Below are 115,005 nucleotides of genomic sequence, written 5' to 3'. Positions count from 1 at the left end.
AGAATAAACCGGCAATGCCACCCTTATCAGCATTGCTATCCATTTTATTTGCCCATGATGACGGAAGCGTCAATTCAAACGCACCGAAAAATGAAGCCGCAAAGGTGATCAGTAACAGGAAGAAAAAGAAGTTGAATATTCCATTTGTTGATAAACTGTTCAGCGCATCGGCCCCAAAAATAACGGTCACCAGTAGTCCCAGGACTACATAAATCAGAATGATAAAAAAGCCGTAAAGGGCGGCCTTTCCAAAAGCCCTTCCTTTTTCTGCTCCCTTAGTGAAGAAACTCACGGTTAAGGGTAGCATGGGGAAAATGCAGGGCATCAGCAAAGCAGCAAGACCGCCTACAAATCCAGCTATGAATATGCCCCAGAGTGTTTGTTCCTGTGGCTTGGCTGTAGTGTGAACTTGCTCAGCTTTCGTCGCAGCTTTAACTATGGTATCTGTGGTGTCAGTTGCCTTAGAGATTGTGTCTGCTGTTGCAGGGGTAATTTCCGTGAATACCAGTTCATCAGTCGATGTACTGTCTTGCGCATATCCGGTTGTGTACAGGACACAGGACAGCAATAGCCATAAAAATATGACTTTAAATGTGTTCATTATGATGCTATTATTTTACAGCGATGCTGAATTCAATTTCCTCAGGCGGCAGACACTGTTTGTCGTTACACACCATAAATTCTACTTTTCCCTTGACCGTTGCATTTTTTGCGGTTAATTTCACTTTTTGCTGAAAGATCACCGACTTCTCAAAATAGCTCACATCCATTTTGAATGTGGATTCGAATTTGGTAATTGGTTTTGGTTCAATAGTTTTTCCGGTAAGTGTGTATCCCTTGCCGGCAGGAAAAGTGAATGTGGTTTTCACTGGTCCGCCATCTTTAACAAATTGTGAGTATAGGTGCCAGCCTTCATCTACGGTTGCTTTAATGTAAAGCGTTGCAGTTGTTGCACTCGTTTTTTTAGCAGCGTACGACCAGGTAACTGGTTTAAGAATCTGGCTTTTTGCGCCCTGGTAGGAAAGGGTTAGCAAAGCAATGGCGATCAGTAGTTTTTTCATTGTGGTTGTTTGTTGATTATTTTGTAAAGATCAATAATGACAACTTACGCGTCAATACCTCCATCTATTTTCAAGTAAAAATATGATGAATGTTAAATAAAGAATTTTTTTTTCGGTTATAGTACGCTTTCAGTTTAAATAAGCAGTATTTTTTCAGTATTGGATTGTATGTAATGGTGTGGTCTGCTTGATTCAAACCAAGGCAATAATTATTGTGTTTGATTCCAATTGTAAGAATTGCTTTGTTGACGTGAGAAATACGCTACTGTTAATATGGTTTGATGTTTTTCAACTTTATTTTCTACCATGTTGTAAAATCCAACTGTATTCATTTCATCAATTAGAAATCTGATTTCAAACTTTTTAATTAATTAAGAAAGCCAGTAATTAGGGTTTGTTTGAATGGAGTAGAAACAAACCTGCATAAATAACTATTGCCAACGAATTTATTAATGCTCTGGTTATTCATGTCAACCGAATTGGTCAATTAATCACACTGTAGTATAGAGCTCAAAACCAATCTTCATCTGTTTGTTAACTGACAGAATGATTTCATTGACATGGAAGATATCTGATGTATGGGGAATTGCTCTTTGCCTTTCAACTCAACCGGAACGGCTATATGGTATTTAATACTGTATACTGGCTGTGGTGATTGTAAGAAAAACTGGAAAGTTGTGGCAAACTCGGTAAAGTTTTATGAAAGCCTAAAATAGTTAATCCATCCGGAACAATAGCTATACAATTAATATACTTCACCAGATCATTTGTAGTGGTCATCCACATTATAGGTATTTATCAATACTACTCGCAATCAAAATTTAAGATTTTGTATTTTTTTTATATCTGATGGGGTAAAAATAAAGTTTCATGCATCTCCTGTCTTAAGAACCAAATAATAGGGAAGACTAATGCTACAAGCTTATGCCAAAAAGATTTTAAAACATAACCATAGTACATATTCAAAAGTGAAACATATTAAGTTAATATCAGATCTTAAAATAAAGGTAAATAGCAGTCCGCTAGTTTATAGAATAAACGTCCTGAGAAGCGGTTGTGAAAGGCCTCAACTGAAAACTGTTTCGGTATTAATTTTAGGATTCAGGATCATAAAACGTTGCTTACTATACCAATTTCCTGGAAGCGTGGAGCTGACAGCACCATGTTATACAATATTTTGTGACGTTGATGACGTCCAATGACTGTGCACAATTTCGCTGTCATAATAATAAATTAAAGTTGCAGAATAAAAAGGAAAAGCCTTTTTGAATTACAGTTAAAGTTTTCATCAATCAAATTTGTTAAAGTTCAACTTAAAAAGTAAATATAAATAACATGTTAAAAAAAGTAAAATTCTTGACAAGGGCATCTTTGATTGCCATGTTAGGGCTGTTTTCTGCAACCTGCTACGCTCAGGAACAACGAACGCTGAAGGTTGACTCAGCAAAAGCAGACAGTGTAAAAGTGTCATCCAAACCAAAAAGTAGATCATACACCGAGGTGATTACATCCAAAGCTAAAACAAGTAAAGGGCTATTTTTTGTCCATCAGGTAGAGGATAAATATTATTTTGAACTTCCGGTAAAGTTATTCAAAAAGGATATGCTCATCATCAATAGGATTGCAGAAGCATCGGCAGATATGCGTATTGGTAAGAGCATAAGCGGATTTGCTGGAGATCCCATAGGGGGATCAGTAGTGCAGTTTGAATTTGGTAATAATAAAAATATTTTTATCCGTAGGATATCATTTACGGAATATTCAAATGACAGCACCAAATCAATGTATGCAGCGGTGAAGAAGAATACTGTTCAACCAATTGTTGCTGCCTTTCCAATAGCTGCTTATAATAAAGATTCGACCAACGTAGTTATTGACGTAACAACATTTGTAAATGGAGACACAGAGCTATTGTATTTTGCATCTTCAATTGATAAAATGATGTTACACATTGGAGTACAACGAAATGACAGAAGTTATTTGAGGTATATTCATACCTTTCCAACTAATGTAGAAATAAGGGCTGTCAAAACATATGCAATGGCAGGATCAACAAGGACTGGGGACAATACTATGGAGCTCAACGCTTCTATTGTCTTATTACCTGAAAAACCGCTGGTGCCCAGATACTATGATGAACGAGTCGGCTATTTTACTACTGACTTTACGGATTATGATAAAAATCCTCAGGGTGTTTCCGAGGTAAGTTTTGCGAATCGATGGCGATTGGAACCCAAACCAAATGATGTTGCCAAGTATAAACGGGGAGAATTGGTTGAGCCTTTAAAGCAAATCGTATTTTATATAGATCCAGCGACACCTAAAAAATGGGTACCATACCTTATTCAAGGTGTAAATGACTGGAATAAGGCATTTGAAAAAGCCGGATTTAAAAATGCAATCATCGGGAAGATAGCCCCAACAGCAAAAGAAGATCCTACATTTAGCCTAGAAGATGCCCGGCATTCAGCAATCATTTATAAACCTTCTATTGTACCAAATGCAAGCGGACCGAGCATTGCAGATCCTAGAACTGGAGAAATCCTCGAAAGCCATATTAATTGGTACCACAATGTCATGAGTTTGATCAGAAACTGGTATATGGTTCAGGCTGGTGCAATTGATCCGAGAGCAAGGCAAATGATATTTAGTGATGAACTAATGGGCGAACTGATTCGCTTTGTAAGTTCCCATGAGGTAGGTCATACTTTAGGTTTGCGACATAATTTCGGTTCAAGCTCAACGGTGCCGGTTGAAAACTTACGGAATAAAAAGTGGGTAGAAGAGCACGGTCATACGCCTTCGATTATGGACTATGCGCGATTTAATTATGTTGCGCAGCCGGAAGATAATATTGGTAAAAAAGGAATTTACCCTAGAATTGGTGATTATGACGAGTGGTCAATCGAATGGGGTTATAAATGGTTTGACAATAAAACATCCGAACAGGAGCAAAACAAAATCATTAATGCCCTAACAACTAAGATGCAGGAGAATAAAAGACTATGGTTTGGTAGTGAATTGAGCCCGACAGACCCCCGTTCTCAAAATGAAGATTTAGGTGATAATTCTATGAAAGCCAGTGAATACGGAATTAAAAATTTAAAAAGGATTGTTCCTCAACTCATTAAGTGGACAAGTTCCCCACAGAAGAATTATAACGATTTGCTTAAAATCTACCTTACAGTAAATGGTCAGATGGATAGGTATGCTATACATGTTATAAAAAATGTCGCAGGTATATACGTTACACCAAAAGTATCCGAGCAATCAGGACCAGTTTACGTTCGCGAATCTTATGAAAAGCAGAAAGAAGCTATGGAATATCTTGATAGAAATATTTTTACATATCCGATTTGGCTGTACGATGAAGAAATTATGGGTAAACTTGGTATCGACTTCATTCCCTTTTTAAGTGACAAACAACAAGGTGTATTGGAAAGTCTTATGAGTCCGTTTCGAATGACTAGGATGATTGAGGCCGAAGCATTAGGAAAAGGAAAGGTGTATACAATTTCTGAATTTTTCTCAGATCTGGATCACAGTATCTTTAAAGAGGTGTACAACAAACAGGCTATTAACGTTTATAAAAGGAATTATCAAAAGCTTTATATCGAAAAGTTAGGAGCATTCCTAAGAACGAACAGTGCGCCTACCTCGGGTTATGTATCAAGCCCTCAAGACCTTCGCGGGCCTGGATATACGCAAGTTTTAAATTCTAAATATAGCGACATGCAATCCATCATACGGCTGCAATTGAAGGAACTCAGAAAAACATTGAAAGAGAACAGCTTAAATTACTCTGACCTTTTGAGCAAAGCCCATATTGAAGATCTATTGAGCAAAATAGATGAAGTGCTGAAAGACACTAAATAATTTGTCTTCCATTGTTATCAAAGTGTCCATTATGTAAATATTTTGGACACTTTTTCGTTTAAATGCAAATACGATGGTATTAATGCGGAAAACGTTTATGTGAGGATTTAAACAATTAAAACCCGTACATCATTTGGAACGGAAACGAATAGTAGTCTATAACACGCATATCTTGAATGTTTTTTGTTTTTTGGAGCTTTTGTATTGCTAAATGCTTTCAGTTGACAATAAATTATGTTCTTAACAGGTCGCTATGATTTGGCTGACTGCTTTTTATGGCAGCATTTTTCCTGGGCAGCATGATAATACTCCTGATGGAGCCTACATCTGCTTTGGTGTATGTATCCCATATCGTATGGTAGTTCTTTTCAATCTGAATCAAAAAGAAAAATAAAAAAGCGGTCTGGGTAAATCTGAGAATCACCACATCTGTAGCGTGTTTGCTGGATAAAAATATCAGGTGCTTATAGGGGTTGGTACCGGCGACATCTAACAGCTTCTCAAGCAAATCCCTCTCATCACTCTAAAAACACCTGAATGAAGTTTATTCTCTGTCAAGTCTCGGAAATATTCCTCCATCATGTGCAGATTAGTGTCGCTGTTCAGGACTGCTTTTTTATTTACTATTCGCAGGATTAAATTTACATTCCCGATGAATGTTTTGTTGATTTTCGCAATTCGGGTGATCCGGCAAGCTTGGATATGACTTCATACCCAATGGGTCCAGCAGCAGTGGTGACCTGGATTTTTTTGGTCTTAAGAACGTTTGCAAAATAATTCTTGATTGCATCGTCATGGAGGTCTGCTATACGGCCGCCGGATTATTCTCTCTGATGGTCAACGATAGGAATCTGTTCTGCGCCTGAAGTTCCCAGTGAATATTCAAGCTTCGGCGGAACCTTAAGTTGAACGTCCGGAAATAGCACGCCTAGGTAAACATAGCATGCGCAACTATACAGCTATCACTTGGTAGAGTTGGTCTGCGTCTAAGGTTTCCCTGATTGGTGATTAAATCAAGGAACATTATCTGTCTTTGGATGCTTCACTAGCAATTTACAGCGGGGGATAAGCTCGGTTAACGCTATTTTATGGGTAAAGAAAAGCTTCTTTTAATTAAGATGATATGCTTAAACGGGAATGCTTTAACCAGAGAAATCAATGAATGTTGATAACTTCATCAATGGTTAAAACTATTGCTTCTGGTTGTCAGTATGTTATTCTTCTGGGCTTGTTAATCTGAAAAATCGGTATATTTTTGCGACATGACTGTAACTGTACTGGCAATACTAAAGACTGATTTTAAGCCTGAAAAGAATCTGGCTAAAGTAATGAATGACCGTTTGATACGTGCGGCGAGGGATCTTCAGGAGGTTCATTTTAAGCCGCTTTCAGGCAGGGGCTTTTCTTCGGATGACCTGGTGGTCTATATCAGTTATAATCCTAAGTATAAGGTTCGTTTCCGGATTGTGAATGATGTGCCATCAGATATTGAATATTTTGTGGCGGAATGTTGCGGAAGACTGGGGTATATTCTCTGGAAAGCAAATGCCATCGGGGTCAGCAGGGACGGTGTTTAAGGCTGTCAGTGTTGAGGCAGGTCAACACTTAATGGCTGTCCCCGTTACCGGGCCGGGCCATCCGCTATATCTTTTGTGCCAAAAGGATGCCGCTATTGTCTCTGACAGAAAAATTTGTATAAATCTTTAAATATCTATAAGATCACAGATTTGTGAATAGGCTAAGGGTGTATAGGTGATAATCTTGCCTGTTTTTTGATGTTCAAAATTCTGACTTTTAAAATCATGTGGTTCATTTTGAACGGTGTATTTTCGCCTGGTGGACAAGTAGAAGCTTTTTTCCAAATAGAATGGCCGGGCTTCGATTTTCTTTGCCCTGATCAACGAACGTATATGCTCATCAATCGCAAAACTCTCCATGAATGGGGCAGATATGCTGCTAATGAAGAGGTGGTTATTTGGCGTATCGCTCGGCGGCATTTCTAACTCGTTTACGTAATTTGCTCCTTGGGTAAAAATGGCATAACTCGACAAAGACGTTTGTATGCTGATTTCAGTCATGATTTGGTTGACCATGCTAATCAGTTTTTCTGGTTGATAATCCTGGTCTTCTGATCTGAACCGCCATCCTGTTTTTATTATAATATTATCTGCGCAGCTCAAAAACTGAATATCTGGATTTGCCCTGCTGTGCACATCTATAATGGTTTTAATCTGTGAAAGTTTAGCGACAGGGAATTCTCCATAATGGTTGAGTACGGAACCTATTCCAATAAAGTCAATCATTACGTAACTCGAATAAAGATTTCTATGAAGTTGGTCAAACCATTCTTGATCAACAATAATGTAAGGGCGGCTTTCAGAAGTGAAAGGTAAGAATGCGATTCTGAAAAACTCCTTTGGCAGCGTTCTGGTAACTGTGTGAAATCTTCTGCTTCTGTCTAAAAGTAAAGTGATGTTGAAGTGGGTGGTGGAAGTCTCCGTGATGTGGCAGGGGATGTATTCCATCAGGCTGTTTGGGTGTTCCCAGTAGCGTATATCTGTTTCAGGCAGGCTATAATCGAGCCATTGTTGCATGATAATTTTCTCATCATCTTCTCCTAGAAGATAGCATTCTTTATGGTTGGATATATTATCCCGGGTAAAAAACTGAAAGTATTTTGGCAGTTTTGTTAACTTTTCTAACATGCTTTACGGTTTGAGTATGACTGATCTAAATTAAAAATCAATAGCGGTTTGCCCGGAGATCATGCTAGTCAAGTGTACGGTTTCCAACTTCTTCCCAATCTGTTGACCGGATGGATTTAATCTGGGATTTGCTCAGCAATCTTATGGTTCCATCCATGTACTGGATTTTGATGCTATCCAGAGAGAGGTACTCTGCTGTGGAAGAATAGAAGGTGTTTTCAAAACTATAGCTTCCGCTATCATTTGGTTTTACCGGCCCGATCGCCCTGAGAGTTTTTGTTCCAATTTTATCATCTACCGGATTGGTAGCTGTAACAGTAATGTGGATGTATTTGATTGTTTTTTTACCGAGATTTAAAAAAGTGATGTCAAATCCCATAGCGTATGATTTACCGGTAACCGAGAAATCAAATATGGCGAGTTGGTGCAGGTCGTATGCACGATAATTAATGACATCGATCTTAGTTGCCTGATCATTTTCGAATTCTATTCTGGCATTGTTTTTTTTGAATACCCAAAATTCCTGCCCTTCATCTGTATGGGATTCTAATGATGGTTTACCAAAAGCATCAAGTAAATAGGATTTGGTAAGCGTACCCTTTTCCATCATCGATTTTAAATCGTAGTAATAACTATAGGAATAAATGTGTTTAGGATAGTCATATGCTTTCAGCATGAGAGGGATCTTGGTAAGGTCATCCTTTTTGTTAAAGAAAAGGAAAACGGGTGTATTGGTCAGTTTCTTGTAATAAACTTCTCCATATGGATTGGATACACCTTCAACTTCATTCAAGTCTAAAGAGTCCCGGATTCCATTTATACTGATGTTTTTATAGGGGAGTTTTCTTCCGGATGGAAGATAGATGGCATTTTGTGAAAAGCAGCAGAAAGGCAATATCACAAGGGTGAGGAAAGAAATTGTTTTCATATCGAGCGTTTATTTGACAAATCTAGTAAAATGGCTTGATATCACCTGGGCGTTTCAGTGTAAAAATTAACTCGCTTTGGCTTAGTGCCAGGTAGTATGCATGTTAAACCTGCATGTATTCGCTCTCCATGTAGTAATAGCGACTTCGCTATTGTTTTCTGAGGAGTATGGCAATTGATCATTGTTCCGCATGTTGTTAGCGGTAAGCCTTTATCAATAAGATATTGTGTGCTGCTTTTAACATAAAAAAAGTTACATTAATCGCTGATGCACCTGATATCTAAATTAATGCTCTCAATCTTCGATTGTCATACGGGATTCTCAGTCCCCGTATTCGAAATATAGATTTTTAACCTGCTTCAGGTATTCAGTTTCGTTCTTTCTGTTGGAATCATATGTTAAATACAGCTACAGCTCATAAATCCCCGTTTCCAAGATGGATGCACATTCTCTATGTAGCTGTGTAGATCCATTTTTTTATTGTGCTAAATTACTGTTTGCTCAATCTCTAAAAGGACTTTCGCGGCATAAAACGCTGTGCTATTTATTCCACGTTCCTTGTAATAGATTTCGCTTATCCAGTAGGGAAATGGCAAAATAAACATTATGGAACCTACACATTCAATTCTCGAAGATCATTTTGGTAAAATCTATCACAAATCCTTAGTCACACCGTTATTTACTTTTTTTACGGATGATGGTGATGGTATTATCATGTTTTACCGTAAGGATCCAGGAAGGACGCCACTTTTTGGATACGGTGCTGAAGAGATGCTTCTGGATGTGGTATTAATGCATGAATGGCTCTGGGCCAGTGAGGACATGAAATACAATATCAGGTGTATCCTGGAAGAACAGCCGGATCCCTGATCTGGATTTCTCTTTCTGGTTTAATGATGATGAATGGAGTTGACGATTCAAAAAGCGAGTGAAATAGATTGTTCGGACTCATATTGCTATAATTTTTTAATAGTTGATGATTGGTGTATGCCGGAAACTGAAAATGGATTAATGCGGAAGTGGAATGATCCAATTTTGCTGCAAATTTAAGGTTCAGCTGCGGCATGCAAAGGAATTTCCGGCATAAACCCTCCTGTGGCCTATGCGCTCAACTCTATTTATTCCGTTCCTCCTTTTGCTTTGGCGCAGGGCCTGAACCTTTTTTCCACACCATAATTAAATCTTAAATATTATGGAAAAGCAATTTAAAGTTTCAGAAATCGAAATCAGTTATCGTCCGGCATTCAGGCTTTCGGAAAAACCCAAAATTACTTCATCGAATGCTGCTTATGGCATTCTGGATCAAAGTTGGGATCACAATAAAATGGAGCTGCTGGAGGAGTTTAAAGTCATACTCCTTAATAGACAGAACAGGGTTCTGGGTATACTTCATGTAGCTCAGGGTGGTTTCTCTGAGGTGATGGTAGATCCCAAGGTGGTATTTTCCGCAGCGTTGAAAGCTTGTGCCAGTGGCATCATTTTAGCACATAACCATCCGGGCTCGGAGTTGAGGCCGAGTGAGGCGGATGTTTACTTAACCCGGAAAATGGTTGATGGGGGTAAGCTCCTGGGGATTGGTATTTTTGATCATATTATTATTTCAGCATACGGGTATTATAGCTTCTTAGATGAGGGGATGTTGTAGCGGGTTGCTGATCCTTTTAACCTATATAGCCCAGTCGAAGGTTTTAGCTCACTGTGTTGCGGCAAATTTTTTCAGGCAGAAGTTTTTGAGCGGACTAAATTGCTGTTGGTTCTTGGCTTCTTTTCAAATCCGGGGCTTAATCATTTTGATGATGACTCTCGGGAAGGGTTGAGATCTTCACAGCTTTGGAGGTCATAGCCGGGCGATTGATACTTAGGATTAATCAATTCCGCATTTTTACCGGCAAAGGTTGTGTTTAATAATGATAACCGTCAAGCGCTGTCAACAAGTCGCTATGTGGTTTTTCGCTGGCTTGTCTGGATAGGGTATGTTGAGCAGAATTGTATTTTTCAATATAGGTGGCCTGGGTCCGGTTAAATTTTAGATAACTCTGTTCAAAGAAACGCTCTTCAACTGCAGGGGAGGAATCTCTGGAGTTTAGCCACAATTTAATCAAAGCTTTCGAATTTTTTTCCAGATAAAACCATTCATACTGATCAGCTGCATATAATTCTTGCGCTGATCCGGCAATCTTGATTTCAACGATAATCAATTGATCATTATCAAAAAGACGCTTAATCTCAAAATTTGACAACATGCTGCGAAAATAATGAATTAGTTGAATTCATCGACTATTTGGAGAAATATTAGTAATTGATGATTCCACTTTAACCGCTGGAAAAACTGATGATAAAAGTAGTTTATAGTTAGCTGTTCTTAAAGAATATATTGTGTGATCAAAAAACCTCCGAACGCCCAAGATCAAGATAATTCTGTTTTATGCAATGTAGAATACGGAGAACCGTAAAAATGAACCGAATTTTTATATTCAATTTATGTCTGGTTTGTTTACTGCTGCTGTTTTATCAGATTTATAACTAATTAATAATTTGGTTTTTAAAAAAAAGCTACCTACATTTGAAAAATATTCTTACCTAAATTCGGTAATAAAAATAAAATACATGAACATAAGTTACGGTTCAAATAAGATTAAGAAAAAGCTTAGTTCCCTCGCGGAAATAAAAAAAGCCTACGGTACGATGGCAAAAAAGGTACAAAGCCGTCTCGATGATATCGAGGCATCTCCAAACCTTAAAGTATTGATGCAGATTCCTGCAGCAAATTGTCATCCATTGTCTGGCAATCTTAGTGGTGAATGGGCACTCGATATTTCAGGTAATCACCGAATGATTTTTGATATCAACCACGATCCCATACCTGAAAAGGATACAGGGGGAATCGAAACTATTGAAGTCACAGATATAAGGATTATAGAAACCAAAGACTACCATTAATCCAAAAAAAAAACAAATGAGCAGCAATACAACAATAGAGAGAGAATTGTTAACCAAGCCTGGCGATACCATTCTAGAGACCATTGAGTTTCTACGAATGAGTCAGGCAGAATTAGCAGAAAGGATAGGGAAGACACCTGCGAAGGTCAATGACCTGATCTCTGGTAAAGCACCTATAAGCATCAATACCGCTATGCAACTTGAAAAAGTCCTTGGGATTGATATGCAATTTTGGCTGAATAGAGAAATGCATTACAGAGAAAAATTGGCGAGGATAGAACAAGAGGAGCTCCTTGAAAAGAGTATAGACTGGCTGAAAGAACAACCTATAAGGGAGCTACAGAAATTTGGTTATCTGAAAACAAGGACTGTAGGTACTAAAATGGTTGAAGAATGCTTGCAGTTCTATGGAGTAGCCTCTCCAGTTCAGTGGGAAAATGTCTACGTAAATAATTATACACATACTAGTTTCAGGAAGAGCTCAGCACATAAAACCTTACTAGGTAGTATGGCCGCTTGGTTGAGAATAGGAGAATTGAAACTACTAAAACAACAATTACCAGAATTTAGGAAAGACAGATTTAAAGATGCCCTTTCTGAGATCAGGACTTTGGTAGAATCCCAGCCGGAAGATTTTCCGATCAGACTTCAGAAATTGTGCGAACAGGCTGGAGTTGCTTTAGTATATTCACACAGCCTTCCCAAAGCACCAATTAGTGGTGCAGCACGCTGGGTAGGAGGAAATCCATTAATTCAGATCACCGACAGATATAAAACCAACGATCATTTTTGGTTTACGTTTTTCCATGAGGCTGGACATATCTTACTGCACGGTAAAAAGGATATCTTCATTGAAGAACTAGAGGGTATTGAAAATGATCAGGATAAAGAGCAGGAGGCAAATAATTTTGCAAGAGACTGGCTATTACCTGATTCTTTTTTGGAAGAGATTGAAAACGGTCGGATAGATGAAAAAATAGTCAGGAGAATTGCAAGAAATTATGCAACACATCCGGCTATTGTAATAGGAAGGCTCCAAAATCTAGACAAGATACCGCATTCCTTTGGGGCCAGTTTAAAGATCAAGATCAATCTTGATTATTTTATCGAACATTAACCAACCAAAAAGACCGCTCATGAGCATACCCGTTTATATACCTGTATTAAGATTGCGTCAGGAAGAGAAAAAAGTGTTGACGACTTTCGATTTTGGAAATAAGATATATCCCTATGTAGAGATTTTCAAGGAGTTTGAAAGACTCCCTCCAAAACCTAAGCCTGGGAAAGCAAAAAAGGAGCGGGCTCCAAAACATTTTCACGAAGTCTATGTTCCGACGCTAAATAGTGTCAAAGCTGAGAGAGTCTTTGTTGATTTACCTGTGCATCTCAGACAATCCAGAAACATGAAAAAAGAGGTCTTGGAATTTTTGCGTGGAGTGGTCGCTAACAGGAAAATCAGAACAGAGTACCTGCTGAGCCTTAATAGCCTAAATGATAAGCTCATTCCGGTCATCAGCACTTATTCTCAATTGACAGGTGAGCCCAATTCAATTAGATTACAGGAAGCAGACCTCAGGATTGCCTATCAGACATTGGCCTTTAGGACTTCTGAACTTACCTTTAGCAATGACATACATCAAATAGAAGCAGTTGCCCAACCGCAAGATTTTTTTATCATAGATCTTGAAAACTATAGTTTGTCGGATAGCGATGATTTAGCAACAATTGAATTCATGTTGGAGTATTTGAAAACATTTGATAAATGTTATGTCGTGCTCCTAGGCAACCCGATTCATAATTCAATCAAAAACTTTGAACTCTTACATGGTCACCGGATTGCTGTAGTAGACAATACGCTAATGGACAGGTTTCAGCGCCTTTCAGCACATACTTTTTCAGATTATGCAGGCATCAAAAAAGATCCAGTCGAAGGTGGCGGAGGAATAAGTCCGGGCTTCATCTTTTATGACGCAGTGGATAATGATTTTTATGGCTTTAAAGGATCGGTAGCTCGGGAACTGGCTGACTTCGAGAATATCATTGTGCCTGATGTTATGCGCTCTGATGCAGTAAAAAGGATGAAAGGACATTTACTGGACTACGTTGGTCTAGAAAATAAAGGTTGGCAAATCTTAGAGAATATTTACTATGGTATTGAAAGCGGAAAAAATCAGGCGAAATTCAAAAGGATATCAATGGAACACTACCTTCATTGCATCAAGGCGAAAATTAGAGCGGGACACTTTATCTTTTAGCCGTAGATATGGGCGGGCTTGATGTTTTTATTAAAGAAAAATTGAAGATCTATTGGTAAAATTTCTTCAGCATGCTCAACAATGAAATCCCATCTGTTTCTGTACCTGGCCTTGAGACTTAATTTGAACAGTTCATTGATGTTTTCGGCAGAAAAAAGATCAAGAACTTTTTTTATGTCATAGTGACCAAAGCACTTCAGCATTTCTTTTTTGGTTAATAAACTCAATTGAGTTGCTGGATTTAAAGATCTGTTAAATATGGGTTTACGAATAAAGGTATGTCCTAATTTATCTGCCATAATGATCCCAAAAGTACGCGGGATGATTTCCAGACACTTATTTAGGTGGCGCTCGTGGATCACAACATTATTGAACTCAAATGCGTCCATATAATCACCGGACTGTTTTACCAGCTTATCCAAATTATCAAGATTTGATTTGATCTCATAACTGGTCGTATGGCCATTTACGGTCAAAAAATCTACACGGCTATTTTTAACCTTGATTTCATATGCTGCCACGAGCTTCGCAGTTTGAAATACCTTAAATAACCTATATTTAAGAACCTGTTCGCCATCATAGCCATCCAGTATAAGCTCATTGATTTTCTGGTGCAAATCACGCTTACAATATTTATCCAAATTAGTCTTTGGATAAATAATATTCACCAGCTCCCTCAATTTTGGCGCATAGTCGAGTGTAGAATAGTTTTTAACTATTTCTTTAATCAGTTTGGAATCGATTATGCCGCAGTCCTTAAATTTCATTGGTTTCAACGAGGGCAAAATTAGCTAAAAATTGATGGTTTTTTGTTGGAATTACATTTTTTAACAGAAGTGTATGATGCATTTTTTTTAATGTTGATAGGTTAATAATCGATCTAGCATTATGATCAAGTACCAATATTTACTTAAGTTACTTCCGGAATCATCGTGTTTTCGCCGGTAGGGCATGCATCAGATCAGTTAATAACTCTTTTTTTATGTCTCTGACCCGTTTTTCGAGTGATTCTTTTGAATCATTTTTTTTAATCCCGTCAAGCATCTTAAATGTAATTCTGTTTTGCTCCTCGCTGATGGAGGGGATATTATTGCTATAGGCAAAATCCTTGATTTCCATAAGCAGGTTCTTTAATGCTTCTATATCTGTTCTTTGGTTGAAATTAAATGCCTTAATCGTTTTAATGTAGCTCAGGATCCGACTGCTATGTTCTTCTATCATTTCAATGGGGTTATTATTAATATAATAAACGTCGACACGTGTGGTTTTGGTTCGTGAGCGGTCAGCTATTTATTAACATTGGTTATTTATATGCACAATACAGTAAGCTAAAAGTTTATAAATTGGTTTCCTTTCTTTTGATTTTTTTAATGGTTTAATTGCTATTTTCAACTTACTATCAATGGTGTTTTTAAGGCATACACCCATTAGCTTACTGTAGTTTTCTGATCGGATGACCAGAATCTGTCTCAACGAAACGGATAAAAAGGCCGCGAACATCGTATGCCCGCTTAACTGCGCACGCATAATGGCTTTTCAAGCCATCCTACCGGAACTTATAGTGCTTCGTTTTCACTAAACCCATACAGAATTCTTGCACTTTCTTTTTTTCCGTTTTTTCTTTTGAAATGATTTTTCGCTAAAGCACGGGAAGGGATCGGTATAGGATTTCAATTAAAAAAAATGATTATGGATCATCATGATAGCGAAGTATTGAATTTTAAAGAGGCGTTTTGTCCTTTTGGTTATCTGGACATTAATATGGCTGTTATTCAAGCGCTGGCTGCAGGTTTTGATGGGGCTTGGGCTTTTGATCAGGTCGAGATTTTTTGTGATGAGTGCGGGGCGAAGATGAAGGATGTTGATCCCTGTTTTATTGTAATGGATTCCATTTTTCAGCATGCGAGAAATGAAATTGATGAAATATCGGGATTTGATATTTGTAATGATGCTGACTTTTTTGTGTACGGAAACTTTATGTGTTCAAGTTTCGAGGGCACGGATGAAGATAAAGAAAAATTGATGGGGTTATTATCGGGGCTAATGAATTTGTGGGATTCACTTTCTGTATGCGCGAAATACTGGCTAGGACAAACCGGAATAGAGTTAAAAGGAATGAGATAGGATTTTCATGTTTATTTTGTGACGGGATAATGATGGAGCGGTGCCATTCCGGCCTTTACATTGTTTTGAGCGTACAAGATTTCCGGGCGGCGGGCTTCGCCCGCCCGGTTTCGCTCCCTATTTCGAGCCGCTTGGGCCGGGGCCGAAAATAGGGAGCGTTTAAAAAATAGTTTAATATTAAATGTATCACCCAAAATACTCCGAGGCCTTTCAAGGCGAAATAAAATGGCTATAGGTTACCTAGTGTGTCTTTGTTATTCTTTTGGTAAGATAAGGGAAAGCAGCTCGGTTTTTTCAGGTTGTATTTTTTGATAATTTTGAATACAATTATTTAGTTATCCTCCCTTTTGCTTGGATTTTTTAACATGGCGTTTGAAAAGGAGCACAAACGTAATAGATCAATGGATTAGTGATTCAGTTTGAGAATCGATTACAATATTTTGAGTTTACCTAGCGAATAATATGAATTGAAATTGGACTAACCTTTAAATTTATCCATGAATTTGTATCTTAGCCTTTCTAAGTTAAGATCATGCTCATATTTTTTATCATTGTTGCTATCGTTATCATTGTTGCAGCCAGTTCCAAAAAGAAGCCAAAAAACAATCATTTCAACCAAAGACCTGTTCCCTTGAAACGGACATCTTCTTCTTTCCAGGTAGCTAAGCCATTACCGCTTAAAAAAACTGTTCCTCCTGCTTCTGTAAATTCAAAGGCGCTGGAATTATCTACCAAGCATTTTGGCTGGGAATGGATGCAGTTTGTGACTTCAAGGCGAGAAAAACTAAAGGTGAGCAATCAGGAGATCTGGCGGGTGATGGCGATTGGTTATTCGAAAATGGGCGTTAAGCCATTGGAACATTTGCTGATTTCTTTTATGCAAACCAGACCTTCAACCGAAGGATCTACTGGCGTTAATGTTACCGCTGATGATTATAAGGACCTTCACCAGTCTACTTATGATCTGATTAAGGCCAACAGATTTTCTCAGGATAATGTCCAGGCCATGTTGAGCCTGCTTGCCGAAAGAGGAAGGGTTGAAATGCTCGGGAAAAAAGAAGAATTAAAGAAGCTGACGAAAGTTCCTGTTCCGACTTCAATGGTTACAAAACACGCTTTTGCGAATGCTGCTCCTGCATCTTTAGCACCAACTTCCTTTAACAATGCGCAACAAAATATGGTAAGTATTGAACCTAAGGAAAATAATACGAATAATTTTAGTCACGATGAATCAATCATTGACGTAGGTGATATTGCCCAGCGTATCGACTTTTCAGTGCCGATGCAATCAACTGATCAAAGTCCACAGCCGGCATATAGCGGATATGACCCGGATGAATATTCTTTGGGTAAGAAATATAAAAAGAAATTAAATCTAAGTACACAGGAAGCTGCCTGGTTGAACAAATTTTATAACTACAATAATGTTTTCAATGCGATTGAAGGGGCAGAGATCGAAATCATTAAACTTTATCTGCTGTCATTAAAATTAATTGTCAAACGGCTAAAAAAGGAAGGTACTACATTATCTCAGGAGATTGCACCCATTAAAGCTAAGCTTGCTGAGTTTGAGCGTTCATCACCCCATTATTGGGAAGGCTATGGTCATTCCATGCTTGGTAGTTCTGCTGAGGGTGATATTTATTATTATATTTATAAAAAAGCGGAAATGGTGATCCGTGAACTCTGGGGGCATCGGCGAAAGATTTCCGCTGACTTTTATTCCCGCAGTGAAGAGGTTAAAACGCTATTTTATGCCAAGCTGGGTTTGATCACTGATGAGGTCATCGAGCACCTTCGTCCCACGGTAGGTTTGCCAGATATGGAAACTGAAATGACGCTTAATGCAGCCAGTACTACTCGGTGGAAGGATAAATTTCAGGAGCTTACGCAGGCAGAAAGGGGAAAGGATCAGTCAGCACTTGTAACTTCACTCCATGAACTTGGAAAGATGAACGAAAGAAACCCATCGGTTGAACAGATTTATTATGAGTCTTCCAAGTTTATGGCATCGATCGATAAGATGGAGTCGCTGAAATTTTATCTGCATTACATCTGGCATGATCTGCATTCTGTGGTGGTGGACAATAAACAGCTTAACAAAACGATTCAGAAAAAACTTTTTTCTAACCAGGAGCAGTTAGATGCTTTTACGCTAATCATTGATCAATTGTCCGAACACCGTGATTTGGGGACGGCGCTGATAGCTGTGGAAACCATTTACAAACCGCGTCGAAAATCTATTGTGTTGGATGCTGCTGTGATAGAAAAAGTTGAACTGCAGCACAATGGTACGGTAGCGATTCTAAGTGAATATCTCAAAGATGAGGAGGAGGTGTATGAATTGAAAACGACCGTTGCGCATCCTTCCGTGTTGGAAGAAGCGCTACTTTCGACTGAAGCAGTTGCTGCCCGTAGTGAGATCGGTTTAAATCCGGTGCAGGTTGGTTTTCTGGACAGGTTTGCCGAAAGCTTCGAAGTGGGTCTGGCAGATGCCGAAAATTATGCCATGGAACATGGCGTTTTTAAAAATCAGCTTATTGATGCTATCAATGAATTGTGTTATGAATTTTTGGATGATGTTCTCATTGAAGAATCCGCTGAGGGTTACGAAATAAATCCTGATTACTATAAACAAATATTATCTTAATGATCTCAAATTTAAAACCAAAGGAAGCCACTGCCATTATCAATTCTTTGCTTGGTGGGGTGGTTCCTAAAATAGGTGTTCAGCACATTACCGTTGGACGTTCAGCAGAAGTGGATGCTTTTCTTTCCGCATTGGAAGACGTTAAAAACGGGCATAGTATAGTGAAGTTTTGGATTGGCGAATTCGGTTCCGGTAAATCCTTTATGCTCCATTTGCTAAATACTGTAGCGCTTAAACAGAAGTTTGTCGTGGCCAATGCGGATTTTACGCCTGATAACCGGTTGTATTCAAATGACGGAAAGGGTGTTGCACTTTATGCTGCAATCATGGATAATGTTGCGATTCAAACCAAGCCTGAAGGTGGCGCCTTACAGACGCTGCTTGAAAAGTGGATTGAGCAGATCATGATGCAGACTGCACAGACTAGTGGAATTGCTATTGCTGATATCCGCGAGGAGCAATATATTAAATTGGTTCAGGATAATATTATGAAAACCGTGAATGAGATTACTGAAGTTGGTGGTTTTGATTTCGGCTTTGTTATTATGAAGTATTATGAAGGTTTTGTTCGGCAGGACGAATCTCTTCGTCGTAATGCGCTAAGATGGTTGAAAGGTGAGTATAAGACCAAAACTGAAGCCCGGACCGATTTAGGTGTAAGGGAGGTGATCAATGACCTGAATTATTACGACATGCTTAAGAATTTCTGTAAGCTCTTCGTCAGTATCGGATACAATGGCTTTATGATCAATTTGGACGAGGCGATTAATCTTTATAAGATTTCAACTTCGGTTATGCGCGAAAAGAATTATGAGAAGATACTCACGATTTACAATGATTGTTTTCAGGGCAAGGTAAGTAATCTGTTCATTAACTTTGCGGGTACGAAAGAAGTATTGGAAAATCCCAGACGCGGGCTTTTCAGTTATAAGGCTTTGAAGTCAAGACTGGAAACCAATAAATTCGAAACCCAGGCTATCCGGGATTTTGCCCAACCTGTGATCCGCCTAATGCCTTTGGATCACAATGAAATCTTCGTATTGTTGAAGCGTTTGAAAGAAGTATTTGACTTTAACTATAAAACTGAGCTGAATGTCTCCGATCAGGATATCCAGCAATTTATGGAGGAGCTGTTCAATAAGCCAGGTGCAAATGAATTTTTGACGCCTAGGGAAGTAATTAGGGATTTTCTGAACATTTTAAGTATTATCAGACAAAACCCTGAGGTAGACAAGTCTAAGTTATTTGGAGATTTGGTTATACAGGATGAAAGGCCTGATGAAACAACTTTACTGGCGGATATAGAGGAAATTTAGCACATGTACGAATTGCTCTCCGAGCCGGTCAGGCGATACATCAGGGATAAACGCTGGGAGGTTCTGCGACCGATTCAACTGGCAGCTATCGGCAAAATTTTGGGTGGAGAAGAAAACCTGATCCTTGCTTCGCGTACGGCTTCAGGGAAAACTGAGGCTGCTTTCCTGCCGATCCTGTCCAAGGTTGATTTTAGCGCCGCTGGAGTAAAGGTATTGTATATTTCACCCTTAATCGCCCTGATTAACGATCAATTTAACAGGGTGGAGGAACTTTGCCAGTATCTGGATGTAAAAGTGACCAAGTGGCATGGAGAAGCAAGTAAAGGAGAAAAAAATAAGCTGGTTAAAAATCCGCAAGGGATCGTACTCATTACCCCTGAATCAATCGAGGCGATGCTGGCCAATGCACCCCATAACGCTGTTAATCTTTTCTCCACAATGCAATATGTGGTAATCGATGAAATTCATTCCTTTATCGGAAGCGATCGGGGAATCCAGCTGAAATCACTGCTGGCACGCTTGCAGGGTTTGAATGTCGGAAAATTTCTGGTGGTGGGTCTATCGGCGACCATCGGTGATTATGATTCTGCAAAGAAAATGACGGGGGATGTAGCCAATACTAAAGTATTACTTGATAAGAATGCCAAGGAAATGGAGGCTGAATTCAGGTTTTTTGAGATGGAGGGTGTTGATCTTCCTATTGAGCTACTGAAGGATCTTTACTTAAGCACCAGAAATAACAAGGTATTGATTTTTCCCAACAGCCGAGGCCGCGCAGAAGAAATAGCAGTGAAGCTCAGTAAGCTTTCCGCCAGAGTAGGGGGACATGGCAACTATTTTTCTCATCACTCATCTGTTGATAAGGAGCTCCGGGAATACATAGAAACTTTTGCCAAGACCAATGTTCGCTATCCTTTCGCGATTACTTGTACTTCAACGCTTGAACTGGGGATTGATATCGGTTCGGTGGAACAGGTCGTGCAGGTGGATGCCACTTTTTCAATCGCATCACTTGTTCAGCGGATTGGCAGAAGCGGTCGCAGGGAAGGGGAGATTAGTAAACTGCTTTTTTATGCTACTGATAAGTGGAGTTTGCTGCAGTCACTAGCCTGTTTTGCGCTTTACCGTGAAGGTTATATCGAACCACTTGTCTCATCAGCCAAGCCTTACGATATTCTGTGGCATCAGTTATTGGCCTATGTGAAGCAGCTTTCTGGCTGCTCAAAATCTGTTTTGCTTTCCAAAATCCAGGCTAACTACGCCTTCCGGGATATAAAGCTAGAGGCAGTAGTGGATATAATTGAACATCTGATTACGCATGATTTTCTTGAGCAGATTGGTGGTGAGCTCATTATCGGCGTTGAAGGAGAATGGATCGTGAACAGCAGGGATTTTTATAGTGTTTTCAAAACGGAGGCAAATTATAAAGTTGTGAACTATGACCGGTCGATTGGCGAGATTCCCTTTTCGCCGCAAATAGACTTGGATCAAAACCTATTGCTGGCTGCCAAAATATGGAAGGTGATTGAGGTGGACCACAAAGCAAAGAAAATTGCTGTCATACCTGCAAATGACGGGAAGAAACCGCTGTTTTTTGGCGCTGGAGCTGATATTCATCCCAGAATCAGAGAACGAATGCTGGAGATGTTATATGAGTCTGCCATCATATCTGAACTTGCTGAACCTGCTGGCGAGGTGGTTAGGGAAATGAGAAAAGAGTTTCAGGGATATCGCATCGAGTCGCTTACTGACGATCGGCCATTACTCTTAAAGGATAGCAGCTGCCAGCTGTTTAGCTTTCAGGGTAGCAGGATCAATAAAAGTCTAAGTTTTCTGTTTAAAACTTCGGGTACGGAGGTGCAGTATACCGAGCATAATAGCAGTTTTGTCTTCTCTGGAGGTAAGCAGGCGGTGGACCTAGCGATTGCTAAAGCGCGGGAGGTACTGGCTGATATTGATTTTCATTTAGAAAACGCTGTGATCGCCCAGCCTGGACTGATAGATTTTTCCAAATGGGCGTTGCACTTACCATTGAAGTATAAGTGTGAAATCCTGCTTGAGCGCTATTTTGATTTTAGTGGGGTTGCTGGATTCTTGGATTCGTTAAATCCTGTGTTACATTCTGGAAATTTAGAATAACATCTCTGGTTAGCATTACAATTATAATATGTATATAGTATCTAGTACTAAAGCAGTGTTTGTGTTAGGATAGTGTGTTATGCATTTCGACTAATCGAATACAAATCTTTACAAGTTTAAATACAGTTCACATGAATAATAAAGATCGCCAAAGATTGATTGACTTAGCTAAGAAAGAAAGAGCGATGAATTCTTCAGAAGAAGAGGCCATGGCCAGATTGGTCAATACGGGTATTCTGACTAAGAATGGAAACTATACTAAGCATCACCCTACTTTAGCTCAATTTTGTGGAAGATTGGAACTTTACTGATTAATGAGTAGAGTTGATGTTTGGCAACTTCTTGAAAAGCCAATTTAACTGTTTAGCAAATATTTTGGATCAGATACATGCTCGTTGTTTTCATGCAGTCTAGATTCAATAATGAGCTTTTTACTTACTGAATACAATTATAGAAGCAAATCGAAAATTATGGTTTTATAGGATATTCATCTTTGACTTTTTTCTTTTCCAATACATAGGTCTCACTAATGCCTGACTTTATAAGTTCATCATAACTATCATTAGCTTTTGCTTTAGACGTTTCAAATAGTTTTCTTCTGGATTGGATAACTGCCGGAGTGAACATCCAGGATTCGTCGCCTGAAAATCTGTAGCATAATTCGGCGTATATTTGTGCTCTTAGAATCTTTGTATTGACGTTGATCATTTTTTCTGATATGGCTCTTTCAATCATGTTTTTGGCGATGAGTAAATTTTCAAGTGTTCCTTTGGTTGTTTGAGCTGGCTCGGCCATTTTCTGGTTATAACTATAATATAATAATGAACGGTAAAATAAACTGGTGGTATCGTTAGGTGATTTTTTTAGATTCTGATCCAGGCTATCGATAATTTTTTTGTATTTGTCTTTAGGTGGCACGACGAGCATTCCGGATTCTACAGTTCTTAAGGTTCCGTCAATGATTCGCAAGGAGGGCAGTTGGGCGTAACTTAGATGGGGTAAAAGAATTGAGAGTACAATTATAAGTAGGTTACTTTTCATGATGTAAGTTGTTTAGGTGGTTGCTTAATATAATTAACTGGTGCAATGATGGAAATTTCAAAATATTTGTCTACTGATCCGTATGTCAGGGTCGCCTGGTCTCCATATATGATGTTTAAACGCTGGGCGATATTTTCTAGTCCTTTATTTAAGCTTTTTACTGCTGATTTTCTGTTAGTTAAATTTCTGCTGGTAATTCTCAAATGCTGGGCTTCAATTTCTAATTTTAATATGGCTGGATTTTCCTTGTCCAGAATTATTCCGTGTTTAAAGATGTTCTCAGCGATTGTTACGATAACAAGTGGAATGAGTTTAGATTCCGGAACATCGGCACCATATTCAAAATTGATATAAACCATGCCCTCATATCGACTTTGGTGTAAGCTGATAAGTCGGTGAACCTGTTTAATCTCCTCACTTAATAAGATTGTTTGTTCCTCAAATTCGCAATGAATACAATAACGCATGATATCTGCTAGTTCCATTATGGTATCGGCTGACTTTGGTGAACTATGATAAATATCCTGATAGATGAAGCTCAATGTATTAAAAAGTAAATGTGGATTAATCTGGGCTTTGAGATAGGCATTTTTCGCGTTTTCGAGCTGGAGCTCAAGTTCACGTTCTGAAAGCTGAATTTGATAGTGGTCATGATCTGCTTGCTTCTTTGCTTCGTTAACTTTGACATATTCTAAGAATAGAAAATAAAAACCAGCGAATCCCATATAGTATAATGCCCTGTAAAGCGCACTAAACACATACTGCTTGCCTAAATGGATTTCATGATGGATCAGCCAGTTGGTTTCTTTGAGTAAATAGTTATCTATGAAGTAACTAATAGTGAAATATAGTCCAAATGCCAGGGTGCCTAGTAAGGGCGCTTTCCATGTCCAGGAAAAATTTCCGCTAAAAACTATTGGATACAACCAGATAGCACAGAAATAAAAGTAGCAGATCTTTAATAAGTAATGCCAGAAATAACTTTCAGCATCGCCAAATATTCCTGATGCCAGACCAACTATTCCTATCTCGCTGGAGATGAATAGTAGCCAACCCAGAAAATGGATTTTATACTTAATAAAGAATTTTGAAAATAGTTTTATCACGACAATAAGGCTAGTGGCCAGACTTGCGACCCCGCTGATGTAATAACTTCGTTTTAATCTTTTCGCTACGCTAGCTTCATGGTATAATGATGAAACAGTATGAGAAAAAGTTGAAGAAAAAAACAGTTTTTGTCTTCAGCTCGGCAGGGAACCGAAATTCCAAAAGCACTGATCCAACGACGACCACTATTATTATCACGGCAACTGGTGGTATTGCAGGTGCTAACCGTTAAACAGGTTAAATGCTAATTCCGGCCGGATAGCAATGTTTTATCTTTCAAAAATTTCATGAGACCGCTTTTAAAGGCGTCTCCCATTAGTATCAAGTGGCCTTGCCCCAGGTTAATGGTATTTCCTACGATCTTCTGAATCTTGTTGATGTTGATGACGTGTGATCGATGTACACGGTAAAAAAGATCATTTACGAAAATTTTCTCTACATCTTTTAAAGTGAGGTATACTAATTGCTTGTTTTCCTCAGTAACCATGTTTACGTAATTTTGAGCGGATTCGAAATACAAAATCTCTTGCTTGTTGACCATGGTCAGCTTACCTTTTTCTCCTGTTTTGAAAAAGCTGATATTCTTGGTTTGCTCATCTTCTTTGTTTAGCTCATGATCGAGGATGTTTACAACTGTTTGGGTAAACTTGGCAAGCGTAATGGGTTTTAACAGGTAATGGATGGCTCTAACATCGAAAGCCTCTATTGCATATTCCTGATAGGCACTGGTAAAAATGATCGATCTTGTTTTGCTTTTGAGTTCTTTTGCCAGTTCAATGCCGGTAAGGTGTGGCATTTCAACATCAAGAAAGATGATATCTAAATTGTCTGCTACTGTGATTTCAGTCAGTGCCTGTAGTGAGTTGGTATAGGCTTTTACCAATTCGAGATTTGGAACCGAATTAATATGGTTCGTTAGCAGGGTAATCGCGTGCCTCTCATCATCGATGATCACGCATCTTATCTTATGTATCATAAGGCTAAGGGATTAGGTTAATAATACTGTTAGTTCATGCTCGTTAGTTGTTGTTATTGAAAATGTTGGTTTATTAACTATTTATTTTTTAATATATCCGATTCCTGATCTATTTTTATGAGTAAATCAGTTAGATTTATCTTTAATGCCGCACAAATCTCTAAAATCGTCGACAACATGAAGTCTTCTTTAGCGTTTTCGATGTCACTAATCTTTGATCTATCAATTTTATCACAAAGAACTGCTAGAGAGTGTTGAGAAAGTTTGTTTTCAATCCTTATTCGCCGTACATTTTTACCAATTATCTCGAAATAATGCTCATCTCTACCTTTCATTATTCCAAATTGTGATATTTAGAAAAATAAATTCGTGGCAATATTGCCAACTCAATAAATTATTACTATATTTATGCCTGAAGAATTACAATATTTTACAATTCTTATTTTTTTGGTATTAATTAAAGAGTCTCGACTGCAAATTCTGACAATTGCTATTGGAAGAGACAATAGATTAATGCCCATGACAATATTTTGTGTATTTTCGTACACACTATAGCGTTATGGGCTCTATTGTATATCGTTCCAAGGTCGTCAGAAACCTGCAGCCCGGTGTCTTAGAGCCCTGCTATAGTGCTTTCTAGACTCGAGACTCGTATAAACCAATACGAGCATGAAAAGAAATACTTTAACACTTATTGGTAATCACGAAGCGAATATTTTTTGCCATGGTTATTTTGTATGCTGTTCTTTTTATGCTTTTTCTCCTTATTATTTCTTATTAGCTGCATGTCCGTTTGATCGGTTGTACGCACTGAAACCTAAAAATCCTGAATGACATTTGAGTTGCCTGCAAATAGTCATTTTATGTGTTTTAATAAATTTTAGTGTGCCTAACCGTTTGCAGGTATTGCTATGTCTTTTTAAGGCTTCCAATTTAAACTTCTAAGCTAACTAACCAACTAATTCATGAAAAAAACGACTTTGTTGATCGTAATGGCACTGCTGTGCCAATTCTTTTCTGTGTATGCGCAAGGTGTCGCAGAAAATAAAGCACTGGTAAAACCTTTGAATATAGGTGACCGTGTTCCCAACCTTACATTTACCAATGTAATTAATGGTGATAGACAGACAATGAGGCTTTCTGATTTTAAGGGAAAAGCTATTGTCCTTGACTTTTGGGCAACATGGTGCAGTGCATGCATCAAATTTTTTCCCAAAATGTATGATTTGCAATCTCGATATGGGAAGAATCTTCAGGTAATTCTTATCGATGATTCTGAATCGGATACGAAAGAGAAAGTGGAGGCTTTTGTAGCTAAACGTATTGGTAATGAGGATGAAATTTCTCTCCCAGTGGCCTTTCACGATTCTCTGACCAAGGCTTTGTTCCCTCACCGCATGTTCCCCCATTATGTGTGGATTGGGGCTGATCGTAGGGTGAAAGCTATTACAGCTGTGGCAGATCTTAATACTGCAAATATTGAGAATTTCATTGCTGGACGGAGTTTGTACTTAAAAAGAAAGGAGTATTAAAATGGACAGGAATGATTTAATTGATTCTTGGACTTGGCTTCGTTTGGCGATTTTCGGGATATGTATTTTGTTTAGTCTGAAAGGCTTAGCTCAGGTCAGCCCGTTAGCACCGACTTTGCTCAAAGGGCGGGTGATTATTGCGGATGCAGCACCTAAAGATATTTATGTGAGGAGTAAGCATTCTGGAATGGGAAGCGTATTGGCAGACGGTACGTTTTCAATCTCGATCAAGCTTTTACCGGAAACGCTTCTCTTTGTCGGGGTTGGATATTTTAAAACTGAGCGAATTCTAAAAACTGTTGCTGACTTAAAACAGGAACTGGTTGTTAAAATGGTTGCTGAAGTAAATGATCTTGGAGATGTTGTTGTGAGTACGGGTTATCAGCGGGTCAAGCCCAATGAAATTAATGGGGTGATATCAATAATTGATGAGAAAGCGCTTAATATGCGGACGGGAGCAAATATTCTCGACCGGATACTGGGGCAGACGTCTGGTGTAATGATGAACGTTGGTAAGACTAATTCAAATCCCCAAAATAAGACAGGCATCTCAATCAGAGGATTGGGAACTATCAACGGCCCTTTAGATCCATTAATTGTTTTGGATGGCTTTATTTATGAGGGGGATATAAATAACATTAATCCCTTTGATATTGAAAGTGTATCGGTGCTTAAGGATGCTTCAGCAGCTTCGATCTGGGGTGCTAGAGCTGGTAACGGGGTAATTGTTTTGACTTCTAAAAAATCCAGATTAAATCAGGCGCTGAATATATCTTTCAATGCTAATACCACAATCAATACGATACCTGACTTAACGAGATACCCGCAGTTGTCTTCTACTGAAAGTATCGAGGTTGAACGTTTTTTATTCGATAAGGGTTATTTTAACACAAGGATAGCTACAAATTATTTGTCTTTATCACCGGCAGTTGAACTGTTCCTTGCTAGGCGTAATGGAAAGTTAACCGATGCTCAGGTAGAGGCTGCGCTGGATATTTATCGAAAGACTGATCTTGCGAGGGAGTGGATTGATGAGTTTTATACTCATGGAATGCTACAGCAATATGGTTTGAGTATCCGTGCGGGCAGTGCTAATCATACTTTTGGTCTGAGTGGTGGCTATGATAGGGGCTATGATCAGAATTATGCACGTTCGTCTCGGGCTGTACTTCGTGCATCTGATCAGGTGAAGTTATTTCCTAGATTGACTTTGAATACTTCCCTGACGGTTACTTTTGCGAACAACACATCAGGCCGTCCTGCATATGGATCTATCAAAAGTGGCTTACGACAACCTTATGATTCTCTTCGCGATGCCTCGGGTAATTCAAGGTCATGGGCGCAGGAGTTTCGTTCTGCTTACACGGATACATTGGGGATGGGAAGGCTGTTGGATTGGAAATATTATCCCACGGAAGAGTATAAACACAATGTGACCACAACATCAAGGGAAGAAGTATTGGGTACTGCGATGCTGGCCTATAGGATATTACCGTTTCTAAATGTAGAAGCAAGCTATCAAGGGCAAAGGCAAATTGGTGAAGTGGTTAACATTACGGATGATGATAGCTATGTGACTAGAGGCTTGATTAATTCATTTTCACAAGTCAACAGGTCAACTGGCATAGTCAAGTATAACTTACCGCTCGGCGGGGTGCGTAAATTTGATAACACGCAGACCAATTCATCAACTGGTAGGGTACAGCTGAACCTGGACAGAAATATCGGAGTTTCCTCATTAAATTTTATCGCTGGATTTGAAGCTAGGGATGTAAGTGTAACTGGAAATGGAAATATTTTGTATGGTTATAGGGAGGATCCACTGGGGTACCAGAATGCAGACAACATGGGTATCTATTCGCACTTCATTACTGGTGATCCACAGCAAATTGTGCAGGGTGCGAATCTTTCCAAATTGCGTAATCGTTTTGTGAGTTTTTTTGCGAACGGATCTTACGCTTACGAAGGAAAGTATCGCCTTTCGGCAAGCATAAGACGGGACGGCTCGAATGTATTTGGAGCTTCAACAAATGACAAATGGAAACCGTTATGGTCTGTTGGAGGAGGATGGTCAGTATCAAAGGAATCTTTTTATGACATAAATTGGCTTCCTGAACTCAGGCTCTCGCTGACCTATGGCAAGAGTGGTAATGTAGACTTGACTAAAACGTCGACTGCTACCGGAGTATATGGTTCTAATACGGTGTCAACGTTACCTTTTGTGAGGGTTACCCAGATTAATAATCCTGAATTGCGATGGGAACAACTTGCGCAGCTAAGCTTGAAGTTGGATTTGGCCTTGCGGAACAACCGTTTGAGTGGAAGCATTGCATATTACCGCAAAAAGGGAACAGATCTTTACGGTTCCTTTCTATATGATTATACAACCTGGGGTAACTCAGCGGAACTGACAAGGAATGTTGCTGACATGGAGGGGAATGGTTTGGATATTGAGCTGATGAGTAGGAATATTTTACGCAGTCGCTTCCAATGGAATACGAATGTTTATTTTAGTTTCAACCAGAGTAAAACGCTTAAATACTACAGTACTGAGAATAGCTTGTCTGTTCTGATCGGACGCAGTTCACAAATTACGCCTTTGGTGGGGTATCCACTCTATGGTATTGCAGCTTATAAATGGGGTGGATTGGACGCTTTAGGGAATCCCCAAGGCTATGTGGATGGTGTACTCAGTACCAATTATACAGCCATTACTGCAGAGGGACGTGTTTCGGCTAACAATATTCAATTTTTTGGATCTGCCTCACCGGAATATACTGGTTCTATGATTAACACATTTACTTACCAAAATATTAGTCTGGCCTTCAATATCAATTTCCGATTGGGGTATTATGCGGTTAAAAGAAGTGTCAGTTATTCTGGACTTGCCAGTTCTGGAACAGGTCATCCTGATTATGCTCAAAGATGGTTAAAGCCGGGAGATGAATTGCTGACTGACATCCCTTCATTTACTTATCCGCTAAATGCTGCACGGGATTCCTTTTTTGGAAGTTCTGAAGTGAATGTAATCCGTGCAGATAACATTAGGCTTGATTATATTAATCTGGGTTATCATATAAACGCTGAAAAATGGAAATTTCCATTTAGGTCTCTTGACCTATATATGAATGGGGCTAACCTCGGAATTCTGTGGAAGGCGAGTAAAGCTGTGGCTGATCCTGATTACCTCAACCAGATTGGTCAGTCTAAAGCATTTACTATTGGGGTTCGAGGAAATTTCTGATAAATTAAAAATGAAATTATGAAAATCAAAAATATTTTGGCAGGCTTCTGCTTTGTTATTTCTCTGGTGCTATTTCAGGGTTGTGAAAAATATCTAGCTGTGAAATCTGATGGGAAACTTTTAAATCCTAAAACGGTTGCTGATCTTCAGGGAATACTAGATGATGCGACGCAAATGAATATGGGCCGTACGCCTTCCTATGGAGAGGCGTCTTCGGATGATATCTATCTTCCAGCCAATTTAATTGATGGTGGCTCCGAAATTGCCAGAAATATTTATTCTTGGCGAAAGTTCGAATATCGATATCCTAACGAATGGAGTACGGCTTATATACCAATATACAATGCTAATCTATGTATTGAAGGGATTGAGAATGTTGAACGGAATGGAACAAATGCCTTAGCTTGGGACAATGTAAAGGGATCGGCTCTTTTTTTTAGAAGCTTTTACTTCTTTTTATTAACCAGTCAGTATGCCTTGGGTTATGATAATGCAACTGCTGACTCGGATATGGGTATTGTGTTAAGGCTTTCTTCGGATTTTAATACTTCATCAAAGCGCTCCTCGGTGAGGGCTTGCCTCACTCAAGCGCTAAACGATGCCCGGGATGCTGCTGCACTGTTGCCAAATGAAGCTGTTGTTAAATTTCGTCCATCGAGACCTGCGGCATTTGCTCAGCTAGCGAGGATTTATCTCTATATGGGTGATTACGAGAATGCGATGCGTTATGCTGATGAATGTCTCAAAATTAAATCGACATTAATGGATTATAATGGTGACAGTGATGTGCTAGGGATTGATTTGACTGTACCTTTTAGAAGATATAACAAAGAGGATGTCTTTCATGCCGAAATGTATGCGGGTTTTTCATTACATGTGCCTAATATTGCAAGGATAGACACGGCATTGTATGCAAGTTATCACGCTGATGATCTTCGCAAAAGGGCTTTTTTCAGAATGAATGGCGTCCTGCAACAGTTCAAAGGCAATTATACAGGTACCAACCTGTTATACTCCGGTATTGCAGTTGACGAAGTACTGCTGGTTCGGGCGGAATGCCGTGCAAAAACAGGAAATGTGACTGGTAGTATGGCGGATTTGAATAGTTTACTGATTAAGCGCTGGAAAAATACTTCGACTTATGTGCCACGCAGTGCTCAAAATCAAACGGAGGCACTCCAATTGATCCGGAGCGAACGCAGAAAGGAACTTTTAATGAGGGGTTTACGGTGGAGTGACCTGAAACGCTTGAATAAGGATGGTGCAAGTATAAGGTTACAGAGGGTGCTAAGTGGTACAAGAATTTATCTGGAGCCAAATGCGGCTTTTTACGCTTTGCCACTACCTGTTGATATAATTGAGCTGACAGGAATACCACAAAATTAAAATTTAGTTAATGATCAAAGTGCAGAGCCGGATGGCTCTGCCTTTGTTTTCTAATTATTGGGTTTTATTAGAACGTTCCATATTCGCATCAGCTGAACCAGTAACGTAGGCACTCACCTGAGAGTTAATCGGGTTAGTAAATTCAGCAGCTGTCAGGTTCGCACTGCTCTGCAATTGGCCAGATACAATGTAACTGCTGTCAATAATCAGGCGACAGGCTGCCTCTTGTTCGTTGTCGCATGATTCTGAATTAGGTGTTGTGCTCCAGTTGGATTCATCTTCAACTTGTGCTTTGCTGAAATCAGAATTATGATAATAAACGGTTACCGGTAAACGCTTCATCGTTTTTAGTGGTGAGCCTTTAAAGGCAGATTGGGTTAGTACTAGTGTTAGTCCTAAAATAAAGGCGAATGCGCCAAAGCTGATTTTTTTTAAAGTTTTCATAATTTAAGGATGCTTTTTGCTTTGAAAAAGCAAGCGAAAAAGTTTTGTGGTAAATGGTGCGCTGCACCGTTGATTTGTTTAAGGTCAATAGTAAAAGCTGCTTTTGCTATTGTATTTCGTTGTTTGATATTTTTTCGGCCTCCTTTCTTTTTTGTCGATGGTGATATATTACCCATGCATTCAGTGCCACCAGGGTGAGATTGAATATCAGGTGGGTTTTCCAGTTTAGGAAATTTAGTACGCCTCCGCAACTGCAGGGTGCTTTAGTATTGAGGCCTGTCAGGATTAGGGCAATATAGATGGTGAAAGTGCTGAGAAGTGCAATTGATATTGTTAGCCCTGTGCTCAATGTTTGTTTTTTGCAAAGTAGGAATGCGGTGAATAGTTCTGTAATGGGTAATGCATACACTAATATATTTTCTATACCAAATGAAAAGTGCTGCATAAATAGCTGATGCTTGAAGCTATTAAACTCCAGTAATTTTGATCCGGCAGTATAGACCCAAAGAATAATGAGTAAGGAAATACATATTTTTTCAATTGTGTTTTTCATGTCCCTTGATTTGATAGATCAAAATTGGGTATGAAATGTGCTCGAAGGTGTACTGTTGTAGGAAGAAATTTGTTTGTATGTGTACTTTATAGTTCTGACACAGGAACTTTTAGCCCCGTTTTGTTTTCAGTGCTGCGAAATATGCTGTTTTTAGTGTGCTTAAGGTATGACTGTGAACACCTATAGATCTGCAGATGTCTGTCGATGGGGCAATTTGAAAAATGTCTGGCTTTGTTTCCATCATTCGTGCGAATCGCTGTTTACCTGTTAAATTTTTGATTGCGAAAGTATCATGTAGAAGTCCCAACATCTCTTTTTGATATAGTTTTTGGATAAGCTGATGGAATTCAGGAAAAACCTTATGGAGTGTGAAAATGTGTTTTGCGGGTATGCATAATAGTTTGGTGTCGCTCAGGCTTTGAATGGTTAGTTTGTAATCCTGTTGATTTTGTTCGAGAAAATAAACCAGGAAATTTCCTTGGAAGTGGAATTGCAGTAATTGTTGGCCTGGTTCTATAAGGCTTTCCAGAACTGTTTTAAAGTTCCCGCTTTCTATAAAGATAACTGGATAATCTTCTACTTGGGAGGTGTTTAGGGTTTCGTTTTTATTCAGCTCTTTTCGCTCGATCGCGACCTGCAAATAGGATTTCAGTGAATGTCCTATCGGTAGATAGGCTTCCATTTTTTTAAACATTGATTCGTAATTCATGCGGTTTTCTCGCAAATTACGCTGTATAGGGATTGTGAATCAAGTGGTAGATTTCACCACCCAGTACCACCTGGGCTTTTGGTTTTAATATTTGATACTTTATATATGATTTTGGTGATTTTGTCTTTGCTTAGACTACTAATATAGCTTTTGGGCGAGTGCAAGCATTTTTGCGAGTAACTCGCTTATTTTTCGAATGTCTTCTGGTAGGTGTACATAATAGCCATTGCTAAAACTCTTTTCTGAAATCTGTTCTTTTTCTTTGGTAGTTACGTGGGAGATAATATACTGGTGAACACTTTTCGCTTTCTTTTCAGTAATGATGCCGCAGTCCATACACAGGTATATCAGAAAGCCAAGTTGTTTAACGGATATCCCAATTTTATATGTGGATTCCAGCAATCCGGAATTGATCAGTTCTGCATTTAGAAAGTCTATTTCTTTCATGAAATCTAATTCGGACTGAATGGTGTTTAGCAGGGTTTCTTTGATATCAGGTAGATCTGGGAAATAGGGTGGGTTATTATGTTGGATGATTTGAGCCAAATCTTTTTTTAATTGGATCAAGATTCGGTATTGTTCAGTTATGCTTGTCGCTTCGGATTGTTTGGTTTTCAAGAGATTGATCAGGTATATGCCGAATTGTCTGGCGTTGTAATTATGTGCAATCAGAATTTTGGTGATTTGCCAGTCTGATGGATCGCTGATTGTTGGCTGGCTGATCTCGCGCAGGAAATATTGTGTGTAAGTTAATTGTTGGAAGGTGAGATTATGATCTGGATTCGGTGAAATGATAGTTTTTATAATTTCCTGTATCGAACTATTTATCTGATTGCTTTGTAATGCATTCGTGAGTAGGTTGATCTTGTCCCCGCTATTTTTTATATAGTTCTGGACCCTATACCTGGTAACTCGTATTCTAAAGTCAAACTCATTTGGGTAATGTTGAAGAATGTGATTTACAATATCTTCAGTGTTTTCTATTAGCAAATTCAAGGTTGACAGTTTTTCCCGGTTAGCTGCTGTGCTTCTGGCTGCCTCCACTATTATTGAAAAACGGCTCAGGCAACCAAGCTGGTAATGTATATTGGCTTTCTGATCGTGGGTATCTGAGGGCGAGTAGCAATCGATCCTCTGTTTGATACGAAGGGCTTCCAATTTAATATCATCGAATAGATTTTCTTCTTCCAGATTATCTTGTATATCAGAGGTTATCGCAGAAAGTATTTGCTGGTAATAGTCTAGTTCGTAGGTCATGGCGCATGATTTAGGAGAGTTTGGTACTGCTCCTAAATTAGCCTTCACGTAGAAATTAATTAAAGTTTTTACATAAGCAGCTGCTGTGAAGTGGTCAATGGCCTTATTGCAGTGATGAATCGGTATGTTCACTTATAACTTCTTTTAAGTCAAAATAGCCCTTAAATGCGTTTGGAAAGGGGGTGGTAGTTTTTACCACCTTTTATGAACTTGATTTTTGGAACTGGCTTTGCTCTTTTTGTAGTCCCTTTTAGGGAATGATTTCATATTTAATACGATGCTAATTTTTAGGCCTATGAACAGGATTGATGAGCTACTTGATGTTTTAGAGAAAATTTACGAGATCATCCATATGATTTACACGACTAATTATGGACACCTGAGTTTACCTGAGGATGTACTTTTGACCAGGCAGGAGGTGATTGATTATCTGGGAATAAGTGAGAGCACTTATAAGCGAAAGGTTAAGCAGGGGAGTTTAAAACCTCATAAGTTTCCAGGCGGAGATCGGTTTTATAAAAGTGACCTGCGTCATGAGTTTTTCGAGAGTAAAAGGAGAGGGAGAGTGTAGTATACAGGCTGACCTCATGGATATCATGACAAAACTATGGAAATGACTTATTCACTATTTGACAGTTAGTTTTCATGATGCTGCATTTGATGCGGTTCTGAATGTAATTATTACTACGGAATCTATTAACTTTGGAACGACCAGACAATATAAATTAATTTAAATTCCTCGTACAAGCTCTATGCCGCTTCCTACTCAACCTAAATCCCTAATCACTCATTTGGTGTGTGATTTGCTAAAAAATATTGTTGCGGTTTCTGGAGCATTTATTGAAGAATCTTTTTGGTCTTTGGAAAGGGTTTCAAATAATATTGAATTTTATTTTATGGTAAACGATGCGAAGAGACAAGAGTATGCTCGTTTAAAACCAGACTTTGAATATGCATTCTTCAGAAAAGTATTTCATAATGACCGATTGAGAACCGGGTTTCATTATACTTCTTTCGAAAGTCTCTATTACATTCTAAATGGAGGTCAATTGCATTTGAATGCTTTAACAGGAATGAATGATAAATACGAGACAAACTATGTAAACGATTTCATGGGGAAAGTTGGTGTAGAGAAGTATAATGCAACGTCAATAGCTTATCAGAACTCTCATTTTATATTTTCTTTGTCGGAGGTTAAAGACCAATTAAATCAATGGCGGCTTTATGGTGATGATGCAAAAGGTGTACTAGTTGAGTTTGAAATTGACCATGAAGCTAACGGTTTTAATAATATCCTTTTTTCCAAAGTTAGATATGATTTGAATTTATTCAAATTAATTAAAACTGCACAGAATGACTTCAAAACAATGTTTGAGATAGGGTTCAATTTGGAGATGATTGATTACTGGAAGTTCTTTTTTAAACACGAAGATTATGCTCAGGAGGAAGAAATTCGTTTGATGGTACGTAATATGTCCGGAACTGGACATAAAGAATTTGAGTCTAAATTCAAGCTGAACCGCTACGGCTTAATTATTCCTTTCATTGAGCTCGATTGTTTCGGACAATTGGGGAGTTTTTTAAAGGTAAAACGGATTATTCTGGGGCCTAAAGTAAATGAACCGGCTTTGAATAAAGCTCAAATTGAATTCATGTTAAGTAAAAAATATCCCTCAAATGATATTGAAGTAATTCATTCCAGAATCGAGCACTACAGATAACTTCTTTTAATAAAAGACTGTTAAAAATAAACTTTTGACAGTAAAAAAATTAGCGAGGCCAAATTATTCGGTTGTACTGATTTTTCCAACCATTGGTTTAAAAAATTCTTGTGACAATAATCTCAGCAGCTAAGCCATTGATTGATTTTTGGGTAGCCTAATGTGCGCAATGTAGGAAGGTAAAGCAAATCTAGTTGGCTCCGTACCGCTAAATCTATAGTTGCAAGATAATTAGTAATTTATTTCAAATGTAATTTCCGGTAATATGGGGTGAACTAGACTTATATGTCCATTCAATGAAATAACTAATATATAAAAGCCGCTGGCAGCTACTAAGTTAATGAATGCCTTAAGAGTTTTGTGTAGTACTTGCCCTGTTGCTATGGAATAATTTACTAGCAAATATCTATATTCGAGGAGTTCTTATCTTGTAAAGTAGGAGCCTTAAACACCATGAACTATGGATAAAAAATTGCTGGAACTGGTGACTGCTGAATTCAGAAAAGTTATCGCCTGTCAACAGCAACTCTTATCGGAAAATGCAGGGGATCTCCCCAAGCAAATGCTGTTTGAAGGGAGAGATTATATTTTGACTTCCCATTGGTATGATATTCTGGAATCAATGGGATGTGCTGAAAAACTATTGACTCAGTGGGATGGTCAAAAAGCGGTATGTGGCACCTTTCTGGAACTTTTTTATATTCATTTCAGCTATCCCAGCAATCATCCTCAACCGACTTCCATTGGCGAGATGAATTCACTGAGCAATAAGCCTCCATTTTCTTCCCAGGAAGGAAAAGCATTTTTTAATATGGTGATGATCTATTGGTGTTCGGCAATGCATCTTTCGTGGGCAAATCTTGCCCGATCAGCGGACCTGAACGACGCTAAACAGATTAATATGCTTTGCGGATCACTTCCTTTTTTAGAGGTCAAGATTGAAGATATCCTTGCTTTGCTAGCTATTCTTTCTACTCATCAATCTCAGAATGCTACAAGTGGCAATGGGGTCAGGCAACTGGTTAATTATCTCACCACGGATCCAGCTGGCAGTTTACTTCTTCGCGGGAAAATAGATTTGCTGTTTTCTCATCCTGGATTGCTACGGTTTTTTCCGCAGCTATTTCCTCAGGTATGTGGCGAAGACCCAAAGGTTTATGATGCCTGTTTCGATCAGACAAAAGCTGCCGTAGATAATAAAAACGCTGCATCACTTCTCTACGGCCTTTTTAATGGGGTCAAGATTCAACCCTTGAAGCTGAACCCCTGCATTCAATTGCTGGAAAGCTGCAGGCAGCAGAATACGATCAGCTCGCAGGAATATATTTCGATATGTGCCAGTAACCAGCTCACAGATGAAAAGCGCATTGAGGTGATCTCGGAGATGCTTAGCCCGGGTGCTTCTGTAGAGATTATGGTGGCCGCCTGCTGGTATCTGGAACACAACATAGCGCTCAAAATTGGGCAATGGTTTGAATACATGGCTACCATCATTTTTTGCCGCGATGATGCAGCACTTATAGATCCGCTTAATGGCCTGCTTTATCAGCTCGAAGACCTTGATCTGAGTTACCGGTTACTGACTGCGCGCTTTGAGAAACTCGGACAGTCGTCATTTCTGTATGAGGGACTTAGCGAACTTGCCCAACAGGACAACACCTTGTTTCAGGTCCAGCTAACAGAGTGGTTTCTCATAGAAAATCCCCTTGTACATGTTGCCCTGTTAAAATATAGCACTTCGGAAGGCCCATCAAAGCAGCTTTTCAAATTATCTGCAAAACACTTAGCGCAGTGTTCCTCTTCGGATAAATTATACATAGCGATAAAAGTTGCAGGCTATATGTATTCAAAGGATCACCTGCAGGAACTCAGTCTGAATTTGATCGAATCTGTAAAAGAAGAGGAAACTGTATTATTGGACGCTCTTTCTGATTTGATGAAAGCATATGTAGTCTATAACTACCGCACTACCCTGGATTTGATTAAAGATCGGATGAGGGAGCCTGCAACGCCTGCACATCTTCGCACCTTCTATGATGATATCCTGAAATCCTACGATGAATATTTTGAAGGCTTGAGTAGTCTGGGTGAATATGCCGAACTGACTACCGATGAACAGCTGGACCGTTATATCAATTTTTACGAACAGGTCCGCATGGATAATGTGTCGAAAAAGGCGAAGGGTCTCTCTAGGTTCTTTAAAAATGTTTCTGTACATACAAAAAAATGGGCATAGCGCAAAAGCAAGGACGGCACACATGAAATATTGCCCATGGGACATTATAGACATTCTACTGAATTTCCTTCCGGAGAGAAGATCAATCCTATTTACCATGAATCTATCCGAAGGAATTACCAAAACATAAAGCGATATGAAATTGATATTGACTGAGTATGTGAATGCCCTTAAGGAAGATGGCGAGCTAGATGTTTTGATTCAGGATATTCTCAAAGCTTATGACATTGAGATTTTTGCCAGCACCGAAAAGGGGCGTCAAAACGGCGTTGATGTATATGCTGTAGGCAAAGATTTTCTTGATGGTATCACTAAAGTTTTTCTAATTACGGTCAAACGTGGAGATATCGACCGCCGGGCATGGAATGCTGAAATTAACAGTGTACAGCAATCACTGGATGAGATCAGAACGATTTTTATTCGTAATAACCTTGCTCCCGAACACTTGCAGCTGCCTATAAAAATCGTTGTTGCGACCAATGGGGTGATGAAAACACAAACCGAACAAAGCTGGAGAGGATATGTCGAGCAATATCCTAAGTACGTTTTTGAGTTCTGGGGACTGGATGCCATCGTGAACCACTTTCAGCATAAATTGCTTAGTGAGCATGCTTTTTCCAATGAAACGCGATCGCTCATCAGAAAGACTATCATCCACCTGGAAGATCCACACTATGATTATCGTCACTTTACTGCGCTACTGGAACTACTTTCCTCACAGTTCAGGGATTCGCGTGTTAAACGGGAAAAGGTGATGCAACTCAAACAAATGCATGTCATTCTTTCCATCATTGCAAAATATGCGCAGGAATCGGGCAACCTGAAACATGCACTGAACTGTTACGAAAAATATCTGCTCATCATGTGGAAGGAGCTTTCAGGCTTCCCTCTGGAAGACAATTATTTCCATGAGATCACCACCGCTATGCGTTGGCATATTGACATGGCCATGAACTACGCCATTAGGATTTCTAAGGTAACTGAAGTTCAGGACGGGTTGAGCAATTTTGCCAGAAATCCTTTAAGCTACACTTACCTGGTCTATGAACAAATGGGTTTGCTCTCGCTCTGCGGTTTGCAGATCCTGCAACTCTCTGAATTTTTTGAGAAGGGTGGACTACCTGAGCAGGGTACCGAGATGCGGAACGAGGCTGAAGAAGTATGTATCGGGGTAATTTCCCTGATTAACAACAATGATATCTTTTTCAATCCAAGGGCAGATGAGCACCATATCGAAATTAACCTATTGTTCATTCTTTTATTTAAACTGAGAAAGGTTGGGAATATTGAGCAGATATTAACAATGCTTTGCAACCGCATCGCTCAGGGCAAGGTCCTAAAAAACATATTCCCTGTATTCAGCAATGACAAAAGAAAAATTGCGCAGCTTTCAGTCGATGAGCGTAGTGTAGGCACTGAGTATAATTCCAGTACATTGCTGGCCATACTTGCTGAATGGACAGTTGTGTTGGATAACGAAAGTCTTTATACTATGTACAGAACAATGTGCGAGGTGGTGCTTGCAGATATAGAGCTGGTGCTTTGGTATCCTGACGGGGATACACTTGAGGTGATGTTTACTAAAAACGCAACTTATACCACAGGTTATTCGCTTTCAGGCATTACACTGGAAAAAGATTTTGAGCAGTTTAAATCAATCACGCTTTTAGACCATGCAAAGAATTCTCCGGAAAAAGATTTTAATTTCTTTAATGTTGGAATGTGGTCCATTGGCCTGGTTGCTTCCAGACATTTCAGGACCTACATATTTCCATATTATTGGCGTCAGTTCATCAACCCTTCATTGGCCCGGTCTGTTGGAGAGGAATCGCTAGGTTAGAAAGTGCTGAAGATATTTTTTCAGGTCCGTGCACACCGCCCCGGACCTGAAATATTATTTCCCAGCGTTCTTCACAGCCTGAAAACCTTTGGATGTCAAGTCATAACTGCTTAGAAATGGAATTGGGAGCGACATCTTTTTCAGATGAGGAAACAGCATGTCTTGCTGGGTTACAAAGATAGAGCGCACTTCGAAGCCGGTTAAATTGATCCTGTATTTTGCCCCCAGCTGATCCAGATTAGCCTTTATCCACTCATCCCTACGCATGTGCTTTGGAATCCATTCTTATACAAGCTTTGCCATCTCTTCTATCATTTCTTTGACATTACGGCTTGGCGAGATGCTCGTGGATTCCAGGCTATAAACAATACGCCCGGCAGGATCAATCACCAGCAGATCTATATCACCAATATCTTCATGGTGTTTCAGCTGGTATTTGGGACCAATTAATTGTTCAGTGTCAATAATAAGTCCTTTGGGGTCTATTGATGAAACGATTTCCGATACCAGCCGGAAGCCTCGTACATCAGCAAATTCGCCCAGTAAACTGCGAATTTTGGTTGCGTGTTTTGGCAACCAGCCTATCAGGCAAGCATTGGTTAGCAAGATAGATCCTGCTAGCCAGCATTTGTCTTGGTCTCTAGAGGTCTCACCAGGCCGGAGCAAGAGGTGTTTTCGATGAAAATCGCCAGGAAGTGAAGGATTATCTTGGGATCAGCGAGAGTACGTATAAACGGATGGTGTAGCAAGGGCGGCTAAAGCCGATGAAACTGCCGGGCGGCGATAAGTTCTATAAAAGTGATCTTTTGGTTGAGTACGAGGAAAGTAAGCACAGAGGGAGGATATGAGAAATTGGCAGGCAATCTGTCGGCTGAAACGTTTTGGGAATAGCTTTCATAAAATGAAGATGTCAAAAGAAGCATAAAAGATATGTTTTGTTGCATAATAATTTTATATTTGGTCGTAACGTTTCTCATCTATGAACAATAATCCCTATTTAATTAGCCAAGAACAGTGTTTTTCTCAGGCTTTCCTGAAAGTAAACTCTGGTTTTACGGAATTTGAAATGATTGGGATGCAAATGTTTTCAGCCCGGCTCATTAATCTTTCGTTTTATCAATTATTTTGCATCAATATATTTAAGTACGGAAGCTAGACATAACTATGGACGAATTTATTATTAAAGTAGGATCACTGAACAGTTTAAACAGCCTTTATACTTTTCTGGGATCAGCAATGACTGATGTTAGAAACCGTTTTATCCATGGTAATTTTACTGAAATCAAATTTGATCTTAGAAATTTAATTTATCAAAAAATTAATATTTCAGCGCTCACAGCCTTTATCAGTACGGGCAAAAAAATAAGAGAGGCAACCGGAAAGCCTATTGGACTCATTTTAACCTGGGACCCAAACATTCTGGCATTCCTGACCGATATTGATTTTTTTGCAATCTCGGAGAAGCTCGATATCTTTTATTGGGATAAAAGAATGGTCGGAGGATTTCGCTCAGGTAATACCAATCCTGATACCAAGATTATTTACTTTTCCGATGGAAAATCGATGAGTATCAGTAATATACTAGCTAATGATGATCTACTGCACTATAAAAGTGGACTGAAGCAAAAGATCGCTCCTAATTTCGCATTGCGTTGTTCATCAATTTTAAATGGCTTTCCACAGGGGCTAATTAATACAATTACCAATAGTACTATTGAACTTATCGTAAATGCGCTGGTCCACGGCCAGGATATAGCTGTGGTGGGGCTTCAAAGAAGCAGCAGGCTCATAACGGTTTCGGTGAGTGATGGAGGAATAGGGGTAAGAAAATCAATTATGAAGACCTTTGGTGAGGAAGTGAACGGTATTGATAATGCTCAGGGCTTGGTGATTAGTGCTCTGATGCAGAAAAAGGAACATGGATTAAGGTTGGCTATCGAGGAGGTGTTGAATTATGAGGATAATTTGTCTTTTGTAGATATGAACTTCAACGAGGGCTGGGTCAATATGTCCAGCTTCGATGCTGAGATCAGGTGGCAGAAGTCAAATTGGTCTAGGGCAAAGAGCAAATTTGACTACCTAGATGATTTGAGTCAACTACCTGAAGCCAAGGATTTTCTTTCCGATGCATCGCAGAAAGTAGATAAGACAGAATTAGACAAAGGTTACTGGCGCAAGCACAATAACATACTTGTTGGTACTAGAATAACTTTTGAGATTCCATTATGATTGAGCCATATTTAATTCACCCAGAATGGGTTTATGCATCAGCAGATGGGATTATCTGGTTGACATCTGGTTTGAGCAGCCCAACAAACCTGAGCCAGAATGCCTGCGATAAGCTGATGAAGATTTACCGAACTGTGAGCACGGATTTACCTATGGTTATCGATTTTCGCAATGTCCTTGATGTTGCTGATCGAGCACTTGAGTCATTGATGAAAGGTTTTCAATCTGAGGGACGACAGATAATATTTATCAATTATGAACTGATAGACAGTACCATAGATAAAGCAATCAATGAGCATTATCAAAAACCTCTGAAAGGGGAGAGAAATGATAATGGACTTTGTTATAAGATATTAAATGATAACGGTCTATCTGGTGAGGGAATTCAGGGGGCGGCCAAAATATTCAGGAAGCAAAAAATCTCAGGATATATCAAAAGCTGCTATGTGTCTTTCGATCATCCGAGGTTTTTGCAATCTACTCCAGTCCTGGCAACGGGGATCTTTGATGCTTCTAAACTTATTTCAGGACAGACCGCTTTTTATTGGATTTGCCTGGAAATGGCGGATCAACTGCGGAGCTTGATAAAAGAAAATAAGATCGTAATGAATAACAAAGAAGTCAGGCTTCTTTCAGTCAATCTGCGTTCTGCACCATTTGCCTCCGTTGTTTCACTTCTGATCAGTGTTCCCCTGACAACTATTGACCATCTGGGACCTAAACACCGGGTACATGATCTGGATATTTTGGATGGTTTGGAGAATCTGAAACAATTCAGCTATATCTATTTGGGTGATTTTTGTATTGGGGGGACAGAAATCAAGATTGCCCAGACATATGCTGGGATTTCAAGCTCTGAGCTAAATACCGCTATTGTTATAGGATCCTATGTTGATCCTGAGGTTTTCTCATCAGCATTTGACCTTCATAGTTTAGTGTCTCTTAAATCAGTTCATCCATCAGCTAAATTTACACTCTCATAATGCGTATACTTCATATTACCGATTTCCATATTGATTCCCCAGACAATGACAATGAAAATCTGCGGACAGGCTATTATAAAGAATTTATTGACAATCTGTTTTACAAGATTACTGAGCATAACCTCAATGATATCGATTTGATTATCAATAGCGGCGATTTTGTAAATATGGGGAAAGTCGAAAACTTCCCTCACGCCTCTGCAGTCATGAAATATGTCGTTGAAAAAGCAAACCTAAGCAAAACAGATGTTGCGGTTTGTTTGGGTAATCATGATTTTAAAATGAAGGTTCCTGGTACAATTGAAGAAAAGTTTAGTCCATTCGATGATTTTGCCAAGGATTTTGTACCCGGCGCCCTTTTGAAGGAATGTAAAAGGGCCAAGTTATTCTTGAGTAATAAGAAGAACGTTCAGGTTTTGATCGTAGACAATGCACTTACCGAATTGGATAAAAATCAGCCCATAAACTTGAGTCTCGCTGAAATGGATGCTATTATATCCATGACAAGGGAATTTGCGGTTCAATCTAAGGATTTGGTCGTAGTGACCCACTATCCGGTAATTAACTTTCCCATGGCAAAATATTCCGCAGAGGTAGAGGGATGGGCAAAGGATCATGTCTGGAGGGATGGCTATAATCTTCAGCATAGGCTAGGTAATCTCAGGCCCCATGGGGAAACAATATTCATCTGTGGTGATGGGCATATTCCTGATGCTTTTAAAACCGAGAACAGGGCGTTTATAATGACAGGTGTTTTTGGAGGTGACTACACTAAAAGACATTCCATAAAGGGAGGTGCATCCAAGTCTTTCTATATTGAAACCCAAGCTCGTATAATTGACTTTAGCGAAGACAAACCGCTTCAGGTTTCGACTTTTAATTATAAGCCAATAGCGTATGATTATGATCCCGGGGCAGGAAACTGGTTATATGAACAATCGGAATTACGGGAAATATCAGTAAAAGTCAAGGCTAGCCCGCAAAATGTAGTTTCCAAAACCAATATTTTGGGCGAGCCGTTGCAAAAAGCAATTCTTGATAGGGTCAGGATTGAGAAACTATATAAAATTGGTAGGTTTGTTACCTCCCCTGAAACAAGTTCTTTTTCCTGGGTTTCCATCAACAGGATTTTTGAAAACCAGCAAATCTTCAATACATTAATTGATAAATCAGTTGAACAGATCAATTTAATGATCAAGGATTCTTCAAAAACAATGATGCTTGGGGTAGATTTTTATGGAGCAATGATTGGAACTCATATCAGTTTGAGGGTTGGGAGCGAAATTTGTTGTTTAAGCAGTAGGTCAGTGTCCGATGAGAATGATGATCTGATGCATATTCTCCTCCAACGGTTGGCTCAGGATAGCTATAAGGATATAATCATTGTGACCGATGTAATATCTTCTGGAAGTTCGGTATTGAAAATTATCGATGAGATAGATACATTATATAAAAAACAGACTAACAATGAACTGGACGTAAAATACCATAGCATCTCGGTTATTGCAGATGTCAAAATTCAGCGATCAGACTTTGATGCACGGGTTAGTTCTATTCTGACAGCGTGTAGGGATCTGCGAATGCCAATTTTCAAAACTGACCAACTCCCGGACGTAGAAACCCTGCCAGCCAGATTTAATGCCACAGGAAATATCGATTAATTGACATCTTCTGTGTAGTTATCATCAAATTCTTTATCAAACTTGGGATATAAGGATTTCGGGGATTTTGATACGGCTGCAAGTCTTTTCGAAATTTCCATTGAACTTGAGCCCACCGCCACGGCCTATCAGAATTATGGATTGCTGGTGAGGTATAAGCTTGAGGAGATCGGGCGGGCGAAGCTATTGTTTGAAAAAGGTCTGGCGCTTGACCCCGAAAATAAAGTCGTCATCATACAGCTGGCCCGCATTTATGAAAGTGATTTAAATGATTTTAGGCAGGCAAAAGTGTATTATGACAGGTGGATTGCCATAAATCCTGATGGAAAGGATCATTATGAATACACCCTTTTTTTATTGCAGTCAATGAATCCGGAATATTGGCCACTAGCAGGTCTGCATTATCAATTGACGTGTCAGAAGGATATTTCAATGAAAGATGCAAAGATTGAGGAGATTCTTGCGGGCAGGTTCTCTTAGCGGCTGTGGTTTAAGGTAGTGTCGATCTAAGGTAATTTGGGTTTGGTGTATGTGTGTGCAGGAATTCACGCTCATGTATTGAAGTGATGGAAAGTGCGGCTGTGATTTCCACTGTTATCATAGCTGCGGCAAGTATGCCTGGTTTCAGGATCATCAAAGACATTTTATTTCCAGATTTTTTTTAGTAATTGTTTCCAGAATTTTTTTATGCCTGATTTGGTAAATGGTAAAGTTTTTGCCAGCTGTACACCATGTCTGCTGTTGACCAGAATCGTGCTGGTACTTGCAGTATTGTCCAGGGTATGGATAACCTGCTCAATAATATCTTTTTTGTCTTGTTCCAAACTTTCATCTGACTGTACAGGTTCACTGGTCAATTTAGTATTTCTGACGAAATTCTCCAGATATTCCTTATTTTCACAGGCAATGTACCTGTAATGTCTGCTGCAAGCCATTTGGTTGAATTCATCAATCTGATCGGCTCTAAGTTCTGTCAGGGTATCGGTATGTGGACCTCTTTCAAATCTGATGAGGATGGAACTGCTGACCGGGAAATATATCTGGAGGTTTTTGGATCCAAATTCACGATCGTCATTCGGGTACAGTGCGACAGGTTGGTCTGGCAGCACAAAATAATGTTGATCCGAGCGGTGATAGAAAACATGGATAGAGAGGTTGAAGAGTTTTTTCGTGATGGCAGGTATTGACTTTATCGTTTCAAGGAAAATCATTTCACGGTTCAGGTTTACCGAAAAGTCTATATCCAATGGAATGTTATGCAGTTTGAGTTCCATATAGGTAATCGTCAGAATCAACCTGACCTGAGAAAGATATATCTCATTTAATTTATTTGGCGTCCGGATGTGCGAGAGAATACAGAAATTGAGAATAGCCAGGAATTCCTTTGTTGTCAGAAGCGTCTCAACAGTTCCTCTTTTCAGGCGTTCAATCAGGCTGGCTATCGCGATTGATGCTGGTTTCTCATAATAGTCGCTAAAGATATCTTCCATACGGTCATCATAGGTGCCGTCTTTTTTCCTGAGCCTGTACAGGTGCTTTTGTACATACCCATCCTTGGTTGATATCGGTATGATCTTTCCATCTTTGTTATCGTGCCTGTAAAAGGATATGTTGTCTGCACTAAAGTGCTTGCACAGAAAATTAGAAATGTAGTGATGCCTTTGTTTTGCCATTTGATGTAAATAATACTATAAATTTAGTAATAGCTTTTTGATTATTCTCCCATTTGTTCTTTGGACGTGATATTACTTTTGTTGTATATGATACTAGATAATACAGATTAAGGAATCTCTAAAGATCATTTACTAAAACAGGAAATTTTGTAGCATGTTGTCTAATTTTCAGTGCTGTAGCGCAAGATGTGGCTCGAGGGTTGGGGTTTCGGTTACCAGGCATAAGCAAAGGCACCAGGTTTTGAATCGAGCCCGTTTGGCTCATGTTTAGCTCATCAGGCGTCCAATATAGCCCAATTCAGTCCAAAAATTTCATTCCCTTTCTTTCCTTAATAGGTTTGTCTCAATGAAACTTAGATAGCTGGTTTTGCTGCTAGTTTCATAGCGATCTATTGGAATATCAGTTTAAGCTGATAGCTCAAGATCTGAAGATCTTTGACATTAGGGGATGAAGCATTATTCTGCGAGGAGCGGAAAATCCTGTGAAGCTGAGATCATTTCAATATGGCGAAAGCACAGGGGCAGGCGAGGGCCCGGTCTGTATGGACTGACGTGAGTAATTCCGGATTACCTTTTTAAACGCATGGTTCGTTTGTGTTTTGGTTAAGGTGGGAGGGGCCGAAAGGCCCCTTTTTTTGTGCCTTGATTTCTTGGCTAGTTCAGGGTTCGGTCTTTGTATTTTCTATTAATGTGAAGGACTGCTTAATATGGGTGAGGTGTTGTTTTTTTTTTTATTGGCAAGATGTCTTTTTGTCGGACAAAAAGAATCTTGCCTTTATCTCTTCGCGGGATCCGCTCGGGATAAAGGGTGAAGGAAACTCGCAACTCGTTTCCTTTTTTGATTGGTGAATAAGTTGTAGAGGTTGTTTTAACAGGTTAGCATTTGAAATTATGGGTAGGCCAGTATTGGATTGCGGTAAACGGGAAAAGAAAATAGATGTACGGTTTACCCAGGAAGAGTTTGATCTGATCTTGCAAATGGAGAAATCCTCAGGGATGAGAAAAGCAGAACTGATCAGAAAGAAATTGCTTTCTGAGGGCGAAAAAATATTGCTGGATTCAAAAGCAGTCATGAATAGCTTAGATGCTGTTGGCCTGGAGCTTTCCAGGGCGGGAAATAATATTAATCAGCTCTCCAGGTATGCCAATATCTTAAACCGGGATGGATTACTTTCTGCTGTGGTGGTGGACAGGTTGCTGCTGGAACTTCGAAAATACAACGAGATTAAGATGGACCTGGACCGATTGATGAGAAAGCTTATCAGGATGCTTGGTAGCTAATTCAGTAGGTAACTAAGTAGCTTGCTACTTTTGTGTTTGGCTATATAGGGAGCTGGTTAATTTGAGATCAAATGAGCTTGTCCTGTTGTTCGCCAGAGATGTGATGAGCATGTTAACAAGTTAGCTTGTTTGTTGTGTAGCAGATTAGCTGACTATTTTGCGATGTTAATCATTAGCACTGCTGCTCTATTGTGATTTAGGTTGCTTAATCATTTGCTAGGCTGATATCTGGGTATCTGGCTCATTTGCTATGTCTGTAATGAATTATCTGATGAGCATCCTATCATGCGCTGTCAATAGCTAAATCTCCTTTGATATGATTATCAAGATACTTAGCTCTTCGGCTAGTTTTACGGCTGTCCGGTACAATACCGACAAGGTATATCGTGGTACGGGGCAGTTGATGGTGGCCAGGAACTTTGGTGCCTTGGATCATCTTTCTGATTTGCGGCCTCAGGATTATATCAATTATTTCAAATTGCTGGCAGCAGGAAATAAAAGAATATCAAAGCCGCAGTTTCATGCAGTGATTTCTGCTGATGGCAAATCGGTATCTGTGGAGGATCTTTCAGTACTGGCGGAACGCTGGATGGAAAAGATGGGCTATGGGAAGAATCCTTACCTGGTTGTCTTTCACGGGGACACGGATCATCACCATGTGCATTTGGTTTCCTGCAGGGTGGACAGGGACGGGAGAAAGATTTCTTCTGGGTTTGAGCGGATCAGGGCGGTGGCGGCATTGAATGTTTTGCAAGGGATTGATGCAGATTTAGTCTGTAAGAAGGACATAGAAGCTGCGCTTGCTTTTCGTTTTTCAACCGCTGCCCAGTTTAAATTGTTACTTGAAAAGAAGGGTTATGGGTTGCGGGAGGCTGATGGAAAGCTGGAGCTTTTTCGCTTTGGCAAAGTGCTCGGGCGTGTAGAGCTGACTTCTATTGATGCTCGGCTTTCTGCTCTGGATAAGCGGCGGGCCGCGCAGTTAAAACAACTCTTTCTTAAATACCTTCCGGCTCATTCAGCCCGTCTTGTTCCGGTACCTGTTTCTGATTACCGTTCTGGCTCGCTTCATTATGCTTCGGATTTCGCAGGCTTTGCATTAAAAAAGCTTGGGATTGAAATTGTTTTTCATAATTCTGAAGGGAAGCTTCCTTATGGCTATACGATAATCGATCATGCTGACGGGCAGGTTTTTAAAGGCTCCGAGGTGTTGGCGTTAAAGGAGATGCTTTCGGTTGGAGGTTCAGTGGAGTCAGCTGAGCAGAAGTCTTTGGAAGGATTGGGTTCGCTTGATCTTTCCAGGCAGGTTAATGAGAATGCTTACCACTCTGTTGATGCTGAATATGCGAATGAGGCTGTGGCGGCTGAACCTGTTGTAGATTATCTGGCGCCATTGGATTTAAAGGATGATATCGATGATGAGGCGATTCTGGGCCGCAACAGGGCCAGAAAAAGAAAGAGTTGAGGTAAAGTTAGATAATAAAAATTTCAGGATATGCTTATAATAATAGGAAACCAGAAGGGCGGTGCGGGGAAAAGTACGCTCACGCTGCTGTTGGCCAATTTTTTAACAATGGTCAAAAAAAGAAAAGTAACGGTGATTGACATGGATTATCAGCAATCGCTGGCCCAGAAATATGAGAAGGGAAAAGTGCTTGAAAATGAGGCGCCATATGAAGTGATCGCTGCGGGGCTGGAACATTTCCCTTCGATGTATACTGTGCTGAGTGCAAAGCCTGACCATATCGTAATCATTGATCTGCCGGGTAAACTGGATGATGATGGGTTACTGCCGGTGTTTTCTTCCGCTGAACTAACCCTATGTCCGTTTTCTTATGATGAGCTGAGTTTTGATTCTACGATTCTTTTTTCGGTAGTATTTCGCAAGATCAATCCTGATGCGCCGCTGGTCTTTGTGCCGAACAGGATCAAGGGGAATGTGAAATATGAAACGCAGAGTGAGGTGGAATTGCAACTATCTAAGTTTGGTGAGATTTCGGCTGCAATAGCCGACCGGATTGATTTCCAACGGACCAATACTTTTCAGACGCCACTGATGATCTTTCCGCTGATCTTACCAGTTTTTGAAAAGGTCTATGACCGCTATCTGGAGGTTAGACCTGCTTAAGTTTGTTAATTTTTAAATGGATAGATATGAAAACACAAATGAAATCTCTGGCTGATGAGCTCAGAAAGAGTATTGGTACGGGAGAAGTGATTCCTTCAAATAAGGATCCGGTAGCGGGTGATGGAGATGAGAATTTAAGTGGCGTTAAGGGGGATCTGGTTTCTGCTAAGGCTAAGAAATCGTTGGAGATTATTTCGCGGATGCGGGACTTTGACTGCAGCGATCAGAAGCATTTGCTACATCCCAGGTTGGATGCCCGGACGGTTCAGCTTCTGGGCAGGCTAAAGCTGGCTGCTGGTCTGGATATGAACAGGGTGATTGCCTTTTCGATTGTTTATCTTTTTGAAAAGCATCCCGAGATTAAAAGTTTTATTAAGGAATCTCTTGAAAATTTTGAATGATGAGTTGGATCAGTTTTTTAATGTGGGTGCTGGGCATCTACTTTTGTTATTATTCTGGCAATATTGGTTTTGATTTGCTAAAAGGCGGTCGGACGGTGGGGTATACTGATGAGGTATTGGTTGCAGTGAAAGTGGATACGGATGGGGAGGATTTGCTTCCGGTGAGGGTGGAGGATGGTCAGGAGATCGATTATTTTATTGATGAAGAGGATACACCGGTTGTGGAGTCCCCCATTTATTCTTCTGCCGGGGTGAACTTAAAGCAGCTCTTTGAACTGGCGCGATCAGAAAGTATCGAGTTTACAGGCAGGGTTAAATATTAATCGTAATTAATGTAAGGGTTATGGAATGTCTTTGGTATTTTTTGGTGGCCATGCCTTTGCAGTTTATGCTGGTCCTGCAGGACGGGATGGCGGAGCTGCAGCAGGCCGAGAGTTTTCTGCACGGCTCATTTTTTTCTTTTCGCGACCTGTCATTCGTACTTGCGGGTTTGATCGCAATAGCCGGCGCAGTCAGTGTCTTTCATAAGTGGCAAATGGGCAGGGATGTGAGTGTGGATGTGCCGGCCTGGTTTTTCTCTTCGCTTTTTGTGCTGGTGATGGGGCTACTAGTCGCCGGCTTTTTTGGACTTTAGTTTTTTTGGTTAAGTCTCCGATTTGATTTTATAGGTTGTTTGCCTTTTTTGTTGGCTGTTAATTGTTAATTGGTGCCGCTGATGCGGTTTTTTTATTCCCTGGTTTACTATTGGGGATGGGTTGAACTTAAATTTTTTTGGTTATGAAAAAGATGAATGTATGGAGGCTGTGCAGCCTATTGGTATTGACTTTTGTTTTTGGTGATCTGTTTGCGCAAAGCGGGGTAACGGGATTGAATACGGCGACTTCAACGCTGAAAACCTATGTCGATCCGGCGACGAATATCGCGCTGGTGATTGGCGGGATTGTAGGGATTGTTGGCGGGATCAGGGTGTACTCAAAGTGGAACAGTGGCGATCAGGATATCAATAAGGAGCTAATGGGCTGGGGAGGATCGTGTTTGTTCCTGGTCTTAAGTTCACTGATTGTCAAAGCCTTTTTCGGTTTATAGTATGGCGAAGTCGTTTCCGGTGTATAAGGGACTGCAAAAGCCGATGGTCTATAAGGGCTTCAAGGGAAAGTTTATCTATTGGGGAGTGGGCTTGCTGCTCGGTGCACTAGTCATTGGTGCTTTGACGATGGCGATCATCAATATGTATCTCGGGGCGGTAGTGATGGCCGGAATTATCATTGCGGGCTTTTTTTATATCGGTGCCCGGCAGAAAAAGGGACTTCATCATAAGGCCTTTTCCAGAGGTGTGTTTCATCCGGTCAATCAACTATCTAAATTAAACAGGCATGCAAAAGCAAAATGAATTCAGGGTTCCTTATTTAGGGATTGACTTATCCGCAGATATGGACCTGCTGTATGGATTGAACGGGGAGTTTTCGGTATTGATCCGGATGGTGAACCCGGTATTGCGTTATAGTGGGGACGCTGCTGGGTATGACGGTTTTCATTCGCTGTTTCTGGGGATTTTGAAAATGCTCGGTGAAGGTTATGTTTTGCAGAAACAGGATGTGTTCTTCAAAGCACCATACCATGATCAGCAGGTTGGTAGTGGGTTTCTGAATGAAGCGTATTCTGCTCATTTTTCCGGCAGGGAATATATTGGACTGGAAACGGTTCTGGTATTGACCAGGCAGGTGCCCCGGGGCAGGTTTTATGTCCATGACCCAGCGGTGCGGCGGGATTTCAAGCTGATGGTGGCGAAAGTAATGGGGGTATTGGAGCAGGCGGGATGTTTGCCGGTATTGCTTCGTGAAAAAGAAATCAACCGTTATGTGATGCGTATGCTGGGTCTGAATTTTGCGGAGGCGAATATAGTGCTGGATAATTTCAATCCTGGAGATAGCGAGGTGGGTATTGGGAAGCGTTCATTTAGGTCAGTTTCGCTTATTGATATCGATCAGATCAATTTGCCTACTTCGCTTTCCACTTCGGGCGTTCTTTCCGGTGGTGACGCTTTATCTGGCTTTCCGGCAGATCTTTTGCAGTTTTTGTTCCAGGTGCCTGATTTTTCGGTGATGGTCTTTAACCAGGTGATTGAAGTGCCTGCGCAACCTTCGCTTTTGCGGGGTTTAGAACTCAAGCGAAAACGCCATTCCGGTATCCCTGATCCGGCAAACCTGATCTGCGTAGAAGATATTTCTTTGCTGCTGGATGATGTGGCCAGGGATAACCGGTTACTGGTGCATGCGCATTTTAATGTGTTGGTTTGTGCGGATAAAGCGAAACTTTCCAGGGCCTGTAATTTTCTGGAATCGGCGCTTTTTCAGATTGGGATTATCCCTTCGGCAAATGCTTACAACCAGATGGAGCTTTTTAGAACGGTGCTTCCTGGGAATTCCGCAGAACTCAAAAAATACGATTGGTTTCTGACTACTGCTGAAGCGGCATTGTGTCTGTGTTTTAAGGAATCGCTGCCAAGGGATGAAAATTCGTCTTTTCTGGTTCGTTTCACTGACCGGCAGGGTATCCCGCTGGCCATGGATCCCTTGGATCTGCCGATGAAAACGGGCAGGATTAATAACCGCAACAAGTTTGTGCTGGGGCCATCGGGATCTGGAAAGTCCTTTTTTATGAATGCGCTGATTGAGCAGTATCTGCGCTATGATATGGATGTGGTGATCGTGGATACAGGGCACAGTTATTCTGGGCTTTGCGCTTATTTTGGTGGAAAATACCTGACCTATTCAGAGCAGTCGCCAATCACGATGAATCCCTTCTCCATTTCAGAAGCAGAATACAATATTGAAAAAAAGGATTTCTTGGCAACCCTGATTTGTCTCATCTGGAAGGGTGCGGACGGGGCAGCGACTCAGGTGGAAAAGGATGTGATCGCTGCTGTGATTAGTGGTTATTATTCAATTGGTTTTGAAAGGCTTAAAGTTGGTGGGTTTAAGTTAGGCTTTGATTCATTCTATGAGTTCGCATTGGTTCGGATTCCGGAAATCAAGGCAGAGGAGAAGATCAGTTTTGATATCGATGAGTTTCGGTATGTATTGAAGAAGTTCTATGTCGGAGGTGAGTTCTCGCAGATCCTGAATGAGGACGCGGATGCTTCGCTACTCACTGAGCGGATGATTGTCTTTGAGATTGATTCAATCAGAAACCATAAGGTGCTTTTCCCGATCGTGACGCTGATTATCATGGATGTTTTTATCCAGAAAATGCGGTTCCGTAATGCCTTCCGTAAATCACTCATCCTGGAGGAAGCGTGGAAAAGCCTGGCTTCTCCACTGATGGCCGATTATATCCTGTTTCTTTTTAAAACCGTTCGCAAATTCTGGGGGGAAGTGATTGTCGTGACGCAGGAACTTGGAGACATTGTTGGGAACGCGATTGTGAAAGACAGCATTATCTCCAACTCGGATACGGTCTGTCTGCTGGATCAGCGAAAGTTCAGGGATAATTATGCGGATATCGCGGCGCTGCTTTCCATCAGTGAGGTGGAGCGCAGAAAGATCTTTTCGATCAATCAGCTGGATAACCAGGCAGGCCGTGGTCCTTTTAAGGAAGTGTATATCAGAAGGGGATCAGTTGGGGAAGTGTATGGAGTGGAGGTATCGCTGGCGCAGTACCTGTGCTATACCACCGAAAAACCAGAGAAAAGGGCCGTGGAACTTTACCGATCCAGGTTTGGCTCGTATGAGGAGGCGATTAAACGCTTCATTGCGGATTTCCTTTCTTCGGGAAAAGACCTGGGCAGTTTTGTGGCTTTGGTGAATAGCGGGAATAGTTTTTCTAATTAGTGAGTTATTGTTTTGTTGATTTAAAATAATGGATATGAAAAGGTTTTTGGTGAGGGCTGTTTTGCCCTTCAGCCTGATGGTGCTGCTGTCAGGCTTTTTTATTTTCCGGGCATCTGCGCAGACACTTTATGTTGACCCGGCAACCTCCGGCGCGATTGCGGTGCATGCTTCGGTGATCAATAATCAGCTGGACAAAGGTAATGAACGGTTATCGCTGATTGCCAAGGGTCAGCTCGCGGTGACCGGGCAGCTGGTGATTGTTAATGATTTGCAGGACAGGATTTACAGGGGTTTATCTGAAGTAAGCGCGGTAATGAATAACCTGTTTTCAGTTCAGGAGATTGCGGACATCGGAATTGATATTGCTGGCGATGTAGAAAAGTCGGTCAGCCTGGCGAAGGCCAATCCGCTGCTATTGCTTTTTGCCGAAGAGGGAGCTAGAGAATTTAAGCTTCGTGCGGTCAAGCTTTCGGCGGAAGTCGGGGGATTTGTGCTGAAAGGTGGCAGGGATAATCTGCTGGATGCCGGGGAGCGATCCAGGCTGCTTAATCATATTGCAAGCGAAATGAGGATCCTTCGAGGCATTGCTTATGGCATGCAGCGGGCAATGTACTGGGCAAAGATGAAGGGGATTTTTGCTTCGCTAAACCCCTGGGCAAGTTGGATCAATATGGATGTACGTATCGCTAATAGCGTGATCACGGAGGCTAAATACTTAAAGCGATAATAGATATGAAAAATAATAGTGTTTTGATTGGTTGTGTTTTATGTGTTTTGTGTTTCGTTTTTTCTGGTGCGGTGTATGCCCAAAGAAAGGCACTCAATATCGCGGGGATCCACCAGCTGGTGGCGGATTCCAAATCCGAAAATGAGCGGCAGCAGACGGCAAGGAACCGCCAGGCCCAGAATACAGTAAATGAGCAGGTCAATAAGACGCTGCTCTTTAAGCTAAAGGATGCTTACCGGCTATTGAATAGCAGGTTTTCATTTCTGGGAATGGCAGTTTCTGCTGCTGAAGTGGGCTTGAATGCATCGCCGATGGTTACCCAGATTATCGCTGATCAGTCCAGGCTTTATGATGCAGCTGTTGGGGATCCGCTGCTATTGCCTTTGGTTTACCAGACGGAAGTGGAGTTTGTGCTTAGGGCAAAGGATTTATCAGGATACCTGCTGGGACTGGTGTTAAGTTATGGAGCGTTAAACCAGATGAAAATCTCGGACCGAAAGATGTTATTTGATCACGTGATTGCAGAGTTGCAAGTGATTGCCGGTTTGTCGGCGGGGCTGGTTCGGCTGCTGAATCAGGCTAAGCTTTCTTCTATACTTACTCAGGTCAATCCCTTTGCAGATTACATCAGTACTGATAAAAGCGTGGTGGAGGATATTTTAAAGAATGCTAAAGCGCTGGGCTTATGATGGGTATTTGGAGAATTTTTGGGTTTAAGTTGTCATATTGCTTTCGTCTTGGGGCTCTATTTGGATTATCCTGCATTGGTCCACATGCGGTCTTTGCCCAGCGCATCGTATATGATGCGGGGCATTATGCCATTGTTACCGAAAATGCCTTTGTCAGGACTTCAGCTTCGCTCAGTCATCAAAGTTATCTAGAAAAAATTGAGACCAGCCTGAATCATATTAACCTGAATGCCAGTTCAGTGGTTGCGGCACAGGAGATGATTTATTCTGGTCTGTTAAATGTTAACGGTGCACTTCGTAATGGATTAATGCTTGGCAATATGTATAGGGTATGTGATCAGATTTTGGTCTATTCGAGTTCAATGATGGAAATGGGTAAAAAGGAGCCTTATCTGCTGCTTTTCGCTGTGGATATGGCAAGGGAAGTGGCACTGCGGTCGGGACGGCTGATTACGGAGGTGAGCGGTTTTGTATTGAAGCAGGGCGAGAATGTACTGATGGATTATAATGCCAGGGATGAGCTGATGAAAAGGATTAGTGATGAACTGCACATCATTTCAGGGTTGTGTTATGGTGCCTGGAGGGCGATGTACTGGACGGGTCAACGCGGGGTCATCAGAACGATCAATCCCTTTGCCAGCTTTATCAATGCAGATAAACGGATGGTAGAGGATATTTTATTAAAAGCTAAATATTTAAAGAGATGAAAAAGTATTGTATTAATGGGTTGTATATCGGATGTGTTCGGCATTCGCTGCTGTTGGGTATTGGGGTGTTGGTTTTGTTTTCATGCGCATTCGGGCAGACTAAGATTCGGGATGAAAGTATGATCAACCAGCAAGAACGCATGGTCTTTAAATCCTGGGACAGGAGTAAGTTTACGCCGACCTCGGGTTTTCTCGGGCTTAATCCTTATTACTGGCTGACCTGGGGTTTACATCCCAATTACCCTAAAACTGATTTAAGGCCGCTTTCACTTTCTGGTCATGAAACCCTTCGTCTGGGATTGGAGGCAGGGATGCAGTCTTCGGATAAGCAAATGGAGCTTGGTAGCGATACCATCCGCAATGTGGCGCTTGATCAGATCAGCGCTCATGCAGGATTGTTTTCTGATGCGGATCCGCTTTGGCTGCTGTACTATTCTGCTCAGTTCAGGCCGGTCACTGATCCTGAAAGGGTTGATGTTTTGGGTGGGCTGCCGCCAGCGGTCAAGGCTAAACTGATTAGTGAGGGAAGTTATGGCTGGTATAATGATCAGGTTGCTTTGCTTGCTGAGCGGCTGGAAGGTAGCCGCAGAACTAATCAGGACCGGGGATCAAGGATAGTATCTTATCAGCGGCTGCTTTTAGAGTTTAGAAAAATTCAGGGTATCTGGTCTTCCAAACGGGCGACCGCTGAAAAAATGATGCGGTTATCGGCAGCGAAATTAAAAGTAGGTTCGGGAAGTAATCCGGGCGTTCCGGTTTCCAGCTCGGATGTGGAAGTGGCCAAAAAGGTGCTGTCGGAACGGAAATTTTAATCCTTAATCTTTTAAATGATGAAACAATTGAAATTTATTTTGCTGCTGCTCATCATGCTGGGGGGAGCGGTTTCAGCCGTTGCCCAGCAGCCAGACAATAAAAGTGCGTTTGAATTTTTGCAGGGAAACGGGGTGTATGAGGAAGGGATGATGGTATTCCTGAAGGGTCTTCGGGAATCGATCTGGACGCACTTTGACCTGTTTATTACGGACGCCAAGGCCTTGGCCGCGATCTTTATGATTATTTTCTTTGCGATCAGGAGTTATGATATGATCTCTGGTGATAAAAAACTGGAGATTATGCCGCTACTCAGGCCCTTTGGTCTGGTGATGGTGATCATGTGGTGGGGCGGTTTTGTTAAAATGATCGCGTTTCCAACAGAGCTGGTAGCGCTGAAAACTGAAGAGATGTTTTCCTCGGAGCAAAGTAACGTGAATGCTTTGAGGCTGGTTCGGGCAGATTATATGCAAAAGGTAGCCAATTCGCTTTATAGTTTTGAAGCGGAGACGGAACTGGCGGAAAAAGAATCTGATACCTGGGCTGGAAAGGCTTGGGATTCTGTGACTTCCACTATCAAAGAAGGCATGTCTACGGTGGTGAGTCCGGTGATTGAGCTTAAGAACCGCTTAAAAATCGGGATGCAGTTATTACTCACACAGCTTTTAGAGTTGCTCGGGATATGGATATTGAGGATTGCGGTTTATGTACTTTTTATGATCCAGATCCTGTATTCATCCATCCTGATTATTCTTGGCCCTTTTGCTGTGGCTGCGAGCATCCTGCCTTCTTTCCGGGATTCGATGTCTACCTGGATTGCCCGCTATATTTCAGTTAATCTTTATGTAGGTATTGGCTATCTGGTGATGTACCTGGTCGCTTTGATGCAGAAATATGCGATGACTGTTGAAATCAATCGCTACAAGGAACTCATCGGGGAGGATGGCTCGGCAGCGAATCTGGAGAAAATGGCCTGGTTTGCCGGAAATGGCGTACTTTCCTTTGGAACGGTGATTTTGAGTTTTGTGATTGGCGCGGTATGTATGTTTACTGTACCAACCATTTCTACCTGGATCATTTCGACTTCTGGCATTAGTTCCGCTGCTTCTAATTTTGGCAGGGGTTCGCAGACCGTAATGGGAGTGGCGAAGAAAGCCGGTGGCAGTTTCTTTTAAGCTATTCTATGTTGATTTCTAACCTTTTACTTTTTTATTATGATCATCAAAAATATAGAGGCCAAGATTCGTCTGGCTACTTTGGTCTCAATGGGGAGTCTGGCGGCTTCGGTACTGATTGCTATCGGAGTATCATTCTTTGCTTACCGGCAGGTGAGTTCGGCCAGGCGAAGCATTTACATTCTCGATAACCATGTACCGATGCTGGCCAAGCAAACTGATGTCCAGCTCAACCGGCCTGCGGAATACCGTGCGGATGTTGATCTTTTTCATTCCCTGTTTTTCTCCCTCACGCCGGATGACCGTTTTATTGAATACCAGATGAAAAAGGCGATGTACCTGGTGGATGAGTCTGGCGCGAGGCAATATAATGACCTGAAAGAAAAGGGTTATTTCAGCTCGGTACTTTCTTCTTCTTCGGTGCTGACCTTGCAAACCGATTCGATATTTCTGGATGTACCAAAGCGCTATTTCAGGTTTTATGGGAAGCAGCGCATTGACAGGCGCAGTGCGACGGTGGTGCGCTCGCTGATCACTGAAGGCACTTTGCGGGATATGCCCCGCAGTGAAAATAATCCCCATGGGGTATTGATTACCCAGTGGAAAATTCTGGAAAATAAAGATCTCGAAAATGTTCAGAAAAATTCACTTTAGGCTCGCTGATAAACGGTTTTTATCAGAGGTCAATGAGGCATTAGGACCGATCTGGAATGGATGTTTAACGGAGTGCAGATCATTGATGGTACATCATCCACGAAAGTTGTTTGCGGTCATGGTATCGTCGATTGTCATCTCGCTTTTGGTTTTAGCAAAGGACGTCTTTGTGGTAAAAGAAAAAAATGGTAGCTCCAGGGTATTGGATTCGGTTTCTGTTTCAGATTTGAGCGGTGATGGTCTTTATAAGGGGTTGCAGGGAATTTCTGCTACAGCGGAAAAGATGCGGGAGAATGTCCTGCTCAGTAAACAGATTGACACTCTACTGGCTAAGGATCATCTCAGTCCACAGGATTCACTCTGGCTCTTGCAGGCACTGAAAACCCTGGAGCGCTAGCGTCTTAGTGCTTAATCTTATTTTCTTATTCTTTAATTCTTATTGTATGAAAATCAATTTTAAACAGCCCCGGTATATTTTGCCGCTGTTGGCCTTGCCGTTTTTGTGCCTGTTTTTTTATGTGTACAGTAACAGCTCAGCCAAGGAAAGCACGGAAGTTCCTGCTGATGGGATGAACGGACAGATTGCGGATATCTCGGATCAGGTCCGGGATCGGGGATTATCCGGAAAGCTAGATGCTTACCGGGACCGATATAAGGCCAGTGATGGCTATTCCGGTATTAATCCCATTTCAGAAGAAGTGATCCGTGATACGGTTTTGCGTTCGGGTTATTCAGATGCCGAAAAGAGGAGTCTGGATTCCATTGCTATATCCTTGAAACCGGGTAACAGTGGATATCGGATCAGAAATGACCCTGCTACAGGTTATGCAAGGGTATCTGCATCTGTTGGAAGACAATCGCCTCTGAGCCGATCAAGTGATCATGCTTCGGTGATGAGTGACCAGGATAAGCAGATGGCTAAAGCGCTCGCCGATCTGGCTTCGGCCAGGAAGTCTGTTGATCGGGTGGAGCAAAAAGATCGGCTCTCTGTTCAAGTAGCTGCAGACCCTATGGATGTTTTTCGAAAGCAGATGTCTTATATGGATAGTATAAGTAAACAAAATGATCCTGCTTTTCAGGAAGAGCATAGAAAACAGTTGGAGTCACTGCGCTTAAAAAAGCTACAGGAATCGGCTGACCGAAATTCACTCCGTGTCAAACCTTCAGGGTATGGATCAGATAAAACTTCTTTGCAGATTAAGGCGCTCATCGATCAGGATGTTACGGCATTAGCCGGATCACGCATTCGTATCCGCTTGCTGGAAGATATGCAGGTGGGGGAAGTATTGGTGCCTGGTGGTAGTTTTCTTTATGCTATGGTAGTTGGTTTTTCTGATCAGCGGATCAGGCTTTCTATTTCCTCAGTATATTATGCTGGCAAGATATTACCTGTTAAACTCGAAATCTATGACCTGGATGGATTAGCAGGCCTGTATGTGCCTGCCTCATTTTTCAGGGAATTTTCTAAGAATATTGGTGGTGAATCCATACAAGGCGTATCGGTATCTTCCGCTTCAGGACAGCAGTTTCTGATGAGTACGGTAGATCGCCTCTTCCAGTCGACATCCTCAGCCATCTCAGGGCTGATCAAAAAAAACAGGGCGAAAATCAAATATAGTACCCATGTACTGCTGATTGATACCGCTGGGATGCAATAGTTCATTTATGATTTTATTAAATATTAGTGATGAAAAAGATAATTTTTCTGACAGCTTTGTGCTGTCTATATATTTCGAGGGTATTTTCGCAAGGCTCGTCTGCAGTTTTTAAAGATCTGCCGGTGATTTTTTTAAAAAAGTCAGCCTCAGTTCATCTGCTTTTAGGTAAGCGGATCAGCTATTTCAATAGTTCTATCTCCGGGGTCAGTTTGGAGCAACCTGCTGATGGCTTGGTTCGCATTGATCTCGCGGATAGCGTAAGCATCGCTTATGGGGATGGTATTCTTACCCTGGCCGGCGCTGAGGGATTTACCCAGTTCCGGTTGATTTATAATCATTCCTTTCCTGATAGCGTCTTTCGGCCAAATATCAGGATTGGTTTATCAGATTGGAAGCCCTTGGGCAGCCAGGAGGAAAAGTTTGGAGAGCAGGAACTTAAAAGCCTGGCGCACGATCTGTTGAAGTCACGAAAGGGAATCTTTCAAACGCGGGAAGACCGCTATGGAATTAAAGCCCGGCTAAATAAGGTGTCCACGCTTGGCGATTACATCTTTATAGACCTGAGCTTTTACAATAAGAGTCATATTGGTTATGATATTGATCAGCTCAGTTTTTCACTGGAAGATAAAAAGATCACCAAGGCCACTAATTCGCAGTCTGTGCCTATACTTCCGGAACTCTCGCTATTTGATAACACATCTTTTAAGCGGCTTTACAGGAATGTTTTCGTGTTCAAAAAGTTCACCTTTCCGGGTAATAAAGTTTTCAAGGTACAGCTGAATGAAAAACAAATATCCGGGAGAAGTATCAGCTTTCCCATTCGCTATAGCGATATACTGGATGCAGATGTGATTGTGTATTAATTTTTCAGGTTAAAATGTTGTCTTATGGAAGAAACCAGGGAAATTCAGAAACTACATGGGTTTATGCAGTGCCTGATTTACTTCTTTCTGTTTACAGAGTTTGCGGTATTTATCTATATCGATGCACCATTCTGGGGTTTATTCCGAGTGGCGATTGTTCGCATTTCAGCCATACCAGTCTACCAGCAGCTGATTTATTCCAAACTGTTGATACTGGTGCTGATTTGTCTGGTCAGTATTGGTACGCTGGCTAAGAAATCCCCGGAACTGGACCCGAAAAAAAGTATCGTGTATCCGCTGGCCGCTGGCCTTTTGCTGTATTTCGGGAGCCTGTATATTTTCGGGCTTACTTCCGCAGTGGTCTTTAGCTACACCCGGTGGCATGAGTTGTTATACATGTGCGCTTCTTTATTTGGGGCGATACTCATTGGTCTTTCAATGGACAATATTTCAAAGCTGCTGAAATCTGGATTGGGAAAGGATCAATGGAATATCGAAGGGGAGAGCTTTATGCAGCAGGTCAGCAAAGTAGAAACGCCCTATTCAGTCAATATCCCCATGCTGTTTTATTTTAAGCGCAAGGTGAGAAAAGGCTGGATTAATCTGGTTAATCCATTCCGTGCAACGCTACTGATTGGAACCCCGGGATCAGGGAAGAGTTTTTCGGTGGTGAATCCATTTATCAGGCAACTGATTGCTAAAGGATTTACGATCTGTCTCTATGATTTCAAGCATCCGGATCTGGGTAAGATTGCCTATTACCATTACCTGCTGGGTAAACGTGCTGGAAAACTGAAAGCGGTTGCTTTTCATGTGATCAATTTAAATGAGGTGGAGAAAAGCAGGCGAATTAATCCGCTACGGGCAGATTATATCCGAACGCTGGCCGATGCTTCTGAGACTGCGGAAGCATTAGTGGAAGCATTGAAAAAAGGGGATAAGGCCAGTGGAAGTGATGCCTTTTTTACCCAATCAGCCATTAACTTTCTAGCCTCTGCGATCTATTTTCTCAGCCGTCACGATAAGGGGAAGTATTCTTCACTGCCGCATATCTTGTCTTTTTTAAACAGGAGTTATGAAGAAATTTTTAATACGCTTTTTTCTGAGCCGGAACTGGTTTCGCTGCTTTCTCCTTTTATTTCTGCTTTCACAGCCAAGGCTTTTGATCAGCTGGAGGGACAGGTGGGAACGCTTAAAATCTTTATTTCCAGGATGGCCACAAAAGAAACTTACTGGGTTTTCTCTGGTGATGATTTTGAGCTCAAGATTTCAGATCAGAACAAACCATCGATATTGGTATTGGCCAATGATCCCAATACCCAGAACATCAATTCGGCCTGTTATTCGGTCGTGCTAAACAGGCTGACGCGGTTGATCAATACTAAGGGAAACTTACCATCCGCGCTGATCCTGGATGAAGTGCCGACATTATTTGTGCACCGGGTTGAAAACCTGATTGCTACGGCAAGGTCCAACAAGGTTGCGGTGCTGATGGGTTTGCAGGAGTTACCGCAGTTCAAGCAGCAATATGGGAAAGATACGGCGACAACAATCACGGCGGTAGTAGGGAATGTGCTTTCGGGTTCGGTTCGGAATAAGGAAACTTTAGACTGGCTCGAGCGGATTTTTGGAAAAAGCAAACAGCGAGGAGAAAGTTTGTCCATAGACAGAAGTAAGGTGTCAGTTTCGATCAATGAAAAACTGGATGTGCTCATTCCAGCTGGTAAGATCGCATCGCTTGGTGCCGGAGAAATGGTGGGCATCATTGCCGCGGATGCGCAAGGCGAATACACCGGGAAATTTGAAACTTCAGCCGTGAACTGCAGGGTTAATTTGAATCTAAAAGAAATTTCGGATGAAGAGAAAGGGTATCAGGAACTGCCGGTCTTTTATGACTTTGGTGGCAGAAAGGAACAGATTCTGCGCAGCAACTTTTTACGTATCAATCAGGAAATGGAAGATCTTGTGGGGCTTTTTAAGTAAGGCTTTACTTCTTGGTTGCTTTTTTGGTCCGGTGGAATCGGTCTCGGGGCAGGAAGCTGTATCGAATAGTAACTAGCGTAGTGTAATGTCTTTTCCCTTGAAATCTTTTGTATTGACTTCGGCTTTTGGGTCCAGAACCCATCCGGTAACGCGGGAGCACAGAAAGTTTCATTATGGTATTGATCTTCGGGCGTATTATGAACCGGTATTTTCAGTTCTTGATGGCTGGGTGGTAAAAACTGGTTTTGGTCTGGTGATTGGAAACTATGTTCAGGTTCAAAGCGGTGATTTCCGATTGACCTATGGCCACCTTTCCTTGTTGCTTGTGGTTTCTGGTCAGCAGGTTCTTGCCGGAGATTCGGTTGCGATTAGCGGGCAGTCGGGCCGCGTCACCGGACCGCATCTTCATTTTGGGGTAAATTATCAAGGACGTTCTGTCAATCCGCTCAGCTTTCTGAGCACATTAAACAATAATCTTAAACATTAAATTTTTATCATATGTACGGGAAAATTTTAAATGAGAAAGATCTCCCTATGGATCAGTTACGGGAGATCGGTCTGGCCAGGGGAGATGAGATCTCGCTGGATCGAAGGGATGTTCACGCCCTGCTATCGGGATCCAGGACTAACCTGCTGAGGCTGGAAAATATCACCAGGTCCGGTGTAGAGATCAAGGAAATGGATGTAAAGCTTTCGATTACCAGGGATAGCTTAGGTCATCCGAATTTATTGATCCATCCGGTTTATAAGCAGGCGATAACCCCTTCATTTATTAGTTCAAATGAGGCGGATCAATTGCTGACCGGCTTAAAGGGGAATGTCGTTAAATCCCTGGAGCGTGGAGGAATGATGCGGGACATGCTCATTGAGTATGACTGGAATACCAGGGAATTTGTGATCACGGATACTTCCAAGATCCAGGCACCACTCGAGATCAACGGGCAGCCCTTAACGCCTTATCAAAAAGATCGTTATTTAGCGGGCCGACAGATTGAAATGCCTGATGGCGCGATGCTTCAGGCCAGGGGGACCGCTCCTGAAGGATTCAGGAGTAACCGTGTGGCGTTGGTAGTTTCTGTTTTGATGGATGGCGGGATCTCTTACCTGCTTTATCAGGGCTTAAATGCTTTGATTGATAAACAAGGGGAGGCTTTACAGGAAAAGGCGCTTGGCAAAACGTATGCGAAGGCACTGGAACGCTTTGAAAAGCCGGAGGCAGGTGCTCACGTGCAGCTGGTGGAAAAGGTGGATTCAGCTGAAGCGATCTCCGGGAAAAATGAACAGCAGCGAAGTTATGGAAGGTCTGGATTCTCGAGGTAATCTTTTGATCTCTGAAAAGAATGGGGCTATCAACGAAGTTTTAGATCGATACTTTAAAGGTGCTTACGAGTGGGATATCAATGGAATACTGCATTTTGCGTTCTCTGACGGCATATCTGAATGTTTACATGAGGGTAAACATCAGCTAGCCATATCCTCTGGAATCTGGTACAATTCACCTGGTTTATTTGCAGTTAGCACATTATATATCTGTTCATCAGCTATGGAGGCTCTTGCTTTCGCTGCGTTACAGGACGGAAAGTTAGCTGATCTGGATCAATACTGCTGGATGGTGTTTGGATTGAATTGCCGGCTACCTCATGCTATTCCGGAATTTTGTTTCGGAAGGAAAATCAAGTTACTGTTTGGTAGGGAACTGTTGGATATTCTGCGTGCTGTGAAAATCTGTGTGGCGTTAAAAGGTTTCACAGTTCGTTTTCATTTGAGGGGAGAGCGTCTGGAATGTAGTTTCCGTGGCCGTTCCTATGTTTTTTCCATCGAGGGCTTCAGCCTTTCCCGTTTTAAGCAGGCTACTGGCTTTCGGGACTATTCCAGGATGAAAAGACCTTTCTGCGCTGATAGTTTTTTGGATCAGCTCCGCTTTGGTCGCTAAATACAATCACAATTAATAAATCTTATTTTTTTAATCTTAAATCTTTAATCTATGAATGAAGAGAATGTAGGGTATTTGCAGAATAATCTGAAATACCTGGGATTTGGGGAGCAGATGAATGCTGCCTTGAAAGATTCCATTGGAAAGGCTTTGCCTGAATTTAAAATGGAAACATCCATTGCGATGGCTGATCCGGTGAACAAGGATAAGCCGGAATTGGCCGATAAGATGTCTTACGCATTGAATTTTTCAAAAAGTAAGGAAACGGATATGTATTTCTTTAACAACTTTGAAGCAACTTTGCAAAAGGCTGGTGGGATGGATCCTGTCTCACAGGTCTTTTACATCAATAAGGGAAAAGGCGTTACAGCCAAAGAGTCCTTCAATTTACTTTCCGGCCGTGCTGTTAACAAGGATGTGGTGTTGAAAAGTGGTGAAAAAGCCAATCTATGGCTAAAGCTTGATTTTGCGGAGAAGGTGGATGGTAAATTTGCCATGAAAAACTTTGGCGAGAAGTATGGTTTTGACTTGTCAGCAACGATTGATCGTTTTATGATCTCAGACTTGGAAAAGCCTGGTTTTAAGGATCAGTTAATGAAGTCTTTGCAGCGGGGGAATGTTCATGAAGTATCTTTTTCTAAAGATGGCAGGGAAACAAAAGGTTTTGTATCGGCTAATCCACAGTTTAAAACCCTGGATTTTTATGATGCAGGGATGAAGTCGGTTTACAGTAAGGCTGTGGATCAAAAAGAAGTAGCCAGTGAGGCGGTGCTTCAGGAGCCAGAGGTGGCGATGGAAGCAAAAAAGGGCAGAGGCAGATAGTCTTTGTAATAAATTTAGTTTTGGTGAGGCTTAGCAGGGGGCATTTGCCCCCTGCTTTGTTACGCCTGGATTTTTGTGGATTTGCGGTAATCTGATATATTTGCGACTTAAATATATATTTATCATGGAAAAATTTGCACAAATAAAAGAGCTTGTGGCTTCAGTAGAGGGTGATGCCGAAAAATTTTACAATGCAGGGAATGCCGCTGCCGGAACACGAGTTCGTAAAGGTATGCAAGACCTGAAAAACCTGGCTCAGGAAATCAGAGCTGAGGTGACTGAAAAGAAAAATACAAAGTAATCAATCAAGATTGCTGTTTTGGGAATCATGCCCCAGTCCGAATCCGGGCTGGGGCATGATTGTTTTTATCGTGATATTGAATTGCTTGGTATCTGAGTGCAATATTTATTGAAAAAAATGAAATATGTCATTATATCACAGTCATTATTTCTTCTATTCGCGAAAAAGTCTAATAATGCAGAAACCGAAAAAATGCTTGCTGAAATCGTTTTTTATACATTTAAGTACCTGCATTATTCTTTGTCGATTGCTCTAATTTAGGTCTTCTGTACTGATAGTAATTTTCAGGAACTAACGTATTGTCTTTTCTACTGCAATAGAGTTTATCTTGGACTTGACGTAATTGTGCCATGGTTGGTATTGAATTGGATAGACGAATTTTTCTAGCAGCTTTACGTACATCATCTAAAGATTTTGCTGCCTTTTGATTATCCATTATCAGTTTGATCAATATCACGATCAGTGGCAGTGATGGCATAATAAAATTGATTAGATAACTTCGTAAAGTTATATCAATCATAGTTGCTAGTAGAAATGAGCCGACAACGACAACCAAACAGATAATCGTACAGTCATTTTTGAAGTGATATCTCAGTTTACGGTCGTATTCAAGGTTTGTTTCTTGGCATCTAAGCACTGCATGCTCATGGTCCAGTCCTTCTAATTCTATATGATACCAATTAGTCAAAGCTGCTTTAGGGTTAAATATGTACTTCTCCTCGGCATCTGCTATCATTGAACTTTCTGGTTTTTCTCCACTATTTGTTTCATTCCATTCCATGCCATACAAACTGCAATCAAAAAGTTCCTGTACCTTAGCACCGTTAGTTTTAGCTTTGGAAAGATAACCCGACAAAAACAATAAATCAAATAATGTTATACTTAATGATATCAAACCAACCCATGCAGTTAGATCCTCCTGCCAAAAGTTTTTAGCTAATAATTTGATAAAGTTCAAAAATATAACGACGACTATCGTTATGGTCAGCTGTAATCGATATACCTTCTTGGCATCAGCATAGATCACTCGTTGCGCTTTTAGCAAACGCATATTCTCAGGAAGTTCCTGCCTTGTTTTTATGTCGTTCATATAGCCCGATTTTAAATCGAATAATACGGAAAGTCCGAACCAAATATTTCACGCCATTTAGCTATTGATTCTTTCTGCTTTCCGTCGGTTTCTAACTGCCTTGCTTCGGTTGCACGATTAAAGTCTAATTCAGCACGATCTTTTATTGATTTGCGTTCATCCCAAGAGAGTGTATTCAAATTGCCTTGGAAACCTTTTGGGTCATTTAGTGGATTGTCAATTTGGTGATATACATGAGCAAATATTTTTGGGAGTTCTAGATCAATGTATTTGCTGCTCGTTATCCCGTAAGTATCATAGTAATGCAGAATGAGGCATTCTAGGAAATATGATCCCATGGTGTGGGCGGTGCGACGTTTAGTCCAATACTTCATGATCCTAACCACATCAAGAACGGAAATATCCTGCTTCCCATTAATCCTTGTTGTTCGTTCTTTATCAATCCTTGGATCAGTAGGCTTCCACTTACCATTTCCATCTGGTATCAGAAAAAAATCATTTCCGTTTTCTGGACTTGTAATGAAACAAGGTACGATATCATAAACCCATTCATAACCTAGCTCCAAAGTTACCGCCTCTTGGTTTCGTTTTATCTCTGCGTTTTTATAGGAAGGAACCTTACTCAGATATTCTTTGAATTTGTTAATTACTTTGATGGAATTGAGAGTGTCTGTACCATCGTTGCACAAAGCCCTTTGCTTATCTGCATCCTGAGGGACGTGAATTGTATAGCCGCCTGTTAAATTTTGGTTGCGCCAGTTACCCCGAGCATGGAGAACAATCATTAAATCAATATCGTCTAAAGGTCTTGTTTTAGTTTTACGGGAAAAAGAGCCATAATCTATGTTAGGTAAATCAGGATGTAGAAGCAAAAACTTTCCGTCATTAGGGAATTTTTGTATCTCATTTACAAGGTTTGCTTTACTTCTTTTAGCGATATCATTCCTGTCAGGGTCTAATCTAACTTGAGTTCGCATAAATTCATCAAATGCTGCATTAACTGTTGAGGCCATAATTTAGTGCTAAAGTGTAAATAAAAGCATAGTTAGGGAAATTACCTGAAATTTTGGATACATAGTTCTCCACACATCCGGCTGATACATATCTAGTTATCCTTAATGATTAAGTCGTTATATTGGTTATTTTTAATAAAATAGAAATATTTAAGTCGCGTAAGATATCATTCCCATAAATATATAAAGTGATTGCGACTAACTAGATCAAAATCATTTTTTCATTCTTGACAATTAGGATTTTTCCATTCTCCAACTCCAGCCAACCGTAGTCAAAGCAGAATCTGTATATGCCTTTAGAGGTGATGAGTGTCCTTGTGATAAACTCAAAGTTGAAACCGCCGTTTCGAAGCAAGAAATCAGTTACAACTGTTGAATCACCTTTTTTTGTATATAACTCTTGGAGTATCCTATGGTTTGTTTGAAGGATTTCATTGATCTTGCTGTAGAATATCGGCGCGTTCCACCTTTCCTCTTTTAACTGATCCCGCCTTGCACGATTTCTGCATTGATCGCTGCAAAACATTTTATCACTTCTTCCTTCGAATGTATTGCCGCAGTACTGATAACTGCAGAGTCTTTGGCTCTCTCTGAGTTGTTGCATCTTCATTAAAATTTAGGATTCTCGCTATTCTTTTTTTATCCGATCAGATCGGATAGTCTAATATACAACCGATTAGCCATAAATCAAATCTACAATTTTGTGTGTACCAAAAATGATAGACATGAAAAACCCAAATCTTACTACTGAGAATTTTTCTTCAGGAAACCGTAATTATTTCATTGATTTTAAACGGGCTATTAACGATAGCAGCTATATCTGTATCACCCGAAGCGATAAACTGCTGAATGGAGGTTATCGCAGGTCTAATGTGGTGGTCTTTGAAGAAGACTTTCACTTTCTGGTTTCTGCGTTTTCTTCATTATTTCATTCTGCTGCCCATTTGCAATTGGATGGAGCAGAATATTCCTGTAGACAAAAAATAGTTAATTGCGGAAAGGGGATTAAATCATGGGATCCTGATATGCGTCCCCGTGAGAAGTTCATTGCTCACGGAACGGACGCGCTCATTGATGTGGAATTAATGGCGATGCTCATTGGATCAGGAAGACCGAATCAAAGCGCTGTTGCGCTTTGTGGTGTGATCCTAAAGGCTGTCGGTGGCAGATTGGATTTGCTGGCTGGACAGGATCACAAAAGCCTGGCTAAATTTACAGGAATTGGACCTGCCAAATCATCTGCGATTCTGGCGGCACTGGAACTGGGCAGACGCATGTGTGCAGTTGGCTAAGCCTCTTTTTTTTCCTTGAATTTATTTCAGATTGGAAAATGAGCTTTGATTGGATTCAAGGTTGGTTGGCGCAATAACGCATATCACTTTTCAACGAAACGGATAAAAAGGCCGTGAATCTCGGACGTTCCGCTCGCTGCGAACGCATAATGATGCCGGCTTCGCCGCATAACCCTTCGGGACTTATAGTTCTCCGCTTGCTACGCATCCGTATTTCCGGACTTTCTTTTTTTCCGTTTTTTCTTTTGAAAAGATTTTTTTTTGGGAAAAGGGAAAGGAAATAAAAAAATGTAACACTTAATTTTTTAAACGATGGAAATCACAGGAAGATTGACTGCTGATGCAGTGGTCAGAACAGTTAGCGGAGACAGAAAGGTTGTAGGCTTTTCGATTGCGATCAATGATACTTTTCGCTCGGGTGGGGAACAAAAGAAGATCACCACTTTTATTGATTGTTCGTATTGGTTGAATACGGGTATTGCGGAGTATCTGAAAAAGGGCGGATGGGTTCAGCTTTACGGGCGTATCGGTGTGAATGCTTACATAAGTGGAAATAATGAGGCGAAAGCGTCGCTGACTTTTCACACTTCGGAAGTTAAGTTATTGGGTGCTGCTGCCCGTAATTGGGAGATGCCAAATGTAGTGGCTAAGGAAGAGGAAACCATTCCCTTAGTGAAGGTGGATTCGACTTTTGAGGGCATTGATGATGATCTGCCATTTTAATTTTTTGATTCATTCTTTAACTTTTAGACGATAAGATTATGGCACACAACTTAGCTTATAACCAAAAAATAGACAGACATAGTTTTTTCTCGGTACGGGAGAAAGCCTGGCATGGATTGGGAACTATTGTGGAGGACTACCCAAAGGCAGCGGAAGCGCTGCAATTTGCGGGGCTTGATTATTCGGTGGAGAAACGTCCGCTGTTTACGGTGGATAGTGAAAACCTGCGCTTGATGAATGAGCCTGATCCCGATGCGATTTTATTTGGTGCATCTTCTGATATTCCTGTTTCCAATTATTTCGCCACGGTGCGCACGGATTCGGACACGGTTTTGGGGGTAGTGGGAAAGGATTACGGTGTGGTACAAAACCGTGATGCTTTTGCTTTTTTCGATAGCATTGTTGGCGGTGGTGAAGGTATTCTGTATGAAACAGCAGGCGCACTTGGTAAGGGGGAGCGGATTTTTATCACGGCTAAACTTCCCTCATACATTAGGGTAGGGAAAGATGATCTGATTGAACAGTATCTTTTTTTAACGACTTCGCATGATGGTTTTGGTTCAATTACAGCTGCTTTTACGCCTGTACGGATTGTATGCAACAATACCTTAAATGCTGCTTTGCGTTCTTCAACTAACTCGATTCGTATTCGCCATTCTTCGGGTGCAGGGGAAAGATTGAAACAAGCACACACGCTGATGGGTATTTCGGGCAGGATCGGGGATGAGGTGGAGCAGATTTTTAACCACTGGGCTAAGGTGCGCATCAGTGATGACGAGGTCAAAAAACTCGTGCAATTGGCAATGGCACCAAATAAGGAGGTATTAGACAAGCTGCGCAATGGTACACTAGATGAAACCTCGAGCGTGTATAAAAACATGGTGGATGATGTATTTGCCTACGCTATGCAGGATGCCTCGCAGTTGCTTGATACCACCAAAGGTACTTTGTTTGGGGCTTACAATGCGGTTACTGGTTACTTTCAGAACGTGCGCAAATTCAGGGATAACGAAGCCAAATTCAAATCCATCATCGAGGGGATAGCAAAGCAGAGGGGACAGGTTGCCTTTGATCTTTGTTTAGAACTCGGTAAAAATGACCACATTTCTTTTCAGTTCAATTAATTCACAGGGGCGGTAATTCCGCCCCATAAATAAAATGCCATGAGTATATTAGCCGAAACCACAGAAAGAAAAGCTTTACAGGAAATCGCCAGATCGTTGCGCTTTTTTTCAAACCTTGACCTGCTTAATATTTCAGCAGGGGATGCCGTGCGCATCAGACACGCCGAACACATTATTAAAAGTATCATTGCAAATAACGGCTACCAGGTGCGCACCTCGAAACGAAGGGGAACTTATTTAATCAAGCAAAAATCATGAGAACCAATTTTTTTCAAGCCTTACAGCGTCTGCAAAGTGCGGGCGCATGGGTAATCAACGTAAACTTTACAGCCGACAATGATTTGATTGTTTCGGTTTTACTAAAGTCGCAGGATGGGGAAAATCAAAAAAGCCAATTGCCACCTATGGTTTTTAAGGGTTCAGCGCAGGATATTGACGAGGGAATCCTTGATGGATTAACGCAGCCTGTAGCCGAGACGAAATCCCTTTTCGCTAATAGTTCCGCTTATCACAAGGAGTTGGAAGAAGCTAAGGCAAAATTGGTAGCCAAACCCAAAGCCGAAAGACAAACTGCGAATGCTGATAAAACAAAGCCTTTGGGGGCTGCTCCGAATAAGCCAAAGTTTGAGGATGTCCTTAAAGAAATCAATTCCCTAAATGCAATGTGTAAGTATGCAGAAGCCGTTGCGATTATTCCAAGTGTAGAAGATTATCCCGATAAAAAAGCGGATATCGAAAAGCTGAGGACTGATTTGGAATGGAAAATGAAACAATTAACCTTATTGTAGCACTCAAAACCATTATCATGTTGACAGCAAGTATATTACCAAGGGTATTTATCTTTAAGGATAAAGATAGCGAAGTCAGATTATCTGATCCATCGAGCAAGATGTCTCCTGAGGAGGTCATGAATTTTTATTCGGGTACTTATCCCATCCTGACCACCGCTAAAATCGAAGGCCCCGAAATTAAGGGGGATGAAATAGAATATAAATTTTTAACCACTCTTGGAACAAAGGGCTAATCATGAAAGGGAAAGCAAAATGTATCAGCATCAAAGCTTACAGCAAAACGTGGCGACTGCATCAAAAGTTAGGACAGTTCGTTCAGTCTTTAAACCAAAGAGCCGATCTTTCGACAGTAAGAAACGAAAGGTATCAAAGTGCACCACCATCCATAGTGAAAATGGTTTTTTAAACCACTCTTTTGCGCCTTTGGTTAATGGTTATGCAAAAGAAATCAATTCATCAATTAGGGTAACGGAGCGTATCTTCTCCGCTGCCCGAAACCTTTGTGATCTTTACGATGTAGCATTGTTGGATTATAAGCATTTGGCATATCCTCAGAATGTGGCCAAGTTAGTTGAAGATTTACAGCAGGAAATTTCTGTCATAGATAACGATGCTGAAGTATTGGTAATTTCTAATGAAGTTGAATTGCCAACTTTGGCCATCACAAAAGTTTTTAATACCAAAACAACGCTTTACTATCTGCCTATAGAACCGCTGTATTTATTGAAGCAGCAAGAGGAGCGAAAGCAAACAGCCGAACTATTGCTTTCAGTATTATGCTATTTTTATCAGGTTGTTGGCATTCCCTATTTTGGAGAAAACAGCAGTTATATGTACTATGTGTATCAGATGATCTATGATTGGTATACTGATGAAGAATTTTGTGAAGATGCAGCAGAGCAGCAGCATGTAATGAATCACATTGCGTTAATAGAAAGTGAATCAGATAACTTACTTCAAGTTTTAAGTGATCAAGAGCAATTAAATTTATTGGGTGTCCGATTCACCGAGTTTCATCCAAAAACCACAGCAGAGGTTACATTGAAAGCCATTGCCTTCCGTGTCAACAAACTGATCGAAGATTTTCCGTGCCGTTCCATTATGGATAGCATTGAAGAAGACCTTAACGGCAATGATAGGGAGTGCAAAATTACCGCTGAACATTACCTTTCTTTTATCTGGAGCGCAGAAGATTGTTTGTACGATCAGTTGATGGAAATGGTCAACAGTGATTTACAGGAATATAATGAGATCGATGAGCCGATGAGTATGCAGCTTTTTGATCTGCCCCAATGCAAAATCTCTCATGATCTTAGCTTTGAGCAGGAGTTCTTTGATCTGCTGAACGAATTATCCGATAACCTATACGATTTCGCACATGAAAGACATCACTGACCTATTTTCACAAAGCTATACGCCATTTAAAGCATTGGTATTTTATCAGAACGAAAAGGATGATCTGTATGTGGAATCCTATGATATGGATGCCTTAGGGAAACCCATCAATGCACACCCCCTGTCACAAAGGGAGAGTAAAGCCTTATCTGAATCCCTGCTATCTAAGCAGGAAAATTCGAGTGATTTTCTTTGCTCGACAGGTTTATTGTCTGATCAGGTTTTATACGTGGACAGGAGCATAGATGGTTACGCCATTTGGTATACGCCCGAGATGAAAAGCCATCTCATTTTTAAAAGCGATTTGGGGATTTCAGATGGAGAAGCTTATTTGCCGCCTTTACTTTGGAAAGCATCAAAAAGCGGTTTGTCTCTTTGGGCTTTGGCGAATAATGATCGGCCAATTATGGAATCCACACTTTATCAAGCACCATTTTTTAATCTATCCACAGATGGCAGGGTTTGCATGGGTAATGTGAATATAAACTTTTCATTAAATGTTGATATAGACAGTTTTATCTCTCAATGGCAAAAGCTATACTTCGGATCAGCATTTAGTCATTTGCTGCAAGATATATCGCCTGTGAAGGGAAATATCGTTCAGCTTTGGCAACAGCAGATCGGTACGGAGAATCCCTTTCCGAAAAAGCAGTTAAAAAGATTTCCGAAATTATTAAAAGATATCATCTGATGAACGAAGCAAAGAAAAGGGCGCATATTGTTTACCCGTATTTAATCAATCCGACCAACCCCGTTTCAGTAAATCTGATTGGTGCAGGTGGCACAGGGAGTCAAATGCTGACTGCCCTTGCCCGAATCAATCAGGCGTTAATTACGCTTGGTCATGCAGGTTTGCAGGTCAATGTATTTGATGATGACCTGGTGCAACAGGCTAACCTCGCCAGGCAACTGTTTACCTCACATGAAATTGGCCTAAATAAAGCCGTGGTACTGATTAACCGCATCAACAGGTTTTTTGGAACGAATTGGAAAGCTGTACCCGAAAAATTCGAACAAAACACTAAGAATCCTAGTGGAAATAGGATGGCGAATATCACAGTTGCCTGTGTAGATACGGTTAAATCCCGTGTAAATATTGAAGCCTTGCTACATGCTGATGACCGTAAAAGTGCACAACGGGACAGCAATCTATATTTGCTTGATTTTGGAAATAGCAAAGATACGGGACAGGTACTCTTATCAACAATAGGGGAAATTGCACAGCCGAAATCCGAGAAATTCACAGCAGTAGCTAAATTGCCATCATGGGTGGAAGATTACCCTGCACTATTAAGCGAATCAGAAGACAAGGATAACACGCCCAGCTGCTCATTAGCAGAGGCTTTGGAAAGGCAAGACCTTTTTGTTAATTCAGGCCTTGCCAATATTGGCGCTTCTTTACTATGGAAAATGTTCAAAGATGGGATATTATTTAACAGGGGGTTTTTCATGGATATTTCGGATCATCGAATGCAACCAATAGCAATTTGAATGAGGTTCAAGTCCGGCCGTCCACTGGACGGCCGTAAGCCTCGTGTTCTGCAAACACTCAACTGTTCAGAAGGCAGTTTGTAGTCAAAATCAGCTGAAATCACTTTTATTTATCATTGAAATAAGGTGATCTTAGTTTTTGATTTAAAGTTGTTTAAGCAAATAATTAACAAATTCGCAAAAATTTTTGAGATTGTATCAAATTTCGCTTGAAAGAACTATGACAGGCTGACAGTCGCACGCATACTACGAGATTACAATAGGTTCATTTTGGGCTCAATCCAGTTCAATTCGGTTCAATAATTTTAGGTCTGATGATTTCGGTTTAATTTAATATAAAATTTAAAACTAAGATGATATGGATATTTCACAAATAGTGACCAAAGCGGATATTGAAAAATTAAAGGAAGAGATTTTTGCAGAATTGAATAGGATTAGGTTTCATGGCCAGAAAGTTTCTGTGAATAAACAGTGGTTGAAAAGTTATGAGGTTTGCCAGCTTTTATCGATCTCAAAAGGAACATTGAGTACCTACAGAAGAAATGGTATTATTAGATTTACTAGGATTGGTGGGTTAATGTATTACAGCTATCAGGATATTTCGCTGTTGTTGTCGAACAAATAGTATTCTTCAATCCTTGTTTATAGTGAGGAAAAATGCCTTATTTTCTTTAGCTCATAAAAAAAAAAATATTGCTATTGCATCATTGATGCAACCTTTATTGGTCAATGGATTTTGACCACTATTTCTCTTATCATCAACCTTCGGAATGATTCTCTTAATAACGGTAATTAAATCTCTAATTATACTACTCATTCCATAACCACTATCGGTATATTCAGTGAGATTATAGCTAATATAAGTATCACCATCATAAGCGAATGATAGAATATCTTAATAAAAAATTGTATCTTTATTAAGATCTTTTTTCTTATTTTTATTCTATATAATAGCACAATTCTTATAGGTTAAAACTTAAAAATACTATGGATTCCAGGACGTATATGACCAGATCTGATTGCTTTGCAGGAACTATCCTTTGTTAAGGATCTTGTATCTATAGAAAGGATTTCTAAGTCCTTCATGTCCGATTTTGATAATTTCTTTTTTGGTAAAACTTTAGTTAAAGCCAGTAACGATGTCCTTTTTGCTTATCCTCATGATATCAAAAAATGGGTTAAACATCTGTTTGTAAAGTATAACGATTAGTTTTGCCGTGCTTACTGATTACCTGATTAGGTTTAATATTGCATTGGAGTCTTTCAAGATCCAATTTCCAACTAATTTATGGTCTGAAAGCTTCAAGAATGGGCTGCTTAACGATTTTACATTTAATCCTTCGAGGATTGAAGATGTTATTCTTAAATATGGTGAAACAATACATTTTCTGGATGATGAGCTGATTGCTTAGACAAAATTTTCCAGTTTTTTAGATATTGGAAACCAGTCTCTTGGTAAATGCATACAATAGGAGTTTGGAGTAAGAATTAACTTAGGCACATAATTTGCTTATAGATAATTAATTATTACATTAATTTATAATTTTTATATCATTAAATTAATTGTTATTATTTATCTTTGTGTAAATGAGGCCGGCAGTCAACATATCTGAATTCCTTCCAGAACATCTTTTCTGGGATGTTAATGTTTCTACTCTTGATGTAGTTGAGGATAAGGACTTTATTATTCCAAGGGCTCTTTTTGCAACAACTGAGGATACATTCGACGAAGATATTACCCTTTTGGAGCAACTTTACAATCGATCTGAAATTGTATCAGAGCTTCGAACAACCAAAGAACGTATTAGTAATTCGGTGTGTACATTGGTAGCACGTCGTTATCATGTAAAACACTTCTCAAGATATTAATGCCTGCGATTTCGGATTCGCTTCTGGAAACCATCATCGAACTTCAAGCACTTCCAAGCTTAAAAAATGCTTATTTAGGAGGTGGTACAAACTTGGCCATACGTTTTAATCATAGGGAATCCGTAGATATTGACCTTTTCTTTTCGGGGATAGTTGGTAAGTCTGGATATAACGAGGTTGAAAAACAACTTCGAGAACATTTCGGGGATCGACTTAGCAGATACCATTATCCTTGCGCTAAAGACGACCAGTTCATTTTCAGTAGATGCTGGATAAAGACGGGTACGCTTAATATCAAGGTGGAAATACTTCAAAATACTAATTTCCTTGACGATTGTGAGGAAATAAATGGTGCCCGCCTTGCAACCACTAGAGATATAGGTGTACTAAAATTGATGACGGCCGCAAATAGGGGAGCTTTTAAGGACATTTACGACCTGGATTATTTAAGTGAGCAGATCAGCTTAAAAAAAATGCTCGACGATCTCAAACATAAACAAGAGACTTTCAATAAGCCAGAACATAGAACAATCTTTGATGAAGACGGGGAAATAAGTCCTGTCGAGGATCCACTAAGTCTTTTAAGATTTGAAGCGGCTTCATCCGAAAGACAAGATCGGCCAAGCCATAGTGACCACAGAATTATCCCTGTAGAAGGTAGCAAAAATTTAATGAGCGCTAAAAGTAGTTATCGCAGAAAAATACGCAGATTATGCACAGAGTTGGGGATTGAATTTCCTGGCGTCCAGCCGGTTAATTAGATCAATATAATCTTTCTAGTTATTGCATTGCTATAATCAGCAACCTAAATCATTGCATGTTTAGGCAATTCCTAATCAAGTTGCACGATTTGTATATCATTGATATGCTAGAAGAAATGTAGCTTGTTTTATACTCTCTTACCAAAGTAAATTTGATTTAAACGACTGAAAATCACCTTATTTTTGAATTTGTTACAGTGGTGCGAAAACATTGCTTTATCTGAAAAAACATATTTTAACTACTTTCTACTTTTTTAGCTTACTTAAAAATAGATACACAACGAAGCATGATCGCGATTTGTTTTTCATGCAAAATTTTGATATTTTTAAGTTAATAAAAACAGCGTTTTTTTCGCTTTTGAAAATCATAATTTAAACCAAATTTGGGTTAAAAAAAATAGAAAAAATTAGAGCAACCAATTAGTAACCAAGAATTTCAAGAGTGTTATAAATAGTTGTTAATGTGTAGGTTATAAAATAAAATGTCATCCTGCCATCCCGACACTTACAGATACTAATCGTATCAAAAACCCTCTAAATGATAAATTTAAGAGGTTTTGTTTTTTAAGTCGGGTCAATATCTAGCAATACGTTGCAACTCAATCAGTGCCCGATCACTTATCCTTCATTCATAATCATTTCTGAAAATTATTTAATCTTAACTATTTCCTGCTATTTTTTTGATCAATCCAATTTATCCATTCCTTGATACACGCTTGTTTTATTAAGATTAATTTTAAATAATTTTGTTTCTGATCGAAGTTGTTATATTTTTGCGCTATTATTCATAATAATTCTAAATAAACCAGGCACAATATTCATGAAGATCCGATTTAGCCTGATAGTGTTATGCGCTATCTTGTTATTAACATTGCCTTATCAGGCGAATGCTCAAAAATCACTAACCCTTCAAGGGTTTGTACGAGATAGACTTGGCAAGCCTCTTCCGGGTGCTACGATAAACGTCGAAGGGACTAACCTGATTACTTCAACAAATAGCAAAGGTTATTACAAGTTGAAGGTAAATAATGGAAAAATTACTGTACATTTTCTATTTATCGGTTTTAAGGGCGTTAGTAGAACACTTGATTTAAATGCTGATGCGAATGAAGATGTTGTTTTACAAGAATCAGATTCCGACCTCCAGCAAGTAGAAATTACTGGTCGAAAGGAAAAAGCTTACAAAACTAAAGCAACCTTTATCGGTAAAATTGAAAACGAATTAAAGGATATTCCGCAATCAGTATCCTATGCCAGTAAGGAACTTATAGCCGACCAGGGATTGATGAGGGTAGGCGAAGTGGTAAAAAATTTCAGTGGCGTAAATCAATTCAGTTTTTATGATGATTTAACGATCAGGGGCTTTCGTGTTAATGGTCAATCCAACACACAATTATTAAATGGGCTAAGGACAAGCACTGGGTTCTGGAAACAGTCATTAGCGAATTATCTTGAGCGGATTGAGATTTTAAAGGGGCCATCTTCAGCACTTTTCGGAAACGCAAGTCCTGGTGGGGTGGTGAACCGTGTAACTAAAAAACCACTTGATGAGACCAGGAGATCGGTAAGCATGACGCTGGGAAGCTTCAATACATTCCGCGGGCTTGCAGATTTTACCGGTCCGGCAACCAAAGACAGCACACTATTATACCGTTTGAATGTAGGTTATGAAAATGCGGAAACATTCAGAGATCTGATGTTTGATAAAAACATCGTTATCGCACCATCCCTAACCTTTGTTCCTTCAGAAAAAACCAGGATTAACTTTGATCTGGTGTATACAGATTCAAAGAGTAGGTTAGATAGGGGACAGCCTATATTCGGGAGTTTTGATCTGAACTCCACACCGCAGTCACTTTCCCTTAATACCACAAATGATTATCTAAATGAATTAACTTACAATGCTACCGTATCCATTACGCACAAGATTAATGACGCATTAAGTCTCAATGCATCATATCTTAAAACCGGATATTCGGAAGATTTAAACGAGCACCGGACTTCCAACGCTTATGCTGTAGATGGCACAGGAGCATCAATTAATAATCTGGCAGGGATGATTGTACAGATCAGAAAGCGTAAACGTTTCATTGATAACTTTTCGGGCTATATCAATTACACACCCAAAACCGGTGCTTTTGAGCATAAAATTGTGGCAGGATATGACTTCGGTAGTGAGGTTACGCCATTGGGTGGATCTCAGTTAACGGCGAATGGGTATCGCAACGCCGCAAACAATGGTTCTATCGCTACTTATGTACCTGCAAACCGTAGCCGGTACCTATTGGATGCCGCAGGTAATCCGGTGCCAAACGTACCGCATTTTAACCTCAATGATCCGTTATCTTCACAAAGAATGCAGGATGACAGCAAACTTTTCTTTGCCCAGTCCGTAGTCGCGCCAACATATTATTATTTAAACTCAGGTTATGTTCAGGATCAGCTAAAAATCGGTGCACTACAGGTATTACTGGGGCTCCGTTACGAATATTATACAGATTTTGCCAATTACAAAACGCAAACTGAGGCCAAAACAAATTCACATGCCTGGTTGCCCCGTTTAGGTGCCGTATATTCGGTTACGCCTAATGTTAATATTTATGGAAGTTACGTGGAAGGCTACAATCCCCAAACTTCCTCAACCATAGCAAATCCTAATGCCGGCGGACCTTTTGATCCTTTAAAAAGTAATATGGTAGAGTTTGGTGCCAAAACAAGCTGGTTCAGGGATCAGTTGAGCATTAGCGCAGCTGTTTATCAGATCAAACAAACCGGCGCACTTTATGCAACACCGGGTGTGGTCGATTTATTAAGGCAGATTGGTGATGAACAATCCAGAGGATTTGAACTCGACGTTATTGGTAAGATAATGCCAAACTGGAATGTTATCGCATCTTATTCTTACAACCGGGCTAAAATTCTGGAAAGCGGAACAGCCGGGGAGGTTGGAATACAGAAACCGAATTCCCCAAAAAATACGGCAAATCTATGGACCCGGTACACCTTTACTGATGGTGCTGTAAAAGGCTTTGGCGTTGCGCTGGGTGTAAATTATATGGACAAACGTAACCTGATCTATGATGCGAGGTTTAGCCCTGTAGATCAGATTACAATTCCTTCTTATATATTATTTAATGCCGGACTTTTTTATAACATAGGCAAGCTTCAATTGCAGCTTAATGCCAACAATATTGGCAACAAAAAACACTGGGTTGGGGGCTATGATTATCTTCGCCTTTTCCCTGGGCAGCCTGAAAATTATATGTTAACAATCGGATATTCCATCTAATGGCAAAAACCAGATTTAAGAAAATAACGGGCTGGCTCCACCTTTGGGTGGGGTTGGTTACCGGACTCATCGTATTTATTGTTTCGGTTACCGGCTGCATTTATGTCTTCAATGAAGAAATATTTGATTTGGTACACAAGGACATTGTATACGTTACCAAGACCGGCCAAGCAAGGCCGGTTTCTGAGCTTATGGCGAATGCGCAGCATGCCCTTGATAAAAATAAAATCCTGACGAATGTCAAGATTTCCGGTGAGGATAAGGCTTACGTCTTTTCAGGGTTTAAGGTGAATGAAAAAGAGAAAATTAACCTATCGTACTTTAGTCAGTTTGAGTATCTGGATGAAGTGTACGTTAACCAATATACTGGAAAGGTGTTGGCTGTAATCGATATGCGTTATGAATTCTTTAACGTAGTAGAGCAGATGCACCGGCAATTGCTTTTTGTCAAACCTGTGGGTAGCTTGATTGTGGGTTCAAGTATATTGCTTTTTCTTTTAATGCTCATCACCGGTTTTATTTTATGGCTACCCAAAAATTATAAGCAATTCAAAAAAAGCATCACCATAAAATGGAATGCTAAATGGAAGCGCGTAAATTATGATCTGCATAATTCATTGGGGTTTTATGTACTCCCGATAGCGATTTTGATCGCGATTACCGGATTGGTATGGTCATTTAAATGGTGGGAGACAGGAATCTACCGGATGTTAGGGGATAAAGGGAAGGCTGGTTTTACCAGGACACTTCCGGTAATAAACGCCAGCGATTCAACGCTAAATAAACTTGACCTGATTCACTACGATTTATTAAAACGGCTCAAAGGCGATTGGATTGATGTCGGTATTGGAATCCCAAATGATCAAAATAAGGTCTCGATGTCGTTCGTTAGCATTAAGTCTAATCACGACGGTTGGAGAGGGGTAAGTTATTATTTTTATGATGGGAGGACTGGAAGGTTTATCGACGCCTTGCCGCATTCAAAAAAGACACTCGGAATGAAGTGGCGAAATTCAAATCTTGGCATTCACACCGGGCGGCTTTACGGTTTGGGAACTCAGCTCCTGGCTTTTGCAGCTTCGCTGATTTGTGCCTCACTTCCCATTTCCGGCTTTTTAATCTGGTGGGGAAAAAGGAACAAAAAACCAAGGAGAGGAGTGTGATCTATTGGGTTTTTGCGTAAAAATTATGCAAAATGGAACATAGCTACTATTCTGATCTTTTTTCATCTGCCTCTCTGGCGACTACGTTCCTATGAATGGCAGGGACTAATCCTTATTTTTCAATTATTTCCACCTATCTGAATCCACTATCACCTAAAAGACCTTCTATGATCTAGAGTCTATAACAACAGAAAGATTCTGGTATACTTCCCAAGAGGTTAAAGTGTAACTACCCATTTCTTCCGCACTGCTTACCCAATTTGTAACTGGGTAACCACTGGGTGAGCACTGGGTAAGCACTGGGTAAGCACTGGGTAAATCCTGGATGGTGACACCTCTGTAGCAGTGTTATTTTGAAATAGAGTTAGCCGTTTAAGCAAAGTAGAAACGCCTTTTAAACAAAATCGATTTCTTTCCCGCGCTATAGATTTGCAGTATAAAATTTATATCATGGAAAACAAGGAATCAAAACAGGCACCAATTGGCTCAGGCTTTGGTGCAGCCTCAACTGCTGCAGAGGTGATTAAAGGAATAAACTTAAATGGGAAAGTAGCAATCGTAACTGGCGGGTATGCAGGTATAGGTCTGGAAACGGCTAAAAGCCTCGCTAATGCCGGTGCTACAGTAATCGTTCCTGCCCGAAATGCAGAGAAAGCTGCTTTAGCGCTAAGCGGAATTGAGAATATTGAGACGGAATACATGGATCTAATGAATCCGGATTCTATTAATGGTTTTGCTCAAAAGTTTCTCAGCTCCGGCAGGCCAGTACACTTGCTGATCAATAATGCAGGAATCATGTGGGTGCCTTTACAGCGTGATGCCCGGGGTTATGAATCGCAATTTTCAACAAACCATCTTGGACACTTCCAATTGACTGCTTTGTTGTGGCCTGCTTTGAAAAAGGCCGATGGTGCAAGGGTTGTAAACGTTTCTTCATGGGGACACCGCTTCTCACCGGTGATATTCGATGACCCTCATTTTTTGCAACGCGAATTCGAAACTTTGCAGGGTTACGGACAATCTAAAACAGCAAATATTCTTTTTACGCTGGAACTGGATTACCGGGGTAAATCGGACGGGGTGAGGTCTTTCTCTTTACATCCGGGCGCGATTGTTGAAACCGACCTGAAGCGTCATCTTACCACTGAGCAGCTGATCAATATTGGCGTTTATGATGCGGAAGGAAAAACGATTCTAAACCCTGATATGGGCATGAAAACCATAGAGCAGGGTGCCTCCACAACAGTATGGTGTGCAACAAGTCCAAAATTAGATGGCTTAGGTGGCCTATACTGCGAAGATACCGAGGTGGCAGTTTTGCACCACAATGATGAACATGTAACCGAGCTGACTTCTATGGATCTGCCCAAAGGGGTAATGCCTTATGCTGTTGATAAGCAAAGTGCTGAAAAGCTTTGGACTTTAAGTGAAAACCTGATTGGACTTAGCTTTCATATCGATTAATTAAGATCAGTCTAAGGATTCATCATGTTTAGGGTAGGCGATGTTCAGACTACCCTGATTTTTTTCTAAATTTGTTTAATATTATATATGGCGGCAAATGATAGTTCTGGAAATGGCGAAATAGTACTGGCCTGCATAGAAGAAAAATTCTTTCAAAAGGAAGTACTGATCGAGCAGCATGCCCTGGTCAAAATCCTTTCTGGAGAAATGCGTGTGGTACAGGCGGACAAACCCCATTTTTTTAATGCCGGCGATATTGTGCTTTTTCCTCGCAACACGCTGACGACGGTAACCAAATGTCCTAAAGATGACCGTCCTTACCGCTCGGTTCTGCTCTACATTAGCGCAGATCAATTACAGCGATTCTATGCTAAAAACGAATATAATGCCAAGGGTAGCTATGATCCGCAGCTCAGGATCTATAGTGCAAATTTATTGTTTGAAAGTTTCTTTTCTTCGCTAATCCCTTATCTGGAACTCACCAGTGAACTTCCTGATGAGATTGTTTCGATCAAGATTGAAGAAGCAATATCGGTGTTGAGGAATGTTGACCCGGGGACCGACAATTTACTGGGTAATTTCAATCATCCTGGTAAATTGAATTTAATGGATTTTATGCAGAAAAATTATATGTTCAATCTTACCCTGGATAAGTTTTGTTACCTGACCGGACGAAGTCTTACGACTTTTAAAAAGGATTTTAAAAAAGCCTTTGGTACTACGCCACAACGATGGTTGACATCGAAACGTCTGGATCTTGCCCATCACGAGCTAAAAAGAAAAGGCCGCAAACCCATCGAAGTGTATTTTGAGGTGGGGTTTGAAAATCTGTCTCATTTCTCCTATGCTTTCAAAAAACAGTTTGGATATTCCCCAAGCGATATTCCTGCATAGTATACCGGAAATCACTACAGGCGATAAGTGTAGCAACAAGGAACTCCGCAAAAGTAATCGGCATGGAGGCAAATCTGGGTACGGTCAGTAAAGGTAAATTGGCTGATTTCATCATCCTCAATGCCGATCCGACCAAAGACATCAAAAATAAAAGGAAAATAAATGCAGTTTACAAGGCAGGCAAGCTGGTCAAATGGTAACTTTCTGATGCGCTTGCCAGTAAGGTCAAATATGGACTCTGTCAATGCCGGCGCGAACGCGGGAAGCCCAGGCTCTCCAATACCCCCGGCATCAGTATCATTTTCCATGATGTGGACTTCGATAGGCGGCGTGTTTGTGTCCTGTTTGGAGGATTTGCCAATCTCATTCCTGGTCGCTAACTTAGTATCCTACGTAACATAGCGATGAAAAAACTTATTATACTTTCTTTGGTATTAAGTGTGATCTATAGCACGATATCCCATGCACAAACAGAATCAGGTGGGGTGATTTTTTTCAAAGGAACTTGGAAAGATGCGCAAAATGAGGCCAAAAATCAGCAGAAACTCGTTTTTATTGATTTTTATACCGATTGGTGCGTGCCTTGTAAGCGTATGGACGTTGAGATTTTTCCGGATAAAAATGTTGGCGCGCTTTACAATAAGCTATTTATAAATATCAAAGTAAATGCAGAAAAGGAGAGGGAGTGTTGCTGGCAAAAACATTCGGCGTTCGGGCATATCCCACCTGGATCTTTACCGATGAAACTGGTCATGTCATTTTCAGAGGACTCGATTTTATGTTAACCAAAGATTTTATTGAGCTCGGAAGGGAGGCTTCAGTTCACAACAATGATTCTGGAAGTCTGGCTAAACTTGAACAACGCTTTTTAAATGGAGAGCGCCGGCAGGACTTCTTGAAAGCCTATATCACTAAGCGTACGGAAATGAAGTTGCCCAATGCCGATATGCTTAATACTTATTTGAAATTTGTACCTAAAGATCAACTTAGCAGAAATGAAGAGATTGTATTTTTAGGCAAAAATATTGGTGCCCGCCAGTCTGCTGCTGTTGATCATGTGCTTTCTGGATTACCAAGGCTGACCGAATTACAAAAGAAAGACGTCTCTGCGCGCTTGTTTAGCCTGTTCAGCAATGAGTTTGGGATAGCTAGAAAAGAAAAAAGACTCGAAGATCAGTACAAAATCATTAAGCAAATGGAGATCATATTATCTTCAGTCACAACAGAGCAGATGAATACGGCAAACCTCATTAAGCTGCTTTATTTTACCGAAACAAAGGATAGAGAAAATCTCAAGCGGGTGAGCCAGTCCATTGCACAAAAATTAATGGCTGTTAAAGATGAGGATATAACCATAAGAAACCTGGAGCTCTATAACGAACTCATGGAACCATTTATCTCTGGTGAACGTGACAGTACATCAATTCCAGGCTTTTCTGAGGAGGCAAAACGATTGCAAAAGCAGCATTCGGCTGAGATTGCATCGCGTTTGTATCAGGTTTCAGATGCTAATTTCAAAACACTGTCCCAGGATGATCCGGCTTTGAATGATGCCCTGAAATGGGCAGAACGCGCACACGCTTTAACTCCCAACGAGGCTACCCAAAAATTGGTGGCCAACCTCAGGGCAAAGGTCGGTGGATAGTTATTCGGTATTTTCATGGTAAGCGGCCAAAACATTTGCACTACCTTACCGCTGTATATTTTATTTTCAGGTAAATGTTTATAATTGTCGCTCTATAACCTTAATTCAGGGAAATGATCAATTATAATAACAGAATCTTTATTCCATCATCCAATTCTGACAATGGAGAAACCTCTGAAGAGACAAAGTTTCATTATTCACAAGTGGATAATATACTTACTGCCAGCTATTCCGGAGGTCAAATCCAGACAGGACATTTAATAGGTATTGTTAGTGCCGACGGCTCAATTGATATGCGGTATCACCAGGTAAATTCGTCCGGGCAGTTGATGACAGGGATATGTAATTCAATCCCTGAGATATTGCCTTCCGGAAAAATTCGGCTCCACGAAACCTGGGAGTGGACTTCCGGCGATAGATCAAAAGGTTTTTCAGTTATAGACGAGGTTTAGTTTTTGATAATGTCGCCTTTAACTAACTTGCACTTTACATGCGTATTCCTTACGTAGTGTTATGGCCAATGATTTATCTTTGTTAGTACATTTACTAAATGAGTTATAGCCATGAAAAATATATCAGGTAACCTGGAATTCTGGTCGGTTCTGTTTTTGATCCTTATTTCAACATCATCATATGGTCAAAGCTACCAATACCAGCAGGATTTACCTATCAAAAATGGAAAGCTGTTATACGAAAAAATCGTTGAGGGAATGGATGTGAAGAAGCCGCTATTATACGCCAGCGCAAAAAAGTGGATGGCTGATAAGCTTAAAAATACCGGACCTGTTCTCCAGTCAGAAGACATCAATACAGGACAACTCATCGGGAAAGCATTTTTAGACGTCCAGAACCGGTCTTCCCTGGTGAGCAGTCTTGAAGGATACCCGATCTATAAGTTTAGCGTTCAGTTCGATGTCAGAGACGGAAAATACCGGATGAGGATATATGACATCCTTTTAAACATCCAGCCCCGGGTTGGAGAGGAAGTGACCGCTAATCTTGATTCGCTGATCCTGAAATCTCCACCCATAACAGGAAAAGCCCGCATTGACAGGGCAAAGGCAACTTCACTGGAATTAAATACCATTTTCCGGGGGCTATTGAATTCCTTTAATGAAATCATCAAGGAGGCCAGACTCGATGACTTTTAAATCACTCATTGCCTGCCTGATAAATGTTAACTGTATTTAAACCAGGCTTCATCGCCGCATCAAGGCAGGATCAAAGCAGGATAAAGGCAGTCAAATCCCACCATCCCTGCCCCCTAAACTTCATGATAAGCACCTTAACTCCACCTTTTAGCGCAAAAAGGTAGTGTCACTGTGGAGTAGAGGTGGAGTCAGATTTTGCGAATAACCGGCTTAGTCAATAATTTTCAGCGAAATCTGACTTAGCAATTGGGTTTCTGCAATATTCTTTGTAATATAAGCCGACTAACCAAATTTATCATGCAAGATACGTTCCAGTTCATCTACGGAAAAGCAGGGATTATTCGCACATTACAATCCCTCAAGCTCATTACAATCGGTTTGTGTGCAACCTTATTGCTTTTCACAGGTAAAATAAGCGCCCAGGTTCCGCTTAAAATAGATGACAATACCCCACACCAACTCTTTACTTACAATCAAATCGACATTCTGGAAGATCCAACAGGTAAACTCGGCATCGGAGAGGTCATCACTTCAGTATATCAACATCAGTTTAAACCCAATAAAAACCGGATCCCCAAAAACGAGCATCAGGCATCTGCTTATTGGTACAGGTTTAAAATCGGTCACAATGAGGCCTCTCAAAAGAAATGGATCTTGGAGTTTTTTGATCAGTCCATAACCGACCTCAAACTGTACGTGTCTGACGGCTTCACCAGCTATCAGGAAAATTCATTCGGTACCCGATATGATTTTGCTAACAGGGTATATGAACATAAGAACTTTACATACGACCTCAATAATAATTCTAACAAACTGTTAACTTATTATGTCAGGATTAAATGTGATAATCCGGTAAGCGCTATTTTTGTGGTGCGCGATTTCAGGTGGTTTTTAGGCTATGCCATTAGCGAATACTTCATATTCGGGTTATTCTATGGTATGATCTTCGTGTTTTGCTTGTACAACCTGCTCATGTATTTTGCCATAGAAGGGAAGCAATATCTGTATTATGTACTGTACAATCTCGGGATTGGCCTTTACGAAATGTGCAACGATGGTATTGCTTTCCAATACCTCTGGCCTTCTTTTCCTGCACTAAACACCTATGGATTCGGGGTTTCACTTTTCATTAGTAGTATATTCGGAATGCTCTTTACCATCAGATTCCTTTATCTCAAGGCAAAATCACCACTATTCCACAAGGTAGTTTTGTGCACCATCTTTCTACGTACCGTATTTTTTCTGGCCTGTTTAATCTCTCCAACGCTTTTCAACTTTAAGATAATCGAAATCATCCCGCTGATCGTGGTTTTCTTATCTGCTATGTCCGTTTACCGGATGGGTTTCAAGCCTGCACTGTTTTTGGTTTCAGGTTACGCAATTCTCCTGTTTGGTTTCGCTGTTAAAATACTGTTACTGCTCAAATGGATTCCTTACGGCACGCTGGTTTATTATAGTTTAAGTATTTGCTTTGTTATCGAAATGGTATTGGTGTCATTTGCAATCGGAAACAGTATCCGGAGTTTAAGAAAGAAAAAGAACTTTGCACAAAAACGCATTATAGAACAGCTTCAGGTGAATGATAAGCTTAACCAGACACTGAATAATGAACTGACAGCGATGGTTGAATCCAGAACGCGTGAGCTTCGTGAGAAGGCAGAAATTATTGAGGCACAAAACGTGGAAATTTCGGTAATGAATGCAATGTTGAAACAGGATGTTAAAGAACTGAACCTGAACATCGAGCGTGTAACCAAGGCACGTGTCATGGCTAAAAAAGTGGATTTTGAAGAGTTTAGCAGAATCTATCCTGACAAAGAAAGTTGCTTTAAGTACCTCTCTGAGTTAAAGTGGTCTGCGGGATATGCCTGTAAAAAATGCAGTAATGATCACTATTTAAATGGTGCCACACCCCATGCCCGTCGTTGTACCCGCTGCGGTTACGATGAATCAGTAATTGCCGGAACACTCTTTCAGAACAGCCGGATTCCAATTAATAAAGCACTTTATATGCTCCTATTGGTGTACAACTCCAAAGGCACAATATCTTCCTATAAACTCTCTCAGATTCTGGAGATCCGGCAGGGAACCTGCTGGACTTACAACTCCAAAATGCAGAAGATTTATCAGGAGAAGAAAGACATGGTGAAAAAGGCCGGGGAAGAGGGGTGGACTAAACTGATCATGGAGTAGAATGGCTATCAATACCCTAAATCGCTTAAATATTCACAAAAAAAAATCTTGCTGTTAAAGCGTATTGCCCTGATTTTGATTAGTAGCTATAGCGCTGTCCTAAACAGCTTTTTTGTTTTTAAGTTATTGCGTTTAAAGTGTATTGGTTTTGTATTTAACTAATTGAAATGTAGTGATTTATGTATAATTTCTGTTTGTTTTTTGGTTTTAAATAGAATACGTTTGTGTTCTTAATTTCTTAACCAAATACAATTATGAGAAAAAAAATTACGCTATTTTTTAGTTTGGTTTGCTTTATGCTGCTCTCTGCCCACGCGCAGGAAGCCACCATAAAGGGAACCGTAAAAGACAAAGCAGGGGCGGGCATCCCCGGTGTTTCGGTGAAAATTAAAAACGCAAGAACGGGTGTCTCTACCGGGGCTGATGGTGGTTTTTCCATTGGCGCACCAGCCAATGCTACACTGGTATTTTCAGCAGTTGGCTATACCCCACAGGAGGTAGCAGTCAACAGGCGCACTACTTTTTCAATCATCTTGCTTGATGAACCCCAAAACCTCAGCGATGTGGTGGTAATCGGTTATGGTACTGCAACCAAACGCGATGCTACTGGTGCCATCTCCAGTGTTAAGGCTACTCAGCTAGAGAATGAAAATCCGCAGAGTCTGTCCGACGTACTCCGGGGAAATGTTCCGGGACTGTCTGTAGGCCTGAGTTCAAGTGCCAAAGGCGGGGGCGATTTCCTGGTGCGTGGAAAATCAACGTTAAGCGCCGGAAGCTCGCCATTAATTGTATTGGACGGCGTGATTTACAACGGACAGCTGGCAGATATTAACCCCAATGATATTGAAACGGTAGACGTACTGAAAGATGCCAGTTCGCTGGCTGTGTACGGTGCCAAAGCTGCAACAGGCGTAATCGCCGTAACCACCAAAAAAGGTAAAGGCGATGAGCCACTCATCACCATCAACACCAACGCCGGCTTTGCCGAATTGGCCAAAAACATGCGTAGTTATGATGGAGAAGACTTCCTGGCCTGGAGGGGCGACGTATTAAGGAGCGGCGCAACAACACCCGAATATCTGTATAATGACCCCAGAAATCTTCCTGCCGGAGTCACGTTAAATCAGTGGTTAAACGGTCAAACGGGCGATCCCGTAGATTTGTGGTTAAACCGCCTGGGCCTCGTGGCCAACGAAAAAGCCAATTACCTCGCAGGTAAAACAGAACCCTGGTACGATGATATTTTTAGAAAAGGGTTTCGCCAGGACCATACCCTAAGCCTAAGCGGAAGAAAACAGGAAATCAACTATTACATGTCTCTGGGTTACCAAAAGAACCAGAACGTAATTGAAGGTGGAGACTATACCGCCATCAGGGCCAGGATTAACCTGGAAGGACAGGTCGCAAAATCAGTCACACTTGGAATGAACTTCCAGTTCGCCGATCGCGATGAAGCCAGAACCGGCACCGGCTCACTCGAGGCAGACTGGACCCAACTCATCAATCTTTCCCCTTATGGAGACCGTTACCTCGCTAACGGAGAGTTGCGCCGGATCCCTACCGACGACAGCGGATTGAACGCCAGAAATCCTTTTTTAAGCATGACCTATAACGAAAGGATGAATAAACAGAATACCATTTTCGGAAGTGTATATGGCAAGGTAAAACTTCCGTTTGGCTTTAGCTACCAGATCAATTTTAGCCCCGGACTGGATTTCTACCGTACCTTCGATTACCGCTCTTCCAGAAACCCTGATGTGGTAACTCCCGGCGGTTCGGCAACCAGATCAAATGAAACCCGCTACAACTGGCAGGTCGATAACCTCATTAAATGGAATAAAACCTTTGCCAATATTCACAATTTCGACCTGACGCTGCTTGCAAATGCCGAAAAATACCAAACCTGGTGGACACAGGCAGGTAATGAGGGTTTTGTACCGGGCGATGTGCTGAGCTACCATAACTTATCAAGTGGTGTCAAGCCAACAACCAACAGTGAAGATAAAGTTTATACGGGCGACGCTTTGCTGGCCAGGTTAACCTATTCACTTTTACAACGCTATTACCTTACCCTTACCGTTCGCCGTGATGGATATTCTGTATTCGGCGTCAACTCAAAAAGAGCAACTTTCCCTTCCGCCGCGCTGGCCTGGGTATTTACCGATGAAAAGTTTCTTAAAAATCAAAAGTGGCTCAATTACGGTAAACTAAGGTTATCGTACGGGGTAAATGGAAACCGTGACCTGCGTAATCCTGATAACGGAACGGTAGATCCATATGCGGCGCTCGCACAACTGACCAGTGGAAAATACCAGACGGTAACTCCCGGAGGCACAGCATCTGATGTGAACACGGTGCAGATTTCCAGCAAGATGGCCAATGCCAATCTGAAATGGGAGGAAACCACCGCACTAAATATTGGTTTAGACTTCTCGCTGTTTAATGACCGCATCAATGGTTCCATTGAAGCTTTTACTAAAAAAACAACCGATTTGCTGGTGCGGCAAACGCTGCCTAACGTAAGTGGCTATTCAAATGTATATTCCAATCTTGCCCGAATCAACAACAAGGGGGGTGAGTTTAGTGTAACCACAAAAAACCTGATAGAAGGTAATATTAAATGGAGCACAAACTTCAATATCTCCTTTAACCGGAATAAGATTATCGCCCTTGCACTGCCAACCAACGATCCTGGTAACGGATGGTTTATTGGTAAAGACATCGACGTGATCTGGGATTACAAGGTAAACGGCGTTTGGCAGGCAGATGAAATGGCTGAAGCAGCGAAATTCACCAAAGCAGCAATTAAAGCGGGTGATTTCAAACTGGAAGATGTGAATGGAGATTATGCCTATTCTGATGATGATAAACAATTTCTGGGATATAAAACCCCACGCTATTTTCTGGCGATGAGAAATGAGTTCAATATCTTCAAAAACTTTGATTTCTCCTTTCAGCTCTTATCCAACTGGGGACAGATGAAACAGTACAACCTGGCAAAGAACCAGCCCGGAAGTGTAGGCTTTGCCCGCTCAAATTCTTACGTATTTCCGTACTGGACACCGTCCAACCCTATCAACGATTATGCGAGATTAAATTCAGGTTCCAGTGGCACCAGCTTCAATGTGTATTGGGATAATTCATTTATCCGCCTGAACACCGTTGCCCTGTCGTACTCTGTTCCTGTAAACCTGCTAACTAAAATACGCGTTAAATCAGCAAAAATATATGCCAACGTCACCAATGCAGGTTATTATGCACCAACATGGACCTTTTGGGATCCGCAGAATGACGGACCAACTCCAAGATACTACACTTTAGGCCTTAATGTGACGCTTTAACATTGATGAATATGAAAAATACAAATAAAAACATACTATTCTTTCTTGGATTCGTTGCCCTGATCATAGCCGCAGGATGCAAGAAAAGCTATCTGGATTCCGAGCAGCTTTCGGCTTATGCTCCGGAGAATCTCAATAATCTCGTTGCCATGAAAGCCGCACTTAATGGTTTAGGTGCAGCAACCAGAAGAGAGTTTTTCGGCGATTCTGCACCTATGCTTACAGAATCAATTTTCTCAGACGTTGCCGTAGAGGGCACCACTGATAAAAATACACCTGCCCAGGACCTGATTTCGAGAATTACGCCGGATGCCAACCTGAACAGTGACGACTACAACAAAATAGGATGGTACTGGGAAAACGAATTCATTGCCGTTAGACAAGCGAATACCATTATCTCCAATATCGACAGGCCTACCTACAGTTCCGAGGCAGAGAAAAACCTGATTCTAGGGTCGGCATTATTTTACAGGGCTTATAACTATTACCGTTTGGTACACCAGTTCGGTGATGTGCCGCTGCTTTTACAGGATCTGGAATCTCCTAAAGCCGATTTTTACTCCACCAAAAGAGAAGTAATCCTGGCTAAACTGAAAACAGATCTGGAGTTTGCACAAACCTGGGTAACCGACGGCGGCAATAAAGGTGACGTGTCAAAAGGCGCAGTCAGCCACCTTCTCACTAAAGTCAACCTGGCCCTGGGCAAGTTTGATGATGCCATTGCTTCTGCCAATAATGTCATCAATGGCGGTAAATATGGAATGATGACCGCCCGCTTCGGAAGCACCGCTTCAGATGCCAGCAAAAACGTAATCTGGGATTTGCACCGCATGGATAACAAGTCCATTGCCACAAACCGTGAAGCACTGTTTCTGGTTATCGACAGAGAGAATTTCGTGGGCTTCACCGCTAACGGATCGCAGCTGATGAGAAATACCGTACCGGCCTGGCATTTTGCAAATGTAAAAACACCTTCCGGCACTACGGCCATCGTCGATGCCGTAACTGCCGAAATCCCCCTCACCAGAATGTACGGCAGGGGAATCGGACGTTATCGCGGTACGCCGTACAGCACAAAATACATCTGGACAGATAATACGGATTACCGGCATGCAAAAGGGATGTGGATGGATATGACGGATCTGGTTTACAATAACCCAGCCTTGAAAACTTCATCAAACGCTGCAGACAGAGCCCTTTACGGACAGCCGCTACAACCTTATTCGTCGTCAAATCTTGCCCAAAGATTTACCAATGGTGCACTTGATACCATTCGGCATTGGTTCGGATGGCCGCATTATAAGGTGTTTATCAATTCTACCAACACACTGGCTAACGATCCATACTGGACGCCACCACGCGGAACAAATACGGATTGGTACGTATTCCGATTGGCAGAAACTTATTTGCTGCGGGCCGAAGCCTATTATTGGAAAGGCGATCTTGCGCTGGCTATGGCCGATATCAATGTCGTTCGGGCACGGGCCAATGCAACCCTGTTAACCAATGCCAGTGCCATCACTATTGGTACCATTCTGGATGAACGCGCACGGGAATTGTATTGGGAAGAACCCCGCAAAACAGAGCTCACCCGCATTGCCTATATTTTCGCACAAACCGGCAAAGCAGCATATAATGGAAAAGTGTATAACATTGCCGCTTTTTCCGACAATAACTTCATGTACGACAGGATTATGGAGAAAAATGATTTCTATAAAAACCAGGTTCCAACCCTTCAAGGTGTAAATTATAAAATTGCACCATATCATGTGCTATGGCCGGTTCCTGCTTCAGCTCAGCGATTTAACACCGAGGGAAGGATTAACCAGAATAAAGGTTATGCAGGATATGAACTTAATGTGCCTGCCCTCGATAAACTTCCGTAACTTGAATATGAATTTGAAGCATAATCTAGCGACTCCATGAAATTTAAAATCAATATTACATTACTGATTCTCCTGGCTTGCCACGTTGCAAACGCACAAAACGTTGATGTTAAAAAAGCCTTTGCATCCGCCGGCAAGCAAACTGATGTGCTTATCCGCAATGTCGACTCTGCCCGGTTGGTGAAGCCCAGCCAGGTTTCACCACGCACGGTAGAAAAGGGTCAGTTCAAAATGGTCGTTTCAAAAGACTGGACAAGTGGGTTTTTCCCGGCCGAACTCTGGTACTTTTATCAGTTCACGAAAGACGAAAAGTGGCTTAAGCTCGCCAGAAAGTATACCGACGATATCAAAGAGGAGCAATATAACCGGGGTACGCACGATCTGGGATTTATGATTTACTGTCCCTTTGGAAACGGCTATCGCCTAACCAAAGATACTGCCTATAAGGCTGTAATTATCCAGGCAGCCCGGTCGCTTGCCACACGGTTTAACAAAACGGCAGGCGTACTGAAATCCTGGGACCATAATGGCGATAAATGGAAGTACCCGGTTATCATCGACAATATGATGAACCTGGAATTACTTTTCGAGGCGACCAAAATGACCGGCGATTCTTCATTTTATAAGATTTCCGTTTCCCATGCAGATCATACCATTAAAAACCACTTCCGGCCTGACTTCAGTTCTTATCATGTAATCGACTATGATACCGCTAAAGCCGGGCATATTTTACAAAAGGTTACGGCGCAGGGCTATGCAAACGAATCAGCCTGGGCGAGGGGACAGGCATGGGCATTATACGGCTACACCATGTGTTTCAGGGAAACTCAAAACAGGCGGTATCTTGCTCAGGCAGATGGTATTGCCGGCTTTATCTTAAATAATAAGGTTACCCCAGCAGATGGTGTTCCTTATTGGGATTATAACGACCCGAAGATTCCGGATGCTTCAAGAGATGCCTCCGCTGCGGCCATTACGGCATCTGCATTGTACGAGCTGGCGAAATACAGCAGTAATGGAAAGAAATATAAAGCTGCTGCAGATCATATCTTGTGTTCACTGAGTAAAAACTACACCAGTAAGTTTGGCGATAACTATGGTTTTATACTCGAACATAGCACCGGTCATCGCCCTGCCAAGTCTGAAATTGATGTGCCCATTAACTATGCAGATTACTATTATCTGGAAGCACTGTTAAGAAGTAACTAAGAAGATTAAGTTGGAAACCTTATATCTTTGACTATCAAATGAAAAAGCCTGTCTGAGTACAGGCTTTTTCATTTGTTTTTAAAGTGCTCCAAGCTAAAGCTTTAGGGCAGTAGCTTGGTATCTGTCAGTTCATGCTCAAGTTTCCACTTTTCCATTATTGGTTGTTCAAGTTCAATCTGACGGTATTCATCCGGCGACATAATCGGTACCCCATGAACAATAGGGTATTTTCGTTTACATTCCATGCAGGTGAGTACTCCTTCCAGAACGTTTGAGTCGATGTCTTTTACAAATATGTCTAGATTGAGGTCCTTTTTATCAAATGGACAGCATAGTTTTTCTATGGTTTTGGTTCTCATAATATTTTACTGTTTGTTGTTAATACTTGTTGATATTGCCTTGTTCGAGCAACGGGATTATCAGCACTTAAAATCCCTGATATCACGGCAACACCATCAAAGGGTATCTGTTTACTCAACACATCCGCGTTTTCCGGTGTGATTCCTCCTGAAACAAACAGCGGCAGATGGGTAAGCTCGCGTGCTGCGCTCACGGTTTCCGGTAATACGATGTCGCAACTTCCTGCCGAGCTCGATGGGAACATCGAGCAAAAAGAGATATAATCAAGCTTATCCTTGTGTGCGAGCCGTACCGTATCCAGATTTCCCGAACAGGTTACGCCGATCATAAAGTCTCTGGTCACTTGAGTTTTAATCCAGCTAAGATCATCCGGGAAAACATCGAAATGTACGCCGTCGAGCTCCGAAGATTCTTTCAGCAGGGTCCACTCCTGGTTGATGAGAAGCGGAATTTGATAGGGATGGGAAAGAATGGATATTTCCTTTATAAAACTCAGCCTATCTATCCCTTCAGGCCAGTTATTCCAGATCTGCAGCACATCAATTCCTCCCGCCAGTGCCAGCTTAAGTTTGTCCATTAAAGCATCCCTCTGCATTGCCGGATCTATTACCAGATAGATTCCGCCCTTAATATTTTTCCTAATGTTGCTCATGTCCATCCTTTCTTTAGTGCAGAAAAAAAGGCATTCCAATACGGATCGGTAGAGAAATACGGCAGATCAACCAACTCATCCGCTTCTCGTAGTTTGTATCCTTTTTCCTTTGCGGTAAATCTACCGATGATAGTCGCCTGAATATTTTCACGCTCGAGCTGATCAGTTAGATTTTTTGCCCGGTCATGCTTTACCGCCATGATCATACTCCCGGCGCCAACACAGAATCGTGGATCAATTTCAAAGAGCCTGCATACCTCAATGGCCGTCTGGCTTACCGGAATCGCATGACTGTCGATTTCTACGCCATTGCCAGAGGCGATAGCCATCTCATAAACTGCACCCAATACCCCGCCCTCGGTTACATCGTGCATGGCATTCGCCTGTCCGGCCGCGTTAGCAATCATCGCCTCTTTCAGACTTGATGTCTGGTAGAAAAGCTCACATCCTTTCTGATAGGTTTCTGTTCCTAGTCTGGCCACCACAGTTTTAGGAAAACTCATGGATAAAATAGCGGTAGATGAGGTAGCACATCCTTTGGTTACTACTATGAGGTCGCCGGCCTGCGCTTGCCTGCTCAGTAAAATGTTTTGTGCAGGTGCCGTGAGCAGCATGGTGCCACCGCCAGCTATGGTCGAGTTTTGCCCCTCAATGCTACCGGTATGTCCGCCGGTAATCGCTACACCAATGGCTATGCAGTATTGATGAACATGTTCCCAGTAAATATTTAAATCCTGTTTAGTCAGCGACGCAGGCAGGTTGAGCACCATTTGCGCATACATAGGAGCAAACCCGGTGGTAGCCATGTCGTTAGCCATTAAATGAACCGATAGCCAGGCTGATTCCTGCAAACCCAAAGAGGGGATCAACGACAAGGGGTCGCTTGTCATCGCCAGTGCCAGTCCGCCGGCCAGGTTGACAACCGATACATCCACGCCAAAAGCTGGTCCGCAAGTTACCTCACTACGGTTCTTTCCACAATGCTGAAGAATGATTTCCTCCAGACCATCGTTATCTATTTTTCCTAAGCCCATAGTTTCAACTAATCCCTGAAGTGAACGTACAGACCAAAAAAATCTCCGTAAGGCAAACTCCATTGCTGAAGGGGAAACCACTTTGGTAAACCGGTACAGGTCCATTCAATGGTATATTCACGTCCTTTTAGCGCCTTATGAACCTTTTCAATGAGCATCTGCGGGGTGTAAAAGGTAGCCGTAACGTAGAATGGGTTTTTTCCGAATGCCTGCTGTATTCGTCGTCTGAAAAACTTGGGAGAATTTCGGTTCATCATCCCAAACGCAATTCCTTTTCTGCCCACTCTGGCGGCCTCCCTGATCACTTGCAGAGGGTCGCGGTAATACTCAAATGTGGTAATGAATGCCACTGCATCAAAGCTGTTATCTTTGAAAGGCATATAGTGAGAATCGGCATTGACCAGGTCGCCATCGAATAAGTGCACAGCCTGGCCAAGCATAAAGGGAGAAAGATCTCCGCCGGTGGCCTCAATGCCTATTTCTTTCCACCATCTGGTGAAGCGGGTAGTGCCGCATCCAAATTCCAGAAGTTCTTTTATGCCGGGATGGCTGGTGAGTAACTGACCCATCACCTTTTTCTGCCACACCTCTGCACGTTTGTAACGCCCTTCGTACCATTGCTCGTAAGTATCGGTATGTTCGCGGTTAAAAAACCATTCTTTCCGTCCCTGCCAGTTAGTAAGTTGGTCTGAAAGTACGCTAAAGCTTTTTTGTTCTAATTGCATATGTTTAAATATTTATTCCTGTCAGCTAACCGGTTTTAACGGATAGTGAACAGGGCAAAAATTCAAACAGCCAGGCAGCCGCAATCCTTTTGAGCCAATGCATCCCTACGCCGGTATTATCCGTGTCAGGTTCGCGGGTATTCATCTCAGCCTTTAACATTAGTTAAAAGCACCCCGTGCAACAATGGCAAATATATTGATTTTAAATTCTTTTTTGCAAACACTTATTGGCCTGTAATTTGCTTCACAGTGCTTATGAAAATACAAATAGAAGCCACAACCCAGCAACTTAATAGCCTCATTCAGCTTTTAGAACCAAATTCTGAATTAGCGGATTTAAAACAGCAGTTGATAACCGCTATAGCGATGGATAACCATGAACAGATGGATGATATTCCAAAACCAGGTGATCATCCCATTATAGATAGGTTTGAATAGGAGCGGGCAGGTTGAATTTATTCACTTCCTTTAACCCCTTCAGCAACCGGTTCAGGATCTAAAATAAATCGCTTTTTATCGGCATTGTAGCTTACATTCAGGTAGCCGCCAACCCGCCCGATTTGATTGGAAACGTAGAAGTTATTTCCATTACTAAGGGTAACATTATCATAAATAATGGTCATGATGTTGCCCGTAGGAGTATCAATGTTTTCAAAGTTAAGCGTCTGAAAAATAGTATTGGTTTTTTTGTTAATGATCCTCAATGCGGTCATATTTGCATCTTCACCGGTACTCTTCTTTGCATACAAACCGACAAAATAGTAGTCGTTCAACGATGCAAGCTGAAGGATTTCAATATCCTAAAATGCCTCATCTGAGAGATCGCTCAGTTTATTGTCAAGCTTAAGTTTAACTATTCGTTTGTTTTTTCCACTATTCCAGGTGCCAATTACTTGCTGATTGGAAAACCGGAGTTGAAAGATTGCTGAAACCTTCCCATTGCCCCCAAGCTCATAAAGTTCAATCTCGTTAGTTTTTTGGTTAAATCTGCCTTCTAGCCTGATAGGATTATTGAATTTGTCATACTTATAAATACCAATGGCATTAAAAGTTTTTTTAGCAGCCTCACCAAAGTAGCCATCTCTTACCTGAAATGATAAGGTAACCGGGTAATGATCAATAGCGCCAGCGTAATTGTAGATTTTGTACCAGCCTCCAAAGGAATCTATAGATGTTAAAACGAGAATGGCGAGCAGTGTAATAAGTTTTGCTTTCATGGAGTGTATTAGGAAACGTCAAAAATAATTTACAGATAAGTTAATAGTCAAATCTAAATCTTTTTTTGATTTCCTGTTTAGCTTATAAACCTATTTTGAAGTAGTCGTTCGATTTGAATTTGTTATATTTGTTATCTATGAAAACGCATAATACAATACTTACACTTTTGTTTCCCGTATTACTCTTTTCCTGTAAGAAAGACCCCGCCGAGACAACAGAAAAGCAACCCTATGTACAGTACTTCAAAGCAGACGTCGCTGGTCAGTCTCTAGATATAAAAGGATCAAATTCTACAAACAGAGAAATCTTCCGCGGCAGCAGAACCATAATCGGCGACGCTGATGGTACGCAACATGAGATGTATACGGTAAATGTCGCCCTTCAGGCTACAGTTCTCAACACCACATCCCCTTCAAAACTGCAGTTTCAAATATTCGATATCAGGCCAAAGGAATATCAGCTAGCAAATGGTGATGCCTACCAAAAGAATTTTTCAACGCATATTTTTTTGGTAACCGACCTGGGTAGGCCAGATTCAAAGTTATATACCACCAGCGCTGTTAAGTCGCCGTTTCATATTGTTATTTCAAAATACGATATGCCAAAAGATAGTGGAATTCCTTTTGTCGGGGGCAAACTGGATGGTGTATTATACAATGTCAAAAACCTTCAGGATTCGATTGTGATCCGCAATGGTGTGTTTGACGTTAGGTTTTAAACTAAAGCTGGCTTATCTTTAGCCAATGCCTGGAAAAACTCCATCTATACCTGTAAATCACTTTGGCGATGAATATGGCCTCGGGCTTAGTATCGAACGCTTCAGTTTTGAAGATTTACCGGATATGGGTGAGTGGGAACAACCGGAACGCCACGACAGGCATTCTTTTTTCCTGATCGAAGCAGGTTCTGTCGCACTCGAAATTGATTTTAAACGATATCATATTCATGCACCGGCGATGGTTTACATGCACCCTGATCAGGTTCATCGGATTATTAGCTTCAACGAAGTAAAGGCTTGTGCCCTGGCAGTAAATGATGAGGTCTTAAACCTTGAATATCTTCGGGTATTAGAAGAAATTAATCCTACGGAACCTGTTTTATTAGATGAAGAAACATTCAACCTTTTGTCTTCGGCCGCATCACTTTGCATTCAAATCGCTGGCAGGGAAAGAGATCAGTTTTATAAATCACTGGTAAAAGATCACGGCAATGCACTGGTCGGGCTAATGGTTTCTTGTATAGGCAGGATTAAACCTGGCGACAAATTATCACGCGCAGAACAGGTGACCAGATCCTTCAGAAGTGATCTTAGAGTTCACTTTAGAACACTCAAAAAGCCCGCAGATTATGCTGAAAGGTTAAACTTATCTGCCGCATACCTCAATGAATGTGTTAAAATGACCACTGGTCAGCCGGTATCCTATCATATTCAGCAGAGGGTAATTTTAGAAGCTAAACGCCTCATTTGCCATTCGAATCAGTCGCTTAAAGAAGTAGCTGCTGCGCTGGGCTATGATGATTATCCGTACTTTTCGCGTCTCTTTACGAAGGTTGCAGGTATTGCGCCTGTAAGCTTTCATAGTAAAAACCGCGATTAGTTCAAGCTTTACCTGTATTCTGCCTATTCTCTTTTTCCTTTATACCCGTCCTTTGTCTTCATGAAAAATATCTTAATATCCGGTGCAAGTTTTGCCGGACTTTGTACGGCCCATTGGATGAACAAACTTGGCTATCAGGTCACAATAGTGGAGGTTGCATCAGGGATTAAAAATGGCGGAACGCCAGTTAACATCATGGAGAATACAATTGACATCGTTAAACGCATGGGACTGTTCGATCAAATTGTTGCCAACCAACTGCACATGGAATCGATGTCATTTAAAAATGCAGATGATGTTACCCAACTGGTTGATTTCCGGGCGAAAGACAAGGCCGAAACTGATGAAGTGGAGTATGAGGTTGAACGGGATTTTTTGTTAAATCTGCTATATGAGGCAATAAAGGATAATACGACTTTTATTTTTAATGAGCGCATCACCAGCCTGAAAGAAACGGCAACACATATGGATGTCACCTTTAAAAATAAAGGCCCACAATCCTTCGATTTAGTTTTCGGTTGTGATGGCATCCATTCTGCCGTTCGGAAGCACTGGTTTGGAGATGAAGCTTTATTCTCACATTTCCTCAAAGCTTATTTTTCCATTACGATTGTAAACAAACTGTTTATCCCCGAAAATACCACGCAGATGTACAGCGAAACTGGTAAAACTGTTATGCTTAATGCCTATAACGGTAAAACGGATATTTGCCTGTGCTTTCATTCTGAGAAAGAGATCAGTTATGATTACCGTAATGAAAAGCAAATGCGGGAAATTATTCTGGATCAATTCAAGGATACGGCCTGGCGAACTCCGGAATTACTCAAAGAAGTGCAGCAAACTGATGGATTTTACTTCGACAAGCTTTGTCAGATGAAGATGCCTTCGTGGACCAAAGGTCGTGTTGCACTGGTGGGTGATGCAGGTTATTGTGCCTCTCCGGCAGCTGGAAGAGGCGGTTCACTGGCTATAGATGGCGCAGCGGCACTGGCAACCGCTTTCGAAAAATATCATTTGAACCACGAAGAGGCCTTTAGAGCTTACAATGAAAGCTTCCGCCCCTTTATTGACGACGTGCAGGCACAGGTGATCGATTTTGGTCTGGACGTCCTGATTCCGAGAACTGAAGAAGCCATTCAAAACCGATACCAAAATGGCCTTGGTTTCTAAGTAGTTATAAAAGCTACTTGAAGTCTTTGATTGCCGTACCGTCATACCGGTGTACTCCATCAAAATCACCAAACCAGATATTCCCTTCATCGTCTTCCTGAATTCCGAAGATCATGGGCTTATACACAATTTCAGTGGTCATTAGTATTTGGTCAGTTAGCGATTTCGCGTCATAGCGTGTAAGCGCCCAGGCAGGGCCTTTCACGCTATTTCCAGTTGCCGTGCTGGTATTGTCAGCGCGTTCGGAACTTGTCCAGATGTTTCCGTTTTTATCTTCATCGATGTAGCCTACAAATCTTCTGGTCAAACAAGTAAACGTTTTGCCGTTGTAGCGCCAAAGCCCATCTGCACCGCCCAACCAGATATTGCCGTTTTTATCTTTAATGATGGAACGCATATTGTTCAAAGGTTTACCATCAATATTGGTTAAAGTGATAAACGTCTTTCCGTTATAAATGGTAGTGTAACCGCGTGTCGCGATCCAATATCTCCCTCTCTCATCTTCGATAATGCCATTCACATCATTGTGCATCCAGCTGTCTTTCTGAAGCGTGTGCTGGTAAGCGGAGCTGTGAACAGAATCAGACTGGGCAAGGGGAGTGGCCTTATTCATTTTGATATTTTGAAAAGCTTTACCATCATAAATGCTTACCCCATTCTCTGTTCCAAACCAAACATCGCCACTCTTATCTTCGTAAATATGAGTCACTCTGTCGCTGGCCAGCCCATCCTTCGTTGTAAAGTTCTGAAAAGATTTCCCATTGTAGTAATAAATGCCCGAACCCACAGAAGCAAACCAGAAATTGCCTTTCCTATCTTCCAAAACAGAAAAGAAGCGTGCCGAACTCACACCGCTGGTCACATTCGTAAATGTTTTTCCGTCATATTTAAAAACACCACTCCATGAAGCAATCCACATATTGCCATTACTGTCTCGTTTAATTGTTCTCACAATACCTTTCGGGATAGGAGTAAGTGGTAAATCGCCAGTGTAAACAGAATCCTGAGCGTCGTTTTTTTGTTGTCCTCTTGCTGGCAACTGAAGAAATATTACTGCCATCAAAAAGAGCAGGAAACAAAAAGCATTCGTTGTATTTTTCATGTTTTTTAAATTGGTTCAGCGAAATTACTTTGATATCTTTCCTACAGCCTAATCTGGATTGTAAATAAAATTGTAAACTTTGTAAATAAAACCTGATCACATGCAAACCGCTCGAAATCTGTTTACCGGAAACCATAAATATATGGTCGGATTGATATTACTTTGTTTTATCTCCGCTATTTGTGTGGCTTACAGCACGGGCGGTGTTGATGATTTCGATCGATCCAAAAGAGAAATCTTACTCCGCAAAATAGGGCATGAGTTGCTGTTAAAATCGGGTGATCGTATATCCAGGGTGCTGCCCGTGAAAAAGATTGATGAAAACGAATATCAAATCAGTTTTGAGCATGAGTTGAGTTTTTTGCCTGATGATTTGGTAAATACCACACGGCATCTGCTGGCCCACGATCCACTCGCGAAAGATTATGTGGTTAATGTATTCAAGAGGGGCAGTGGTGCGGTAGTATATGGTTATGCCATTTCCAAAAATAAAGGTGAGGATATCATTTCCTGTAAAGGAAGGATGCAACCTAAAGCAGCATACGTGATCAATATTAAATTCAAACCCTTGGGATCACATCCGGCTAACAAAGAGTATTGGCTTGGTAGCCTGTCATTCTAGGCCTTCGTTGGATTTGTTGTTTTGAAGTCCGCTAAGCCGATAAAATCGCTGCCTGATGATTTGCCCGATGATGTATTCATGCTTGGTTCGATACTTTTCAATGAGCAGCAAAAAACGCTTCAGATAGATGAAAATACGATCGATCTTACGGGGACAGAAACGCGGGTGCTCCGTATTTTCGCACGCCAGCCAAATCAAACCATCGAGCGAAGCCGGCTGCAAAAGGAAATCTGGGAAGATGAAGGCGTTATTGTTGGGCGAAGTCTGGATATGTTCATTTCAAAACTCAGAAAAAAACTGGAAACTGATGCCTCTGTCAATATTGTGGTGATCCGGGGTAAAGGGTATAAACTGGAAATGGGTGCTTAAATTATAGAACAAATGGAAACCGATTTCACCAACATCGATTACAATTCGAACCCCTCTGTTTAAAAAGAGCACCCAAAGGGGCTGTAGTAATCATAGGAGATCCAGTCTGGACTGCCAAGAAATTTCTAAAATCTACTATTCAAATCCACCCTTCCTTGCATATCCAGCAACGAATCAATACTTTAGTGTATGAGAATAAGATTAATTTTATTGCTTTTATTCACTTCCACTTACAGCTTTGCTCAAAACAAGTTTACGTTAAGTGGTTATGGTGAAGGTTTCCGCGATGGGGATAAAATTTTCCTTTCCTATCCTGGCCCAAAAGGTTATGTTGATGATTCAGTAATTGTAGTTAATAAAAGATTTCAGTTTAGCGGAAATGTTTCATCACCTGTAAGGGCAAGTCTTTATCGCAATCAGAACCCAAAATACGCCGACATTGTTTACGATGCAGCAACAGCATATCTGGAAACCGGTAACATTGTGCTAAAATCAATCGACACCCTCCGACATTCGATAAATAGTGGTACTGCCTTAAATAGAGATTATGCAGTGCTTAAAGGGGCCCTTCAGCCTTATTTCGAAAATATGCTTACCCTTCGCGACCCATCAGAACTTACGCCTGAAGAGAAAAGGGATACCGCATTTGTTTCCCGCATCAGGCGCGAATTCCATTCTCAACTTGATGCAATGGTGCCTGTACAATTGAATTTTGTAAATGAGCATCCCACATCATATGTAAGTCTTATCACATTGAAAGAGTTGGTGAGAGATAGTCGCTGGTTAAAACAAGTAGATAGCAGTTTCAGTACACTGTCGCCACAGATAAAATCATCAGTACTGGGAAAAGAAATTAGTGATAAAATCCAGTTAGGCAAAAAGATAACGGTAGGCATGACTGCGGTTGATTTTATTCAACCAAACGATAAGGGAAAACCGGTAAAGCTTTCTGATTATAGAGGGAAGTTTGTGCTGCTCGATTTCTGGGCATCCTGGTGCGGCCCCTGCCGTTCCGAAAACCCAAATGTATTGTCAGCTTATCAGAAATATAAAAACCAAGGTTTTACTGTATTAAGTGTATCAATTGATGAAGAGAAAGACAGAGAAAAGTGGTTGAAAGCGATTGTAGAGGATGGATTGATATGGCCGCAACTTTCCGATCTTAAAGGGAGCAATAATACGGTGTACAAGCTGTATGGTATTACTACGATTCCAGCAAACCTTTTGATCTCTCCCGAAGGTATAATCATTGCAAAAGATCTCAAAAGAGAAGCTTTAATCAATAAGCTTGCATCAATATTTCACTAACAGTATTTCAATAACAACAACTCCGTAAGTTCTAACGGTTTTCACTACATTCCCGAATATGCTAACTTCAAAACGCTCCCTTATCATACTGTTCTCCTCCCTTACAATTATACTGTTCAGCTGCACCGACAATAACCCCCCAGCGGTGTCGGGTGGTATAAAAGATAGTTTGATAAAAAGCGATTCGGTTCAATACGCTAAACACATTCCAAAGCAAATCTCTCCATCATCTGGCCCAGCAGATGAAATTGCAGGTACCTATAACATTGTAAACGAGCCGGTAGAAACCGATAAATGCTCGATGACAATTACCATTTCGAAGGATGCTAAAGGCTATACTTATTCCTTCACGTCCGATAGCAGGTCGTTGAAAGGAAAGCTTTCGGTTGAAACGACCGCTGAAAATAATGGTTACTACATCACACTCGAAGGCATTGAATGGAGCGAATATGAAGGGGAACTGGATGATGAAGGTGAACCCAAAGCAAAAGAGGGCTTAGATTTACCCGTAGGTGTAGATGCCTTACTTCAGGATCATTCGATTACCCTTCAAAATTACGGCAACTCTATGAACTATTATGTAAAGCTGGCCGACTGTAGCAAAAAGTACATCGTACTAAAGAAGCAGTAACCTATCCGCTAAATCTTCAATCATTTAAATCAGCAACTGGAATCAAAATTCTTTGATTCCAGTTTGCGCTATATTATTTGTTTTGATCTAAACCACGGCCGGTTTTATGCTGCAGTTCATCAATGCGCTTTGACGCTTCTGACTTGGTAAGCGTGTCGTCAAACTCTTCGCCAGCCTCATCAGAAAGTGTTTTCAGGTACGATCCCTGTGCGCCGGTCATTGGCTCATCGCCGGTAGTCCAGTCGTCAGGATTTTTAATGGTGTTGCCACCTGTTGTATCCAAACCAGTATTTGGAGCAGCCTGGTTGGTCTGCTGTTCGTTTTTTTCTTCGTTGTCAATCATAATATTGTAGTTGATGTGATTACTTAACAAATAAAAACCAGCCAAAGTTTCCCTTCATTCCCTCAAAGCGTAACAATATCATCGCGCATGTGGGTTTACGTAATTTCCATCCAACTAAGGTGCTCGTCACAAAACGTATATTTTCTTTTAAAAGTCATGTTTCAGGCTTTTCAGTTAACGAATCCCTTCTTAAACTCTACGCGATAAGCAACGCCACTGTCCGATCCTAAATTTTTAATTGACGTCGGGCCTTCAGGATCCAGTAGTTGACCAGCATTCACTGGCATTTCTTTAATCAACAGACTATCTTTCTTTACCAGCTTTCCATACTCGTTCTTCAGGTAGTTATTAATCTGACATGGAACTATTGGTTTTGCAATCCACATGATACTTTTCCATTTGTGGGTATGGATAGGTTCCGATTGTTTGCCATTAAGTAGAACGGCCAGTACCCTAACGCTGCTGTCTTCATATACAACCTGATGATTTGCCGGAGCAGCGTTGATTGCGTCCAGACTATCTGGCCAACTCCACTTTTGATTGGTTGCAGTACTGTTGACAGATTTCGCAGGGGATATCACTATTAATTGCGCGCCTTCAAAGAAATACAAGGTCAGCCCAAAGCCGATCAAAGCACCAATTAAGAGCCCGGTGAGTAATTGTCCGTATTTCATAGCGCGTTTTTTTAGGTTAGAACGGTTATTGTCTTTTCTTCGATTTCTTATCCGAATATATTGAAAGATACCCTAAAAATGATAATCTAAATTATTTTTTATCACTTAATTGGTCTTGCCCAAAAGGGCGGTCAATCTGTAAATATGCTGATCCAATTTGCCTAAATCCCTTGCAAATACTTTGTGGTAACAGTTTGATATGTATATCTTTAAATGACCAAACGTCAACAGCATAGTAACAAGCTACCAAAGCAATCATGATTCGAAAACAATTTGACATGCCTTCAACGGTGAAAAACGAGTTAATCCAAAAACTCCTGGCCAACCGTATTTCTCGTGATGAGCTCGGTGTTCTGCGCGCTGAGATTGACGAAATTGATCTCGCAAACATCATTCAGCAAATTTACGACCTCAATATCGAACAGGTTCGTAAACTTGCTGCGTTGGCGCCGGTGATGAACTGGGTTGACAAATTGAAAAACAGCAGGCGAAACCATCTTTTCGTGAAGAAAGTAAAAGCCAACTTCCGTAAACACATTGCAAAAAAGAACGGACTTAAAAACCGCGTGATTGTGGTGGAGGGAGATTCATGGTTCAATTACCCTGTTTTGCTTAGCGACGTAATTGACTGGATTTCGATGGAAGAAAACATGGCAGTGTATTCGGTGGCTTCTGGTGGTGATTGGCTCCTGAATATGATCAGTGCTAAAAAATATGTAGAACACCTTTCTACCTTACAACCCGATGTATTCATTATCAGCGGTGGCGGGAATGACCTGGTTGGGAATAACCGTATTGCTGCCATGGTAACCCACCTGGCCAATTCCGATGAATTCGAACACAGTGAATTTGCACAATACCTTTTCAAAAGTGCTTCCCGGCCATTGAACGGTCAGCAACTGGCTGATTTCAAAGACGGCGTCAAATTCATATCCAAAGATTTTTATGCCCTGCTCGGCTTCTTCCAGCTGCAATATTATTTCCTTATTAATGGTATCCTTAACTCCGGCAAAAACGAACCTGCAACAAGTAAATTTCCGGGTATTCAGATCATCACTCAGGGCTACGATTATGCCATTCCCAATGATCAGCGATGGGTAGGGTTAAATCCCTTTAAGTGGTACCGCACTTTCGCCCGTACCTTTCTGGGGCATGGTAGCTGGCTCAAAACACCACTTCAACTAAGAGGTATTTATGATTCCGGCGACCAGCGGAAAATCGTGTTCGCCATGATCTTCCTTTTCAACGAAATGATGATCGATATTGGGCGCATCTTCAAAGTAAGACTGGGGGAGAACAGGGTGTTTCACATTGACTCCCGCGACAGCGTGGGCGAAAATGGCTGGACGGATGAACTTCACCCGCTGCCGGCCCATTTTAAAGAGACAGCCCAGGCATTTATTCAATGTATTAATAATCCTGATAAAACCGGCGATGCGGTAATCCGGGTTACTGATTTAAATAAGGAGAACAATCCATGAAACATATATTCATTATAATATTATTTGTTTTGTCGGGCATCATGTATTTTCAGGGCAAAGTATTGCTGCGGGGCAGTGGTTATGGTATACTTGATATTGAATTTGCCAGCAAGCAGAAAACCGCAGAAATCGTTCAAAGCTGGCACGAGCTATCTGAAGGCGACCAACAGCTCGTCACAATCGCCAGGAGAAATACGTATACCGACTTCTGGTTCATCCCAGTTTATGTACTCCTGATCGTTACCTTATCAAATGCGAGAATGCAGCGAGAACAGCGTTACTGGTTAAACGAACTCTTGCGGCTAAATTTGCTATTAGGAGTATTAGCAGGCAGCCTTGACGTTATCGAAAACCTTATGCTATTACACAATTTCCACTATCCTGGTATTGCTGAAACATGCTATAGCACTCAATATGTTGCTGGTGGTAAATTCGGTATCCTGGCATTTGTCCTTTCCGTTTATGTGTTTTCGCTGGCTGTGCCTAAAAACGGTTCAATACACACGCGGTAGCGATCATTTTAATTTTGCTGTAATTCAAGTATATACTCCAATAATTCTCAATTTCTATTATATTTGAGATAGCGGTCTTTTGACCAAAAAGCCTTTTAAATAACGAACTCGAAAACAGCTCTCGCGAAGGATAGATCTTAACCCTATGGAATACAAAGCATTACTTGACACATTTGGTAAAGTCATTACCGCAGGCGGATTAATTGTCTTCATCGCAATAGGGCAGAAGAACGTAAGCGCAATAATTTCATCAAATGGTGATGTCAAAACAACCCTGATACACGGCGGAGTTCTATTGCTCTTTGTGTTAACTGTTATCGGTAGTTATCTATACAGTACCAGGAAATATTCCGTTACCGGAGATACGCTTGTTATTCACCGTCTAATGGGTAACAGAGTAATTAAACTGGCCGACATTACAGAAATAAGATTTATTGATTCAACGGACTTTTCAGGAACCATCAGGACTTTCGGTAACGGAGGGCTTTTCGGTTACTATGGAAAATTTTATAACACTAAAATTGGCAGCATGACCTGGTATGTTACACAGAAGAAGAACCGGATTCTTCTCCGAACACAGCAGGGAGACAAAATCATCATTTCGCCAAACGACATGAGTTTGCTCGATCGCCTGAAGGCTTCGATAATTGTATAATCTGCATCTCCACCAGCTGATAACCCTTACGTTACTTTTTCTTTATGATAAAATTTGATCCATTAGGGTATGCTTTTCAGTTGAAAAGCAATTGCTTAGCATGATTCATGCTAATCTAGATGATTGCTGAAAAAAAATCCTTCAGATTACTTTCAATAATGCTGTGCCTGTTATTTAATGTTTTCTTAAATACCTGAATCTTTCAGATCAATCTTTCTTTGGCTATTTCGGAACGTATTTCACTAAGTCTCTGTATTGAAATACCCAGATAAGAAGCAATATGGTTAATCGGTACATTCTGTAGGAGTTCAGGCTCTTCTTTACACAGGTATAAATACATTTCCTTTGCATTACCTAATCTGTTTGCTTTCTCTCTCTTAGAGAGCGTTATAATATGCTGGTCAGAAAGAGATTTACTGAATTGTAAAAACTCCGGGTATTTTTCTTCCAGGGCACGGCATTCATGGTGAGATATGCAGAAAATACTACCGGAAGTTTCTGATGAAATGGCCTGATTGCTTTTTTGCAGAAGGTGGTAGGTGGATACCGGAAATACGATCGATCCGGGGCCGAAGAAGCCATTGATCTGCTCGTTGCCATCTTTAATATTAAACACCCTTAGAAAGCCGGTGTTAACGATAATCAGTTTCTTACAAACATGCCCAGGCTGTAGCAACACATCCCCCTTCTCTATATTCTGAAATTCAAGCCTGTTGTTGAAGTCTTCAATGGGCAGAAAGGAATTTTGATGAGAACAGTCAATGGGCATGCCTTAGCATGCTCATTGTTATAATTAAAATATAGATTTTAGGTGGGATTCATATACAGCTTTAAATTTGGCTACGAGCTCCGGCGATCCGTTCTTTTCTACATCGTGAAAATGGAGGCTGGGAAGGGGTTCCATGCCACAAAAGGCATTCATCCTATGGAAAGGAAACAATACACCATCATCAACGCTTCTTCCCTTAAAGAACTCCTCATCCAGAATGAAAGCCGTTTTAGGCGCATTCCAGGTGGTGGTAGTCAGGTATTTTTTACCCTGTAACATTCCACCCGTTCCATAATTCCGTTCCGGATCAACCGCTTTGCGTCCATCGCTATAGTACAGGCCTTTCCGGTGCCCGGCTGTAAATACCTCATCGATATATTTCTTTAGGGAATTTGGCATATACATCCACCAGATGGGGAAGTGGTAAATGATCACATCGGCCCAAACGAATTTTTCCACTTCGGTTGCTGCATCATAATTCTCCAGATGTGGCGCTGTGATCATTATCTCAAAGCCCTTATCAGCACTGAAAAACCATTTGTCCCAGCTGGTGATCTCATCATTCAGCTGCCCACCTGAATGGGCAAACTTTTTTCCTCCGTTTATAACTAATATCTTTTGCATATCTTTTTCTTTAATGGCACCAAAAGTAAACACCTTGTTACTGTAATAAAAATAATAGTATTTTTGAATTGGTATAATTAATATTATAGATGCAGGCAAATTTAGAATGGTTTAGAACCTTTAAATCGATATACGAGACAGGTACTTTAAGTGGTGCAGCGAAACAGCTTTATGTTTCACAGCCAGGAGTAGGCCTGCACCTCAATGCACTTGAAACCTACACCGGGTACACGCTTTTTGAGCGTACCAGCCGGAAAATGGTTCCCACCGAACGGGGACATTTACTTTACCAGCAATTGCAGCATTCACTACATATCCTGGAGGAAATTGAAGGACGTTTCAGACGTAAATCAGGTGCGGATCGGCCTACGGTAAGTGTTGGCATGTGCGTAGAAAGTTTTCAGCAGGCATTGGAAAAACATATTCCTTCTCTTGATTTTAATCTTATCATGCAGTTTGGTGAAAATGAAAAGCTAACCGAGTTACTGGAGAACGGCGGTATAGACCTCGTGTTGGCTACGCAAACGAAAAGCAGCCCCAATCTGGAGTATGAGCCCTTCGCATCTGAGAAACTTATGATTGTTTGTGGCAGGAATACCGACCTTTCCACTTGGGAATCATTAGACACCGGAAATAAGAGCTTGCTTTTACATTGGTTTCAGCAGCAGATCTGGTACAATACCGCTTCTGACATGCGACTGCTAAATCAGTTTTGGAAGGCAAATTTCGGCTTGCTACCTGAATTTGTTCCTAATTATATCGTTCCCAATAAGTTTTCTATCATCCGTTGCTTGTCGGCCGGTGAAGGACTGGCAGTTTTGCCCGATTTTATTTGCCGTGAGGCGCTGGCTTCGGGAGAGTTAAAAGTGCTGTGGGAGGGTTATGTTGCGGTTGAGAATACCATGTATTTCGGAAAAAGAAGAAATAGTATCAATGAAGAGCAGATTAAATTCCTTCAGGAAAAACTCCATTTGGCTTTTGCATCAACAGACCCACAGCGCCAAACACATCATCTGCAGGGGGAACTTTAACCGAAACCAGGCATACTGACTGGTATATGCCAGATTTCCCGTAAAGTGAGTATGAGGTACAACTTATCCATCTAAATCAAAAAAATGCTAAACCTTTAATGGTTCACAGGAGTTGTAGGGACATGGACAGCATCATCACTACCGATATAAACCCGCATGGGGCACTTTACGATTATCAGATCAGAGACATTGATACCTTATTTACTCAATTACAACAACCTGAATGCGAGGGGCATTGCAGGGTATTGTATCAGTTGCCTACGGGAGGAGGGAAAACAGTAATCTTTTCGCAGATCGTATCCCGTTACCTTAAGTACTTTAAAGGGAAAGCAATAGTACTTACCCATAGAAAAGAGCTGAGTACCCAAACCGCCGGTGTACTGAAATCGGTAGGGGTAAAGTGCAGGATTATCAACAGCGGGGTGAAGCGAATACAAGAAAAGGATAGCTATCCCTGTTATGTTGCGATGGTGGAAACCCTCAATAACCGTATAGCTGATAATCTGCTTAATACACAGGATATAGGTCTTGTGATTGTGGATGAAGCACACCATAATTCATTCAGGAAACTGCTCGATCAGTTTCCTTCGGCGTCGGTTATTGGCGTAACGGCAACCCCTTTCTCTTCCGATCCTGAGCTTCCATTGAACAAAGATTACCATACGCTGATTTCCGGTCCGACGATTGACGAGCTGATTGCTAAAGGCTTTTTAGCCAAACCACGTACCTTTGATTATGAAGTCGAACTCAACACCCTTACCACTGGTACGGGTGGCGATTTTTCAGTAAGCACCTCCGATGAGCTTTACAGCAGCAAGCCCATGCTCGATCTTCTGATCAGAGCATATGATTCTCACGCAAAAGGTAAACGAACCCTCATCTTCAATAATGGTATTTTTACTTCACGGCTCGTGACGGAAACTTTTATGGCTCTGGGCTATCCCATCAGGCACCTCGACAATAAAACCGAGGCCGGCGAGCGTAAGGATATCCTGAAATGGTTTAAGAAAACGAAAGGCGCGATATTAAGCTCTGTATCCATTCTCACCACTGGTTTCGATGAGCCTTCGATACAAACCGTAATCCTGAACCGTGCTACCACTTCACTTACGCTCTACCATCAAATGGTTGGCAGGGGTGCACGTGCGATGAAAAATAAAAAACGTTTTAACATTATCGATCTCGGTAATAATGTGGAAAGGTTTGGGCACTGGGAAGAGCCGGTAGACTGGAATGATGTGTTTCATTTTCCCGAGAAATACCATCATCAGCTGTCTAAATCGGTTCAGGACATTCATCATATTCCCTCAGAACTGCGGGCATCGTTTCCCAATAGCCTGGAAATTTCATTCGACGTGCTGCAACATTATCAGCAGGCCATCCATCAGGAAGAAAAGGCCATGACCGTCATAAGCCAATCCATTGAGCAACACGTGCAAATGTGCATGGATAATGCAGCTACCGTACAGTCTGCTTTCGATTTGAGCCTCCTATTGAATAAAGAAATCGATTGGAGAATAAAAGAGTTTTGCAAATGCCTGGGGAGCGTTACCAGAAACTATCGCCAGTGGCTTGGAGAAGATTATCGCAAAAAACTTAGGAAGATGATTGAAAAGCGGATGTACGCACGTCCGGTGATGCGGGAAGCCGTTTAAAAAAAAAGCCGCTTCGATATTTATCGAAGCGGCTTTTGTGCGGAAGAAGGGACTCGAACCCCCACGCCGTGAAGCGCCAGATCCTAAGTCTGGTGCGGCTACCAATTACGCCACTTCCGCAGTTAGGATGTCTAAAGGACTGC

The 115,005-nt window shown here is 41.1% G+C and carries 119 protein-coding genes, 1 tRNA gene and 1 riboswitch (1 of these 121 cut by a window edge); of the genes, 86 read left to right on the top strand and 34 right to left on the bottom strand.

The genetic code is table 11. From position 1 onward, the window contains the following. Both R2Q80_RS11345 and R2Q80_RS11340 read right to left on the bottom strand, forming a co-directional pair. Positions 1-601, bottom strand: partial view of a protein-disulfide reductase DsbD family protein gene (locus R2Q80_RS11345; RefSeq protein WP_316799721.1) — the start only. The gene continues 1,058 nt to the left of window position 1, outside the view; only the first 601 of its 1,659 coding nucleotides appear in the window; it begins with the start codon at positions 599-601; its stop codon lies beyond the left edge, outside the window. 10 nt (positions 602-611) lie between these two features. Then, the gene (locus tag R2Q80_RS11340) at positions 612-1,061 is read right to left on the bottom strand and encodes a protein-disulfide reductase DsbD N-terminal domain-containing protein (protein ID WP_316799720.1); all 450 of its coding nucleotides are present in this window, start codon (positions 1,059-1,061) and stop codon (positions 612-614) included. 1,335 nt (positions 1,062-2,396) lie between these two features. On the opposite strand from R2Q80_RS11340, the gene R2Q80_RS11335 reads away from it, so the two are divergent. Continuing rightward, on the top strand, positions 2,397-4,937 hold the full coding sequence (locus R2Q80_RS11335; protein WP_316799719.1) for a zinc-dependent metalloprotease: 2,541 nt from the start codon (positions 2,397-2,399) through the stop codon (positions 4,935-4,937). A gap of 232 nt (positions 4,938-5,169) precedes the next feature. On the opposite strand, the gene R2Q80_RS11330 is transcribed toward R2Q80_RS11335, so the two are convergent. Next, positions 5,170-5,445: a hypothetical protein gene (locus R2Q80_RS11330; RefSeq protein WP_316799718.1), complete on the bottom strand. Its 276-nt coding sequence runs from the start codon at positions 5,443-5,445 to the stop codon at positions 5,170-5,172. Positions 5,446-6,199: 754 nt separating this feature from the next. Between R2Q80_RS11330 and R2Q80_RS11325 the strand changes: the two genes are divergently transcribed. Further along, positions 6,200-6,514, top strand: a complete 315-nt coding sequence (locus tag R2Q80_RS11325; RefSeq protein WP_316799717.1) for a hypothetical protein — start codon at positions 6,200-6,202, stop codon at positions 6,512-6,514. A 126-nt stretch (positions 6,515-6,640) separates the two neighbouring features. Here the strand turns inward: R2Q80_RS11325 and R2Q80_RS11320 are convergent, their stop codons facing one another. Further along, positions 6,641-7,642, bottom strand: a complete 1,002-nt coding sequence (locus R2Q80_RS11320) for a hypothetical protein (RefSeq protein ID WP_316799716.1) — start codon at positions 7,640-7,642, stop codon at positions 6,641-6,643. Between the two features lie 64 nt (positions 7,643-7,706). Next, a complete protein-coding gene (locus R2Q80_RS11315) occupies positions 7,707-8,570 on the bottom strand; it encodes a hypothetical protein (protein WP_316799715.1) in 864 nt (287 codons plus the stop codon). Positions 8,571-9,176: 606 nt separating this feature from the next. On the opposite strand from R2Q80_RS11315, the gene R2Q80_RS11310 reads away from it, so the two are divergent. Together R2Q80_RS11310 and R2Q80_RS11305 are read left to right on the top strand one after the other, a co-directional pair. Beyond that, positions 9,177-9,440 (top strand): hypothetical protein, encoded by a 264-nt coding sequence (locus R2Q80_RS11310; RefSeq protein ID WP_316799714.1) that lies wholly within the window; start codon positions 9,177-9,179, stop codon positions 9,438-9,440. A gap of 322 nt (positions 9,441-9,762) precedes the next feature. Next, entirely contained in the window at positions 9,763-10,215 is a 453-nt protein-coding gene (locus R2Q80_RS11305) for a JAB domain-containing protein (RefSeq protein WP_316799713.1), read from the top strand. 256 nt (positions 10,216-10,471) lie between these two features. Here R2Q80_RS11305 and R2Q80_RS11300 read toward each other — a convergent pair whose 3' ends face one another. After that, positions 10,472-10,813, bottom strand: a complete 342-nt coding sequence (locus R2Q80_RS11300) for a hypothetical protein (RefSeq protein ID WP_316799712.1) — start codon at positions 10,811-10,813, stop codon at positions 10,472-10,474. A gap of 364 nt (positions 10,814-11,177) precedes the next feature. Here R2Q80_RS11300 and R2Q80_RS11295 point away from each other — a divergent pair, with 364 nt between their 5' ends. The 3 genes from R2Q80_RS11295 to R2Q80_RS11285 are packed head-to-tail and all read left to right on the top strand — an operon-like array spanning position 11,178 to position 13,765. Further along, on the top strand, positions 11,178-11,510 hold the full coding sequence (locus R2Q80_RS11295; protein WP_316799711.1) for a type II toxin-antitoxin system RelE/ParE family toxin: 333 nt from the start codon (positions 11,178-11,180) through the stop codon (positions 11,508-11,510). 16 nt (positions 11,511-11,526) lie between these two features. Beyond that, complete coding sequence (locus R2Q80_RS11290; RefSeq protein WP_316799710.1) at positions 11,527-12,627, top strand: ImmA/IrrE family metallo-endopeptidase; 1,101 nt, start codon at positions 11,527-11,529, stop codon at positions 12,625-12,627. A gap of 19 nt (positions 12,628-12,646) precedes the next feature. Further along, the gene (locus R2Q80_RS11285; RefSeq protein WP_316799709.1) at positions 12,647-13,765 is read left to right on the top strand and encodes a beta family protein; all 1,119 of its coding nucleotides are present in this window, start codon (positions 12,647-12,649) and stop codon (positions 13,763-13,765) included. Here R2Q80_RS11285 and R2Q80_RS11280 read toward each other — a convergent pair. Together R2Q80_RS11280 and R2Q80_RS11275 are read right to left on the bottom strand one after the other, a co-directional pair. Beyond that, positions 13,762-14,532, bottom strand: coding sequence for a sce7726 family protein (locus R2Q80_RS11280; protein WP_316799708.1), 771 nt, complete (start codon positions 14,530-14,532; stop codon positions 13,762-13,764). The two genes, R2Q80_RS11285 and R2Q80_RS11280, sit on opposite strands and share 4 nt — an antisense overlap. A gap of 160 nt (positions 14,533-14,692) precedes the next feature. Further along, the gene (locus R2Q80_RS11275) at positions 14,693-14,986 is read right to left on the bottom strand and encodes a hypothetical protein (protein ID WP_316799707.1); all 294 of its coding nucleotides are present in this window, start codon (positions 14,984-14,986) and stop codon (positions 14,693-14,695) included. 468 nt (positions 14,987-15,454) lie between these two features. Between R2Q80_RS11275 and R2Q80_RS11270 the strand changes: the two genes are divergently transcribed. The 5 genes from R2Q80_RS11270 (at position 15,455) to R2Q80_RS11250 (ending at position 22,305) form a co-directional block, all read left to right on the top strand. Beyond that, positions 15,455-15,889, top strand: coding sequence for a hypothetical protein (locus R2Q80_RS11270; protein ID WP_316799706.1), 435 nt, complete (start codon positions 15,455-15,457; stop codon positions 15,887-15,889). 532 nt (positions 15,890-16,421) lie between these two features. Beyond that, entirely contained in the window at positions 16,422-18,539 is a 2,118-nt protein-coding gene (locus R2Q80_RS11265) for a tellurite resistance TerB C-terminal domain-containing protein (protein WP_316799705.1), read from the top strand. Beyond that, entirely contained in the window at positions 18,539-19,855 is a 1,317-nt protein-coding gene (locus R2Q80_RS11260) for an ATP-binding protein (protein ID WP_316799704.1), read from the top strand. The genes R2Q80_RS11265 and R2Q80_RS11260 overlap by 1 nt, the downstream gene beginning before the upstream one ends. Positions 19,856-19,858: 3 nt before the next feature. Continuing rightward, on the top strand, positions 19,859-21,994 hold the full coding sequence (locus R2Q80_RS11255) for a DEAD/DEAH box helicase (protein WP_316799703.1): 2,136 nt from the start codon (positions 19,859-19,861) through the stop codon (positions 21,992-21,994). Positions 21,995-22,125: 131 nt separating this feature from the next. Next, positions 22,126-22,305, top strand: coding sequence for a hypothetical protein (locus R2Q80_RS11250; protein WP_316799702.1), 180 nt, complete (start codon positions 22,126-22,128; stop codon positions 22,303-22,305). A gap of 157 nt (positions 22,306-22,462) precedes the next feature. Here R2Q80_RS11250 and R2Q80_RS11245 read toward each other — a convergent pair whose 3' ends face one another. Next, entirely contained in the window at positions 22,463-23,035 is a 573-nt protein-coding gene (locus R2Q80_RS11245; RefSeq protein ID WP_316799701.1) for a hypothetical protein, read from the bottom strand. After that, positions 23,032-24,141: a sensor histidine kinase gene (locus tag R2Q80_RS11240; RefSeq protein WP_316799700.1), complete on the bottom strand. Its 1,110-nt coding sequence runs from the start codon at positions 24,139-24,141 to the stop codon at positions 23,032-23,034. The genes R2Q80_RS11245 and R2Q80_RS11240 overlap by 4 nt, the downstream gene beginning before the upstream one ends. Positions 24,142-24,227: 86 nt before the next feature. Here R2Q80_RS11240 and R2Q80_RS11235 point away from each other — a divergent pair, with 86 nt between their 5' ends. Beyond that, complete coding sequence (locus tag R2Q80_RS11235) at positions 24,228-24,374, top strand: hypothetical protein (RefSeq protein ID WP_316799699.1); 147 nt, start codon at positions 24,228-24,230, stop codon at positions 24,372-24,374. 12 nt (positions 24,375-24,386) lie between these two features. On the opposite strand, the gene R2Q80_RS11230 is transcribed toward R2Q80_RS11235, so the two are convergent. Both R2Q80_RS11230 and R2Q80_RS11225 read right to left on the bottom strand, forming a co-directional pair. Continuing rightward, complete coding sequence (locus tag R2Q80_RS11230) at positions 24,387-25,118, bottom strand: LytTR family DNA-binding domain-containing protein (RefSeq protein WP_316799698.1); 732 nt, start codon at positions 25,116-25,118, stop codon at positions 24,387-24,389. A 77-nt stretch (positions 25,119-25,195) separates the two neighbouring features. Then, on the bottom strand, positions 25,196-25,453 hold the full coding sequence (locus R2Q80_RS11225) for a helix-turn-helix transcriptional regulator (protein ID WP_316799697.1): 258 nt from the start codon (positions 25,451-25,453) through the stop codon (positions 25,196-25,198). 630 nt (positions 25,454-26,083) lie between these two features. Here R2Q80_RS11225 and R2Q80_RS11220 point away from each other — a divergent pair. From R2Q80_RS11220 to R2Q80_RS11210, 3 genes are read left to right on the top strand one after another with little or no spacing between them, the layout of a single operon-like run. Next, positions 26,084-26,650: a TlpA family protein disulfide reductase gene (locus R2Q80_RS11220; RefSeq protein WP_316799696.1), complete on the top strand. Its 567-nt coding sequence runs from the start codon at positions 26,084-26,086 to the stop codon at positions 26,648-26,650. A 1-nt stretch (position 26,651) separates the two neighbouring features. Continuing rightward, entirely contained in the window at positions 26,652-29,894 is a 3,243-nt protein-coding gene (locus tag R2Q80_RS11215; protein ID WP_316799695.1) for a SusC/RagA family TonB-linked outer membrane protein, read from the top strand. 18 nt (positions 29,895-29,912) lie between these two features. Beyond that, positions 29,913-31,280 (top strand): RagB/SusD family nutrient uptake outer membrane protein, encoded by a 1,368-nt coding sequence (locus tag R2Q80_RS11210; protein WP_316799694.1) that lies wholly within the window; start codon positions 29,913-29,915, stop codon positions 31,278-31,280. A 54-nt stretch (positions 31,281-31,334) separates the two neighbouring features. Here R2Q80_RS11210 and R2Q80_RS11205 read toward each other — a convergent pair whose 3' ends face one another. The 4 genes from R2Q80_RS11205 to R2Q80_RS11190 all read right to left on the bottom strand — a co-directional run bounded on the left by R2Q80_RS11205 (position 31,335) and on the right by R2Q80_RS11190 (position 34,375). Further along, complete coding sequence (locus R2Q80_RS11205) at positions 31,335-31,724, bottom strand: hypothetical protein (RefSeq protein ID WP_316799693.1); 390 nt, start codon at positions 31,722-31,724, stop codon at positions 31,335-31,337. 106 nt (positions 31,725-31,830) lie between these two features. Continuing rightward, complete coding sequence (locus R2Q80_RS11200; RefSeq protein ID WP_316799692.1) at positions 31,831-32,277, bottom strand: MauE/DoxX family redox-associated membrane protein; 447 nt, start codon at positions 32,275-32,277, stop codon at positions 31,831-31,833. 109 nt (positions 32,278-32,386) lie between these two features. Further along, complete coding sequence (locus tag R2Q80_RS11195) at positions 32,387-32,986, bottom strand: hypothetical protein (RefSeq protein ID WP_316799691.1); 600 nt, start codon at positions 32,984-32,986, stop codon at positions 32,387-32,389. Positions 32,987-33,124: 138 nt separating this feature from the next. Then, positions 33,125-34,375 carry a hypothetical protein gene (locus R2Q80_RS11190; RefSeq protein WP_316799690.1) on the bottom strand — a complete coding sequence of 417 codons (1,251 nt, stop codon included), beginning with the start codon at positions 34,373-34,375 and terminating at the stop codon, positions 33,125-33,127. A gap of 163 nt (positions 34,376-34,538) precedes the next feature. On the opposite strand from R2Q80_RS11190, the gene R2Q80_RS11185 reads away from it, so the two are divergent. The 4 genes from R2Q80_RS11185 to R2Q80_RS11170 all read left to right on the top strand — a co-directional run bounded on the left by R2Q80_RS11185 (position 34,539) and on the right by R2Q80_RS11170 (position 40,040). Further along, positions 34,539-34,814 (top strand): helix-turn-helix domain-containing protein, encoded by a 276-nt coding sequence (locus R2Q80_RS11185; RefSeq protein ID WP_316799689.1) that lies wholly within the window; start codon positions 34,539-34,541, stop codon positions 34,812-34,814. A gap of 181 nt (positions 34,815-34,995) precedes the next feature. Beyond that, on the top strand, positions 34,996-35,964 hold the full coding sequence (locus tag R2Q80_RS11180; protein WP_316799688.1) for a DUF2971 domain-containing protein: 969 nt from the start codon (positions 34,996-34,998) through the stop codon (positions 35,962-35,964). A gap of 460 nt (positions 35,965-36,424) precedes the next feature. Then, positions 36,425-38,200: a hypothetical protein gene (locus R2Q80_RS11175; protein WP_316799687.1), complete on the top strand. Its 1,776-nt coding sequence runs from the start codon at positions 36,425-36,427 to the stop codon at positions 38,198-38,200. A 136-nt stretch (positions 38,201-38,336) separates the two neighbouring features. Then, on the top strand, positions 38,337-40,040 hold the full coding sequence (locus R2Q80_RS11170) for a hypothetical protein (RefSeq protein WP_316799686.1): 1,704 nt from the start codon (positions 38,337-38,339) through the stop codon (positions 40,038-40,040). A 54-nt stretch (positions 40,041-40,094) separates the two neighbouring features. Here the strand turns inward: R2Q80_RS11170 and R2Q80_RS11165 are convergent, their stop codons facing one another. Together R2Q80_RS11165 and R2Q80_RS11160 are read right to left on the bottom strand one after the other, a co-directional pair. Beyond that, positions 40,095-40,307, bottom strand: coding sequence for a hypothetical protein (locus tag R2Q80_RS11165; RefSeq protein WP_316799685.1), 213 nt, complete (start codon positions 40,305-40,307; stop codon positions 40,095-40,097). Between the two features lie 18 nt (positions 40,308-40,325). Beyond that, entirely contained in the window at positions 40,326-40,646 is a 321-nt protein-coding gene (locus tag R2Q80_RS11160; protein WP_316799684.1) for a hypothetical protein, read from the bottom strand. 558 nt (positions 40,647-41,204) lie between these two features. Between R2Q80_RS11160 and R2Q80_RS11155 the strand changes: the two genes are divergently transcribed. Genes R2Q80_RS11155 through R2Q80_RS11140 form a run of 4 tightly spaced genes read left to right on the top strand, consistent with a single transcriptional unit; the run spans position 41,205 to position 45,393 of the window. Continuing rightward, on the top strand, positions 41,205-42,269 hold the full coding sequence (locus tag R2Q80_RS11155; RefSeq protein ID WP_316799683.1) for a hypothetical protein: 1,065 nt from the start codon (positions 41,205-41,207) through the stop codon (positions 42,267-42,269). Beyond that, the gene (locus tag R2Q80_RS11150; protein ID WP_316799682.1) at positions 42,266-43,252 is read left to right on the top strand and encodes a hypothetical protein; all 987 of its coding nucleotides are present in this window, start codon (positions 42,266-42,268) and stop codon (positions 43,250-43,252) included. The genes R2Q80_RS11155 and R2Q80_RS11150 overlap by 4 nt, the downstream gene beginning before the upstream one ends. Beyond that, a complete protein-coding gene (locus R2Q80_RS11145) occupies positions 43,252-44,913 on the top strand; it encodes a metallophosphoesterase (protein WP_316799681.1) in 1,662 nt (553 codons plus the stop codon). Before R2Q80_RS11150 ends, R2Q80_RS11145 begins: the two co-directional genes overlap by 1 nt. A 42-nt stretch (positions 44,914-44,955) precedes the next feature. After that, positions 44,956-45,393, top strand: coding sequence for a tetratricopeptide repeat protein (locus R2Q80_RS11140; RefSeq protein ID WP_316799680.1), 438 nt, complete (start codon positions 44,956-44,958; stop codon positions 45,391-45,393). Between the two features lie 164 nt (positions 45,394-45,557). Here the strand turns inward: R2Q80_RS11140 and R2Q80_RS11135 are convergent, their stop codons facing one another. After that, a complete protein-coding gene (locus R2Q80_RS11135) occupies positions 45,558-46,586 on the bottom strand; it encodes a DUF4238 domain-containing protein (RefSeq protein ID WP_316799679.1) in 1,029 nt (342 codons plus the stop codon). An 891-nt stretch (positions 46,587-47,477) separates the two neighbouring features. Between R2Q80_RS11135 and R2Q80_RS11130 the strand changes: the two genes are divergently transcribed. From R2Q80_RS11130 to R2Q80_RS11015, 24 genes are all read left to right on the top strand, one after another. Continuing rightward, positions 47,478-47,867 carry a plasmid mobilization protein gene (locus tag R2Q80_RS11130; protein WP_316799678.1) on the top strand — a complete coding sequence of 130 codons (390 nt, stop codon included), beginning with the start codon at positions 47,478-47,480 and terminating at the stop codon, positions 47,865-47,867. A gap of 316 nt (positions 47,868-48,183) precedes the next feature. Further along, positions 48,184-49,329, top strand: coding sequence for a relaxase/mobilization nuclease domain-containing protein (locus R2Q80_RS11125; RefSeq protein WP_316799677.1), 1,146 nt, complete (start codon positions 48,184-48,186; stop codon positions 49,327-49,329). A gap of 30 nt (positions 49,330-49,359) precedes the next feature. After that, positions 49,360-49,992, top strand: a complete 633-nt coding sequence (locus R2Q80_RS11120; RefSeq protein ID WP_316799676.1) for a ParA family protein — start codon at positions 49,360-49,362, stop codon at positions 49,990-49,992. A 26-nt stretch (positions 49,993-50,018) separates the two neighbouring features. Continuing rightward, a complete protein-coding gene (locus R2Q80_RS11115) occupies positions 50,019-50,393 on the top strand; it encodes a hypothetical protein (protein ID WP_316799675.1) in 375 nt (124 codons plus the stop codon). Further along, complete coding sequence (locus R2Q80_RS11110; protein ID WP_316799674.1) at positions 50,390-50,716, top strand: hypothetical protein; 327 nt, start codon at positions 50,390-50,392, stop codon at positions 50,714-50,716. The genes R2Q80_RS11115 and R2Q80_RS11110 overlap by 4 nt, the downstream gene beginning before the upstream one ends. Before the next feature lie 20 nt (positions 50,717-50,736). Continuing rightward, on the top strand, positions 50,737-51,027 hold the full coding sequence (locus R2Q80_RS11105) for a DUF4134 family protein (RefSeq protein ID WP_316799673.1): 291 nt from the start codon (positions 50,737-50,739) through the stop codon (positions 51,025-51,027). 152 nt (positions 51,028-51,179) lie between these two features. Then, the gene (locus R2Q80_RS11100) at positions 51,180-51,479 is read left to right on the top strand and encodes a DUF4134 domain-containing protein (protein ID WP_394373204.1); all 300 of its coding nucleotides are present in this window, start codon (positions 51,180-51,182) and stop codon (positions 51,477-51,479) included. Position 51,480: 1 nt separating this feature from the next. After that, positions 51,481-51,783 (top strand): plasmid transfer protein, encoded by a 303-nt coding sequence (locus tag R2Q80_RS11095; protein WP_316799671.1) that lies wholly within the window; start codon positions 51,481-51,483, stop codon positions 51,781-51,783. After that, complete coding sequence (locus R2Q80_RS11090) at positions 51,767-54,223, top strand: TraG family conjugative transposon ATPase (RefSeq protein WP_316799670.1); 2,457 nt, start codon at positions 51,767-51,769, stop codon at positions 54,221-54,223. Before R2Q80_RS11095 ends, R2Q80_RS11090 begins: the two co-directional genes overlap by 17 nt. Positions 54,224-54,257: 34 nt before the next feature. Beyond that, positions 54,258-54,950 (top strand): hypothetical protein, encoded by a 693-nt coding sequence (locus R2Q80_RS11085; protein WP_316799669.1) that lies wholly within the window; start codon positions 54,258-54,260, stop codon positions 54,948-54,950. A gap of 5 nt (positions 54,951-54,955) precedes the next feature. Further along, the gene (locus R2Q80_RS11080) at positions 54,956-55,639 is read left to right on the top strand and encodes a hypothetical protein (RefSeq protein WP_316799668.1); all 684 of its coding nucleotides are present in this window, start codon (positions 54,956-54,958) and stop codon (positions 55,637-55,639) included. Then, positions 55,636-56,346: a hypothetical protein gene (locus R2Q80_RS11075; protein ID WP_316799667.1), complete on the top strand. Its 711-nt coding sequence runs from the start codon at positions 55,636-55,638 to the stop codon at positions 56,344-56,346. The genes R2Q80_RS11080 and R2Q80_RS11075 overlap by 4 nt, the downstream gene beginning before the upstream one ends. Beyond that, on the top strand, positions 56,343-57,158 hold the full coding sequence (locus R2Q80_RS11070) for a hypothetical protein (RefSeq protein WP_316799666.1): 816 nt from the start codon (positions 56,343-56,345) through the stop codon (positions 57,156-57,158). Before R2Q80_RS11075 ends, R2Q80_RS11070 begins: the two co-directional genes overlap by 4 nt. A 15-nt stretch (positions 57,159-57,173) precedes the next feature. Next, entirely contained in the window at positions 57,174-58,331 is a 1,158-nt protein-coding gene (locus tag R2Q80_RS11065) for a plasmid transfer protein (RefSeq protein WP_316799665.1), read from the top strand. Between the two features lie 39 nt (positions 58,332-58,370). Next, entirely contained in the window at positions 58,371-58,985 is a 615-nt protein-coding gene (traK, locus tag R2Q80_RS11060) for a conjugative transposon protein TraK (RefSeq protein WP_316799664.1), read from the top strand. Positions 58,986-59,103: 118 nt separating this feature from the next. Beyond that, positions 59,104-59,382 carry a hypothetical protein gene (locus tag R2Q80_RS11055; protein ID WP_316799663.1) on the top strand — a complete coding sequence of 93 codons (279 nt, stop codon included), beginning with the start codon at positions 59,104-59,106 and terminating at the stop codon, positions 59,380-59,382. Positions 59,383-59,428: 46 nt separating this feature from the next. Further along, positions 59,429-60,643, top strand: a complete 1,215-nt coding sequence (gene traM, locus R2Q80_RS11050) for a conjugative transposon protein TraM (protein ID WP_316799662.1) — start codon at positions 59,429-59,431, stop codon at positions 60,641-60,643. A gap of 29 nt (positions 60,644-60,672) precedes the next feature. Then, positions 60,673-61,506, top strand: a complete 834-nt coding sequence (locus tag R2Q80_RS11045) for a DUF4138 domain-containing protein (protein WP_316799661.1) — start codon at positions 60,673-60,675, stop codon at positions 61,504-61,506. 24 nt (positions 61,507-61,530) lie between these two features. Then, on the top strand, positions 61,531-63,489 hold the full coding sequence (locus R2Q80_RS11040; protein WP_316799660.1) for a type IV secretory system conjugative DNA transfer family protein: 1,959 nt from the start codon (positions 61,531-61,533) through the stop codon (positions 63,487-63,489). An 85-nt stretch (positions 63,490-63,574) separates the two neighbouring features. Further along, positions 63,575-63,976 carry a M23 family metallopeptidase gene (locus tag R2Q80_RS11035; protein ID WP_316799659.1) on the top strand — a complete coding sequence of 134 codons (402 nt, stop codon included), beginning with the start codon at positions 63,575-63,577 and terminating at the stop codon, positions 63,974-63,976. A gap of 11 nt (positions 63,977-63,987) precedes the next feature. Next, positions 63,988-64,809, top strand: a complete 822-nt coding sequence (locus R2Q80_RS11030; protein WP_316799658.1) for a DUF4099 domain-containing protein — start codon at positions 63,988-63,990, stop codon at positions 64,807-64,809. Continuing rightward, the gene (locus R2Q80_RS11025; protein WP_316799657.1) at positions 64,766-65,422 is read left to right on the top strand and encodes a hypothetical protein; all 657 of its coding nucleotides are present in this window, start codon (positions 64,766-64,768) and stop codon (positions 65,420-65,422) included. The genes R2Q80_RS11030 and R2Q80_RS11025 overlap by 44 nt, the downstream gene beginning before the upstream one ends. Positions 65,423-65,473: 51 nt before the next feature. Next, a complete protein-coding gene (locus R2Q80_RS11020) occupies positions 65,474-66,244 on the top strand; it encodes a hypothetical protein (protein ID WP_316799656.1) in 771 nt (256 codons plus the stop codon). A 124-nt stretch (positions 66,245-66,368) separates the two neighbouring features. Further along, positions 66,369-66,545: a histone H1 gene (locus R2Q80_RS11015; RefSeq protein WP_316799655.1), complete on the top strand. Its 177-nt coding sequence runs from the start codon at positions 66,369-66,371 to the stop codon at positions 66,543-66,545. 220 nt (positions 66,546-66,765) lie between these two features. Here R2Q80_RS11015 and R2Q80_RS11010 read toward each other — a convergent pair whose 3' ends face one another. The 3 genes from R2Q80_RS11010 to R2Q80_RS11000 all read right to left on the bottom strand — a co-directional run bounded on the left by R2Q80_RS11010 (position 66,766) and on the right by R2Q80_RS11000 (position 69,252). Continuing rightward, positions 66,766-67,635, bottom strand: a complete 870-nt coding sequence (locus R2Q80_RS11010) for an S-4TM family putative pore-forming effector (protein WP_316799654.1) — start codon at positions 67,633-67,635, stop codon at positions 66,766-66,768. 11 nt (positions 67,636-67,646) lie between these two features. Next, positions 67,647-68,648: a hypothetical protein gene (locus R2Q80_RS11005; protein WP_316799653.1), complete on the bottom strand. Its 1,002-nt coding sequence runs from the start codon at positions 68,646-68,648 to the stop codon at positions 67,647-67,649. 202 nt (positions 68,649-68,850) lie between these two features. Continuing rightward, positions 68,851-69,252 (bottom strand): hypothetical protein, encoded by a 402-nt coding sequence (locus tag R2Q80_RS11000; RefSeq protein ID WP_316799652.1) that lies wholly within the window; start codon positions 69,250-69,252, stop codon positions 68,851-68,853. 121 nt (positions 69,253-69,373) lie between these two features. On the opposite strand from R2Q80_RS11000, the gene R2Q80_RS10995 reads away from it, so the two are divergent. From R2Q80_RS10995 to R2Q80_RS10875, 25 genes are all read left to right on the top strand, one after another. Continuing rightward, positions 69,374-69,940: a UPF0758 domain-containing protein gene (locus tag R2Q80_RS10995; protein WP_316799651.1), complete on the top strand. Its 567-nt coding sequence runs from the start codon at positions 69,374-69,376 to the stop codon at positions 69,938-69,940. Between the two features lie 312 nt (positions 69,941-70,252). Continuing rightward, positions 70,253-70,663 (top strand): single-stranded DNA-binding protein, encoded by a 411-nt coding sequence (locus tag R2Q80_RS10990; RefSeq protein WP_316799650.1) that lies wholly within the window; start codon positions 70,253-70,255, stop codon positions 70,661-70,663. Between the two features lie 38 nt (positions 70,664-70,701). Beyond that, complete coding sequence (locus tag R2Q80_RS10985) at positions 70,702-71,787, top strand: DUF932 domain-containing protein (RefSeq protein WP_316799649.1); 1,086 nt, start codon at positions 70,702-70,704, stop codon at positions 71,785-71,787. Between the two features lie 39 nt (positions 71,788-71,826). After that, positions 71,827-72,045 carry a hypothetical protein gene (locus R2Q80_RS10980; RefSeq protein WP_316799648.1) on the top strand — a complete coding sequence of 73 codons (219 nt, stop codon included), beginning with the start codon at positions 71,827-71,829 and terminating at the stop codon, positions 72,043-72,045. Further along, positions 72,042-72,575 (top strand): PRTRC system protein E, encoded by a 534-nt coding sequence (locus R2Q80_RS10975; protein ID WP_316799647.1) that lies wholly within the window; start codon positions 72,042-72,044, stop codon positions 72,573-72,575. The genes R2Q80_RS10980 and R2Q80_RS10975 overlap by 4 nt, the downstream gene beginning before the upstream one ends. A gap of 17 nt (positions 72,576-72,592) precedes the next feature. Continuing rightward, a complete protein-coding gene (locus tag R2Q80_RS10970; RefSeq protein ID WP_316799646.1) occupies positions 72,593-72,811 on the top strand; it encodes a PRTRC system protein C in 219 nt (72 codons plus the stop codon). Then, positions 72,795-73,973 carry a hypothetical protein gene (locus R2Q80_RS10965; RefSeq protein WP_316799645.1) on the top strand — a complete coding sequence of 393 codons (1,179 nt, stop codon included), beginning with the start codon at positions 72,795-72,797 and terminating at the stop codon, positions 73,971-73,973. Before R2Q80_RS10970 ends, R2Q80_RS10965 begins: the two co-directional genes overlap by 17 nt. Continuing rightward, entirely contained in the window at positions 73,957-74,664 is a 708-nt protein-coding gene (locus R2Q80_RS10960) for a PRTRC system protein B (protein WP_316799644.1), read from the top strand. Before R2Q80_RS10965 ends, R2Q80_RS10960 begins: the two co-directional genes overlap by 17 nt. Then, on the top strand, positions 74,664-75,464 hold the full coding sequence (locus tag R2Q80_RS10955; RefSeq protein ID WP_316799643.1) for a PRTRC system ThiF family protein: 801 nt from the start codon (positions 74,664-74,666) through the stop codon (positions 75,462-75,464). The genes R2Q80_RS10960 and R2Q80_RS10955 overlap by 1 nt, the downstream gene beginning before the upstream one ends. A 358-nt stretch (positions 75,465-75,822) precedes the next feature. Beyond that, on the top strand, positions 75,823-76,089 hold the full coding sequence (locus tag R2Q80_RS10950; RefSeq protein ID WP_316799642.1) for a helix-turn-helix domain-containing protein: 267 nt from the start codon (positions 75,823-75,825) through the stop codon (positions 76,087-76,089). A gap of 962 nt (positions 76,090-77,051) precedes the next feature. Beyond that, positions 77,052-77,333, top strand: coding sequence for a DUF6922 domain-containing protein (locus R2Q80_RS10945; RefSeq protein ID WP_316799641.1), 282 nt, complete (start codon positions 77,052-77,054; stop codon positions 77,331-77,333). Next, entirely contained in the window at positions 77,333-78,094 is a 762-nt protein-coding gene (locus tag R2Q80_RS10940; protein WP_316799640.1) for a nucleotidyl transferase AbiEii/AbiGii toxin family protein, read from the top strand. The genes R2Q80_RS10945 and R2Q80_RS10940 overlap by 1 nt, the downstream gene beginning before the upstream one ends. A gap of 820 nt (positions 78,095-78,914) precedes the next feature. Next, positions 78,915-81,383, top strand: a complete 2,469-nt coding sequence (locus R2Q80_RS10935; RefSeq protein WP_316799639.1) for a TonB-dependent receptor — start codon at positions 78,915-78,917, stop codon at positions 81,381-81,383. Next, positions 81,383-82,546 (top strand): PepSY-associated TM helix domain-containing protein, encoded by a 1,164-nt coding sequence (locus tag R2Q80_RS10930; protein ID WP_316799638.1) that lies wholly within the window; start codon positions 81,383-81,385, stop codon positions 82,544-82,546. The genes R2Q80_RS10935 and R2Q80_RS10930 overlap by 1 nt, the downstream gene beginning before the upstream one ends. A gap of 450 nt (positions 82,547-82,996) precedes the next feature. After that, positions 82,997-84,010, top strand: a complete 1,014-nt coding sequence (locus tag R2Q80_RS10925; protein WP_316799637.1) for an SDR family NAD(P)-dependent oxidoreductase — start codon at positions 82,997-82,999, stop codon at positions 84,008-84,010. Positions 84,011-84,097: 87 nt separating this feature from the next. Continuing rightward, positions 84,098-84,904, top strand: coding sequence for an AraC family transcriptional regulator (locus tag R2Q80_RS10920; protein WP_316799636.1), 807 nt, complete (start codon positions 84,098-84,100; stop codon positions 84,902-84,904). A 62-nt stretch (positions 84,905-84,966) separates the two neighbouring features. Beyond that, positions 84,967-85,104 (top strand): hypothetical protein, encoded by a 138-nt coding sequence (locus tag R2Q80_RS10915; RefSeq protein WP_316799635.1) that lies wholly within the window; start codon positions 84,967-84,969, stop codon positions 85,102-85,104. 204 nt (positions 85,105-85,308) lie between these two features. Next, positions 85,309-85,689, top strand: coding sequence for a thioredoxin family protein (locus R2Q80_RS10910; protein WP_316799634.1), 381 nt, complete (start codon positions 85,309-85,311; stop codon positions 85,687-85,689). Beyond that, positions 85,683-86,549, top strand: coding sequence for a hypothetical protein (locus tag R2Q80_RS10905; protein WP_316799633.1), 867 nt, complete (start codon positions 85,683-85,685; stop codon positions 86,547-86,549). The genes R2Q80_RS10910 and R2Q80_RS10905 overlap by 7 nt, the downstream gene beginning before the upstream one ends. Positions 86,550-86,662: 113 nt before the next feature. Next, positions 86,663-87,001, top strand: a complete 339-nt coding sequence (locus tag R2Q80_RS10900) for a n-acetylglutamate synthase (protein ID WP_316799632.1) — start codon at positions 86,663-86,665, stop codon at positions 86,999-87,001. Positions 87,002-87,112: 111 nt separating this feature from the next. After that, a complete protein-coding gene (locus R2Q80_RS10895) occupies positions 87,113-87,700 on the top strand; it encodes a DUF4468 domain-containing protein (RefSeq protein WP_316799631.1) in 588 nt (195 codons plus the stop codon). Positions 87,701-87,997: 297 nt separating this feature from the next. Further along, positions 87,998-89,893, top strand: a complete 1,896-nt coding sequence (locus R2Q80_RS10890) for a 7TM diverse intracellular signaling domain-containing protein (RefSeq protein WP_316799630.1) — start codon at positions 87,998-88,000, stop codon at positions 89,891-89,893. A 254-nt stretch (positions 89,894-90,147) separates the two neighbouring features. Next, positions 90,148-93,234 (top strand): SusC/RagA family TonB-linked outer membrane protein, encoded by a 3,087-nt coding sequence (locus R2Q80_RS10885; RefSeq protein ID WP_316799629.1) that lies wholly within the window; start codon positions 90,148-90,150, stop codon positions 93,232-93,234. Positions 93,235-93,245: 11 nt separating this feature from the next. Next, a complete protein-coding gene (locus R2Q80_RS10880) occupies positions 93,246-95,120 on the top strand; it encodes a RagB/SusD family nutrient uptake outer membrane protein (protein WP_316799628.1) in 1,875 nt (624 codons plus the stop codon). 36 nt (positions 95,121-95,156) lie between these two features. Then, positions 95,157-96,329 carry a glycoside hydrolase family 88 protein gene (locus R2Q80_RS10875; protein WP_316799627.1) on the top strand — a complete coding sequence of 391 codons (1,173 nt, stop codon included), beginning with the start codon at positions 95,157-95,159 and terminating at the stop codon, positions 96,327-96,329. A 101-nt stretch (positions 96,330-96,430) separates the two neighbouring features. On the opposite strand, the gene R2Q80_RS10870 is transcribed toward R2Q80_RS10875, so the two are convergent. The 4 genes from R2Q80_RS10870 to R2Q80_RS10855 are packed head-to-tail and all read right to left on the bottom strand — an operon-like array spanning position 96,431 to position 99,100. Continuing rightward, positions 96,431-96,688 carry a Trm112 family protein gene (locus R2Q80_RS10870; RefSeq protein WP_316799626.1) on the bottom strand — a complete coding sequence of 86 codons (258 nt, stop codon included), beginning with the start codon at positions 96,686-96,688 and terminating at the stop codon, positions 96,431-96,433. Further along, positions 96,685-97,341 (bottom strand): thiamine phosphate synthase, encoded by a 657-nt coding sequence (locus R2Q80_RS10865; protein WP_316799625.1) that lies wholly within the window; start codon positions 97,339-97,341, stop codon positions 96,685-96,687. Before R2Q80_RS10865 ends, R2Q80_RS10870 begins: the two co-directional genes overlap by 4 nt. Continuing rightward, positions 97,338-98,375 carry an AIR synthase family protein gene (locus tag R2Q80_RS10860; RefSeq protein WP_316799624.1) on the bottom strand — a complete coding sequence of 346 codons (1,038 nt, stop codon included), beginning with the start codon at positions 98,373-98,375 and terminating at the stop codon, positions 97,338-97,340. Before R2Q80_RS10860 ends, R2Q80_RS10865 begins: the two co-directional genes overlap by 4 nt. An 8-nt stretch (positions 98,376-98,383) precedes the next feature. Next, entirely contained in the window at positions 98,384-99,100 is a 717-nt protein-coding gene (locus R2Q80_RS10855) for a class I SAM-dependent methyltransferase (RefSeq protein ID WP_316799623.1), read from the bottom strand. 85 nt (positions 99,101-99,185) lie between these two features. After that, positions 99,186-99,287, bottom strand: a riboswitch (TPP riboswitch). A 68-nt stretch (positions 99,288-99,355) separates the two neighbouring features. Between R2Q80_RS10855 and R2Q80_RS10850 the strand changes: the two genes are divergently transcribed. Further along, positions 99,356-99,538, top strand: coding sequence for a hypothetical protein (locus R2Q80_RS10850; RefSeq protein WP_316799622.1), 183 nt, complete (start codon positions 99,356-99,358; stop codon positions 99,536-99,538). 17 nt (positions 99,539-99,555) lie between these two features. Here the strand turns inward: R2Q80_RS10850 and R2Q80_RS10845 are convergent, their stop codons facing one another. Continuing rightward, positions 99,556-99,873 (bottom strand): hypothetical protein, encoded by a 318-nt coding sequence (locus R2Q80_RS10845; RefSeq protein WP_316799621.1) that lies wholly within the window; start codon positions 99,871-99,873, stop codon positions 99,556-99,558. A gap of 27 nt (positions 99,874-99,900) precedes the next feature. Next, on the bottom strand, positions 99,901-100,317 hold the full coding sequence (locus tag R2Q80_RS10840; protein ID WP_316799620.1) for a hypothetical protein: 417 nt from the start codon (positions 100,315-100,317) through the stop codon (positions 99,901-99,903). A 137-nt stretch (positions 100,318-100,454) separates the two neighbouring features. Between R2Q80_RS10840 and R2Q80_RS10835 the strand changes: the two genes are divergently transcribed. From R2Q80_RS10835 to R2Q80_RS10825, 3 genes are read left to right on the top strand one after another with little or no spacing between them, the layout of a single operon-like run. Then, entirely contained in the window at positions 100,455-101,036 is a 582-nt protein-coding gene (locus R2Q80_RS10835) for a DUF5025 domain-containing protein (RefSeq protein ID WP_316799619.1), read from the top strand. 25 nt (positions 101,037-101,061) lie between these two features. Continuing rightward, positions 101,062-101,916 (top strand): helix-turn-helix transcriptional regulator, encoded by an 855-nt coding sequence (locus R2Q80_RS10830; RefSeq protein WP_316799618.1) that lies wholly within the window; start codon positions 101,062-101,064, stop codon positions 101,914-101,916. Positions 101,917-101,976: 60 nt separating this feature from the next. Further along, on the top strand, positions 101,977-103,086 hold the full coding sequence (locus R2Q80_RS10825) for an FAD-dependent monooxygenase (protein WP_316799617.1): 1,110 nt from the start codon (positions 101,977-101,979) through the stop codon (positions 103,084-103,086). A gap of 13 nt (positions 103,087-103,099) precedes the next feature. On the opposite strand, the gene R2Q80_RS10820 is transcribed toward R2Q80_RS10825, so the two are convergent. Continuing rightward, positions 103,100-104,188 carry a two-component regulator propeller domain-containing protein gene (locus R2Q80_RS10820; protein WP_316799616.1) on the bottom strand — a complete coding sequence of 363 codons (1,089 nt, stop codon included), beginning with the start codon at positions 104,186-104,188 and terminating at the stop codon, positions 103,100-103,102. 100 nt (positions 104,189-104,288) lie between these two features. On the opposite strand from R2Q80_RS10820, the gene R2Q80_RS10815 reads away from it, so the two are divergent. The 4 genes from R2Q80_RS10815 (at position 104,289) to R2Q80_RS10800 (ending at position 107,118) form a co-directional block, all read left to right on the top strand. Continuing rightward, entirely contained in the window at positions 104,289-104,810 is a 522-nt protein-coding gene (locus tag R2Q80_RS10815; protein WP_316799615.1) for a hypothetical protein, read from the top strand. Between the two features lie 21 nt (positions 104,811-104,831). Then, complete coding sequence (locus R2Q80_RS10810; RefSeq protein WP_316799614.1) at positions 104,832-105,179, top strand: winged helix-turn-helix domain-containing protein; 348 nt, start codon at positions 104,832-104,834, stop codon at positions 105,177-105,179. A gap of 189 nt (positions 105,180-105,368) precedes the next feature. After that, on the top strand, positions 105,369-106,487 hold the full coding sequence (locus R2Q80_RS10805) for a TlpA disulfide reductase family protein (RefSeq protein ID WP_316799613.1): 1,119 nt from the start codon (positions 105,369-105,371) through the stop codon (positions 106,485-106,487). A 58-nt stretch (positions 106,488-106,545) separates the two neighbouring features. After that, positions 106,546-107,118, top strand: a complete 573-nt coding sequence (locus tag R2Q80_RS10800) for a hypothetical protein (protein WP_316799612.1) — start codon at positions 106,546-106,548, stop codon at positions 107,116-107,118. A 73-nt stretch (positions 107,119-107,191) separates the two neighbouring features. On the opposite strand, the gene R2Q80_RS10795 is transcribed toward R2Q80_RS10800, so the two are convergent. Next, positions 107,192-107,461 carry a DUF3072 domain-containing protein gene (locus R2Q80_RS10795; RefSeq protein WP_082120750.1) on the bottom strand — a complete coding sequence of 90 codons (270 nt, stop codon included), beginning with the start codon at positions 107,459-107,461 and terminating at the stop codon, positions 107,192-107,194. A 170-nt stretch (positions 107,462-107,631) separates the two neighbouring features. Continuing rightward, complete coding sequence (locus tag R2Q80_RS10790; RefSeq protein ID WP_316799611.1) at positions 107,632-108,135, bottom strand: hypothetical protein; 504 nt, start codon at positions 108,133-108,135, stop codon at positions 107,632-107,634. A gap of 257 nt (positions 108,136-108,392) precedes the next feature. On the opposite strand from R2Q80_RS10790, the gene R2Q80_RS10785 reads away from it, so the two are divergent. The 3 genes from R2Q80_RS10785 (at position 108,393) to R2Q80_RS10775 (ending at position 110,783) form a co-directional block, all read left to right on the top strand. Beyond that, entirely contained in the window at positions 108,393-109,616 is a 1,224-nt protein-coding gene (locus R2Q80_RS10785) for a hypothetical protein (RefSeq protein ID WP_316799610.1), read from the top strand. Further along, positions 109,613-110,128, top strand: a complete 516-nt coding sequence (locus tag R2Q80_RS10780; RefSeq protein WP_316799609.1) for a hypothetical protein — start codon at positions 109,613-109,615, stop codon at positions 110,126-110,128. The genes R2Q80_RS10785 and R2Q80_RS10780 overlap by 4 nt, the downstream gene beginning before the upstream one ends. Positions 110,129-110,273: 145 nt before the next feature. Beyond that, positions 110,274-110,783 carry a PH domain-containing protein gene (locus tag R2Q80_RS10775; RefSeq protein WP_316799608.1) on the top strand — a complete coding sequence of 170 codons (510 nt, stop codon included), beginning with the start codon at positions 110,274-110,276 and terminating at the stop codon, positions 110,781-110,783. A 202-nt stretch (positions 110,784-110,985) separates the two neighbouring features. Here R2Q80_RS10775 and R2Q80_RS10770 read toward each other — a convergent pair whose 3' ends face one another. Together R2Q80_RS10770 and R2Q80_RS10765 are read right to left on the bottom strand one after the other, a co-directional pair. Further along, entirely contained in the window at positions 110,986-111,552 is a 567-nt protein-coding gene (locus tag R2Q80_RS10770; RefSeq protein ID WP_316799607.1) for a Crp/Fnr family transcriptional regulator, read from the bottom strand. Positions 111,553-111,576: 24 nt separating this feature from the next. Next, on the bottom strand, positions 111,577-112,176 hold the full coding sequence (locus tag R2Q80_RS10765; protein WP_316799606.1) for an NAD(P)H-dependent oxidoreductase: 600 nt from the start codon (positions 112,174-112,176) through the stop codon (positions 111,577-111,579). Between the two features lie 89 nt (positions 112,177-112,265). Here R2Q80_RS10765 and R2Q80_RS10760 point away from each other — a divergent pair, with 89 nt between their 5' ends. Both R2Q80_RS10760 and R2Q80_RS10755 read left to right on the top strand, forming a co-directional pair. Then, positions 112,266-113,207: a LysR family transcriptional regulator gene (locus tag R2Q80_RS10760; protein WP_316799605.1), complete on the top strand. Its 942-nt coding sequence runs from the start codon at positions 112,266-112,268 to the stop codon at positions 113,205-113,207. 122 nt (positions 113,208-113,329) lie between these two features. Further along, positions 113,330-114,862: a DEAD/DEAH box helicase gene (locus tag R2Q80_RS10755; protein ID WP_316799604.1), complete on the top strand. Its 1,533-nt coding sequence runs from the start codon at positions 113,330-113,332 to the stop codon at positions 114,860-114,862. Positions 114,863-114,900: 38 nt separating this feature from the next. Here the strand turns inward: R2Q80_RS10755 and R2Q80_RS10750 are convergent. Then, positions 114,901-114,982 (bottom strand) — tRNA-Leu (locus tag R2Q80_RS10750). Positions 114,983-115,005: the final 23 nt, after the last annotated feature.

The sequence above is a fragment of the Pedobacter frigidisoli genome, from assembly GCF_032678525.1.
Classification (GTDB): domain Bacteria; phylum Bacteroidota; class Bacteroidia; order Sphingobacteriales; family Sphingobacteriaceae; genus Pedobacter; species Pedobacter frigidisoli_A.
This window is presented reverse-complemented; position numbering and strand designations above follow the sequence as displayed.

Bases quoted from the DNA above. Each gene is read 5' to 3' on its own strand.
- R2Q80_RS11235 (WP_316799699.1), top strand. From the start codon at position 24,228: ATGATGAAACAGTATGAGAAAAAGTTGAAGAAAAAAACAGTTTTTGTC.
- R2Q80_RS10960 (WP_316799644.1), top strand. From the start codon at position 73,957: ATGAAAGACATCACTGACCTATTTTCACAAAGCTATACGCCATTTAAA.
- R2Q80_RS10875 (WP_316799627.1), top strand. From the start codon at position 95,157: ATGAAATTTAAAATCAATATTACATTACTGATTCTCCTGGCTTGCCAC.
- R2Q80_RS11180 (WP_316799688.1), top strand. From the start codon at position 34,996: ATGCCGCTTCCTACTCAACCTAAATCCCTAATCACTCATTTGGTGTGT.
- R2Q80_RS10770 (WP_316799607.1), bottom strand. From the start codon at position 111,552: ATGCCCATTGACTGTTCTCATCAAAATTCCTTTCTGCCCATTGAAGAC.
- R2Q80_RS11225 (WP_316799697.1), bottom strand. From the start codon at position 25,453: ATGAAAGGTAGAGATGAGCATTATTTCGAGATAATTGGTAAAAATGTA.
- R2Q80_RS10985 (WP_316799649.1), top strand. From the start codon at position 70,702: ATGGCACACAACTTAGCTTATAACCAAAAAATAGACAGACATAGTTTT.
- R2Q80_RS10905 (WP_316799633.1), top strand. From the start codon at position 85,683: ATGTTAACCAAAGATTTTATTGAGCTCGGAAGGGAGGCTTCAGTTCAC.
- R2Q80_RS11220 (WP_316799696.1), top strand. From the start codon at position 26,084: ATGAAAAAAACGACTTTGTTGATCGTAATGGCACTGCTGTGCCAATTC.
- R2Q80_RS11290 (WP_316799710.1), top strand. From the start codon at position 11,527: ATGAGCAGCAATACAACAATAGAGAGAGAATTGTTAACCAAGCCTGGC.
- R2Q80_RS11010 (WP_316799654.1), bottom strand. From the start codon at position 67,635: ATGAACGACATAAAAACAAGGCAGGAACTTCCTGAGAATATGCGTTTG.
- R2Q80_RS11095 (WP_316799671.1), top strand. From the start codon at position 51,481: ATGGCGAAGTCGTTTCCGGTGTATAAGGGACTGCAAAAGCCGATGGTC.
- R2Q80_RS10815 (WP_316799615.1), top strand. From the start codon at position 104,289: ATGCAAACCGCTCGAAATCTGTTTACCGGAAACCATAAATATATGGTC.
- R2Q80_RS10795 (WP_082120750.1), bottom strand. From the start codon at position 107,461: ATGATTGACAACGAAGAAAAAAACGAACAGCAGACCAACCAGGCTGCT.
- traK (WP_316799664.1), top strand. From the start codon at position 58,371: ATGATCATCAAAAATATAGAGGCCAAGATTCGTCTGGCTACTTTGGTC.
- R2Q80_RS10820 (WP_316799616.1), bottom strand. From the start codon at position 104,188: ATGAAAAATACAACGAATGCTTTTTGTTTCCTGCTCTTTTTGATGGCA.
- R2Q80_RS11090 (WP_316799670.1), top strand. From the start codon at position 51,767: ATGCAAAAGCAAAATGAATTCAGGGTTCCTTATTTAGGGATTGACTTA.
- R2Q80_RS10805 (WP_316799613.1), top strand. From the start codon at position 105,369: ATGAGAATAAGATTAATTTTATTGCTTTTATTCACTTCCACTTACAGC.
- traM (WP_316799662.1), top strand. From the start codon at position 59,429: ATGAAAATCAATTTTAAACAGCCCCGGTATATTTTGCCGCTGTTGGCC.
- R2Q80_RS11295 (WP_316799711.1), top strand. From the start codon at position 11,178: ATGAACATAAGTTACGGTTCAAATAAGATTAAGAAAAAGCTTAGTTCC.
- R2Q80_RS11230 (WP_316799698.1), bottom strand. From the start codon at position 25,118: ATGATACATAAGATAAGATGCGTGATCATCGATGATGAGAGGCACGCG.
- R2Q80_RS10970 (WP_316799646.1), top strand. From the start codon at position 72,593: ATGTTGACAGCAAGTATATTACCAAGGGTATTTATCTTTAAGGATAAA.
- R2Q80_RS11000 (WP_316799652.1), bottom strand. From the start codon at position 69,252: ATGCAACAACTCAGAGAGAGCCAAAGACTCTGCAGTTATCAGTACTGC.
- R2Q80_RS11245 (WP_316799701.1), bottom strand. From the start codon at position 23,035: ATGAAAAGTAACCTACTTATAATTGTACTCTCAATTCTTTTACCCCAT.
- R2Q80_RS11280 (WP_316799708.1), bottom strand. From the start codon at position 14,532: ATGAAATTTAAGGACTGCGGCATAATCGATTCCAAACTGATTAAAGAA.
- R2Q80_RS11085 (WP_316799669.1), top strand. From the start codon at position 54,258: ATGAAAAGGTTTTTGGTGAGGGCTGTTTTGCCCTTCAGCCTGATGGTG.
- R2Q80_RS11150 (WP_316799682.1), top strand. From the start codon at position 42,266: ATGATTGAGCCATATTTAATTCACCCAGAATGGGTTTATGCATCAGCA.
- R2Q80_RS11080 (WP_316799668.1), top strand. From the start codon at position 54,956: ATGAAAAATAATAGTGTTTTGATTGGTTGTGTTTTATGTGTTTTGTGT.
- R2Q80_RS10930 (WP_316799638.1), top strand. From the start codon at position 81,383: ATGGCAAAAACCAGATTTAAGAAAATAACGGGCTGGCTCCACCTTTGG.
- R2Q80_RS10760 (WP_316799605.1), top strand. From the start codon at position 112,266: ATGCAGGCAAATTTAGAATGGTTTAGAACCTTTAAATCGATATACGAG.
- R2Q80_RS10790 (WP_316799611.1), bottom strand. From the start codon at position 108,135: ATGAAATACGGACAATTACTCACCGGGCTCTTAATTGGTGCTTTGATC.
- R2Q80_RS11155 (WP_316799683.1), top strand. From the start codon at position 41,205: ATGGACGAATTTATTATTAAAGTAGGATCACTGAACAGTTTAAACAGC.
- R2Q80_RS11200 (WP_316799692.1), bottom strand. From the start codon at position 32,277: ATGAAAAACACAATTGAAAAAATATGTATTTCCTTACTCATTATTCTT.
- R2Q80_RS10865 (WP_316799625.1), bottom strand. From the start codon at position 97,341: ATGAGCAACATTAGGAAAAATATTAAGGGCGGAATCTATCTGGTAATA.
- R2Q80_RS10890 (WP_316799630.1), top strand. From the start codon at position 87,998: ATGCAAGATACGTTCCAGTTCATCTACGGAAAAGCAGGGATTATTCGC.
- R2Q80_RS10855 (WP_316799623.1), bottom strand. From the start codon at position 99,100: ATGCAATTAGAACAAAAAAGCTTTAGCGTACTTTCAGACCAACTTACT.
- R2Q80_RS11130 (WP_316799678.1), top strand. From the start codon at position 47,478: ATGGGTAGGCCAGTATTGGATTGCGGTAAACGGGAAAAGAAAATAGAT.
- R2Q80_RS11125 (WP_316799677.1), top strand. From the start codon at position 48,184: ATGATTATCAAGATACTTAGCTCTTCGGCTAGTTTTACGGCTGTCCGG.
- R2Q80_RS11275 (WP_316799707.1), bottom strand. From the start codon at position 14,986: ATGATAGAAGAACATAGCAGTCGGATCCTGAGCTACATTAAAACGATT.
- R2Q80_RS10900 (WP_316799632.1), top strand. From the start codon at position 86,663: ATGATCAATTATAATAACAGAATCTTTATTCCATCATCCAATTCTGAC.
- R2Q80_RS10870 (WP_316799626.1), bottom strand. From the start codon at position 96,688: ATGAGAACCAAAACCATAGAAAAACTATGCTGTCCATTTGATAAAAAG.
- R2Q80_RS10860 (WP_316799624.1), bottom strand. From the start codon at position 98,375: ATGGGCTTAGGAAAAATAGATAACGATGGTCTGGAGGAAATCATTCTT.
- R2Q80_RS11175 (WP_316799687.1), top strand. From the start codon at position 36,425: ATGGATAAAAAATTGCTGGAACTGGTGACTGCTGAATTCAGAAAAGTT.
- R2Q80_RS11315 (WP_316799715.1), bottom strand. From the start codon at position 8,570: ATGAAAACAATTTCTTTCCTCACCCTTGTGATATTGCCTTTCTGCTGC.
- R2Q80_RS11195 (WP_316799691.1), bottom strand. From the start codon at position 32,986: ATGAATTACGAATCAATGTTTAAAAAAATGGAAGCCTATCTACCGATA.
- R2Q80_RS10755 (WP_316799604.1), top strand. From the start codon at position 113,330: ATGGACAGCATCATCACTACCGATATAAACCCGCATGGGGCACTTTAC.
- R2Q80_RS11320 (WP_316799716.1), bottom strand. From the start codon at position 7,642: ATGTTAGAAAAGTTAACAAAACTGCCAAAATACTTTCAGTTTTTTACC.
- R2Q80_RS11255 (WP_316799703.1), top strand. From the start codon at position 19,859: ATGTACGAATTGCTCTCCGAGCCGGTCAGGCGATACATCAGGGATAAA.
- R2Q80_RS10990 (WP_316799650.1), top strand. From the start codon at position 70,253: ATGGAAATCACAGGAAGATTGACTGCTGATGCAGTGGTCAGAACAGTT.
- R2Q80_RS11065 (WP_316799665.1), top strand. From the start codon at position 57,174: ATGATGAAACAATTGAAATTTATTTTGCTGCTGCTCATCATGCTGGGG.
- R2Q80_RS10935 (WP_316799639.1), top strand. From the start codon at position 78,915: ATGAAGATCCGATTTAGCCTGATAGTGTTATGCGCTATCTTGTTATTA.
- R2Q80_RS10765 (WP_316799606.1), bottom strand. From the start codon at position 112,176: ATGCAAAAGATATTAGTTATAAACGGAGGAAAAAAGTTTGCCCATTCA.
- R2Q80_RS11145 (WP_316799681.1), top strand. From the start codon at position 43,252: ATGCGTATACTTCATATTACCGATTTCCATATTGATTCCCCAGACAAT.
- R2Q80_RS11020 (WP_316799656.1), top strand. From the start codon at position 65,474: ATGAATGAAGAGAATGTAGGGTATTTGCAGAATAATCTGAAATACCTG.
- R2Q80_RS10835 (WP_316799619.1), top strand. From the start codon at position 100,455: ATGAAAACGCATAATACAATACTTACACTTTTGTTTCCCGTATTACTC.
- R2Q80_RS10910 (WP_316799634.1), top strand. From the start codon at position 85,309: ATGAAAAAACTTATTATACTTTCTTTGGTATTAAGTGTGATCTATAGC.
- R2Q80_RS11110 (WP_316799674.1), top strand. From the start codon at position 50,390: ATGATGAGTTGGATCAGTTTTTTAATGTGGGTGCTGGGCATCTACTTT.
- R2Q80_RS10830 (WP_316799618.1), top strand. From the start codon at position 101,062: ATGCCTGGAAAAACTCCATCTATACCTGTAAATCACTTTGGCGATGAA.
- R2Q80_RS11100 (WP_394373204.1), top strand. From the start codon at position 51,180: ATGAATGTATGGAGGCTGTGCAGCCTATTGGTATTGACTTTTGTTTTT.
- R2Q80_RS11055 (WP_316799663.1), top strand. From the start codon at position 59,104: ATGGTATCGTCGATTGTCATCTCGCTTTTGGTTTTAGCAAAGGACGTC.
- R2Q80_RS10840 (WP_316799620.1), bottom strand. From the start codon at position 100,317: ATGAAAGCAAAACTTATTACACTGCTCGCCATTCTCGTTTTAACATCT.
- R2Q80_RS11340 (WP_316799720.1), bottom strand. From the start codon at position 1,061: ATGAAAAAACTACTGATCGCCATTGCTTTGCTAACCCTTTCCTACCAG.
- R2Q80_RS10800 (WP_316799612.1), top strand. From the start codon at position 106,546: ATGCTAACTTCAAAACGCTCCCTTATCATACTGTTCTCCTCCCTTACA.
- R2Q80_RS10880 (WP_316799628.1), top strand. From the start codon at position 93,246: ATGAAAAATACAAATAAAAACATACTATTCTTTCTTGGATTCGTTGCC.
- R2Q80_RS10955 (WP_316799643.1), top strand. From the start codon at position 74,664: ATGAACGAAGCAAAGAAAAGGGCGCATATTGTTTACCCGTATTTAATC.
- R2Q80_RS11165 (WP_316799685.1), bottom strand. From the start codon at position 40,307: ATGCGTAGGGATGAGTGGATAAAGGCTAATCTGGATCAGCTGGGGGCA.
- R2Q80_RS11105 (WP_316799673.1), top strand. From the start codon at position 50,737: ATGGAATGTCTTTGGTATTTTTTGGTGGCCATGCCTTTGCAGTTTATG.
- R2Q80_RS11270 (WP_316799706.1), top strand. From the start codon at position 15,455: ATGGATCATCATGATAGCGAAGTATTGAATTTTAAAGAGGCGTTTTGT.
- R2Q80_RS11250 (WP_316799702.1), top strand. From the start codon at position 22,126: ATGAATAATAAAGATCGCCAAAGATTGATTGACTTAGCTAAGAAAGAA.
- R2Q80_RS11215 (WP_316799695.1), top strand. From the start codon at position 26,652: ATGGACAGGAATGATTTAATTGATTCTTGGACTTGGCTTCGTTTGGCG.
- R2Q80_RS10995 (WP_316799651.1), top strand. From the start codon at position 69,374: ATGAAAAACCCAAATCTTACTACTGAGAATTTTTCTTCAGGAAACCGT.
- R2Q80_RS11035 (WP_316799659.1), top strand. From the start codon at position 63,575: ATGTCTTTTCCCTTGAAATCTTTTGTATTGACTTCGGCTTTTGGGTCC.
- R2Q80_RS11135 (WP_316799679.1), bottom strand. From the start codon at position 46,586: ATGGCAAAACAAAGGCATCACTACATTTCTAATTTTCTGTGCAAGCAC.
- R2Q80_RS11045 (WP_316799661.1), top strand. From the start codon at position 60,673: ATGAAAAAGATAATTTTTCTGACAGCTTTGTGCTGTCTATATATTTCG.
- R2Q80_RS10850 (WP_316799622.1), top strand. From the start codon at position 99,356: ATGAAAATACAAATAGAAGCCACAACCCAGCAACTTAATAGCCTCATT.
- R2Q80_RS10945 (WP_316799641.1), top strand. From the start codon at position 77,052: ATGAGGCCGGCAGTCAACATATCTGAATTCCTTCCAGAACATCTTTTC.
- R2Q80_RS10920 (WP_316799636.1), top strand. From the start codon at position 84,098: ATGGCGGCAAATGATAGTTCTGGAAATGGCGAAATAGTACTGGCCTGC.
- R2Q80_RS11305 (WP_316799713.1), top strand. From the start codon at position 9,763: ATGGAAAAGCAATTTAAAGTTTCAGAAATCGAAATCAGTTATCGTCCG.
- R2Q80_RS10780 (WP_316799609.1), top strand. From the start codon at position 109,613: ATGAAACATATATTCATTATAATATTATTTGTTTTGTCGGGCATCATG.
- R2Q80_RS10825 (WP_316799617.1), top strand. From the start codon at position 101,977: ATGAAAAATATCTTAATATCCGGTGCAAGTTTTGCCGGACTTTGTACG.
- R2Q80_RS11335 (WP_316799719.1), top strand. From the start codon at position 2,397: ATGTTAAAAAAAGTAAAATTCTTGACAAGGGCATCTTTGATTGCCATG.
- R2Q80_RS10925 (WP_316799637.1), top strand. From the start codon at position 82,997: ATGGAAAACAAGGAATCAAAACAGGCACCAATTGGCTCAGGCTTTGGT.
- R2Q80_RS11075 (WP_316799667.1), top strand. From the start codon at position 55,636: ATGATGGGTATTTGGAGAATTTTTGGGTTTAAGTTGTCATATTGCTTT.
- R2Q80_RS11185 (WP_316799689.1), top strand. From the start codon at position 34,539: ATGAACAGGATTGATGAGCTACTTGATGTTTTAGAGAAAATTTACGAG.
- R2Q80_RS11030 (WP_316799658.1), top strand. From the start codon at position 63,988: ATGTACGGGAAAATTTTAAATGAGAAAGATCTCCCTATGGATCAGTTA.
- R2Q80_RS10940 (WP_316799640.1), top strand. From the start codon at position 77,333: ATGCCTGCGATTTCGGATTCGCTTCTGGAAACCATCATCGAACTTCAA.
- R2Q80_RS11015 (WP_316799655.1), top strand. From the start codon at position 66,369: ATGGAAAAATTTGCACAAATAAAAGAGCTTGTGGCTTCAGTAGAGGGT.
- R2Q80_RS11285 (WP_316799709.1), top strand. From the start codon at position 12,647: ATGAGCATACCCGTTTATATACCTGTATTAAGATTGCGTCAGGAAGAG.
- R2Q80_RS11310 (WP_316799714.1), top strand. From the start codon at position 9,177: ATGGAACCTACACATTCAATTCTCGAAGATCATTTTGGTAAAATCTAT.
- R2Q80_RS10885 (WP_316799629.1), top strand. From the start codon at position 90,148: ATGAGAAAAAAAATTACGCTATTTTTTAGTTTGGTTTGCTTTATGCTG.
- R2Q80_RS10915 (WP_316799635.1), top strand. From the start codon at position 84,967: ATGGAGGCAAATCTGGGTACGGTCAGTAAAGGTAAATTGGCTGATTTC.
- R2Q80_RS11005 (WP_316799653.1), bottom strand. From the start codon at position 68,648: ATGGCCTCAACAGTTAATGCAGCATTTGATGAATTTATGCGAACTCAA.
- R2Q80_RS10775 (WP_316799608.1), top strand. From the start codon at position 110,274: ATGGAATACAAAGCATTACTTGACACATTTGGTAAAGTCATTACCGCA.
- R2Q80_RS10950 (WP_316799642.1), top strand. From the start codon at position 75,823: ATGGATATTTCACAAATAGTGACCAAAGCGGATATTGAAAAATTAAAG.
- R2Q80_RS11025 (WP_316799657.1), top strand. From the start codon at position 64,766: ATGAACAGCAGCGAAGTTATGGAAGGTCTGGATTCTCGAGGTAATCTT.
- R2Q80_RS11210 (WP_316799694.1), top strand. From the start codon at position 29,913: ATGAAAATCAAAAATATTTTGGCAGGCTTCTGCTTTGTTATTTCTCTG.
- R2Q80_RS11260 (WP_316799704.1), top strand. From the start codon at position 18,539: ATGATCTCAAATTTAAAACCAAAGGAAGCCACTGCCATTATCAATTCT.
- R2Q80_RS10895 (WP_316799631.1), top strand. From the start codon at position 87,113: ATGAAAAATATATCAGGTAACCTGGAATTCTGGTCGGTTCTGTTTTTG.
- R2Q80_RS11120 (WP_316799676.1), top strand. From the start codon at position 49,360: ATGCTTATAATAATAGGAAACCAGAAGGGCGGTGCGGGGAAAAGTACG.
- R2Q80_RS10785 (WP_316799610.1), top strand. From the start codon at position 108,393: ATGATTCGAAAACAATTTGACATGCCTTCAACGGTGAAAAACGAGTTA.
- R2Q80_RS11070 (WP_316799666.1), top strand. From the start codon at position 56,343: ATGAAAAAGTATTGTATTAATGGGTTGTATATCGGATGTGTTCGGCAT.
- R2Q80_RS11205 (WP_316799693.1), bottom strand. From the start codon at position 31,724: ATGAAAACTTTAAAAAAAATCAGCTTTGGCGCATTCGCCTTTATTTTA.
- R2Q80_RS11300 (WP_316799712.1), bottom strand. From the start codon at position 10,813: ATGTTGTCAAATTTTGAGATTAAGCGTCTTTTTGATAATGATCAATTG.
- R2Q80_RS10980 (WP_316799648.1), top strand. From the start codon at position 71,827: ATGAGTATATTAGCCGAAACCACAGAAAGAAAAGCTTTACAGGAAATC.
- R2Q80_RS11170 (WP_316799686.1), top strand. From the start codon at position 38,337: ATGAAATTGATATTGACTGAGTATGTGAATGCCCTTAAGGAAGATGGC.
- R2Q80_RS11115 (WP_316799675.1), top strand. From the start codon at position 50,019: ATGAAAACACAAATGAAATCTCTGGCTGATGAGCTCAGAAAGAGTATT.
- R2Q80_RS11325 (WP_316799717.1), top strand. From the start codon at position 6,200: ATGACTGTAACTGTACTGGCAATACTAAAGACTGATTTTAAGCCTGAA.
- R2Q80_RS10975 (WP_316799647.1), top strand. From the start codon at position 72,042: ATGAGAACCAATTTTTTTCAAGCCTTACAGCGTCTGCAAAGTGCGGGC.
- R2Q80_RS11040 (WP_316799660.1), top strand. From the start codon at position 61,531: ATGGAAGAAACCAGGGAAATTCAGAAACTACATGGGTTTATGCAGTGC.
- R2Q80_RS11265 (WP_316799705.1), top strand. From the start codon at position 16,422: ATGCTCATATTTTTTATCATTGTTGCTATCGTTATCATTGTTGCAGCC.